We start from the raw sequence: 115,343 nt of genomic DNA, 5'->3' as shown, positions 1-115,343 counted from the left end.
CCCAATGTTTTGCGTCCCATTGAAGCATGGGGATGGATCGGATCGGCAATTAGAGCATACGACTATATGCCGGGTACATCCAATCGCTATGGGGTGTACTCCGTTGTGCTTACTGTAGACGGGAAAGAGACCTTTCGCAGTACGGTAGATCGTTACTCGGCCGATGAAAACCGCATGGTTAATTCGTGGGTATATGGAGACTACATGAAATCTTTCATTGATCCCGGTAATACGCTTCGGATGCTTCGTGCCGGAAATGAAACGAGAGGATTAATCGATATTAATGAAGAACGAGACTATCACTTTGTGTACGAGCTGAAAGATTTCTATGGCAATACTTCTCGCTGTCGTTTTGTTGTTCATGGTAAACGCCAAACGATTGATCCGTTGGTGCATCGTGAAAAGTATCTCTTTGCCTGGGATAAAATGAATTATTTGCAGGAACCGGGAATGACCCTCATCATACCCAAAGGAACATTGTATGAAGACCTGCCTTTGTTTTTCAATGTTCGTGCTGACTCCGGCGCTGTGGCCTATACCTATCAAATAAATGATGAAGCTATTCCACTGCACTCGGCTTGTGAACTTTCCATAGGCGTTCGTCGCAAGATGGTAAGTGATACCGCTAAATATTATGTGGCTCGTGTGTCAGGTAGACAGATGTACAGCGTGGGTGGAAAATATGCAAATGGCTTTGTCACAGCTAAGATATTAACTCTGGGTACATATACTGTGGCAATCGATACCATTCCACCGAAAGTTGTTGCGGTAAACAAGAATGCTTGGAACCGTTCAGGTCGAATCGTTTATCATATCAAAGACAGAGAGACAGGTATTCGTTCGTATAGAGGAACTATCGATGGTAAGTATGCTCTCTTTGGCTGGGAAATGATGACCGACAGATTGATCTGTACGATAGATTCACGTCGGGTGAGCCGCATGGGTAAACATAAAGTAGAAGTTACGGTGACGGATAATTGTGGCAATGTGACAGTTATGCGAGACACATTCTAAGAAATAGAAATAATAACAAATAGAATAAATTTATGATGAAGGAACATTTTAGTGAGCAAGGCGGAGCTTTGCCAACAACAGGAAGAGGAACTTTCCTCTTGTGTGCCCTCTTTTTAGTAGCGTTTGTGGCAAAAACATCCGCTTGTACCAATTTAATCGTAGGAAAGAGTGCCTCGGCAGACGGATCTACCATTGTTTCATATTCTGCCGATTCATACGGATTGTTTGGTGAACTTTATCATTATCCGGCGGCAACTTACCCCAAAGGTGCAATGCTCAATGTTTTTGAGTGGGATACTAATAAGTACTTAGGTCAGATAGAACAAGCCAAGCAGACCTATAATGTAATTGGTAACATGAACGAATTTCAGGTAACTATTGGCGAAACAACTTTTGGCGGACGTCCAGAATTGGTTGATAGTACAGCAATTATTGATTATGGTAGTTTGATATACATTGGCTTGCAACGCTCTCGTTCAGCTCGCGAAGCCGTTAAGATCATGACAGACCTTGTGAAGCAATACGGATACTATAGTAGTGGAGAATCATTCACAATTGCCGACCCCAATGAGGTCTGGATCATGGAGATGATTGGCAAAGGACCGGGCATTCGTGGCGCTGTTTGGGTAGCTGTTCGTGTGCCTGATGATTGTATCTCTGCACACGCCAACCAATCACGTATTCATAAGTTCAATATGGATGATAAGGAGAATTGTGTCTATTCTTCGGACGTCATTTCGTTTGCTCGTGAAAAAGGATATTTCAATGGCATCAACAAAGATTTTAGTTTTGCGGATGCTTATGCGCCGCTTGACTTTGGCGCTCGCCGTTTCTGTGAAGCTCGCGTATGGAGCTATTTCAACATGTTTACCGATCAGGGGGCAGCCTTTCTTCCTTATGTACAAGGAAAAAATAATGATCCTATGCCGTTGTTTGTGAAACCGAATCGTAAGATCTCCGTTCAAGATGTAAAAAATGCCATGCGTAACCATTATGAAGGTACCGCACTCGACATTTCAAATGACTTCGGAGCCGGTCCTTATAAAACCCCTTACCGCCTTTCACCGCTAACTTTCAAAGTGGGAGATCAGGAGTATTTCAATGAACGTCCCATCTCTACTCAGCAGACAGGCTTTGTGTTTGTTGCTCAGATGCGAGCAGACAAACCCGATGCGATTGGTGGAGTACTTTGGTTTGGTGTTGATGATGCCAACATGACTGTCTTTACTCCTGTATATTGTTGCACAGATACAGTTCCGGCTTGTTATGCACGCAATGGTGCCGATTATATCACTTTCTCGTGGAATTCTTCTTTCTGGATCTTTAACTGGGTAGCCAACATGGTTTACCCGCGTTATAGCTTAATGATAGATGATGTACGTGCTACGCAGAAAGAACTTGAAACATTTTTGAATCAATCACAAGAAGGAGTTGAAGCTACGGCCGCCAAAATGTATGAGAAAAACCCTGCCGAAGCAAAAGCTTTTCTGACCAAATATACCGCTATTACTGCTCAAAACACCTTCAATGTATGGAAACATCTGGGAGAATTCCTTATTGTGAAGTACAACGATGGCGTGGTGAAACGTGTTAAGAATGGCCAATTTGAACGTAATTCCATCGGTCAACCGGCCGGAGTGCTTCGCCCAGGCTATCCCAAAGAGTTTCTCGAAGAATATGTGAAGCAAACAGGTGAAAGATACAAGGTTACAAATTAGGATTTATAAACTTATCCTTTTACATTTGTAAACTAGTGAGTGAGAATCAACAGTCAATAACTAATTATAAAATAAGAACTTCATGGAAAATCAGGAATTAATCCAACAAGTTACGGAAAAAGCCTCCAAGTGGCTTACTCCGGCTTATGATGCTGAAGCCCAGGCTGAAGTAAAACGAATGCTTGATAGCGAAGATAAAACCGAATTAATCGAATCTTTCTATAGGGATTTGGAGTTTGGAACCGGTGGTTTGCGCGGCATAATGGGCGTTGGTAGTAACCGTATGAACATTTATACTGTAGGTGCTGCTACGCAAGGACTTTCTAATTATCTGAACAATAGTTTTAAAGAGCTGAAACAGATTTCTGTAGTGATAGGACACGATTGCCGTAACAATAGCCGTAAGTTTGCTGAGATATCGGCAAACATCTTCTCGGCAAACGGCATCAAAGTTTATCTTTTTGAAGCCCTTCGTCCTACTCCTGAAATATCGTTCGCTATTCGTCAGTTTGGCTGCCAGAGCGGAATTATCCTCACTGCCTCACACAATCCAAAAGAATATAACGGTTACAAAGCTTACTGGGATGATGGAGCACAAGTATTGGCTCCTCACGATACAGGCATCATCAGTGAAGTAGAGAAAATAGCTTCAGCGGCTGATATTAAATTCGTTGGTAATCCTGAATTGATTGAAATTATTGGAGAGGCAGTAGATAGCGCTTTCATCGAACAAGTGAAGACGGTCTCTATTGATCCTGAAGTGATTAAGCGTCATCACGATATGAAGATTGTATATACTCCTATTCATGGTACAGGCATTACGCTTATTCCTCGTGCATTGAAATCATGGGGCTTCACTAATATCATCGATGTACCTGAGCAAAATGTGATTAGCGGTGACTTCCCTACAGTGAAATCGCCTAATCCTGAAGAACCTGCTGCTCTTTCTATGGCTATTGAGAAAGCCAAGGAAATGGATGCCGAATTGGTAATGGCTAGTGATCCAGATGCCGATCGTGTAGGTATCTCTTGTAAAAATGATAAAGGAGAATGGGTACTGATTAATGGAAACCAGACTTGCTTGATGTACTTGTATTACATCCTTACTCAATACAGCGCTTTAGGCAAAATAAAAGGCAACGAATTTTGTGTAAAGACCATTGTTACTACAGAGCTAATCAAAAAGATAGCCGATAAGAATAACATTGAGATGCTCGATTGCTATACCGGATTCAAATGGATTGCCCGTGAAATTCGTTTGAATGAAGGAGTGAAGAAGTATATCGGTGGTGGCGAAGAAAGCTATGGCTTCCTGGCCGAAGATTTTGTGCGCGATAAAGATGCCGTATCAGCTTGCTGTCTCATAGCTGAGATCGCTGCATGGGCTAAAGATAATGGCAAAACCTTATATCAATTGCTACAAGATATCTACGTTGAATATGGCTTCTCAAAAGAGAAAGGTATTAGTGTAGTGAAGAAAGGTAAGAGTGGTGCAGAAGAGATTAAGCAGATGATGACTGACTTCCGTAACAATCCACCTAAAGAGATGGCCGGTTCTAAGATTGTCTTAGTGAAAGATTACCAGACCTTGAAGCAAACAGATGCTGCGGGTAATGTAACCGACTTGGATATGCCTGATACATCCAACGTGCTTCAATACTTCACCGAAGATGGCAGTAAGGTTTCTGTTCGTCCATCGGGCACGGAACCAAAGATTAAGTTTTACGTTGAAGTAAAAGGCGAAATGGGCTGTCGCAACTGCTATACAGGTGCTGATGCCGCTGCCGATGAAAAGATTCAAGCAGTGATGAAGTCGCTTGGTATTTAATTAGAATAAGATTTTTCTATAATAAAAGGAGGCCCTAATAAGCCTCCTTTTTATGTTTGCAATAAAGTGATATTGTTAAATTTTAGTACTATGGACTAATACCCGCTACAAGCCTTGTGAGCAGGGTTTGCTGAACTAACTAGATCAGCGCGGTTAATTAACTAGTTCACCGTGGTTAATTAACTAGTTCACCATGCTGAAGTAGTTAACTCTGCTAGACTTTCTGATTATGTAAATAATAAAGATTGTATCGCTGCCAAATAGACTATCCAACCCACCAATCGATCATTTTACGAGCTAAGCTCAACTTTCGAGGTATTTCGGGTAAGTTGTCTTTCGTGTAAAACGCACCTTCACTTAACTCTTCCTCTTGTAAGACTATTTCTCCACTCTCATAATCAGCAATGAAGCCCACCATTAATCCACTAGGGTATGGCCATGCCTGATTGCCGAAGTAAGTGATGTTTTTCACTTTCAGGCCTGTCTCTTCCAGTACTTCACGTGCTACGCACTCCTCTAATGTTTCTCCTGTCTCCAAAAATCCTGCTACAAGGCTCTTGAATGTGCCTCGAAAGTTGCGGGCATGCACCAATAAGATAGAATCTTCTTTGCGTACCAATGCCAGAATGGCTGTAGATATGGCAGGATAAAGCTCGTTCCCACAGTTGGGGCATTTTTTCATTATAGGCTCCCTCTTTTCTGTAGGAGTGCCGCAAGCCGGACAGAAATTACTATTTTTGTCCCAGTGCAATATCTCGTGCGCTTTGCCAGCTATTTGATATTGTGAATAGGGTAGATACTCATACGAGGCACGCAGTCCGGTCATGAGATACTGTTCGGTTTCATCAATCTCACGATCAATAGAGAATGCTTTGCAGAGTACTCCTTTTGGTGTGGTGATATCGTGTATGATGGTGTTACTTTCCGGTGTAATAGGAGGTTGTTCTCCCCACGGAAGAGTATACGCGTCTTTCTGTTTCTCAAGTAGCAGTTGGTCATTGAAGAAGACCAACCATTGAATTTCTCCGATTGCTGATTCCATTTTTCTGAGATTTTGAATAATCTGCGGCAAAGTTAGGAATAAAAAATGAATGCTGTGAAAAATGTTAGTTGTAAATAAGAGTACTTTTATGATGGGCTTACGCATGAATGGAAGTATCCTTTTAATCATACTTAAAACGATTGGCAAATACAGCAAAAGTTTTAAGTATAAATAAAAAATGGGATGTTTAATCATCTAATTATTATTATTCTCTATACATCACATTTGGGCTTTGGTAGGCATGTCAGTCGAGTAATTTGGCAAGAGCAAATTAAAATAGTGACTACCATATCTTTAAGAATATTGTTATTAATATTATCTTTGTATGCATAGATAATAAGGAGTGTATCGGATATTTCATAAATCTATAACATAACGTTCACTTGCCGATAAGGATTAAATGTCAATGGATAAAAAAGAGAAAATTCAAATCAATAATATCCCAGCTATCATATATGGTTCCGATTCAGATAAACTATACTTGTATGTACACGGTAAACATTCTAGAAAAGAAGAAGCCGAACATTTTGCAAGCATAGCAGAAAAATCCGGTTGTCAGGTCATTAGTTTTGATTTACCGGAACATGGAGAACGCGGAGCGGAAGAATATTCATGTACGGTTCAAAATGGTATGTACGATTTAAATGAGGTCTATTCGTTCGTTAAAGACAAATATAATAGTATCTCTTTATATGCGTGTAGTTTAGGTGCTTATTTTAGCTTGTTGATTTATCAAAATATAACGTTTGATAGATGCCTTTTCCTTTCTCCAATTTTGGATATGGAGCGATTGATTCAAAATATGATGAAATGGTCGAACATAACAGAGAAAGAATTGAAAGAGAAGGGAGAGTGTGAAACTTCTTTTGGAGAAACCCTGTCGTGGGATTATTATGAATACGTCAGAAATAATCCGATTAAAAGGTGGAATAGCCCCACATTTATCTTGTATGGCGAAAATGATAATATGACAGACAGAAGCGTTCTCGACTCGTTTGCTAGTAGAAATAATTGCATTGTGGATATTATGCCGGATGGAGAGCATTACTTTCATACAAAAGAGCATCTGGATTATCTGAATAATTGGTTAGAAAAAACACTATAAAATAAATAGAATGAGCAAGAAAGAAGTGATTTTTGTACTTTTAAACGAGTTTGCAGACTGGGAAGGAGCCTATATTGCAGCCAGCTTGAATCAGGGCGCTAAACCCGGAAACCCAATTAACTATACAGTAAAGACTTTGTCTGTTACAAAGTCCCCTGTTGTGTCGATAGGCGGATTCAAAGTATTACCTGACTATGATTTGAGTGATATGCCTGCCGATTATGCCGGTTTGATATTGATTGGCGGAATGAGTTGGTTCTCGCCTGAAGCCGAGCAAATTGTTCCGCTTGTCGAGAAAGCAGTAAAAGAGAACAAATTGGTTGCCGGAATATGTAATGCTTCGGTATTTCTCGGTATGAACGGATACCTCAATAATGTAAAGCATACAAGCAATGGTCTTGATTACATAAAGCAGTATGCAGGCAATAAATATACAGGCGAAGCTAATTATATCAACGAGCAAGCCGTAAGAGACGGGAATATTGTTACTGCTAACGGAGCTGCTCCATTGGAGTTTTGCCGTGAAATTCTATATGCATTAGAAGCAGATACTCCAGAAATAATTGAAGAAAATTATCAGTTTTTTAAAAACGGACTTTCTCCGAAGTAACATTTTAACGGATCATAAAGCAGAGAGATCAAGGCCATTGATATCGGCTTTTAACCATTATAGTTAATCCTAATACGTCAAATGACTTTACCGAGTGGCTTACATATATTTTTCCTTAATTAAAAGACATTGAGATAAAAATAGTAATTTTGCACAAAATACAAAAAAATGAACTTTGAATCGTTAGTCAATCATATAAGTTCCATTCAAGAAACTCTGCAAGCACAAGCCGTACATTCTGTAAACCTTGCATTAACTTCCCGTAATTGGTTAATGGGGTGTTATATTGTTGAGTTTGAACAACGTGGTGAAGACCGCGCTACCTATGGCGAACAACTTTTAATGAAGTTGGAGAAGCGGCTAAATGCTAAAGGGCTGAATGAACGTCGATTCCGGGAATTCAGACGCTTGTATCTTGTTTATCCGCAGCTAAAAGAAGAGGTTTTGGACTATGTCATGTCGGGTTCGGAGATTCGGCACTCGGTAAGTGCCGAATTCACTGCACCAATTTGGCACTTGCCGAATGCCGAATTACAAACAGGTGATATAGAATATGACAGCATACATATTTCAGCAAATAAGATTTTCAACAGATTGCCTTACACCCATCTCAAGAAGATTTCCAAGATAGAAAATTCAGTCAAACGAGCCTTCTATGAGATGGAAACCATAAGGGGATGCTGGACTGTAAAAGAACTGGATCGGCAGATTGATTCATTATATTACGAACGTAGTGGATTATCCAAGAACAAAGAAGCTCTTTCGGCATTAGTCCAGCAACAGGCTGTTCAACTACATCCTGTGGATGTGATAAACACTCCTGTAACTTTAGAGTTTTTAGGGCTTAATGAACGAGCCTTAGTTACAGAAGACGATTTAGAGCAATCTATTCTTGATAACTTGCAACACTTCTTACTGGAAATGGGGCATGGTTTCTGTTTTGAAGCACGTCAGAGACGTATTTTAATAGATGATGATTATTTCTTTGCCGACCTTGTTTTCTATCACAGAATCTTGAAATGCCATGTTATTGTGGAATTGAAGATGGGCAAATTCCGCCATGAATATGCCTCCCAGTTAAATCTATATCTCAACTATTACAAGACTGAAATCATGCAGCCCGATGATAATTTACCTATCGGCATTCTTCTCTGCACAGAAAAAGGAGATACATTAGTGAAATATGCTACGGCAGGATTAGATCCGAACATATTCGTACAGAAGTATATGGTCGATCTTCCATCGGAAGAGGAAATAAAGAGATTCATTGCTAAGGAAATAGGATGATAAGTTTCATGGCATAGACTTATTATTCTTCTCAAGCATCTCCCGCGTGTGCAATAACAATTCCCTACCACCTATTGCACCGTGCCCGGGTATAACAATACGTGCATCGGGATATTTATTGATTACTTTATCAATGGTTGAAGGCCACTCGTTCACTGCTGCATCCGATAAGTTTCCTAATCCGGTGGCACGAACCTCCTTCACCATGCACCCTCCAAAAAGAATTTTCTCGGAAGGAATCCATACCACAATGTTGTCTGTAGAGTGTCCTCCGCCCGGATAATAACAACACAAATCCATATCACCCAACTTCACGGTGAGTGAATCAGTGAACCCATAATCGGGTATGGGTAATTTCTTTTCGCGTGTTAAATCAATTGTCATTTGGTTGGCATACGATTTCACTCCTTTTTTCTGCAAATAAGAGAGCCCACCCAAGCAATCGCCATGCCAATGGTTGGGAATAAACGTAGTTAGTTTGGCCTGCAATCCTTGTTCAATCCAATCCATAAGTATGGCAGTTCGTTCATTGTTGGCCGGCGTATCGAGCAAAGCTACTTCGCCGTCGTTAACCAAAATGAGTCCGTTGCACGGCACTATACCAAAGCTTCCCATATCATCATAAGACACATAAAAGTAAGCTTTACTTGACAGTTTCACTACCTCCATGCCCGGAGCTACCGTTATTTTATCAAATATCTCTTTGTTCTGGGCATTTAAGCTTAAAGAGAATACCGATAAGAAAGCTATTAATAATAAGTTTTGATGTTTCATATCATTTGTAATTGCTGTTCAAAGATATAAATTTATCAATTACCAATTATCAATGATAGATAAAAAACAGAGAGACTCTATGTGAACTCGAATGTATAAATGCTTAAGTCCTTGTTTAATCATACTTAAAACTATTGGCAAATATAGCAAGAGTTTTAAGTATAAATATAATCGGGAGGCTTAATCAACTAATTTCAATTATTATTATTCTACATGCAGTATTTTTACTTCTTTTGCATTTACGTAATATATTATTGCTAGACTTCTTAAAAATTAATGACTTATGAAAAACTGTTTAAAACTTATTCTAATCAGCCCGTTACTATGGGCTATGTCTTGTTCATCTGATGACTCAAAACCCAAAGAAGTTCCTAACGCTAAGGCTATTGTTCTGAAATCGGACTTTGACAGCAAAATGAACACAAACAATCTATTTGCTATTAATCTTTTTAAAACGACGGTTGAAAAATCGAACGGCAATGTGTTGGTTTCTCCTTTGAGTGTCAACATGGCTTTGAGTATGACTTGGAATGGGGCCGATGGTACAACAAAGAATGAAATGCAGCAAATGCTAGGCAATGAAGGATACACTCCAAGCCAGATTAATGAGTATTCAAGATCGTTGAGCGAAGCTTTGTTGACGGTTGACCCTACAACCGAACTACTGATAGCTAATTCTATCTGGACGGCTAAAGACTTGCCGCTGGAGAAATCATTTATAGAGGTGAATCAGAATAATTATAATGCAACAGTAGAAGAAGTTGACTTTTCGTCTCCTGCGACTCTTGAAAAGATAAACACTTGGTGCAGTGAAAAGACGAAGGGGAAAATTCCGAAGGCGTTGGATAAGGTGACTTCCGATACAAAATTTGCTTTGATTAATGCATTGTATTTTAAAGGTAAATGGCGTTCAAAGTTTGATGCGAAGAACACTGTTGATGCTCTTTTTGCCAATGCAGATGGGAAAAGGCCGATTGTTAAGATGATGATTCAGGAGAGTCACTTCGGATATTCGGATAATGAGAATTGGCGTTGTTTGAGTTTGCCGTATGGAAATAATGCGTTCAGTATGGTCATTTTATTACCTAACAATGAAAAAAAGATGAGCGATTTGTTTCCGACTCTGACAGCGGATTCATGGAGTACAATATTGGATGGATTGAATAATCATAAAGTGGTGGTGAGACTTCCACGCTTTAAAGGCGAATATGCTTATAATATGCATGAAGCAATATTACCAGCTATGGGCATGAAACAAGCATTTGATCCTCGTAAAGCTAACTTTAGTAAGATGTGTAACTTAGCGCCACTCTACATATCGCAGGTTGTTCACAAAACATTTGTGGAAGTCAATGAAGAGGGAACAGAAGCGGCAGCAACCACGGTTGTTACTGGCGATGTTACAGCTGCAGGGCCGGAATCAACTATTGATTTTTTTGTTGACCAACCGTTTATTTATGCCATACGCGAAAACAGTACAGGCACAATCTTATTCATGGGAAAGGTGGATAACTTTTAGATCGATTCTATATTTATTGCGACGAGTTATTCCATCTCTGAACCATCAAATGACAGAGGAAGAAGGTCTTTGATACTCTTTACTTCATAGATCGCTTCCCTGCCATAGAGCAGAATGCGGATAGGCTGTTTAAAACGATTTTCGGTTTCGAGTATCACTTGGCGACAACTACCACAGGGAGGAATCGGAGATGGGATAAAATCTGTTTCTGTGCGGGCAGCGATGGCAAGCGTAGTTACTGCCTGATCGGGATATTGTGAGTTGGCATAAAACAACGTGGTGCGTTCAGCACAAAGCCCTGACGGATAGGCGGCATTCTCTTGGTTAGTTCCGGTAATCATTACTCCGTTTGCCAATCGGGCGGCGGCTCCAACCCTAAAATGAGAGTAGGGTGCATAACTTCGAGAAGTAGCGTCCATGGCGGCGCAAATCAAAGCATGATCTATTTCCGAGAGTTCATCGTATTGATATACTTTAAGCACGGCGGTGATAGTGAGCTCTTTCATAATTCGTTTTGTTTTTAGGATTGGGGTGACAAAGTTAACAAAGAGATTGATAATCCGGATAATTTTTATGATTTTTGTGCCTTGATTACCAACAACCCCAATGAATGACCAACCGAATGTATCAAAAACCGTACATAAGTATCCTCCTTTTTACCCTTTTGTCTGCTTTTGCTTTTACTAATGCACAGGCACAACGGAGAAACCAACGTTATACCGAATATATTAATAGGTATAACCCACTTGCTGTGGAGCAAATGAAAATTCATAAGATTCCTGCAAGTATCACTCTAGCGCAAGGGTTGCTTGAGAGTGGAGCCGGATATAGTGAATTAGCTCGAAAAAGTAATAATCATTTTGGTATTAAATGTGGGAATTGGCGCGGGGCTACGGTGAGGCATGATGATGATGCGCGGCAAGAATGCTTTCGTGCTTATGATGATCCTGTTGATTCATACGAAGATCACTCACTGTTTTTGAAAAGAGGCGCACGTTATGCTTTTCTGTTCCGCTTGGATATAACCGATTATAAAGCTTGGGCGCGAGGGCTAAAAAAAGCCGGATATGCTACAGACCCCTCGTATGCCAATCGGCTAATAACAATAATAGAAGATTATGAACTATATAAGTATGATAATGAACGTAACCATGGCAGGTCTGCTTATAAAGAGGAGTACATTACCTTTAACTCTCATCAGGTTTACTTGGCCAATGATTTGGCTTATGTCATAGCTCGTAGAGGAGATACTTTCAAAAGTCTATCAAAAGAGTTTGATATTAGTGCGAGAAAGCTTGTGAGATATAATGATCTACAGAAAGATTATACCATCATCGACGGAGACATTATTTATCTTCATGCTAAGCATAAGAAGGCTGCTAAAGGTTATGTGGCTTATGTGGTAAGAGATGGTGATTCCATGCATACTATCTCTCAGAAATATGGTATCCGTTTGAAGAATCTATATAAGATGAACCGCAAAGAACCAGATTATGTGCCTGAAGTGGGCGATAGGTTGCGATTGAGGTAATAATATTACTTCTTTAAATTCTGCAAAAACGTACAAGGTGTTCGGAAACGGACACCTTTGTTTTTTTATTATCTCCTGTTTTTCAGGTAGTTGACTCTTTGGCATAGCGATTGATAGTAAAGAGATGTATTCGAACTGAATTTAATAATCAATCATAGCATGGACAGAGAGATTCCTAAAAAAGAACGCCTCAAAGAGCGGAATAAGAAAATTATTCGATTCTCAATAATCGGTATTGTATGCATTGTTGCTATAAGTGTGCTTATTTCGCTGATGCGTACGGGCGTTACCAGAAAAGATTTAATATTTTCTACTGTTGACAAAGGGACTATCGAAGTGAGTGTTAGCGCTTCCGGAAAGGTAGCACCTGCTTTCGAAGAAATCATTAATTCCCCTATTAACAGTCGGATAATTGAAGTCTATCGTAAAGGAGGTGATTCAGTAGATGTAGGTACCCCCATCTTGAAACTGGATTTGCAAAGTGCCGAAACGGATTATAATAAATTGCTGGATGAAGAGCAGATGCGTCGTTATAAGCTGGATCAGCTCAAGGTAAACAACCAAACGAAACTGAGCGACATGGCTATGCAGATAAAAGTTTCTGCAATGAAGCTGAACCGCATGAAGGTGGAATTGCGTAATGAATATTATCTGGACAGTCTGGGTGCAGGTACAACAGATAAAGTGCGTCAGGCCGAACTGAGTTACAATGTGGCTCAACTTGAGTATGAACAGTTGAAACAGCAATATGGTAACGAAAAGCAAGTAAGAGGTGCGGAACTAAAAGTACAAGAACTAGACTTCAATATATTTAGAAAATCATTGGCTGAGATGAAGCGTACACTAGACGATGCGCAGATTCGCTCTCCACGTAAGGCAATTCTTACTTATATTAATAATCAGGTGGGAGCGCAGGTGCCGCAAGGTGGACAAGTGGCGATCATTTCAGACTTGAGTCATTTTAAAGTGGAGGGTGAAATAGCTGATACGTATGGAGATCGTGTTTCGGCAGGTGGCAAGGCCATTGTGAAGATCGGAAGCGAAAAATTGGAAGGAACGGTGTCTAGCGTGACTCCCTTGTCTAAAAATGGGGTAATTTCATTTACTGTGCAGTTGGCGGAAGATAATAACAAACGTCTGCGCTCAGGTTTGAAGGTGGATGTGTATGTGATGAATGCGGTGAAAGAAGGCGTGATGCGTATTGCCAATGCATCGTATTACGTAGGCCGTGGAGAGTATGAGCTCTTTGTACAGACTTCTTCGGATGAGATTGTGAAGCGGAAAGTGCAACTGGGTGATTCTAATTTTGAATATGTAGAGGTGCTTAGCGGTTTGACGCAGGGTGACAAAGTCGTGGTTTCGGACATGACCTCTTACAAGAATAAGAACAAACTGAAAGTAAAATAGAGCTTATATTTCATAGACTTAAATACATCTGCATTATGGTGAGATTATACTTAAAGCAAGCATGGCAATTATTGAAACAAAATATTTTGTTCAGCAGCATTTCTATATTAGGAACAGCGCTAGCTATCTCTCTCATCATGATGTTGGTGGTAGCGTTTCAATCCCGGATAATGAATTATGGACCTGAAGTAAACCGCAGTCGTACGCTCTATGTAAAATGGGCAGGCATTCAAAAGAAAGGTACTCACGAGAATAACGGTAATGGGTATCTTTCATTGAAAACAGCAGATGTTTGTTTCCGCTCGCTTAAGACTCCCGAAGTTGTTAGTATCGTTTCTCCTTTGCAAACCCGATTGGCTGCTCTGCCAGGAGGGAGTAAAGCAACACGGTGTAGTACTCTTTTTACTGATGAGCAGTTTTGGAAAGTGTTTCGTTTTCATATCGTGGCCGGGAAGTTTTATGATCATGTTGATCTTGATGCTGCAATTCATAAAGCAGTGGTGTCAGAGGGTATGGCACGTATGCTTTTCGGTGATGCTAATGTGGCTGTAGGGAAGACAATAATGCTTGATTATCACCCTTTTACCGTTTGTGCGGTGGTGAATGATGTTTCTACTCTGGCAACTGATGCTTACGCACAAGTATGGATTCCTTATACAACGGGACAAATCCGTCGGAATCCGTGGGCGGAAGATATATCGGGCAATTATAAGGCTTTTATTCTGGCACATCATTCAGATGATTTCCCTGCTATTCGTGCAGAAATAGAGCAAAGAGTGAAGGTTTACAATGCTTCGTTACGGGAATATGAGTTGAATTTAAGAAGTCAGCCTGACACGAAGCTCGTGGAGATGGGCCGCTTCGGGCCGGGAGACCCGGATACTGTATCGTTAGTTATGAAGTTTATTCTTACTGTAATAATGCTTTTGATTGTTCCGGCAGTGAACATCTCAGGGTTAACTCTGAGCCGCATTTACCAACGTATGCCTGAGATAGGAGTACGTCGGGCCTACGGAGCTACTCGGATGGAGTTGATGCAGCAGATCTTGACGGAAAACTTGTTGCTTTCTATACTTGGCGGATTACTTGGAGTCTTACTTAGTTATGTAGGACTCTCTCTCTGTCGTGATTGGGTATTGGGATCTACAGCTTATTTTGGAATGCACATTAAACCTGATCTAGACTTTTCTCTTTACTTAAATCCATGGATACTTCTATTGGCGATACTATTTTGTCTTATCCTCAATTTGCTGAGTGCCGGTATACCTGCATGGCGAGGATCTTCAGCAGGTATTGTAAAAGCGATTACTAACGAATAAACTTTGATGAAATGCTAAAACATCTTATACATTTGGTTTGGAATCAGCGGAAGCATAATGCTTGGTTGTGGGGTGAGTTGATGTTAGTTATCTTATGTTTGTGGTATGTGGCATTGTCGCTTTATAATAATTATTGCTTCTATACTGCTCCTTTGGGGTTTGATATTAGTCACACTTATCGTTTGGATGTTGCAGAGCGTGACTCGGATGCCGAAGGGTATATTGTGTCTCAAACTAAAAAATCAGAAACAGGTACTAATCTTCTTAAATTAGTGCAACGTTTGCGTCACCTTGAAGGGGTAGAAGGGATTTCTCTTTCGCTTACTGCTCATCCTTATAATGGAATGAGCAACTATGTACAGGCGTCTGTGGATACAACGGCTACCCGATTGTTATGGTATCGGGTAAGCGACTCCTTTTTCGATATTTTTCGTATTAAAGAATCAGATGGAACTTCTCTGCGTGGCAAGCTTACTGATACGTCGGTTATACTAACTCAGGACGCAGCTCGTAAGATGTTTCCTATTACAAACAATGTTACAGGTAGATCGATTGTTTTCTCTCAGTCGGGTGAACAGGCAAAGATTTCGGCAGTTTCTACTCCGGTAAGTTATGCTGAATTCTATGGCTGTACACCTTCTGTTTATACCCTTTTGAGTGATAAAACAATTGAATCAGGTATCAATAGCGAGAATCTTGAGATGGTAGAGATATGTCTTCGTATGTATCCGGCAGCAGATAGTTCTGATTTATCCGAAAAATTTCTTGCTGAATATAGTTCTAAACTTGGAGTAGGGAATTTATATATCAGAGATATTCGTTCGCTGGAATACCTTCGTTCTGATCTTATTTCATCGGGAGTAAAAGCAATGCGTATGAATATCTTGATGGCCGGTTTCTTGCTGGTTAGTGTCTTTCTTGGAGTAACGGGTACTTTTCTTTTCCGTACTCGCCAAAGAAAATCGGAACTCGCTTTACGATTAGCACTGGGAGCTACTCGTCAGCGTTTATTAACCTTACTACTTGGAGAAGGCGGAGTACTTTTTATACTTGCTTTATTGCCTGCCATGCTTATAGCTTGGAACATATTTTATGCTACTGGAGGCATGATTAGTGCAGGAACTTCTTTTGGCTTTTCGATGGAAGAGAAAGGTGCCTTCCTGCGTTTCGACCGCTTTTTGGTGGCAGCGTTTATTGCTTCAATGTTTACTGTTTTGATGATGGTTACGGGTATCTTGTTTCCGGCTATTCATGCTATGAAAGTTCATCCTGCTGAGGCATTGCATGAAGAATAATAATACAGAATATAAATAATAAGAAAATACAAAGTCATGATTACAATTAATTCTCTTTCAAAAATTTACCGTACGAACGAGATTGAAACGGTAGCTCTGGAAAATGTAAACTTAACAATAGAACCTGGAGAGTTCCTTTCTATCATGGGACCATCGGGTTGTGGCAAATCTACATTACTCAATATCATTGGTTTGTTGGACGCTCCGTCAAGTGGTAGTATTCAGATAAACGGTACAAGCACCGAAGGGATGAAAGACAAGGCATTGGCTGCTTTTCGTAATAAATCATTGGGCTTTGTCTTCCAATCTTTTCACCTGATAAATTCTCTTAATGTGCTTGATAATGTGGAACTACCTCTTTTGTATCGTCGTGTGTCGGCTTCGGAGCGTAAGCGTTTGGCGCAAGAGGTGCTCGAGAAGGTGGGACTTAGTCATCGTATGCGCCACTTTCCCACGCAACTCTCTGGCGGACAATGTCAACGTGTAGCTGTTGCTCGTGCTATTATAGGTAATCCTGATATAATTCTTGCCGATGAGCCTACAGGTAATTTGGATTCAAAAATGGGTGCTGAAGTGATGCAACTTCTTCATCAACTAAATAAAGAAGATGGGCGTACTATTGTGATGGTAACACACAATGAAGAACAAGCCAAACAGACAAGTCGCACAGTGAGATTCTTTGATGGTCGACAAGTACAATAAAAGGGTTTTCCCTAAAATTATAGATACAATGATTAAACTATATTTCAAACAAGCTCTTACTCTTTTAAGAGAGAATAAACTAATGAGTTTTATCTCGATAGCAGGCACGGCGTTGGCTATAGCTATAATTATGGTGATCATCATCATCTTGAGAGCCAAAACAGCCAATTATGAACCGGAACTAAATCGTGATCGGACTTTATATGTGAAGTGGGCTAGTGCGGTAAGTAAAGTGAATGAGGATGAACGTAATTATAGCTGTCTCTCGCTTTATGATATACAGCAGGCTTTTTATCCTCTTACTACCCCTGAGGCTGTGACGGCTGTGTATACTTATGGACGCATGCTCTCGTCTGTACCTGGAACAGACGAAGAAATTAATTGTGAAGTACTTTATACGGATGATGCTTTTTGGCGAATGTTTGAGTTTGGTTTCTTAGCTGGTAAACCCTATGATGCCGCTGCGTTTAAATCAGGTCTGAAACAAGCTGTGATCTGTGAAAGTGCTGCCCGCAAATTGTTTGGTGGCGTGAAAGAAGCTATTGGAAGACGTTTGGATTTGAACTTTGTGGCATTTACTGTTTCCGGAGTAGTGCGCGATGTTAGTAAGTTTGCAGAACAAAGCTATGCCGAAATATGGTTACCATATACTACGAATAGTAATATTTGCAGTATAAGCATTGCAGGTTGGGGAGAGGGACATACAGGCGATTTTCAGTGTTTTCTGCTGGCTCGTAATGCGGACGATTTTTCGAAAATCCGCTCGGAATTAGCTTCTTCTATAGCAAAAATGAATGCAAACAGCAAAGAGTATAAACTTGATATAATGGATCAACCGGATGACTTTTTTACCCAAATGCTTCACAAATTTTCGAATGGAGGTACCCCTCCCGCCAAGGTAGTTATCCGTTATTGCGTGATTATTTTTATCATCTTAATAGTTCCTGCTATTAATTTATCAGGGCTTACACAAAGCAGGATGCGTAAGCGTATTTCAGAACTAGGGGTACGTAAAGCTTTTGGGGCTACCAAATGGAGTCTATTGTGGCAGGTGCTCAGTGAAAATTTTCTTCTCACGCTCATCGGCGGTCTGTTCGGACTTCTATTTGCTTATATAGGTATTTGGATACTCTCTGCTTGGCTTTTAGCTTCCGACCTTGGGGGAGAAGCAGCAATGAATGGGACTATGATAAGTTTATGGATATTCCTTGTGGCACTTATATTCTGTCTTGTTCTTAATCTGCTTTCTGCGGGTATTCCGGCTTGGAAAGCGGCTCGTACTACGATTGTTAATGCTTTAAATGAAAGGAATTAGTAATGTTTGGACATATTCTTAAATTGTTGTGGAATAGCCGACGCCAGAATATATGGCTGGTTTGCGGATTATTTGTCATTTCTTCATGCTTGTGGTATGCGCTGGATTATCTGTATGCAATAGGGGTAAACCAGACTCGTAGTCTTGGTTTTGATTGGCACCATGTTTATAGTCTTAATATTGGTGCTTATTCTCCTGAAAGTTCCAATTATAAATCGGATAGCATACATACCAAAGCTGCTGCGGGAGATCTTAATCTGTTTTTAGAACGTTTGCGGCATAATCCGTCGGTTGAGTCGGCTTGTGTTACACAAATGCATAAGCATTATGTATGGGCGAATGCATCGGCTTCGCTCACCTATGATACGGTGACGGCTTGGACGTGGATGCGCTCTGTCGAGCCTGATTATTTTAGAGTCTTTCGTGTGCATGGAGCTGACGGTTCATCACCCGAAGAGCTTGCTAAAAAAATGAATCTAACAGATATTATCATTACTGAAAAACTGGCGAAAAAACTTTTCAAGGGACAAAACGCAGTGGGGAAAATGGTGAAGAACCATTCTAACGGAGATAGTGTACGTATATCTGCTATTTGCGAAGATCAGAAATATAATGAATTCACCGGTCATCAATCTGCCACATATATGGCAATTAACACAGATGCCGGTAGAGGATTGGGGTATACTGATATACCATGGTTTGGTGTTTATATTCGTGTAAAACAGGAGGCTGATAATAAAGAGTTTATACGCACATTCAGAAAACAAATGCGCGCACAGCTAATGATTGGTAATCTTTATTTGGAAGATATGCGACCGATGTCTGACTATAGAGATGAACAGTTGAAAGATAATCGTAATGAACTATATACGTATTTAGCTGTAGCAGTATTTTTTCTGCTCAATGTATTTCTTGCCGTATTGGGTACCTTCTGGTTCCGTACGCAACAGCGTCGATCGGAATTAGCTTTGCGTGTGGCTATTGGCAGTTCTAAACTAAACATTCGTCGTTTGCTTCTAGGTGAAGGTATACTATTACTGACTCTCTCATTTCTCCCTGCTATTATTGTGGCGTGGAATTTGGGTTATGCTGAGATGGTATCCATCAGTCCGGTTGAGTTTACTTTGAAGCGTTTTGTTGTCGGATTGGCAATGACATATACACTGCTAATGCTTACGTTGCTTGTTGGCATCTGGTTTCCTGCCCGACAGGCTATGGACATTCAACCTGCCGAGGCATTGCATGAAGAATAATAATACAGAATATAAATAATAAGAAAATACAAAGTCATGATTACAATTAGTTCTCTTTCAAAAATTTACCGTACGAACGAGATTGAAACGGTAGCTCTGGAAAACGTAAACTTAACAATAGAACGCGGAGAGTTCCTTTCTATCATGGGGCCATCGGGTTGTGGCAAATCTACATTACTCAATATTATTGGTTTGCTGGACGCTCCGTCAAGTGGTAGTATTCAGATAAACGGTACAAGCACCGAAGGGATGAAAGACAAGGCATTGGCTGCTTTTCGTAATAAATCATTGGGCTTTGTCTTTCAATCTTTTCATCTGATAAATTCTCTTAATGTGCTTGATAATGTGGAGCTACCTCTTTTGTATCGTCGTGTGTCGGCATCTGAGCGTAAGCGTTTGGCACAAGAGGTGCTCGAGAAGGTGGGACTTAGCCATCGTATGCGCCACTTTCCCACGCAACTCTCTGGCGGACAATGTCAACGTGTAGCTGTTGCTCGTGCTATTATAGGTAATCCGGATATTATTCTTGCCGATGAGCCTACCGGTAATTTGGATTCAAAGATGGGTGCTGAAGTGATGCAACTTCTTCATCAGCTAAATAAAGAAGACGGGCGCACTATTGTGATGGTAACACACAACGAAGAACAAGCCAAACAGACAAGTCGCACCGTGAGATTCTTTGATGGTCGACAAGTGCAATAAATGGGGTTCTCACTAAATTCATAGTATACAATGATTAAACAATATTTTAAACAGGCTCTCTATCAGCTGAAAGCCCAGCCCTTATTATCAATCATCTCTATATTAGGTACGGCATTGGCCATCTGCCTGATTATGGTTCTTGTATTGATGCAGCAGGTGCAAACGGAACCGTATGTTCCGGAGTCGAACCGTGACCGTATGCTTCATGTGAAGTGGATGACTACTTATGAAAAAGGTGGTTCAAAAGATGATTCTGATAATGGCCCATTGAGTCTCCGTACTGCTCGTGAATGTTTTCGCGCATTGAAAACTCCTGAAGCGGTAACTATATACACTATCTACTCCAGTATGCAAGCTAGTATCCCTCATGGAACAGCTTTTGACGTGGATGTGAAGCAAACGGATGAACAATATTGGAAGGTGTTTGATTGTGCTTTTGTTGACGGCAAACCTTTTGATGAGGCTGCCTCCGAAGCGGGATTGCCTGTGGCAGTTGTTGCAGAAAGTATTGCACGGGCGTTATATGGTACTACGGCTGTTGTAGGTAAACAAGTGAATCTTAATTATGCTCCCTACACTATTTGCGGTGTAGTACGTGATGTCTCTACTTTGGCTTCCAGTGCTTATGCTCAAGTATGGATACCCTATTATTCGACTGACATAAAGGATCAAACTTGGTATGAAGGTATTATGGGGATGATGAGTGTTGCGATACTGGCACAGAGTAAGGATGATTTTCCTGCAATACGTTTGGAGTGTGAACGTCTAAGAGTGAAATATAATGATGGTTTGTCTGATGCTGAAACGATTTATCGTAATCAGCCCGATACGCAAGAAGTCTTTGTTGTTCGAAAGTGGGCTAATCAAGAGCCGGATATGAAAGCCATAAATAATAGACGCATGATAACCTTTGTTTTGCTACTTCTCATACCTGCTATAAATTTGAGTTCTATGACCCAAAGTAGGTTGAGGCAACGTGTTGCTGAAGTTGGCGTTCGACGTTCTTTTGGTTCAACACGTAAAGACATAATGTGGCAGATTCTTTTTGAAAATCTAGTTTTAACAATGATAGCAGGTATTATAGGATTGATATTCTGTTTTGTCTTTGCACTCTTTTTCGGTTCATCACTTTTTGAATCCTCTAAATTGTCGATGCTTAATTCTGCCCCGACAGTAGATGTGTTGATGCTGATGCATGTTTCTACTTTTGGCTATGCTTTACTTTTCTGCTTACTGATGAATTTACTGAGTGCGGGTGTTCCGGCATGGAGGGCTTCACGTATTTCTATCACCGATGCATTGAGTAACCATTAAACTCCTAAGATAATGAATAAAAAGTTACTAAAACAAATATGGAATGAGCGTCGTATCAATGTATGGCTATGGGTTGAACTATTGCTTGTTAGTGTGGTGTTGTGGTATGTGGTTGATACGTCTTATGCTACTTTATCTACTTATTTTGAACCTCGTGGTTTTGATATATCCAACACTTATCTTATCCGCATTGATGCGCTTACAGCAAAGAGTCCTGACTATGTTGATCCGTCTACGCGAACAACCAAGCCAGGTGAGGATTTGTTGCAAATAGTAGATCGTTTACGTCACCTTCCGGATGTGGAAGCTGTAAGTGTGTCTCTAAATTCATATCCTTACAATGGCTCTAATAGCGGATTTATGGCTCGATTGGATACGATGAGGGTATGGGATGTTCGTCGCGAGGTTACACCCGATTTCTTACGTGTTTTTCGTTATGAAGGAGCCAATGGAGAATCGCCGGATCAGTTGGCTGCTCTCTTAAAGGAAAATAACTTTATAGCTGGAGAAAACTTACTCACTCGTGATTTTGGTTTGAAGGGTAAGGATATACTAGGGCGTTCTTTTTATTTAAATGATGATACAATAAAAACGTGGCCATTGGTGGCTGTAACCCGGCCGGTGAGATATGGGGATTTTAGATCAATTTACGAATCTCGTTATATCATCATTCTTTTTGACCAGACTAAAATAGCAGGCTGCAATGAGGTTAAGGTAAGACGATGTGAAGTTTGTCTTCGTACGCACGATAACTCTGCTCCCGGATTTATTGATCGTCTGCGTGCAATGTCCAATAGTCAATTTCGTGTAGGAAATCTTTTTTTAAGCGACATACAGTCTATGCAAAAGGTGCGTACCATGTATCAAATGGATGATATGAATGAGCTTCGTAATCAAGCATGGGCTATTGGTTTCTTGCTACTAAATATTTTCTTAGGATTGCTAGGTACATTTTGGTTTCGCACGCAGCAACGTCGCTCGGAAATAGCACTGCACATCAGTTGCGGTAGTACTCATAGGAAAGCCTTTATTCGGCTGATGGGTGAAGGATTATTGCTCTTAGTTTTGGCCACAATAATAGCTTTAATTATTGATTTTAATTTGGCTTATGCAGAGTATACCAATTCGATGAATGGCATTACTCTGGCTCCTGTACGTTTTCTGGTTACAACATTCATTACTTTCGTTTTGATGAGTTTAATGATTGTGATTGGTATTTGGTTTCCTGCTAAACAAGCAATGAAAATTCAACCGGCAGAGGCTTTACGTGACGAATAATGCTTTTAGAATTGAATTGAAATGAATTTATATGGTTGCATAATGCGTCTAAAATAAATTATAAGTTATCTTTGCGCCAATAATTATTATGTTTAAAGGTAACACATCACTGAATGAGCACGCTTTATCGGCTGACTATGATACTGATCTTAGTTGGTACCTCTCTTACTCTTGCTGCTAAGGAACGAAGCTATAAAATCCTATTTATACAATCTTATGCCGAATCAGACAGTTGGGCAATGGAGCGCAATAAAGGATTGCGTAGAGGTTTCGAGAAAGGAGCAATGAATGTTGAAATCACTACAGAATATCTAAATGCACGTTGTTGGGTCAATGTGGCAGAAGAAGAAATTATGCGCCGTATCTGTCTTCGAGCTACAGAGAGAGGAACAGATTTAATCATAGCTTCTAACGATGAAGCTTTGTATAGCTTACTTGTTTGTGGCGATTCATTGCCTAAACGAGTCCCGGTAGTCTATTTTGGAGTGGAATATCCGAATCAGAACATATTAAACAAATATACTAACGTTACAGGATTTCAGAATCCTAAATCTTTTGTCCGTTTACTAGGAACGGCGAAAGAGATGTTTCCAAATAGGAAGAAAATTGTAGTTGTTAGTGATAATAGCTATTTGGGGCGTGTTTCTATGGATGAGTTGAGAGCGCAATTGGCTATTTTTGCTAAGAATAATCCTGATTATCAGATGCGCCAGTTTAATATTCATACTGACCAGATGACTGATATTCTATATGAAATACAGATATCTCAGACTGCCTCTAAAAGTATTCTAATCATGCCTTATTGGGGACTATTCATGCCCTCTATTGCTAAAGTATCGAAGTCTCCTTGCTTTACTGTCACTAATGAATCCTTGACACGGGGAGGTTTTTGTTCATTAGCTCCTTCTCCTTATGATGATGCTCGAAGAGCGGGAATGCGCGCAGCGGATTTGCTTCGGGGGGCCAACGTTTCTTCATTGGGATATACGCAGAGTGAGGTTCAACTGACTTTTGATTATAAGCAATTGAACTTTTTCCATGTACCGAAACAAATTGTGCCCGAAGATAGTGTGATTATGAATGAGCCTTACTGGGAAAAATACAAGTTTTTGTTTATCCTTCTATATAGCTCTTCCTTGCTTCTTCTTGTGTTCCTTGTTGTTGTGCTCTTTCGGGCTAAGCAGCGTGAGTTTCGCAAACGAATAGAAGCACAAACGAGACTATTGCTTCAAAATAAGATGGTTGATCAGCGGAATAATTTTGATAATATTTTTCACTCGATACATGAAGGTGTGATTTCTTATGGAAAGGATTTGAAAATTCGTTTCGTCAATCAATCAGCATCAAAAATGTTGAATATCAACGTTGTTAGTGGTAGAGGATCTTTTGAGGGACTTCCGGCGGGAACTTATCTTCGGATTTACAATAAAGGACAGGATATTCTTTATTCAATATTGAATCAGGTAGCTGAGACTGGCAAAAGTGTCTTTATCCCTGAAGATTCATTTATGAAGGAAGTAGATACTGGTAATTATTTTCCCGTATCCGGCGAATTTGTACCTATTTACCAGAAATCACAACTGAGCGGATTTGTACTTTCATTCCGGAATATTTCAGATGAGGAGTTGCAGAAGAGGTCTTTTCATTTGGCAGTGGAGGACAATTCAGTTTATCCTTGGCAATATGATGTAGCTAAAAAAACTTTTCTCTTTCCAATAGGATTTTTGAAGCGATTTGGTTTTGATGAAAATGAAAAGTATATTACGCGTAGCCAAATAAGTAGATTAATTCATCCGGACTATGTGGATGAAGTGTCGTTGGGATTTGATGCTGTTCTGAATGGAGAAAAGAAAAGCCTCAGACAAGCTTGTAAAATATGTAATGTGAAAGGTGACTTTGAATGGTGGGAATATCGTATGTCCGTTTTCATGGGACTTACTGTAGATGTGCCTTATTCCATACTTGGAGTTTGCCAGAGTATTCAGCGGTACAAAAATACAGAGGAGGAGCTGATTGCTGCTAGAGATAAAGCATTGCAATCCGATAACTTGAAAACTGCATTTCTAGCAAATATTAGCCATGAGATTCGTACTCCGCTTAATTCCATTGTAGGTTTCTCTGATTTATTGAAGGATATTCATTCTTTCAGTGATGAGGAAATATTGCAATTTGTCACTACAATAAACACTAATTGCGAATTACTTCTTAGCCTTATTAATGATATATTGGACATGTCGCGTATTGAATCGGGTACACTGGATTTTCAGTCAACAAACTTCAATTTATCTCTGATTATAGATGATATATATCAGTCTCAACAGCTGGGTATGCCGGCAAAAGTTTCTTTAATAAAAGTGCTACCGGAAGATGAACCTAAATGGATTGTGAGTGATCCTGTAAGGATAAAGCAGCTATTGAATAATCTTATTAATAATGCGGCTAAATTTACTCATCAAGGATCTATTACTTTTGGTTATTTGCTGGAGGAGCCGGGCTATACAACTCTGTTTGTGGAAGATACCGGGTCAGGTATTTCCGAAGAAGATCAAAAGCATATCTTTGATCGTTTTTATAAAGTGGATAACTTCTCGCAAGGAGCCGGCTTAGGACTTAGCATTTGTCGAACTATAGTAGAGCACATGCATGGAGAGATTTATGTAAATTCGGAAAAAGGTAAAGGGAGTCGTTTTACGATTCGTATTCCCGATAATCAAAATTAAGATAACCCGTTCATCTGCGGACAGAGTGTTCGTTTTCGGACAGTGACCTATACTTTCAAATGCCTGTAAATAAGATTGTTACCTTTTTGGCATAACCTTTGACTCTTCTTTCTCAAGAAATGATGTTTTATGAGAATGAAGATTGTAACACTTGTATTTGGAGTTCTTTTATTTCCGCTGATGCTAGAGGCGCAGACGGAGCGAACTATTACTCTTCCAGAAGCCATAGCTTTGGCTAGAACACAGTCCGTTGATGCTGCGGTGGCTCTCAATGAGCTTAAAACTGCCTATTGGGAGTATCGAACATTCAGGGCTGATCTTTTACCTGAAGTAAATCTTATAGGTACATTACCAAATTATAAAAAATCTTATAGTGCTTACCAGCAATCGGATGGTTCGTATACGTATGTTCGCAACAATACGCTGGGGTTATCTGGTGAACTGTCTGTTGACCAGAATATTTGGCTAACGGGAGGGAAGCTATCCTTGACCTCGTCTTTGGATTATATTAAGCAGTTGGGCGCTGGCGGAGAGAAGCAATTTATGTCAGTTCCGGTCGGGGTAGAGCTTACTCAACCTATTTTTGGCGTGAATAATCTTAAATGGAATCGTCGCATCGAACCGGTTCGTTATGCTGAGGCTAAGGCGGCTTTTATTACTGCTACAGAAGAGGTCACAATGAAAACAATCACTCATTTTTTTGAGCTATTGTTGGCAAAAGAAACTTTGGGTACTGCGCAACAAAACTTGCAAAATGCTGATCATCTTTATGAAGTAGCAGGGGCGAAGCGAAAAATGGGACAGATATCGGAGAATGAATTACTGCAATTAAAGCTGACTGCTCTGAAGGCCAAAGCTTCAGTGACAGATGCTGAAAGTAACTTGAATGCTAAAATGTTCCAGTTAAGGGCCTTTCTTGGATTGCCTGAAGAACAAGCTTTGCAGCCGATTGTGCCAAAGTCTGTACCAGATGTGCAAATAGAATATAATATGGTGCTAAACAAATCACTTGAACGTAATTCGTTTGCGCAGAATATACGCCGTAGGCAACTTGAGGCTGATTATGCGGTAGCTACAGCTAAAGGTAATTTGCGTAGCATCAATCTTTTTGCGAGTGTGGGATATACTGGCTTAAATAATACTTTATCTTCAGCTTACCGTGATCTACTTGACAATAATATCGTTCAGGTGGGTGTGAAGGTTCCGATTCTTGATTGGGGAAAACGACGTGGAAAGGTGAAAGTTGCTCAGAGCAATCGAGAGGTCATAGCTTCGAAAATTCGTCAGGAACAAATCAGCTTTAATCAAGACATCTTTTTGCTAGTGGAACATTTCAATAATCAGGCAGCGCAACTTACTATTGCTGATGAGGCTGATTTTATTGCTCAGAAACGTTATAAAACGAGCATTGAGACTTTCCTTATAGGTAAGATCAATACCCTCGATCTAAATGATGCTCAAACGGCAAAAGATGAAGCTAGGCAGAAACATATTTCAGAATTGTACTACTATTGGTATTACTTTTATCAGATAAGAAGTCTCACTTTATGGGATTTTAAAAATAATGCTGAATTAGGTGTTGACTTTGACGATGTTGTCCGTAAATAGTAATGGCTTACAATATATTTTAGTATTTTTGTTTTAATATATCAGATCCACACGAAATAAACTTTTTATGATTTTAATTATAGATGATGATTCGGCTATACGCTCTTCTCTTAGCTTTATGTTGAAACGAGCGGGTTATGAAGTTGAGGCTGTGAGTTCTCCCAAAGAAGCTATGGATGTAGTGCGCGTTGTTTCTCCTATGTTAGTGTTGATGGATATGAATTTCTCGCTAACTACAACGGGAGAAGAAGGTCTTACTTTGCTTAAACAGGTGAAACTCTTTCGCCCTGACACTCCGGTAATATTGATGACTGCTTGGGGTAGCATTCAATTAGCCGTACAGGGTATGCAAGCCGGAGCATTTGATTTTATAACCAAGCCTTGGAACAATGCTGCTTTATTGCAGCGAATAGAAACGGCATTGGAGTTAACTGTTTTGCCTAAAAGTAAAGAGGAGGAACAGAAGCAAATTGATGCGTTAATAAGAAGCAATATTATAGGACGATCGAGAGCTTTGACTGATGTATTGAATACGGTAGGACGTATTGCCCGAACTAACGCATCGGTACTCATTACCGGAGAGAGTGGCACGGGCAAAGAATTGATAGCAGAGGCGATACATGTAAACAGCCAACGTGCAAAGCAACCTTTTGTGAAAGTAAATCTTGGAGGAATTTCTCAAAGCTTATTTGAAAGTGAAATGTTTGGTCATAAAAAAGGTGCTTTTACGGATGCTTCTACAGATCGTACGGGGCGATTTGAATTAGCGAATAAGGGAACTATCTTCCTCGACGAAATAGGTGATTTGGATCATTCTTGTCAAGTGAAATTGCTTCGGGTGCTCCAAGATCAAACTTTTGAAGTGTTGGGTGACAGTCGTCCTCGCAAAACGGACATCAGAGTGGTTAGTGCTACTAATGCTGATCTGCCTAAGATGGTGGGTGAACATACTTTTCGTGAAGATTTGTTTTATCGTATTAATCTTATCACAATACATCTTCCTGCATTGCGTGAGCGAAGAGAAGATATTCCACTTTTGGTTCGTCATTTTGCTGATAGACAGGCGGAAGCAAACGGACTGCCGCATACCGAACTTTCAAATGATGCTTTGCATTTTCTAACTCGTTTACCTTACCCTGGTAATATTCGTGAGCTAAAAAACCTAGTGGAGCGAACAATTTTGATCAGTGGAAAAAAACAATTGGAAGCTGCTGATTTTGAAAATCAGTATCATAGGCGCGATGAACCCGTTTCGTCAAGTACATCACTTACCGGTATGACTCTTGATGAGATAGAACGACAAACGATTCTTCAGGCTTTGGAACGTTGTCATGGTAATCTCAGTCAGGTAGCTCTTGCACTAGGCATTAGCCGGGCTGCTTTGTATCGTCGATTGGAAAAGTATAGCATTACTATCAATAATTAATCTATCATCATGCGATTAAAAGGGTTGTTCGGCATTTTTGCCATTCTACTATTGATCATTCTGTCGCTGCTTACTTATGTCTCGGCCCATTCTACTCCTTGGTTGTTTTATACAGTCGAAGGATTTATAGTTATTACTACACTCTTTCTCATTTTGTTCTATCGGAAAATAGTAAAGCCTTTACATACGATAGGGAGTGGAATGGAGTTATTGCGGGAACAAGATTTCAGTAGTCGCCTTAGTCCTGTGGGAGAAGCAGAAGCCGATCGGGTGGTGAATGTATTTAACCGTATGATGGAGCAACTCAAAAATGAAAGATTGCGCTTGAGGGAACAAAATAATTTTCTCGATTTACTCATTAATGCTTCTCCCATGGGGGTTATTATTACTACACTTGATGAGGAGGTGTCTCAACTTAATCCTATGGCACTAAAGATGATGGGAATAAAATTGGAAGATACGTTGGGTAAGAAAATTAGCGATATAGATTCTGCATTGGCAACCGAATTAATGACTATACCCAGAGGAGAAAGTGTAACTCTACGATTGAACGATTCGAATATTTATAAATGTACGCGTTCCTCTTTTATAGACCACGGTTTTCAGCATCCTTTTTTTTTGGTAGAGAGTTTGACGGATGAGGTTATGAAGGCTGAGAAAAAAGCTTATGAGAAGGTGATTCGCATGATTGCTCACGAAGTGAATAATACCACAGCTGGCATCACTTCGACCCTTGACACTGTAGAGCAAGCCCTTTCTGAAGAAGAGAATATGGAAGAGATTTGTCAGGTAATGCGGGTTTGTACAGATCGTTGTTTTTCTATGAGTCGCTTCATCACTCGCTTTGCCGATGTGGTAAGAATACCTGATCCTCATTTATCTCTGGTGAATTTGAATGATCTTGTGTTATCTTGCAAGCGTTTTATGGAGGGCATGTGTCTGGATAAGAATATTACTATTCATCTTGAATGCGTGGAGCTACCTATGGTGAAGCTTGATACAGCTCTTTTTGAGCAAGTGTTAGTGAATATTATAAAGAATGCGGCTGAAAGCATAGAATGTGATGGAAAAATAACTGTGCGCACTTCGTTACCGGTAAGCTTAGAAGTTGTTGATAACGGAAAGGGTATCTCAAAAGAAATAGAGATGAAATTATTTAGTCCTTTCTTCTCTACTAAACCTGATGGACAAGGTATTGGCCTGATTTTTATTCGCGAAATACTTAGTCGCCACGGTTGTACTTTCTCTTTGCGAACTTATAGTGATGGACTAACTCGCTTTCGCATTCTCTTTCCTCACCCATAAGCAGGATGATGTTTTTTTCAAATCACTCTTTAAAAGAACGTTTTAGGATGATATGTAAAACTTGTTAGTATGAAAGAGTTTTTCCCGGGTTAAGGTATTATTGCTATTTGTAGACGAATAGATACTGGCAATAGACGGAAATATACTGTTTGTCATGCAAAAAAAGCTTGTTCCCTAATCTTATGGACTTCTCTTATTATACTTGATGTATTAATTTAATACCATTAATATTGTGCTGCTTATTCATCCAGAATTCATCTTTTCTTCATCTTCTTGACGTAAAAAAGCATTAATGACTATTTTGGGCGACCTTTAGAACTTTTGTTGCTGCGTTTGATTGCCTACTTTTGTCATGATTATATCAACATTAATTAAACAGTAGTAAAAATGAAACAAGAAATTCAACCGGCCAATGGCCGGTTAGGTGTATTGGTTGTTGGATTGGGAGGCGCAGTTGCTTCCACTTTTGTTGTGGGTACCTTAGCTGTTCGCAAAGGACTTGCAAAACCAATCGGTTCAATTACTCAGTTGGCAACCATACGTTTGGGAAAAAGAAATGAAAACCGTTTTCCTAAAATAAAAGAAGTAGTTCCTTTGGCTGATCTCAATGATTTGGTTTTTGGTGGATGGGACATCTTTGAAGATGATGTGTATGCAGCTGCTCAACATGCCGAAGTGTTGGTACAAAAAGATTTGGAGGGCGTAAAGGAAGAATTGCAAACCATTAAGCCAATGCCTGCCGCTTTCGATCAAAACTGGGTAAAACGTCTTCACGGAACACACGTAAAGAGCGCCGCCACCCGTTGGGAATTGACAGAACAAATACGTAAAGATATACGCGATTTTAAAGCCGCCAATCATTGCGAACGTGTAGTGGTTATTTGGGCAGCTAGTACAGAGATTTATCTGCCATTGTGTGACGAACACAAATCTCTTGCTACTTTCGAAAAGGCAATGAAAGATAATCTTACAGAGATAATTGCTCCTAGTATGTGTTATGCTTATGCTGCTATAGCTGAAGGTGCTCCGTTCATTATGGGTGCTCCAAACCTTTGCGTAGACATGCCTGCCATGTGGGAATTCTCTGCTAAACAAAATGTGCCTATTTGTGGAAAAGATTTCAAAACAGGCCAGACAATGATGAAGACTGTTCTTGCTCCGATGTTGAAAACTCGTATGCTTGGTTTGGATGGATGGTTCTCTACGAACATTCTTGGTAACAGAGACGGCGAAGTATTGGATGATCCAGATTCATTCAAGACAAAAGAGGTGAGCAAACTTTCTGTTATTGATACCATTCTTCAACCAGAACTTTACCCGGAACTTTACGGTAATATCTACCACAAAGTACGTATCAATTATTATCCTCCCCGCAAAGACAATAAAGAAGGTTGGGATAATATTGACATTGTAGGTTGGATGGGATATCCTATGCAGTTGAAAGTGGATTTCCTTTGCCGTGATTCTATCTTGGCTGCTCCGTTAGTGCTCGACTTAGTTTTGTTTACTGATCTTGCTCAACGTGTGGGTATGTCAGGTATCCAAGGTTGGTTGTCGTTCTACTTCAAAAGCCCTATGCACGACTTTGAACACATCCCCGAACATGACTTGTTCATTCAGTACACTAAACTGAAGAATACACTTCGCAAGATGATTGGAGAAGAGACTTTAGATTATTTGGACTAAATTGAGTCGTTCTTTTCAATAAAAATATAGAGAGAGAATGTTTGAGAGAATGGAGATTCTTTTGAACTCCCTCTCTATTTTGTGTGAATGCTAAAATGATAACTTTTAGAAAAGAAATATGGAATATGCAATAATTGCAGCCGGACAAGGATCGCGTCTCGTTGCCGATGGTGTAGAAACATCAAAGCCATTGTTACAAATAAACGGGAAAGCGATGCTTGATAGGCTGATTGCTATTTTTTTAGATAACAACGCAGAATCCATAAGCATTATTATTAATGCTGAAATGACCGATGTACGGGCTCATTTGAATACCTTAAAACTTCCTGTACCGTTGCATATACTGGTTAAAACGACTCCTGATTCACTTCATAGCTTTTACGAATTGGCTTCCGTTATTCCTCAAGGAAAGAAGCTATGTCTCACAACAATTGATCCTATCTTTTCTTCATTGGAATTTTCTGCTTATATTCGTAGTTTCGAATCTGATGATGCACACGATGCACTGATGGCAGTGACGGATTATATTGATGACGAGAAGCCGTTGTATGTAAAAACAAATAATGAACTGGCTATCACTGACTTTGTAGATGAGTCTTATGATGGGCTTCGTTATGTGTCAGGGGGTGTTTATTGTCTGAATGGGAAAGTGATATCTTTACTTCAGGCAGCCATTGATTCGGGAGTGTCGCGCATGCGGAATTTCCAGCGGCAGATGGTTTATGCGGGATTGAGAGTTCAAGCTTATCCTTTTTCTAAGATCATTGATGTAGATCATGCAAGTGACATTCCTAAGGCAGAGTTATTTTTAAATGTAGTAGAAGGAAAATGAAATCTTTAGTAATAGCAGGTATACAGCGTTCCACTTTGTATTCGCCCAATCATGTTGGTAATGATGCGGCTATCTTTTCGGCTACGGCCGATTGGTTAGGCAATGCGGGGTATCAAGTGAAAATGTATACTGAACAGGAATTTATTTCAGGAGGTATCCGTGAGGACGTGGTTGTAACAATGTTGCGTAATGCACAGGCTGTGCATCGACTGAAAGAGTTAGAGAAGAATGGATGTTTGGCCGTAAATTCAGGCTTTGGCATTGAGAACTGTACACGTGAGCGTATGACTCGATTGCTGATGGATCACCAAGTGCCTCATCCCGATAGTTTTATCATGGATACACATGAGGATGTTGCAACCTACCTAAAGGATAAGAAGTTTATGCCTTGTTGGGTGAAGCGGGGAGACTTCCATGCCATTCACCGGGAGGATGTTACTTATGTGCGTAAAGAAGATGAGCTGCGAGAGATTATAGCAGAATATGCGCTTCGTGACATAAACCGGGTTGTTGTGAATGAACATTTATGTGGTGATTTGGTTAAATTTTATGGAGTAGCCGGAACGAACTTTTTTTATTGGTTCTATCCGTTTAATGAGAACCATAGCAAATTTGGCTATGAAGAAATTAACGGGCATCCCGAAGGCATTTCTTTTTCGCTCGATGATTTACATGAAATCTGCGACCGGGCAGCCAGTGTGCTTCAAGTTGTGGTTTATGGTGGAGATTGTATTATTTCTCCCGATGGAAGTATTCGCATTATTGACTTTAACGATTGGCCTAGCTTTGCACCGTGCCGTGTAGAAGCTGCTCGTGAGATTGCAAAAAAAATAACTCAGATGATCAATGAACGCTGATAATAGAAAAAAAATAATTTCCCTAGAAGGCTCTTTGAAATCTACTGATACCGAAGAGTACATCGACTTGCTGTTTTATCGCCCGATTGGTTATCGTTGGGCTTTGTTATTTAATAAAATACGTGTTTCTCCCAATCAGGTAACTATTTTTTCCATCTTTCTGGGGGTAGCTGCCGGAGTGATGTTTTATTTCAATGATATTTGGTATAACATTATAGGTATGTGTTTGCTTGTATGGGCTAATATGTACGATAGTGCTGATGGTCAACTTGCACGGATGACTGGACAAAAATCAGAAGTAGGCCGTATGCTCGATGGCATATCCGGCGACTTTTGGTTTATTTCTATTTATGCTGCTATATGCTTGAGATTGATGCCCGAATATTCATGGTATATATGGTTGTTGGCCGCAATAACAGGTTTCTTCCATAGTAAACAGGCTGCCATGGCTGATTATTATCGGAATATTCACCTCTTCTTCTTAAAAGGTAAAGCAGGCAGCGAATTTGATAACTCTAAACAGCAACGGGCTTTATTTCGATCAATGCCTTGGAAAGGAAATCGTGTGAGAAAGACATTCTTATGGTTTTATGGCAGTTATACTGCTTCTCAAGAGAAATCATCTCCCTGCTTCCAACAGTTCTTTTCAGCTCTCAGAAATAAATATGGTGAAACAATGCCCGAAACTTTGAGCCAAGAGTTCAGAGCAGGTAGTTTGCCATTGATGAAATATACCAATATCCTTTCGTTCAATACGCGTGTCATTGCCCTTTTCGTCTCTTTATTTATAGGAATGCCATGGCTTTATTTTGTTTTTGAATTAACGGTACTTAATGTGCTGTTGGTCTACATGGTTGTTCGTCATGAATCATTGAGCAGTCGATTGTATAAAAAGTTATAAGCAGAGAATTATGGGTAATAAATTTCGTAATGTGTTTTTATGCTTTGGCATACTAGCGGTTATTGTTATGCTCTTTTCTTTTGATATGAAATACGATGAGTTATGGCATAATCTGAAGAGAGCAGGGGTTTATTTACCTCTAGTCTTAATTCTCTGGCTTATTATTTATTTTATCAATACGTCTTCTTGGTATCTTATTATTAGAGATGGCAAGCGTAGCCCTGTTTCTTTTCTTCGGGTTTACAAATTTACTGTTTCCGGTTTTGCTCTCAATTATGTTACACCTGTGGGACTGATGGGGGGGGAGCCTTATCGCATTATGGAGTTAACACCTTATCTTGGTGTGGAACGAGCTAGTTCCTCTGTCATCTTGTATGTGATGATGCATATATTTTCTCATTTTTGCTTTTGGCTTGGTTCGGTATTTCTCTATATTGCACTGTTTCCTGTGAATTGGGTGATGGGTATTGTGTTAGGATTCGTCACAACGCTTTGTTTGTTGTTGATCATCTTGTTTATGAAAGGGTATCGTAAAGGAATGGCAGTGGCATTTATACGCTTATGTAGCCACATCCCTTATTTAAAGAAACATGCTATTCGTTTCGCCGATAAACACAAAGACAAGCTAGAGACAATAGACAAACAAATATCTTTGCTACACAGTCAGCGAAAGAGTTCTTTTTATGGGGCATTATCTCTTGAGCTGCTTGCTCGTATAATCTCTTGTGTAGAGGTGTGGCTGATACTAAATGTGCTTACTACAGATGTTAGTTTCGTGAGCTGTTTACTTATCGTCGCCTTCTCTTCTTTGCTGGCCAATCTGCTTTTCTTTATGCCTATGCAACTTGGTGGGCGTGAAGGAGGTTTTGCTTTGGCGGTAGGAGGACTATCTATCTCAGGAGCGTACGGTGTTTACACGGCATTGATAACCAGGGTAAGAGAACTCTTTTGGATTGTAATTGGACTTGCCCTTATGAAAGTTGGTAATATAAAGAAAAAAGAAGAATAGTTTAGAATATGATTGCAGACAACCTGACTAAGATAAAAGCTTTAGCATTTGATTTTGGTGGAACACTCGATTCTCCTTTCCTGCATTGGCTGGATATATACCTGATGGTATATGCAGATAAACTGAAACTTCCGGTGACGCGTGAAAATCTGTATGACTCCTACGTTCATGCCGAGAGGCAGATGGAGTCTTTACAGTTGGTGAAGCCACAACATTCATTGCTCGAGACACAACTCTTCAAAACCCATTTGCAAGTGGAAAGTCTCATAGAGCGTGGCATCATAGCCGATACTTCAGATAATGCAGAAGAACTTCCTCTTCAAGTCGCATCTGCCGTAGTGGCGTTTTCACAAGATTACGTGATGCGTAGTGAGCCTGTGCTTCGTAAACTGGCTGAACACTACTCATTGCTGTTGGTGTCCAATTACTATGGTAACATCAAAAAAGTAGCCACCGATCTACACATTGCCGATTGCTTTCTTTCCATCACGGATTCAACGATTGAAGGCGTGCGTAAACCTGATCCGAAGCTTTGGGCGGTAGCGATAGATCGTGCCGGTTTCAAACCTGAAGAAGTAGTGATAATAGGCGACTCCACAAAGAACGATATTCTCCCGGGCATAAGTTTAGGCTGCTCTACGGTGCAGGGATATCCTAAAACTATTAGCCCCGAAAAGGTGGATTATACAAGAGACTTTATCTATTCGTTGGATGAGTTACTTCCTCTTCTCATTCGATAAGTGATTAACTAAAGTAAAAGAGCAATGTAGAGCAGTACAAACTCTATACTATATGTGTGCAGTATAGAGATTATTTTTTTATGCTCTTACAGTTTTATCGGTCATAAGTAATTATGTTTACAAATAGCTCTAATTTTATTGATCATATAAGATCAGCGTGGTGAATTAACTACTTCACCACGCTGATCTAGTTAATTCACCGCGGCTAACTAGTTAGTTCACCAAACCCCTCTCAGAAGGCTTGTATGGCTAGGTGTAATATATTTACATTCGATACACTGCCCACTCAGAAAAAGGAATGAGCAGTGATAGGGAAGAATATTTAATATCCGATAGTAAAACGTTCTTGATGATGAGCGGGAGCTTCTAACTCATCGATCATGGCAACAGCATAATCTTCTACGGAGATGTTGCTCTTACCTTCGGCGTCTACAATCAAGTCATCTTTGCCTAAACGGAATTTGCCTGTGCGTTCGCCCGGAGCAATGTTGCCGGCAGGTGAAAAGAACACCCAGTCAATCTCTTTTTCTGCAGAAAGGACTTCCAAGTAGAATTTACCCAACGACTTTACTCCGGGCAGAATTGCCTCGGGCAATTCAACAGCGTCCAGCAAACGGACACCGGGAGCCACGAATAATGTTCCGGCGCCACCTACGCAAAGTAAGCGTTTCACTCCAGCCGCTTTTACGCCACTCAAAATAGCCGAATAATTCTTTAATGTCTCGTCATAGATGTCTGGGTTTGCCCATCCGGGATTGTAGGCACTGATTACTGCATCGGCACCTTCACTTAGAACTTTAACTGCTTCTTCCGATGAAACATCTCCTTTTGTAATCGTTAGATTAGCATGTTTAGTCGAAATCTTATCCGGATTGCGAACCACTGCTGTTACTTGATGTCCTCTGTTTAGAGCCTCGTTTAGAATGGCTGAACCGACGAAGCCACTAGCTCCGATTAGTACAATTTTCTTCATTTTATTATTCTGTTAGTTATTTGTTACTCTGCTTTTTATTAAAGTTATGACACAAAGATAGAGAGGTGATTTATACTTTGCAAGAGGGCACAAAAGAGTAAGCCGCTTACCTGTACGTAACAATTGTTGAATGACAAAGGTTTACGAAAATACCTTTAACATACTTTGTTCTTATTGTTAGTTAATTAATAATGCATACTTGGTTACTAAAAGATAGTTTTGTAGATTTGCAGGCAGTTACAAAATTAAGTAAGAATGAAAGAGCTTCCAATTGAATATTCACATTGTCCGATTCGGCATGTGGTTGATCGCTTTGGTGATAAATGGTCAATGTTGATATTATATATATTAGATACTAAGGGAACTTTGCGTTTTAGCGAGATTCAGAAAGAGATGATTGATATTTCTCAAAAGATGTTATCGTCTACCTTGAAGCGTTTGGAAGCCGATAAACTGGTTCATCGAAAAGTTTATCCGGAGGTACCACCACGTGTGGAATATTCCCTAACAGAAGTTGGCCATTCTCTGATGCCTCACATTCTTAGCCTTACTTCTTGGGCGAAAGATCACTTTGAAATGTTTCAGCGATAAGTTGCAGTAAAACCTTTTCTTTTTCCGGCCCTTCTCTTCGTATAAAACCTCTCTTTAAACTTTGCAACTTTGTTGCACCCCCTAGTCGCTATCTTTGCAGCAGAAATAAAAAAGATACGAATATGGGACAATGCAAATGTCATGCACATGAATGTGAGCAGGTGCAAAATAGTAAAGAGGAGTCTACTCTTATCAGTGAGTATTGGAAGATACTACTTTCATCGGTAATGCTTATAGGCGGTATCGCAATGAACGCTTTGGATTTTGCTTTCTTCCATGAGCGCTATGTCTTTTTTGTGTGGCATTTCTTAGCCTATCTCCCTGTGGGATTGCCCGTGATGAAAGAAGCATGGAGCAGTATCATTCATAAAGATTTCTTTAGTGAATTCACTTTAATGTCTGTTGCCACTATCGGAGCTTTTTATATTGGCGAATATCCGGAAGGAGTGGCAGTCATGTTGTTTTATTCGATAGGAGAGCTTTTTCAAGGTAGAGCAGTAGATAAGGCAAAACGGAATATTAGTGATCTATTGGACGTCAGGCCCGAAAAGGCAATGGTTGTTAGAGAGGGCATACTCATCTCTGAGACACCTAAGCTGGTACAAGTAGATGAAATAATAGAAGTCAAAGCGGGAGAACGTGTGCCATTGGACGGAACGATGCTTAGTGAAGCTGCTGCTTTCAATACAGCCGCATTAACGGGTGAAAGTGTGCCGCGGAAGATCCGGTGTGGTGAAGAGGTACTTGCCGGAATGATTGTAACTGATAACGTTATTCGCATCAAAGTAACGAAACCTTTTGATAAGAGTACTTTGGCGCGCATTCTGGAATTAGTGCAAGATGCTTCTGAACGGAAAGCACCGGCAGAACTTTTTATCCGAAAGTTTGCCCATATTTATACACCTATCGTTATCGGATTGGCGCTATTAATTGTTTTAATACCGTTCATCTATTCATTTATAAATTCCCAGTTCGGGTTTCTATTCAATGATTGGTTGTACAAAGCATTGGTCTTTCTTGTGATCTCTTGTCCATGTGCATTGGTTATCAGTATCCCATTAGGATATTTCGGTGGTATTGGTGCTGCTTCACGTTTGGGCATCTTATTTAAAGGAGGCAATTATTTGGATGCTATTACGAAAATAAATACGGTGGTATTCGACAAAACAGGAACGCTTACGAAAGGAACATTTGAAGTACAATCGTGCCAATCTACTTCTGATATTTCCCAAAAAGAATTAATAGGATTAATAGCTTCGGTGGAAAGTAAGAGTACACACCCGATAGCACAAGCGATTGTGCATTATGCCGAAAAGCAGTATGTCGAATTTGTACCTACAAGTAATGTGACCGAAATTGCGGGACACGGTTTAAAAGCTGAAATAAACAATAATATAGTGCTAGTAGGAAATACTCGATTGCTTTTAAAATTTCATATTACATTTCCTTCAGAACTACTTTCTATTGCAGAAACGATAGTGGTTTGTGCAATCGGTAACAAATATGTGGGGTATGTATTGCTGGCTGATGAATTGAAAGAGGATGCTGTGGAGGCAATAAGAAGACTGAAAGCACTAAACATTCAAAATATTCAGATACTGTCGGGTGACAAGCAGAGTATTGTTACTAACTTTGCGGAAGAGCTGGGAATCAATCAGGCCTACGGTGATTTGTTGCCTGAAGGAAAAGTAAAGCATATCGAAGAATTAAAACGGAATAAAGAAAACAAGATAGCTTTCGTGGGCGATGGAATGAACGACGCTCCGGTTCTTGCTTTAAGTAATGTAGGGATTGCAATGGGAGGATTAGGTAGTGACGCAGCTATTGAAACGGCAGATGTTGTGATACAGACAGATCAACCTTCAAAGGTTGCCACTGCTATTGAAATCGGGCGGCTTACCCAACGAATTATAAGACAAAACATATCATTGGCATTTGGAGTAAAATTACTGGTGATGATATTGGGTGCCGGCGGGTTGGCGACTTTATGGGAGGCTGTTTTTGCCGATGTAGGTGTTGCGTTGATTGCAATAATGAACGCTGTGCGAATACAAAAAATGATAAAATAAGGTGTATGGAAAATAATGAACCTTTGGATAAACTGGCGAAGAGGAATATAAAGCCGACTTCCATCCGGATACTGATCTTAAAAACGATGATGCAGTCAGAACGAGCTGTTTCTCTGCTCGATCTGGAGAACCTATTGGATACTGTAGACAAATCAACGATCTTTCGCACCATTACCCTCTTCCTTTCCCATCGTCTTATACACAGTATAGATGATGGTACGGGATCATTAAAGTATGCGGTTTGTGGCAATGCTTGTACTTGTTCTGTGGAAGATTTGCATTCCCATTTTTGTTGTGAGAATTGCCATAAGACGTTTTGCCTTGAAAATATTCATATTCCTATAGTGGAACTACCTAAAGGATTTACCTTGCAAAGCATCAATTATGTTTTAAAAGGACTTTGTGTTGATTGTTCTGCTAAATTAGAACATACCGATGGTTAAAAAAAATGATTTTGTAACACGTTGGTAATTAAGTTCCAAGTTTTTATTTTTATTTTTGCAAAGAATTACAAGAGTTAGATGAAACGTATATTATCCATAGTACCCATAGCAATAGCAACACTGTTACTTCTCGTGTTCTCTGCTATTCCACACCATCACCATCGGGGAGTGATCTGTTTTGCTATGGAGACATGTGAAAAAGATCATACATATAATGATGAACATACGCATCATAATGCAGCCGGAGATACTCATCAGGGAAAAACGTGCTCAACTAATGCCGAATGTGTTTCCTCTTCCGAGACTATAAGGAATAAGGTTGTCTCTCACGGTAGTGGTGACAATTTAGCCCTTTTTCCTACTCTGTGTCTGTTTGCTACCTACTTAACTTATAGTGCCGATTTATTACACGCTGACATAACATACGGTGAGTTTGTTCTGTCTTATACGCCCGTAGTGCTTGGCGAAAGCACTGGATTGCGTGCTCCCCCCTCTTGCTTATCCTAAGCATTTTATTTTCATACAATAAATAAAAATTGCTTTCTTTTTGTAACTAACTGATAGGTTAGATACAAGAATAGCATCCCTTGTGTTGCTGTTCGTTCTCTTGTGCGTCTTTCTATGATAGGCACCAAGGTGACATTTCTCTTTCTATCCAATTCAAAAAATAATAAAACAATGAAAAGGTATCTATTTATCATATTTGCAACAATCATATCTTTAGCGGCTTGTAATAATAAGCATAACGGAGAATCTTCTGAACATAAAGAGGGAGATCGTCATGAGCATGAAGGTGAACATGCTGATGAAATAGTGTTTACTAAAGCGAAGGCAAAGACTGTTGGGCTAGAAGTTCAGAGCGTTAAGCCCGGAGTATTTAGCGAAGTAATTAAGACTAGTGGACAAATACAGGCGGCACAAGGAGATGAAGTGACTATTGTAGCTACATCAAATGGCATTGTCGCTTTTCCTAATCAATCTATCACAGAGGGAGCATCCGTTAGTGCTGGTGCTACTATTGTAACTTTATCGGCTAAGAATCTTTATGACGGTGATCCGATAGCCAAAGCAAAAATTGCTTATGAAATGGCTCTGAAAGACTACCAACGTTCTGAGAGCTTGATAAAAGATAAAATTATCTCAGCCAAAGAATTTGAGCAGACGCGTTTACGGTATGAAAATGCCAAGACTGTTTATAAAGCACAAGCTGCTAATGTAACTGCTACAGGTGTAAAAGTTACGTCTCCCATAAGCGGATATATTAAAAATCGATTGGTTAATCAGGGAGAATATGTATCCGTCGGTCAGCCTATTGCTACTGTATCCAAAAACAGAAGATTACAGTTGCGAGCTGAAGTATCCGAGAGCGATTTCAATGAATTAAAGAATATAAGGAGCGCCAACTTTGTGATGTCTTATAGCAATAGAGTTTATAAATTATCAGACTTGAATGGTCGTTTATTGTCTTTTGGGAAAGCTTCTGACCAATCGTCTTTTTACATCCCGATTACTTTCGAGTTTGATAATATAGGTGATATTATACCCGGTTCTTATGCGGAAGTTTACTTGCTATCTGCTCCACAAGATAATGTAATTTCTATTCCTGTTTCAGCTTTGACTGAAGAACAAGGCTTATATTTTGCTTATATACAGTTAGATGAAGAAGGGTTTGCTAAACGGGAAGTGATACTCGGGCAGAGTAATGGAGAAAGAGTGAAGATCCTTTCAGGTTTAAAAGATGGAGATAAAATTGTTACCAAAGGTACTTATCAAGTGAAGCTTGCTGCAAATACTTCTGTGGTGCCTGAAGGTCATTCTCACTCTCATTAATTAAAGAAAAGAAATCATGCTAAATAAGATCATTAAATTTTCTCTGAACAACCGTATCGTTGTTCTTATAGGGGCTCTATTGTTGATAATAGCGGGAAGCTATACTGCTACCAACATGGAGGTAGATGTTTTTCCAGACTTAAATGCTCCTACTGTCGTGGTTATGACAGAAGCCAAAGGCATGGCTCCTGAAGAGGTGGAACGCTTGGTTACTTTTCCTGTTGAAACGGCAGTAAATGGTGCTACAGATGTACGACGTGTACGCTCTTCTTCTACTACCGGATTTTCTATCGTATGGGTTGAGTTTAACTGGGGGACGGATATCTATAAGGCCAGACAAATTGTCTCTGAAAAACTCGCAGTTGTTGGTGACGCACTGCCTTCTAATGTAGGAAAGCCTACCTTGGGTCCGCAGTCTTCTATTTTGGGTGAGATGATGATTATTGGCTTAACTTCTGATACAACTTCGCTACAGGATTTGCGTACATTGGCTGATTGGAATATTCGTCCCCGACTATTGTCGACAGGTGGTGTGGCGCAAGTGACAGTTATGGGTGGTGATATAAAAGAATACCAGATATTGCTTAACCCAGGCAAGATGAAGCATTATGGTATTGGCTTGAATGAAGTGATGGCTGTCGTTAAAGAGATGAATCAAAATGCAGCCGGAGGGGTATTGTATGAATATGGGAATGAATTTATTGTTCGTGGAATTTTATCGACCAACAAGATAGAAGCACTGCGAAAAGCAGTTATTAAGAATGTAAATAAGATTCCTATCGTGCTTGAAAATGTAGCAGAAGTGAAAATAGGTGCAAAGACTCCTAAACTGGGTTTAGCATCCGATCATGGAAAACCGGCGGTACTCATAACCGTTACTAAGCAGCCAAGCACTAGTACACTTGAATTGACTGATAAACTGGACAAATCTCTCGCAGACTTGCAAAAGACATTGCCTAAAGACGTAAAAGTAACAACTGACATCTTCCGCCAGGCACGCTTTATTGATAACTCTATTGACAATGTGCAGAAGTCTTTGTACGAGGGCGGAATATTCGTGGTTATCGTCTTGTTCATTTTCCTGATGAATGTACGAACAACCGTCATCTCATTGATTACGATTCCCCTTTCGGTGATTGTTGCTCTTTTAACCCTTAAGATAATGGGACTTACGATCAATACGATGAGTTTAGGGGGTATTGCGATTGCCATCGGCTCATTGGTCGATGATGCCATTGTGGATGTGGAGAATGTGTTTAAGCGGCTTCGGGAGAACAGGCAAAAACCTAAAGAAGAGCAACAGAATGTGATCAATGTAGTGTTTGAAGCATCCAGAGAAGTACGTATGCCAATTTTAAATTCTACACTTATTATTGTGGCCAGTTTTATTCCTCTGTTTTTCCTCTCAGGAATGGAGGGCAGAATGTTGGCACCGCTGGGAATCACATTTGTTATTGCATTGTTTGCTTCCACTGTTGTAGCATTGACTCTTACACCTGTGTTATGCAGTTACTTATTGGGTGGTCCAAAAAGTGACAGAGAGAATCGAGAGTCTTATCTGACACGGAAACTTAAATTGGGTTATGGCAAAGCATTAGCATGGACTCTGCAACACAAAAAGAGTGTATTGGGTGGGACGGCTATCGTTTTCACCATTGCAATAATTATGCTTTCCTCGTTCGGTCGTAGCTTCTTGCCACCTTTTAATGAAGGGTCGTTTACAATCAACGTCAGCACTTTGCCTGGTATTTCATTAGAGGAATCGGACAAGATTGGCCAAATGGTTGAACGTATCTTATTATCTGTTCCTGAAGTACAAACTGTTGGGCGCAAAACAGGACGTGCTGAATTGGATGAACATGCTTTAGGTGTTAACACATCGGAGATTGAAGCCCCTTTTGTTTTGGATAAACGTTCGAAGGATGAGGTGATAGCTGAAATTAGGGAAAAGATGAAAGTTGTATCTGGTGTAAACCTTGAGATTGGAGCGCCTATTACGCACCGCATTGATGCCATGCTATCAGGTACAAGAGCAAATATTGCGATCAAGCTGTTTGGTGCGGATTTGAACAAAATGTATGAAATCGGAAATCAAATAAAAGCATCTATTCAGAATGTAGAGGGTATTGCCGACTTGAATGTAGAGCAGCAAGTGGAACGCCCACAACTTAAGATAGAACCGAAACGGGAGATGTTGGCTAAATACGGTGTTACCCTTCCTCAATTTGTTGATATTGTAAATATTATGTTAGGCGGTGAAGTTGTGTCTCAGGTATATGAAGAGAATCGTGCTTTTGATTTGACAGTGAAGGTGGATGACACTAGCCGTGAGAGCGTAGAACGGATCAAGAAATTGATAGTCGATGCTAACGGGCAAAAAGTACCATTAGAGAACATTGCTAATGTTATTTCTTCCTCCGGCCCTAATACCATTAACCGTGAAAATGTAGCTCGTAAAATCGTTATTTCGGCTAATGTGTCCGGACGAGACTTAAGAGGTGTAGTGAATGATGTTCAGAAGAAGATAGATGCTGAGATCCAATTACCGGAAGGTTATCATGTAGAGTATGGTGGACAGTTTGAGAGTGAACAAGCTGCCTCGCGGATTATACTTATTACTTCTATCTTTTCTATTTTGATCATCTTTCTGCTGCTATTCAAAGAATTCAAGAGTATTACCCAATCCTTAGTAATATTGCTGAATTTACCACTGGCTCTGATTGGTGGAGTCATTAGTATTTATATCACGAGTGGCATCATGAGCATTCCTGCTATCATAGGCTTTATTTCCTTATTTGGTATAGCAACCAGAAACGGGATGCTTCTTGTGGACAGATATAATAGTTTACGCGCTTCAGGTATGTCTGCTCAAGAAAGTGTTATTCATGGTTCATTGGATCGACTTAACCCTATTCTAATGACAGCGCTATCATCTGGTCTTGCTTTAATACCATTAGCGCTAGGGGGAGAACTACCTGGTAATGAGATACAAAGTCCGATGGCAAAAGTTATATTGGGTGGATTGTTGAGCTCAACCCTGTTGAATGGATTTATAATCCCTATCATGTACCTGTACATGAGCCGTAGGCAAGAAAAGAAACTAAAAATCATAGAACAACAACAATGAGAATCATAATATTCGTGGCATTGCTGGCAAGTGTATCGCTCTCTGCCCAAAATAGAAATAGTATTAAGGATGTATTGACATCGATTGAAGAGAATAACACCACCCTCAAAACTTTGAGGGAAGATGTAAAAGTGTTAAGCTTAGAAAATAGGACAGGTATCTTCCTGTCTAATCCTGAGCTGGAATTTAGCTATCTGTGGGGAAGTCCGGCTAATATTGGGAGTCGAAAAGATTTCAGTATTAAGCAAATGTTTGATATTCCGACTATTACCGGAATGAAAAGCCGGATGGCTGACAGCAAGAACCAATTAGTGGAACTTCAATACAAATCAGACCGGATCAAGATTCTTCTTGAAGCCAAACAGCATTGCATTGAGCTGACTTATTATAACGCATTGAAAGTGGAGCTTGACGTTCGACTTCAACATGCTCAAACCATCTCGAAAGCATATAAGGAACGGCTGGAAAGAGGAGATGCGAATGTGTTGGAATACAATAAGAGCCAATTGAATCTTTCTACTGTTAAGGGTGAAATGGCTCGAGTAGAGGTTGAACGAAACACTCTTCTATTGGAACTAAAACGATTAAATGGTGGGATAAAAGTTTTATTTGTTGATGATAAATATGATGAAACTCCACTACCTGCCAATTTTGAAGATTGGTACCTCTATGCTGAACAAAGAAATCCAGTATTGCAATATGTGAAACAACAAATAGCCGTGAATAAAAAAGAGGTGAAGCTGAATCAGGCCATGGGGCTTCCTGCATTCTCGGCAGGCTATATGCAGGAAAAGACTTTCGGACAGAAATATCAGGGGATTAGTCTTGGCATCTCTATCCCTTTGTGGGAGAACAAAAACCGGATAAAGTTGGCAAAAGCTGGTGTAATAGCCGCCGAAGCTAAGCAGACGGAAAGTAAGCAACAATTTTACGATCAGCTAAAGAATTTGTATATGCGTGCTGTCGGATTGCAAGAGACAGCTATCGGATATCGTAAATCTCTGGTGACATTCAATAATACAAATCTATTAATAAAAGCCTTGAATGCAGGTGAAATTTCTCTTTTGAACTATATTGTTGAAATTGGATTATATTACGAGACGGTAAACCAGACATTGGCAGCAGAGCGTGATTTTGAAAAAGCGTTTACAGATTTATCGGCAGTTGAATTATAAACGCGACAGGTTTATTTATTCGTTGATAGCTTAAATAATGTCGGCATCTATTCCAATGAGGATAGATGCCGACTAGCTTGAGTTATTGAATTGATTAGAGATGAATGGGGGTTCTTGGGTTTAACATTGATTCTTTATTCGGTTTTCAGTAAGAATTCGTCAATTGCTTTCTTATAAGTGGCTTTGTCTGCCGCTCCGCGAAAGAATTTAGGCTCTCCTTTCAGTGGAATATATACTACTAGTGGAATACTTGTTGCTTGAAATAAGGAGGCAATCTCTTTCTCGTTGTCCACATTTACTTTGTATACCACTACTTTACCAGCATATTCTTTGGCCAAACTCTTTATGATAGGTGCAATAGCACGGCAAGGAGGGCACCAATCAGCATATAAATCGATGATGGCGGGCTTGTTGCCTGTGTATTCCCACTTGGGTGATTTTTCAAAATCAAACACTTCACTGATAAACAGCGCTTTGTTCATAACCACTACTTCACCATCTTGAGCTTCTTTTTTAGTTTCTTTTTCTTGATCTTTCTCTTGATGCTCAGACGCAAAAGAAATACCAGCCACTATGGCAATGATAAATGTAATGAATGATCTTTTCATCTTATTAAATGTATTGTTCGATAGTTTCTTTCAATTCTTTACTTTGAATAATGCCTGAATGCTTCCATAAAGATTCTCCATTTTTAAACAAAATAAAAGTAGGGACGGACTGAATACGATATTTCTGGGCTAACTCTTCAAACTTATCCACATCTATTTTTACGATGCGCGCTTTCTCTCCCAATTGTCCTTTGACTTCTTCAAGAACGGGCTTCATCGCTTTGCAGGGGCCACACCATTCGGCGAAGAAATCTACTAGAACGGGGCTTTTGGATTGTATTAATGCTTCAAATTTTTCCATCTTATTCTTGTTTTAATAATTTAACTAACCCTTGTGGGGCATAAACTAAATATCTTGTTTTGAAATAAAAACATTCAATTTGAAGTATTGTTCATGGGAAAGTAATGCAATAGTCATCATCTTGTAATCTTAAAATGTGATTTTTGCATAACAATAATAAAAAAGAGTATGCATTTACGCACGTATTATCCTACTGTGGTTCTTTCGGATATACATCTGGGGTCGCCACATTCAAAAACCGAAGAAGTGAGTAGCTTCTTGAAATCAATAAATTGTGATCGGCTAATATTGAACGGTGATATTATTGATGGTTGGCATTTGCAAAAGACTGGTTTGCACAAATGGAAACCCAAACATACTGAATTTTTTAAAGTTATTATGAAGATGATGGAGAAATTTGGTACAGAAGTGATCTATGTGCGAGGTAATCACGATGATTTTTTGGATGCTTTGGCTCCACTGAACTTTTATAATGTGAGAATTGTAAAGGATTGTATTTATGAAAGTCACGGAAAGCGTTATTACGTTACGCATGGTGATGTTTTCGATACCGTCACAACTCAAATGAAATGGCTGGCAATGCTTGGAGATACCGGATACTCTTTTCTTCTGTGGCTCAACAAGGTTTATAATGCGCGCAGAATGAAGCAGGGAAAACCCTACTACTCGCTTTCGCAGTCAATAAAAAACAAAGTAAAATCAGCTGTTTCTTATATTTGTAACTATGAAGCTGAATTGGTACAGCTAGCTCGTGCCAAGAAGTGCAATGGTGTGATATGCGGGCATATTCATCATCCTGCAAATGCTTATTATGATGGCATTCATTACCTGAACTCGGGCGATTGGGTGGAGACGCTCTCCGCACTGACTGAAGATGAAGAAGGAAACTGGACAGTGCGCTATTTTGATCAAATGCTCCTCAACAAAGTAGAAGAAGAGGAAGATTTACAGCAACCTTTACAAATAACAATAGCATCATGAAATTCTTATTTATTGTGCAAGGAGAGGGCAGGGGGCATTTTACTCAGGCTATCACACTGGAAGATATGTTATTGCGTAGCGGGCATGAAGTAGTAGAAGTGCTCGTAGGTAAAAGCTCCTCACGGACGCTTCCTGGCTTTTTTAACCGAAATATTAAGGCTCCAGTGAAACGTTTTATTAGCCCCAACTTTTTACCAACACAGGCTAACAAACGGGCTAGTGTGACGAAGAGTTTGGCTTATAACGTGGCACGGGTACCCGAATATCTTCGGAGTATGCATTATATTAATCAACGAATCAAAGATACAGGGGCGGAAGTGGTTATCAACTTCTACGAATTATTAACTGGGCTTACGTACGCTCTTTTTCGCCCTTCTGCCCCTTATGTTTGTATCGGTCATCAATATTTATTCTTACATAAAGAGTTTGAATTTCCTCGGAAAAGTACGACCCAATTGGCTATGCTTCGTTTTTTTACTCGATTGACTAGCATTGGAACAATGAAGCGTTTGGCTCTTTCGTTTCGTGAGATGGAGGAGGACGTTGAAAATAGAGTAGCTGTAGTACCACCGTTGCTCCGTCGGGAAATAACGACTTTGCAACCTGAAGATGGTAACTATGTGCATGGTTACATGGTAAATTCAGGCTTTGCAGATAGTGTACATGAGTTTCATGAATTGTATCCTGATGTGCCTATGCATTTCTTTTGGGATAAATCTGAAGCTGAGGAAGTGACAGAAGTAGACGAGACATTACATTTTCATCAAATTGATGATGTGAAGTTTTTAAGTTATATGGCTGGCTGTCGTGCTTATGCAAGCACAGCCGGATTTGAATCTATTTGCGAGGCAATGTATTTAGGAAAGCCTGTATTGATGGTGCCTGCTCACATTGAGCAAGATTGTAATGCGTATGATGCGAAACAGGCGGGAGCAGGTATTGTCTCTGATTCGTTTGAGATAGAACGTCTGCTTCGCTTCTCGGATGGATATGTGCCTAATCGCAATTTTATGTATTGGGCTCGCAGTAGTGAGCGCTTGATAGTTAATGAGTTGGAAACAATAACAAATTCTCAATCGGTTATTACATGGCCGAGTTTTACTAAATATTTATCTATATGAAACTGAACAGAGAAGAATATGTACTTGAACGTACATCGGATGGCGGCTATTTTGCATGGCTATCCAATAATATGCAATGCAATGTTTATGGCGATTCTCCTGAAGAAGCGATCAATAATCTGCAAGAGTTGATGGAAGAGCTTATGGATGAAATGTATCTGGTGGAGGATTTTGTTTAATCCCCCACTCAGATAGTTGTTTATTTGCTAATAGTCAGTTCGTTGACAATGTGTGAAGCTCCGGCATATTTATCAATAATGAATAAGATATAACGGATATCGACACAGGCAGCGCGCTGCGATGAAGGGCGGAATGCAATATCACCTGTAAGGCCTTCGTAGTTCCGGTCGAAGCCGGCTCCTATGAGTTCGCCTTTGGCGTTGAATACCGGACTGCCGGAATTACCTCCGGTGTTATCAGTGTTCACGATGAAGCAGACTGGCATCTCGCCATTCTGCATGGCATAGCGACCAAAGTCTTTGGCTTCATAGAGTTGCTTTAATTTGGCAGGTACTACAAACTCCCAGTTATTTGGGTCCTCTTTCTCCATTACGCCTCGCAGGGTAGTGTAATAATCATATTTTATTCCGTCTGCGGGTTGATAAGACAACACTTTCCCATAAGTAAGTCTAAGTGTGGAGTTGGCATCAGGATAAATTGGTTGTCCTGCCTCTTGTTTCATGTCCATCATGCCCTTTACCCAAATTTTATGAGCTGCATCATAATTTTCGTTGGCTTCTTTCATCGCCATCGTTGTTTGGTATATTCCTTCAGCAATAGATTGTTTGAAAAGTATCATCCAGTCTTTGTTTAATGCTTTAGCAGAAGGACGCTTGATAAATTTATCAAAGTTCTCTTTTGAACCAAAGATAGAGCTAGCGAAGCATGCATCGATAAATGCATCGCTATTGCCTTTGAAATGCTTGTCTATAGTACTGAAAATGCTGATTTGTTGTTCCTCTGGGATATACCCTGCATAGGTTTTCAACATCTTCTTTCCTACTATTCGTTCTATTTCAGGAAAAGAAACGGATGCGAAATACTTCTCGGCATCTTCTTTCAACTTAGTGATTTCTTCTTTTATTATGGTGTCATTTTTGAGTCGAAGTGCCTCGGATAGAGCCTTGGTTGAAGGTATCCGCATGAAGTCGAGTGCAGTGATCAATGCTTCACCAATAGCCTGCTGATGATACATTGCGTCACGACGTTGGGCCACGATGGAGCGTATGTCATCGAACGCTTTCTGGTATGAGTCATCTCCAATCTTTCTTCCGCGGGCTAGAAGCTGCTCTTGCTGTGCTCGTTTTGTATCGAGCACTTTCAGGCGAACTAAGCCTTCGTTCATGCCAATGGCATTTTTCCAGTAATTGGCAGATGAAGCATATTTGCTCGCATAATGAATGCGAACAGCCGGATCTTTCTGCATTTGCTCCATTAGAGCTTCTTGTCGAACTTCACGTACATGATGGCGCATGAAGTTAGTTGTTTGCATGCGCTCTTCCACTTCATCGGAAATCATATAGCGCCAGTTGCGTCCGGGAAATCCCATAACGAAAGTAAAATCCCCTTCTTGTACGCCTGCCAGACTAATTGTTAGGTGCTTTTTCACTTGTAATGGCACGTTCTCTTTTGAGTATGCTGCCGGCTTACCATTTTTATCTGCATAGATGCGGAACAGAGAGAAATCTCCTGTGTGGCGCGGCCACATCCAGTTGTCTGTATCGGCACCATACTTACCTATGGCCGAAGGAGGGGCACCTACCATACGAATATCACTATAAATCGTTTTAATAAACAAATAATACTTGTTGCCTCCATAAAAAACTTTCAGTTCAAGTTTTGTGGCAGGAGTAACTTCTATATTTTGCTTTTTGGCAAAACGATCGGCTACTTTCTCCAAATATTTAGGCGACAGGTAGTTTGTTCCATTGGGATCGTCATCTTTCTTGAGTTGTTCATTGACGTAAGTCGTTACATCAAGAATCTTATCAATGAAAGTTACGGTCAGATCTTTACAAGGCAGCTCTTCGCTGTGATTCATTGCCCAGAATCCGTTGGTCAGGTAATCATGTTCCACACTGCTTTGCTGTTGTATGGCTCCGTAGCCACAATGGTGATTGGTGAGGACAAGGCCCTCAGCCGAAATAACTTCGGCCGTGCACCCTCCACCAAAGTGAACCACGGCATCTTTTAGTGAGATGCCGTTGGGATTGTATATCTGATCAATAGGAATTTCTAGTCCTAGCTCCATCATCGCTACCGCATTCTGCTGTTTCAGGTCAGTCAGCATCCACATGCCTTCGTCGGCTACGGCCTGAAACAATGTGCTAAAAGACAGGGTTAGGGTGAATAGAATTTTCTTTATCATAAAAATTTGTTTCACGTTTATTCTACAATGGTCATTTCATCAATCAAATGTCCGCAATTTCCTAACTTATCAAGGACGAAAAGTACATAGCGGATGTCCAGATTGATGCAACGTTGCAAATCGTTATTAAAGTTAATGTCGCCGCTTAATGATTCCCAGTTACCGTCGAAAGCACAGCCTATCAGTTCGCCATTTTCGTTAATAACGGGGCTACCTGAGTTACCACCTGTGATATCGTTAGTCGTTAGGAAACAGACAGGCATCTCACCGTTAGGCAATGCATAGCGTCCGAAATCTTTTTTCTCAATTAGCTCTTTCAATTTGGCCGGTACTATAAATTCACGGTCATCAGGATTCTCTTTTTCGAGAATGCCGTTAGTGGTCGTATAATACTTGTAATGAACGGCATCTCTGGGACTGTAAGCTTTTACATTACCATAGGTCAGACGAATAGTAAAGTTGGCATCCGGATAGGAAGGCACAGGAGCTTTCATCTCACCTAGCCCGCGCACATACGTTTTGTGTACTAAGTCTAGCTCATCTGACAAAGGATCCAGTTCTTTAGCTAATTCAGTGTACTTATTGTATGCTGAGCGATAGTAGCGGTTGCAAAGATCTGCATTCAATGCTTTCGCTGTCGGCTTTTTTAAGAATTTCGCCAAGTTTTGTTCGTTGGCCATGATAGAGTTGTTATACATATCATCAACAAACTTGTTATAGTTTCCTTTGTACTCTTTTTCGATGAAATGATAAATATCAGGACGTTGTTCAGCAGGAATCATCTCTGCATAAAGTGGAAACATTGCTTTGGCTACTTTGCGATCCACTTCATGATCGTAATCTTTATCATGGATACGTTCGTACATTTTTTTGAAATCAGCTTTCAAGGAATCGATCTTAGATGCCTCCTTTTTTGCGATAGCTTCTTTCATCTTGTCGAACATGGTGTAGCTCACTCCAAACTCGATGCCATTTAAAAAAGCTTCGATAAGGCAAGTGCGTTGGTATTTCAAAGGAGATGTTTTTGCTACGACTTCATCGATCTCTTTTACTGCCTTAGAGTATGCTTCATTGTTTTGCTCTTTGGCAAATGCTGCGAATTTGTTTTCCTGATCGGCTTTAGCTCCTAGCACATCATTGTCTATGATGGCTTTGTTCATACCGATAGAGTTCTTCCAGTAATTAGATGAACCGGCATATTTGCTAGCGTACTGGATGCGTACTTTGTCACTGGCATTCATTTCTTTGATCAATACATCTTGACGAACACCCCGTATGCGAATACGTGGAGAATTAGTAGCATCCATACGTTCTTTTACTTCAGATACGGTAAGGTAGCGGCTTGTACTTCCGGGAAAGCCCATGATCATAGCATAATCACCTTCTTTCAATCCTTTGATACTGATAGGCAGATGTTTCTTCGTTTTTAAAGGAACATTCTCGGGGCTGTAATCTGCAGGTTCACCGTTTGCGTCGGCATAGATACGAAACATCGAGAAGTCTCCTGTATGGCGTGGCCACATCCAGTTGTCTGTTTCACCACCGAATTTTCCTACTGATGAAGGAGGAGCTGCAACCATACGAAGATCGGAATACACTTTTTTATAGAACATATAGAATCTATTCCCGGCGTAGAATGGTAAGGCTTGCGGAACAATACCTTTTTTTCCTTTAAGATCGCTTTTTTCATAAAGCTCCTGGGCTAGTGAATTTAAGAATTTACCTGTGAATGACTGGGTTTCAGTAATCTCTTTAGAAGCTATTTTGGCATTCACGATGTCGGTAACGTCTTCAATCCTTTCAATAAAAGTGAAAGTTAATCCCGGGGTAACTAATTCTTTATCTCTGGATGTAGCCCAAAATCCATCGGTCAAATAATCATGCTCCACCGAACTATGTTGTTGAATGGATCCGTACCCACAGTGATGATTTGTTAAAACTAATCCTTCGGCAGAAATGATTTCTCCTGTGCATCCTCTTCCGAAAATACCGACTGCATCTTTTAATGATACGCCATTGGGATTGTACAAGTCTGCAGCATTTAGCTTCAAGCCTTGTTTCTTCATCATATCAATAGAATGCTGTTCCTGCATCATCTGCAGTAGCCACATGCCTTCGTCCGCTTTTGCGGAGCAAACTATTAGGGTGACTAGCGCCAGTAAATAGATTTTTAATTTGTTCATGAGTATAAATTAATTATGTATTTATGAATTATCTGTTCCTTATGCAAATAGAGAAGTGCCCAGAGACAATTAATAGTGCTTTCATAGAGGCACTAATATGCAAATTTAGGTAAACTAATTGAAAAATATAGTCTGACTTGGTTGTTTATAAGGTTTATTAAAGAAAAAAGTATTACAAGTTTTAAATATTAATAAAATGTTTCTTTTCATTGCGATTTGATTGTAACTTTGTAACCATAACCATTATAAGACGTTGAATTGTGATTGTTAACGTTTCTATAAGATGTTACTTGCAATTCGGGGCTTGTAATATGTAATTTGGATAAATGTGAATAAACTTTTTTCTCTTATATTTCTGCTTTTGTCTCTTACTTCTTGTGGGAGTAAGTACAAAATAGAAGGTACCTCGTCTGTAACAAGTCTTGATGGGAAAAAACTTTTCCTGAAAGTACTTCAGAATGGCGAATGGGTATCTGTTGATTCTGCGGAAGTCATCCATGGATTGTTTACGATGAAAGGTTCTGTTGATTCGATTTTGATGGTAACTCTTTATATGGATGATGAAAGCATTATGCCCTTGGTTCTTGAAGACGGAGCCATTACTATTTCTATTGACGATACGCAGATGACTGCCAAAGGTACTCCTTTGAATGATGCTCTCTATGAATTTATCGACAAAAAGAATGCAATGGATCTTAAAATAGCGGATTTGCAACGTAAAGAAGCTAGGATGGTTATGGATGGAGGCGATTTATCTGATATTCATGAAGAACTAAACAAAGAAGGTGAAGCTTTAGCTAATGAGATGAATGCATATATCAAGAAGTTTATCTCTGATAACTATGAAAATATTCTTGGACCAAGTGTTTTTATGATGCTTGGCAATAACTTGCCTTATCCTCTTATGACTCCTCAGATAGAAGATATTATGAAAGATGCACCTTTAACTTTCAAAGAAAATAAGATGGTGAAAGAGTTTATTACAAAATCAAGAGAAAACATGCAACTGCTTGAGGAACGTCGGCGTGTGGAGCAAAATGACCCTATGCATCCTTGATAAATATTTAGTCCTGATCTTCATTACGTACCATTCCTTTATATTTTTCGGGCATAGCGCTTTCTACAGCTTTGTAAGCTTCATTCATGGTTGCTCTGATGTTTTCGAGACCCTTGCTCTTTGGTAGAATTGGTTCATGTATGGTAAGTATCATGCGGTAGCGGTGAATCCATTTTCCTGTACGTGGTAATATTTCAAAAGAACCGTCAATAGTCACCGGTACAACGGGAAGCTGTAAATCATCAGCCAACTGAAAAGCACCTTTCTTGAAATATCCCATATGGCCTGTAAAGGTGCGTGCTCCTTCTGGAAAGACTACAAGAGAGACGCCATTGATTAATGAACTTTTGGCTTTATGAATGCTTCCCAATACTCTTTTAGGTCCTGAACGCTCTACGAAAATATGTCCTGCGCTTTGGCAAGCTTTCCCAACTAACGGAATTTTCCTTAAGCTCTTTTTCATCATCCATTTAAAGTTTCGTCCTAAATATCCATAGATAAGAAAAATGTCGAAAGCTCCTTGATGGTTGGGTACAAATACATACGAAGTCTGTTTATGAAGATTTTCACGTCCATAAACCTTCACTGATATTAATAAGAAAATGCAAATAAGTCGTGACCAGATTTTTCCGGGATAATATCCCCAGATATGTGCGCCTCCTAACAATGAACCGATGGTGGTTACTAGTGCTGTAATAATAGTGAGTATGACTAAAATAGGTAGTGCAATACAGATTTGATAAATGTAGTATAGTATTCTCATGCTCTTTTATTTTTCACTTACAAATATAAATGATTCTCGGTTTATTCTTATTACCTGCAAAGAAAAAAGATTGTACTTCTTTGGAAAACGACTTCTGTCTCTTTTTTACTTTGTGCGCTTGGAAGTAAAAAAAGAAGGCTGCTCATTCTTTTAATGGCAGCCTTCTTTTTATTTAATTTCAAATTCTTCCTTCATATCAATTTCTTCTCCATTGGAATCATAAAATATATATTCCAGAAAAGCTAATTTCTGATTAGGAATAATTTTGATACCGAGCCCATACTTAATTTGCCATTTACGTTTCAGCGACACAAGTCCCTGATTTACGTATGCAGCAATGTACGGGTGGATGTGTAATGAGAACTTCTTAATCTTCAATTTATAGACCAAATATTCAATTTTACTCTCTAAAGTATCAGTGAAGAGGATAGAGGATTTAATGGTACCTTTTCCAAAGCAAGTGGGACAGGTTTCAAGAGTATTAACATCCATTGCCGGACGAACTCGTTGTCGGGTAATCTGCATTAACCCGAATTTACTTAGAGGCAAGATATTGTGTCTTGCTCTGTCCTTTTGCATGTTGGCACACATCCGTTCGTAAAGCTTTTGACGATTTTCGGCTTCATTCATGTCAATGAAGTCAATTACGATAATACCACCCATATCTCTTAGTCGCAATTGGCGAGCTAGCTCATCGGCTGCTCCCAGATTAACTTCAAGTGCGTTTCCTTCCTGTCCATTGGCATTCTTAGTGCGATTACCGCTGTTCACGTCTACAACGTGAAGTGCCTCGGTATGTTCAATGATCAGATAGGCTCCGCTTTTGTAAGAAATCGTTTTGCCAAATGACGATTTGATTTGTTTGGTAATACCAAAATTGTCGTAAAGAGGAAGTTGCCCCTTGTATAGTTTTACAAGGTTTTCACGCTCAGGCGCGATTAGAGCTACATAGTCTCTTATTTCGTTATATACAGCTTCATTGTTGACGAAGATGTTTTCGAAAGAAGGGTTAAATAGATCTCGCAATAAAGCAACAGCGCGGCTTGTTTCCTCATAAATAAGTGTCGGAAACTTGGTTGCCTTTTGCACTTTAGTAATGCTTTCTTCCCAATGTTTTAACAAAACTTTAAGCTCTCCATCGAGTTCTGCAACACGCTTTCCTTCGGCTACGGTACGAACAATTACTCCGAAATTTTTCGGTTTTATGCTCATTAATAACTGCTTGAGGCGGGCGCGTTCTTCTCCCGATTTAATTTTTTGAGATACAGAAACCTTATCATTAAAAGGTATTAATACCAAATATCTTCCTGCGAAAGAAATCTCGGAGGTAAGTCTTGGCCCCTTAGTTGAAATCGGTTCCTTAACAATTTGCACCACTACTTCTTGTCCTACCTTTACTAGATTGGCTATAGTGCCATCTTTATCAAGATCGGGAAGCATGGTTGCCTTAGTAATTGGAGCAAGCTTTTTTTTGTCGCTTAATGTTTGCTTTACGTACTTTTCGAGTGAGTTAAATTGAGGTCCTAGGTCTAAATAATGAAGGAAAGCATCTTTCTCGTAACCAACATCTACAAAGCAGGCATTTAGTCCCGGCATTAATTTCTTAATGCGGCCTAAATACATATTGCCCACAGAGAAAGAAATATTTCTTCCTTCGCTTTGAAGTTCCACCAAACTTTTATCTTCAAGTAAGGCTATAGATACTTCTTTGGGCTGTACGTCTACTACTAGTTCGCTTGTCACTACTGTTTCCTAATATTATTAATTTAAAAATGAACGTTTAATTTAATTATTTGTTCATGGTTAGTGTCTTTAAACAAAGAACAAACTTGAAAGACATTAGCTTCACAAGTTTGTTCTTTATTTCTGTTTAGCAGACTAAAAAATCATTTCTTGGTTTTATGTCTGTTCTTTCTTAGTCTTTTTTTCCGCTTGTGCGTAGACATTTTATGTCTTTTTCTTTTTTTTCCGCTTGGCATAGCTTCTACATTTTATTGGGTTAATACTCTTAATTATTGCTATTTTTTAACTGCAACCGATAATTCTTTTGCAGGTCTGAATGCCGGTATATTATGTTCCGGAATGATGATCGTAGTATTTTTCGAGATATTACGGGCTGTTTTTTGTGCTCTTTTTTTCACAACAAAACTACCAAATCCCCGAAGATAGACATTCTCTTCTTTTACCAAAGAATCTTTTACCGCTTCCATAAATGCTTCCACCGTTATAAGCACTGTCACTTTATCAATACCGGTATTCTTTGCGATCTCGCTTACAATATCTGCCTTAGTCATTTTTTTCTTAAAAAATATTATTACTATATTCCGTAGTGAACTTCTCTCCGGATTTTGGGAATGCAAATATAGAGGTTTTTAGGTTCCTAAAAAAATATCTGCAGAACATTTTTCTAAAAAACTCTGTTTGTTAGTTACTTATGATTTGTTTGCGGCTATAAATAGCTACTTTTGGATTTCATAATTTATACTATTTTTAGGAAATATATGAATAGACAATTTAGTGATAGGTTGATAAGTTGGTACGAAATGTACAAGCGCGACCTTCCTTGGAGAGACATCACGGATCCGTATAAGATTTGGATCTCAGAAATAATATTGCAACAAACAAGGGTGGCTCAAGGATATAATTATTTTCTTCGATTTATTGAACGTTTTCCTTCTGTTATTGCCTTGGCTGAGGCTGATGAGGATGAAGTTCTGAAATATTGGCAGGGATTAGGGTATTATTCTCGTGCTCGCAATCTGCATGCTGCTGCTAAAAGCATAAATGGTATTTTTCCTAACACTTATACCAAAGTGCTTGCTTTAAAAGGAGTGGGAGAATATACGGCTGCGGCAATCTGTTCTTTTGCTTATAATATGCCTTATGCAGTAGTAGATGGCAATGTTTATCGGGTCTTGTCACGCTATCTTGGCATTGAGGTACCTATTGATTCGACTCAGGGTAAGAAGCTTTTTGCTGCTTTTGCCGCAGATTTACTGGATAAAAAACGTCCGGCTCTTTATAACCAAGCAATAATGGATTTTGGTGCTATTCAGTGCACTCCCTCTACTCCGGATTGTGCCCGTTGTCCGTTATCCGATAGTTGTGTTGCTTTATCAAAAGGTCAAGTCAAGCTTTTGCCGGTAAAACAGCATAAAACGAAAACAACCAATCGCTACTTTAATTATTTGTATGTGAGCATGGGTGACTTTACCTTTATTAATAAACGCACAGATAATGATATTTGGAAAAATTTGTTCGAATTGCCTTTGATAGAGACTCCTCATTCGTTTGCAGAAGAAGATTTTCTTGCTTTAGATCAAGTGCGCGATCTTTTCTGTTCTGGCGAATCCCCTGTAATTCGACTTGTCTGTCGGGATGTGAAACATGTACTTTCGCACAGAGTGATTTATGCGAATTTCTATGAAGTGGTTTTGCCGGATGGTTCACAATCCTGTTCAAAATACATGAAGGTTAGGAAAGAGGAGCTAGGCAAATATGCTGTTTCTCGCTTGGTGCATATTTTCTTTGAGAAATATCTCTAAAAGTTGGTTTGATTCTTGCATGATGTTGTTATTCTGTTTAATTTTGGCAGCGGAATGTAATCATTATGGTTTGAACGAGCCATTAACTCTTAAAAAAAAGAAACTATGTCAGTAAATAAAATAATTTTGTTAGGAAATGTAGGTAAAGATCCTGAAGTGAGATATCTTGATACAGGCATTGCTGTAGCTAGCTTTCCTCTGGCAACCTCTGAACGTGCATATACTTTGGCCAATGGCACTCAAGTTCCTGAAAGAACGGAATGGCATAACCTCGTTCTGTGGCGCGGACTGGCAGAAACAGCCGAGAAATACATTCACAAAGGAGATAAACTTTATATTGAAGGAAAAATAAGAACTCGTTCTTATGATGACCAGGCAGGTGTAAAGCGTTATGTTACCGAGATTTTTGTTGATAACATGGAAATGCTTACTCCTAAAGCTGCGGGCACTTATGCTCCGCAATCAACTCCTTCGGCTGGGCAAACACAGCAGCCTCAAGCGGCTTCTACTCCTGTACAAGATAATTCGGCAGACGATTTGCCATTTTAAAATATAAAGTTGGAGATCGGAAATTGAACCGGAATGTTGTGTTTGTGCAATGCAAGGGTGGTGTTCTTCTTTTTTCTTTCTTCGACTAATATCTATTGTTTAACTAAAACCAAATTCTTTGGACCCGGACGCTTATTTATGCCAACTGGCAACTTTCTTTAACGGTGTAACCGTACACTCTCCTTCTTTGTCTGCAATTGTGGCTATGATCTTAGCCGGTTTGCTATTAGTTGTTTCTGGATTTGCTTCAGCCTCTGAAATAGCTTTTTTTTCTCTATCGCCTTCTGATTTGCACAGCATTGAAGAGCGTAGCCATCCGTCAGACGAAAAAATCAGTAACTTGCTAGATCATTCACAGCGATTGTTAGCCACGATTCTTATTAGTAACAATTTTGTGAATGTAACTATCATCATGCTGTGCAACTTCTTCTTTATGGATAGCTTTGAATTTAGCACACCATTTCTAGAGTTTCTGGTCTTGACTGTTGTTCTCACCTTTTTATTGCTATTGTTTGGCGAAATAATGCCAAAAATTTATTCTGCTCAGAAGACATTAACTTTTTGTCGTTTTGCTGCACCAGGTATCTGGATGCTTCGAACGTTGTTTTATCCGATAGCCTCTGTGTTGGTTAGTTCCACTGGTTTTTTGAATAAATACTTTGTACGCAAAAGTCGCAATATATCCGTAGATGAGCTATCTCATGCTTTAGAATTAACAGATAAAGCAGAGATCTCTGAAGAGAATAGAATTCTTGAAGGTATTATACGTTTTGGAGGAGAAACGGCTAAGGAGGTGATGACTTCTCGTCTTGACGTGATGGACCTTGATATTCGTGTTACCTTCAAAGAAGTATTGCAATGTATCGTTGAAAATGCTTATTCACGGATTCCAGTTTATTCAGGCTCTCGTGATAACATAAAAGGTATACTTTATATTAAAGACTTGCTACCGCACATCAATAAGGGAGATAATTTTCGTTGGCAATCACTTATGCGTCCGGCCTATTTTGTACCCGAAACAAAGATGATTGATGATTTATTGCGAGACTTTCAGACGAATAAGATTCACATAGCTATTGTGGTCGATGAATTTGGTGGAAATTCAGGCATTGTGACTATGGAAGATATTATTGAGGAGATAGTGGGGGAAATAAATGATGAATATGATGATGAAGAACAAACTTATGTCGTCCTTAATGATCATACCTGGGTGTTTGAAGCAAAGACTCAACTAAGTGACTTTTATAAGATCATTGGTGCGAATGAAGATGATTTCGTGAAAGTTGCCGGTGACTCTGATACCTTGGCTGGGTTGTTACTCGAAATAAAAGGCGAGTTTCCTGCACTTCATGAAAAAGTATCTTTTTTAAATTACGAGTTCGAGGTACTTGCTATGGATACTCGCAGAATATTGAAAGTTAAATTTTCGATCAATGAACCTTAATATTACGCAAAAATATCATTTGTTTATGGGTATGTTTGCCATTCTGCTTTTACTACTTATCTTCTTTACATCCTGATAGGCTTGTCGCTATGGCAGTGCTGATGCAACATAAAGAAAATACTTATCAATGGGGAGTTTGGAAAACTGACGAATCTATTGATGAACTTCTTACGTTGTTCCCTCATCACGCCAAGTATGAAAGCGTGTTAGCTCGCTTTACCTCTGCACATCGCCGTTTGGAGTGGCTTTCTGTTCGCAGTTTGCTTTATACCCTTCTGGGTGAAGAAAAGGAAATCTGTTATGATCCCAATGGTAAGCCTTATCTGGCTGATCACTCATACTTTATCAGCATATCGCATACTCGAGGTTATGTGGCTGTCATTGTTAGTGTTAAGGCTCCAACTGGTATTGATATTGAGCAATACGGAGAGCGAGTGCACAAAGTGGCACATAAGTATATGCGTGAGGATGAACCTATTTCACTCTATAAGGGTGTGGAAACCTGGTCATTGCTTCTGCATTGGTCGGCTAAGGAAGTAATGTTTAAGTGCATGGACATCACAGAGGTTGACTTCAGAATGCATCTTCGTATTTATCCTTTCCAAACAGAATGTTCCGGTGAGTTTCGTGCGCAAGAGTTCCGTAGCGATATTCAGCAGGAGTTTCTGATTCATTATCTTCTCCATCCGGAGTTTGTGCTTACTTGGCAAGTAGGGTAGAATTGTTTTGTAACAGTTCATTATGAATAAAAGGCCTAAGTGTTTTTCGGAAACACTTAGGCCTTTTAAAAAAACGTCGAGGTCTTTTTGAATAATTCCATGATTATTGATCATTGGTTGATTCGTTTAGATGAGATCTACCCTTTCTCTTTAATCTTTATCGACTTTTTGTTCGTATTTATAACTACCTCTAGAAGCCTTCTGATAGGGTTCTGCTGAATTAACTAGTTCAGCGCGGTGAACTAACTAGATCAGCGTGCTTAACTAACTACTTCACCACGGTGATCTAGTATGATTGTTTTCGTGTAAACTATTCAGAATTATTTTTCTCTCGTTATAGTCTGATCCTCTTTGTAATTATATAACAGAGGAAAGAAGTTTTAGTGTTAGCGTTACATCATCCATGCAGAAATAGGCGGCTGTATTCATGCCATAGTTTCCATTATCAGTAGAGCTTAAATCAAATTGAAATCTTACAGCTTCACTTAGATCACTTAAATCAAACCAGATCCATTTATTTACAGGCTTATCATTGTCGCTGGTGTAATTAGCTAAATAAACTTCACTGGTACCAACTTCGGCGTTATTTTTGTCATATCCCGTTGCTGTTAATTTATACCAACTTCCCTTAGTGAATTTTTTAGCATAACTATCTCCCACAGTCATACTATTATACGCGTATGTGCTGTTAGTGACCCATAAACCTTGTATGCTGTAAAGAGCCGGGTTCTTTATTGTAAACTGAGCAGGAGTATAAGAACTCGTATATGCGGCTAGATAAACTTTGCCACTTTTTGCTGATCCGGTAATAGGAGCTGGACTTGAAGGTGTTTTATTATCAGTTTTATTCATATATGTAAAACCTGCAAAATAGTAGTTAGGAATTGCTCCTGAATAATAATGCTTGAAGATAACAAGGCTATCTTCATCCTGAAAGCTGTCGCTATAATAAGAGCCATCAAGTAAAGTGCTTTCTGAGATAAACTCACTTTCAGTACTCGTTAATCGGCTCTCGAAGTTTAGCTTAATGCTCGAATCATCATTGTCATCGCTACAAGCAAAAAAGACAAATACAGATAGAAAAAAGAAAAGGGGAAGAAATAACTTTTTCATAAGATGTTTTTAATTTATTTTTTATTGAATTTTTGTTTTAGAAATTATTTGTTGTAATGTAAGTCTTCTACAGTAGATACCTCAGTAGAGGCTTCGCCCATCCATCCGCAATCTTGGTTTACGGCACAATAAATCTTGATGAAATCAATGCCGTCTAGTTGCACTCGATTGCCATTGGTGTCCACTGCCCAATCTATTTTAAACTTACTATACTCGGTGTTGTTGGGATGATTGTCGGCATATCCCCAATCATAGCAGTAGGAAACCCAATGTTGGCTTGTGGCTGTTCCTTCATTCACTGCATTGTCGGGTAGACGGGTACCACTGAAAGTGATTTCATCTCCCATCCATTCCGGGTAGTAGGATGCCTGTTGGTGGAAAGTGTTGCGGAGTATATATCCCTCTTTTCCTTGATTATCTTTCCACTTCACATCCGCACTTAGCGGACCGGGTCGATAGTAGGTAATTTGGTAATTTCGAATTACTTTATCAGAATGGTATTCACTACCGGCCAGCTCATACCATTCATCATCCGGTTTGCCATTGCCATTTGTGTCTTTTGATACGAGGACGATGCCTGGTTCGGAACTCCCTCCCGGTTTGCCGGTAGCAGTGCCATACATGTCGTAATACGCATTGCCGTAAATTTTGAAATCATATTCTCCGGATACATTGCGGATTGTGTGACCAAACCCGAGCGTAATACTTCCTCCAAAACCACCCAAGCTTAGAAGGGATTGATCTTTCAGCAGTTTTGTTGCGTATTCTAATACCTGCGTTTTGCTATATCCTTCTTTATAAGCTGTGGTACTCGTGTTCATGTACTGGCATGGTGCAGGGATATATTCCCATACTTTATTGGCGAAAGCCAGTGAGGTTTCGTTGTTGTTCGTATTATCAATTACGCTTTGTGATGCCTTGTCGCTAAACGCTACGGTGTTGGGGTTTAGTCCTACATTGCTGAGACGGAATTGTAATTGCCCTTGTGGATTGAAACAGAGTACATCGCCTGTTACTTTATAATCGTATGCATCGGTTACATAGACATTGCCATTATACGGATTTATATTAATGCCATAAGGAGTGGTCAGTGTCGTTCCATCGGTAATGAAATTATCACGCTCCATCGTTTCCGTTGCTACATTGAAGACTTTGATCCATGATTTTCCTGATGCATAATCATAGTTGTACAGGTAAGCGTAATCATCATTGATGGCAAAGTTAAGTACAGCATAATCAAATGTTTTTGTGACCTGATCTGTTTGGCTGTTTATCTGTACGAAGTGATAATCGCCCTCTTCCATATTACCTCGAGTTACCACGTACACATCACCATATTTATCGGGCAAAATCTTTCCCGGGTTGCTACCCACTGCTATCTTCTTTGTTTCGGTGAAAGTGTTGAGATCTATCACAGAAACGGTATTGTCATAATTGGGATTGTCCAGCCCACCTGAGTTAGATACATATAATTTATTGTTCTGCACGCAGATGCCATCGGGGTTTCTTCCGACTTGGGCATACGCTTCTATCGCCAACGAAGTGGTGTCGATACGGGCCACCGTGCCATCAAATGAACAGACATAGGCCTTACCTTCATTGAAGGTGATGTAGCGAGGTTGTCTTGAACTTCCGTTCTCTGTAAGCAGTGGTATTTGTTTTAGAGCAGTTCCCGTATTTAAATCGATGACTTCTACCTCGCTTGATACATTAACCACGATGTAGATTTTTGAACCGTAGATATTCATGTCATTGGCTGTATCGCCCAATCCTCGTTGGTTTATCCGGCGGAAATAGTCTTTCACCATTGTGCTGCTATTGAAAGAATAGCGCATGAGTGTACTGTTGTTTAGATTGAATAAGCCCTCACTTAAAACATAAAGTTCTGCTGTGCCCGATTCGGGGTTGACAGTGGAACCACCGGTACTTGAACTCTCTTTGTCTGTCAGGTCGTCACAGGCGTGTAGCACTGTGGCGAATAATAGTATCCAAAGTATATATGTATATCTTTTCATTCTTAGTAAACCATTTTGATTGTTATGCGTGCCGAACGCCCCGGCATGGGGAAGTTTCTCACTATTTCATAATTCTTATTTGCAAGGTTCAACACCTCTAAACTCAGCAAAGTGTTGATTCCTCTTATTTTGAACTCGCGACTTGCTGATACGCTATGGTCACTATATCCTTCTAATCTATTTTCAGTCAGGTTTTGCCCCAGTACATAACGTTTGCCTGAGAAAAGAAAAGAGTACGATAGATTAATCCATGGCGTTTCAATGCTTGCCTGTCCTGATCCTGATGTACGTGGCGTATAGGCGATTTGATTTTTATAAGTCTTTCCACTCGGTTCTGTTACATCCAGTGCACGCAGGTAGGTGTAGCTGCCCGAAAAGTTGAGTCCAATCTTCTCCCAGGGTTGCAGGTTAACGCGCGCAGTGGCATCTATCCCTTTGATATCAACCTTCCCCAGATTGACCATGCTCCACACAAATATGTTCTTTGTAGGTGTTGCAATGATCTTGTTCGATACCTTATTATAATAGGCATCTATTGTAGTCGAAAAATAGGAGAGGAATGTGTTGACTTCTTTGCTATAAGTTATCCCAATATTATACTGGGTCGTTTTTTCGGGAAGAAGATCTTTATTTCCGGTCTCTCCGTAATATAAATCGTTGAAACTAGGTAGACGGAAAATGTTCTTATAGAACATACGGATGCGAAACTCTTCGTTGATAAAGGGTTTGATGGAAGCACTAATGTCAGGATTCAATTTCCGGTGATTATCTCCGCTTGCGCCTGTCTTGGTTTGCTCGTTTACCGCAGTAGCCAGTAATGACGCTGAAGCAGTAAGCCATTCATTGACATATTTGCCGGCTACAACTGTGAGCCATGAGTAACGCGTTGGTTGAGCAAAGTTATTTAAATTGGCATTCAACGTATTTATACTACCGTCAGTAGAGAGAGAGAAAGATAAATTCTGAAGCATTCGATAAAGTACGGAAGCTGAGGCATAATACTCCTGTTGGTAATAGCTGTTTTCTGTTTTACCGGTCGAACCTTTATAGTCCGGATCTAAGTATCTTTGATAACTCCAGTTCCATTTAGCGGAAGTCTGCAGCGCCCATTGCTCGTTTAATTCTTTTTTATAACGGCTTTGTACGAAGGCATTTTTATCCCATAAGTGTTGCGAAGCATAGTCATAGTAAAGAGTCGTTGCTCCCGGCAATCCTCTTGAAGATTGGTAATAGTACGCTTTTAACCTCCACTGCTCCGTGCTAGAGAAGTTTCCGAATAGTTCGGTCTCAGCACGGAAGGTTTTTACCTCCGTGTTTTTCCGTTTTTCGGCCGATGTACTGTCATTCGCATTCCCATAATGTTGAGTGTATGGGTAGTGGCCGTCAGCCGACATCCATTCACTATTGAATGATGCCGCCCATTGTTTTCCCATCTTCTGCTCGATGCGAAAGGATGGATTTACTAATCCCCATGATCCCGTTTTGAATGAGGCAGTAGTATTTGTGCTCTTATCTTTTTTGAATTGAGGTGTTAGGGTTTGTATGTTCAGTATGCCTGCCGAAGCGAAAAAACGTGCTGGTTGAAAGATGTTATCGGTTTGTCCGTTGCTGAGTGATAAAAGGTCAATGTTGTCGAGTGAAAAACGACTGATGTCAATCTGCCCTGTCTGGCAATCGCTTACGGCAATACCATCGTAACCCACTGCTGTATGTTCCGCCCCAAGACTACGTAGCGACACAGTTTTCAAGCCTCCAATACCACCGTAGTCTTTCACCGTAACACCCGCAAAATGCTTCACTGCATCCGATACTTGCAATACATTCAGCCCTTTGAGTTCTGCATGGGTCAGCACCTGCAAAGGCATCGCAGATCGTACTTCTCTGGTATGAAAGCGTTCCGATATGGTTACTTCCGGAATACTATAAGCACGTGTAGTATCAGCCTTTTGCTGCTGTGCAAAAAGAGAAAGTGATTGAAGAGCGATAATGCTCATCATAACCCAATGTTTGATGACTGTTAGCCTTTTAAAATTGCTCATAAGATTCTTTGCTCTTTCCTCGAAAGCAGTGATTAATAAGCACGGCAGGTCTTCTGACTCGTTTCTGTTTATAAGCGCCTTCCCGGGTTTGCCCAGTGGCTAATGGTTGTTGCTTAAAACATTTAGTGAAACTTACAGCAGCGGGACTGTTCAGGATTTACACCTGATTCCCTTTTAATCGCTACCCTGTATATAGAGTTAGCGAACCTATGCGCTGCAAAGATAAAAAGAATATTGGAGTTTGTTGCCACTTTTCTTTGTGAAATGAGAAGTATAATTTTCTATCGATGAGGCTTTGTATGAATCGTTTTTACCTGATATTGTTTTTTCGATGCCTTCTCCAAGCTTTCTATAAGAAGTGACAGTTTCGGTTGTTGAGTTTGAAAACTTAACAGCTTAATTTATTTCTTTTTGAAGATAAGTTTCAATATCCGGTAGATTAGCATCCTTGAGCAGTACTTTCTTCCCCTTATCAAGTAGGTAGAGAGTCGGAATGGCTTTCAGATCATAGATGTTTTTTGTCTTGATGGTGGCAGACCGATCGTATCCATTTATCCACTCTTGTGGGAATTCCTTTAGATGCCTTTTCCATTCGTCTAATTCTTCGTCCGGATATACAGCCAATAGTTTCAATCTTTTCTCCGCTATCAATTGATTGATGATGGAAGAACCTTTGATACCTTTTATATTCTCTTCGCAAGCATGGCAACCGGGGTTGTTGAAGAATAGCAATGTGTATTCTGCCGAAAGTCCATGGAGTGTTCCTCTGGCACCTGATAAAAGAGTGTATGTAAAATTGATTGCCGGAGTTCCGATGCGATTCTTATGTGCAAGTTCTAAGCGGGCTTGCGGGCGTATTTTTTCTGCTTTGCTTAGTATGGGAGTTGCTATCATGGTTTCGAGAACCGGAATGTAGAATTCTTCATTACGCATAGGAGAATTAGGATCATAAAAATACTTATCTGCTAGTTCGGTAAAGTACATAAAGACCTTCTTTTCTTTGGAGCCTGCCTTAATCATGAGCTCTTTTACAGAGCTTTGTGTAGTAGGAAGTGTTACATATTTGAGTAAATCAATATAATCGACCCATGCTTGCTCTGTTATTTCAGGACGATGAATATAGCTTGTATCAGTAAAATCGAAATTGTCCCAATAGTGCTTCACCAAGTAATTGGAGCGCTGTTCTGGTGTAGTAAGCATGGCCGGTATGGTTGGCAAAGTAAACGCTGCTTTTGTATTCAAGCTGTCTTTTGTCGATTCTTGTCCCGAAACTTTTCCGTTTTTGCAAGAGCATAAGCAGATCAATGCGAATAGAAATATATATTTCATACTTGTCATCATAATGTTGCAATAGTTTGCGGCAAATTTACTTAAAAAGATTCAATGACAAGTGCCTCTACTAGAAATATGCTTTTGTTTTTAGCTAAAAAGAGCAGTTTTTACTTCTCTTTTGCGAGTGTGAATACAAACTCCAAACCACCTCCCTGATTGTTTTTTGCAGAGATACTTCCTCCGTGAATGATTACTGCATTTTTAACAATGGCTAGTCCCAATCCTGTTCCCCCTAGCTTGCGGGAACGTCCTTTGTCTATCCTATAGAATCGTTCGAAAAGTCTGTTCAAGTGTTCGGGAGCCACTCCAACACCTGTGTCGGCAAAGCTGAAATAATAAAAAACATCGTCTTCGCGGAAGCAGTTGATATGAATCTGAATGTTACTTCCTGCGTATGCGATAGCATTATCCGTCAAATTGCGGAAGATAGAGTATAATAGAGAGTAGTTTCCACGTATTTGCATCTCTTTGCGCAGTGAATTGATCACCGTAATATGCTTTTCTTCCAGTTCCAATGACACTTCATTAACAATGTTAGTCACCAGCATACTAATGTCTACTTTCTCCATATCAATCATATTGGCAACCTCATCCATACGTGTGAGTACAGAGATATCTCTCAATAATCTGCTCAGGCGATTGCTTTGTGCGTAACAGCGCTCTAAGAAAACATCCATTTTCTCTTTTGGTATATTGTCGTTGTTTACGATTGTTTCCAAATACCCTTGAATGCTACTAACCGGAGTTTTTAATTCATGTGCAATGTTTTGTGTGAGTTGCCTTTTTAGCCTCACTTGTTCTTCTTCCATCGTTACATCATTGATGGATATTTCAAAACTCATATCCTGAAAGATGATACATTCTACAATGAATGTGCGTCCATTCTTGTTGAGAGTGATAGACATCCTCTTTCCTTCTTTTTGTATTGGTCTCTTCTGGGCTTTGTTTATAAAGTCAGTAATAGTCTGCAATTCACTGATCGTAAAAACATCTTCAGATGTGAGCAGATTGGAGTCTGATAGCAGGTTGCTATACTGCGTAAACAAATTGTTGACCAATATCTCTTTCTTGTCGTTGGTGAAGATGCCTAATCCTTCGTGCGATATTTGTAGGTGGGTGATAAGTTTTTCTCGTTCGATGTAAAGAGCCTCTTTTGTTTCGTGCAATCGTTTGTATATTTGAATAATATGTTGTGAAATCTCACCTAATTCATTTTGTGATGTATTCGATTGTAGCTCCATTTCTATCGGCTCATTTCTGTCGGCACGCATGGCAAACTCTCTAAGTTGATTAATGGAAGTTCCCAATTTATGGGTGAATTTGTAAAAGACAAAAATAAGTAAGAGTGTAGCTATGGCAGTAAACCATAGATAGTGCGGGTCGGCCTTTAAGCTCTCAAGTAGACTTACGTTATAGGGTAATGCCGTTCGGACGACATAATCGGGGTAACTTGTAGCTGAATAGAAATAAGAAACCCCTGTTGTTTCTGAGGTACGTCGTACATCATATCCGTTGCCGCTTTGCATAGCTTCTTGTATTTCTTTGCGGCTGCTGTGGTTTCTGAGTTTTTTTTTGTCTTTTTCAAAGCTATCATAAACAACAATCCCATTCGGCTTTATGACAGTTACTCGTAGATCTTTAAGCATATATTGATGGATATAACGATCCAATCCCTCCTCTATGTTCGTGCTATTGCTCAATTCTTCATATAGGCGGTCATTATAGTCTTGAAGTTTAGAATGTAGTAGCTCTATTTTATACTCTTTCTCGCGTTGATATTGATAGGCCAAAAAGGAGGCTACAAATACTAGAAATAAGGAAATGACCGAAAGAAATAACTTCCGATTGAAGGAAAAAATATGCTTGTCTTTTTTCATGATTTACGAGTTTGCCGACTATTCTGTTTCGAAGCAGTAACCATATCCTAAACGAGTGACGATTCGTTTGCCGTATACGCCTATCTTCTTACGCAAGCGAGTGATGTTTACGTCAATAGTGCGATCGAGTACATAAACTTCGTCACTCCATATACGACTTAAAATATCTTCACGTGAAAAGACACGGCCTTTATTTTGAAGAAGAAGAAATAGAATTTCAAATTCCTTTTTGGTTAGAGAAATCTCTTTTTCATCAATGCTTACTTTCTTTTTGGTGATATCAATGATTAGTGATTGGTAGGTAATGCGTTCGGGTATTTTCTCTGTTTCTACTGTTGCAGTGCGCTTGAGCACAGCTTTTACCCGGGCAATAACCTCTCTTAATGAGAAAGGCTTAGAAATATAATCGTCTGCTCCGATGTTGAACCCCGTAACTGTATCGTTCTCTGTATCCTTAGCTGTTATAAATATGATGGGCACATTTGCTGTCTTTTTGTCTTTTTTCAGCACATTAGCCATTTTGAAACCAGATATTTCTCCCATCATCACATCTAGTAGTAGCAGATCATAGCTACTTATATCTTTTTTTAGGGCTTCTTCTGCAGAATTGGCTGTATCAACTTCATAGCCTTCATTTTCGAGATTAAACTTGAGTATTTCACAAAGATCTTCTTCATCATCCACAACTAAAATACGATAATCATTCATAGGTTTTTGTTTTTTGTAGTTAAAACTGTGCAGATCATTTACTTATCACTATTCGCAAAGTTAACTTTTATTTTCTTTGCTACAAAGGTGCGATACTTTTATTACAGAAAAATGAAACACCTGTTACGTTTTTGTGACAAGAGGCACTATTCATGAAATAATGCTGTATCTTTGTTTGCATAAATAAACTTCAAAACATGGTACGGACAAATTTCAGATTAGAGAAAAGAGGGATTCTTGGCATCGCTGCTATTCTTCTTTTAGTCATAGGATTGATATATATATTTAAATTTTCTTTTTTCCGTTCAGACTTTGAAATAACCGATGAGTTGGGAGGAAATATATTCCCTTCGGCTATTCTCTCGGTAGCGACTACTGATGCTCAGGTAATTCAGCCTTCCGACTCGTTTTATGTTGGAAATCCTAAATCATGCATCTCTGTTCGTGTGAAGTCGCGTTCATCTTATACACGTGTTCGTATTGATGTAGCCGAAACACCTTTCTTTTCTCATTCAGTATCCGAGTTTGTTCTCGAAAAAGCAAGGACAGAATATACTATCTATCCAGATATAATATGGAATTACGAAGCATTATTAGATAATAATCAGGCCTGCCCTATCAGTGTTGCTGTTACGGTAGAGCTTGCCGGAAAAGATTTAGGTCAGCGTGTACGTACTTTTTCGGTTCGTAGTCTTAATGAATGTCTGCTTGGGTATGTAAGTAATGGAACTGACTTTCACGATACGGGTATTTTCTTTGCAGCTTATGTAAATGAAGATAATCCGATGATAGATAAAATATTACGCGAAGCTCTCAATACCCGTATAGTTAATCGTTTTCTTGGTTACCAGAACACAAAAGCGGGTGCAGTCGATCAGCAAGTATATGCGTTATGGAATGTGTTGCAGAAGCGTGGTTTTCGTTATAGCTCGGTTTCTAACACCAGTTTATCAAGTAATGTGGTTTATTCGCAACGGGTGCGTACCTTTGATGATGCATTGGAGTCTTCGCAGATCAATTGTGTAGATGGTAGTGTACTCTTTGCCTCTTTGTTACGGGCCATTAATATCGACCCTATATTGGTGCGTACTCCAGGGCACATGTTTGTGGGTTATTATACGGATAGCAAGCATAAAGATATGAGTTTTCTGGAAACGACAATGATTGGTGATGTAGATCTTGATGATTTTTTCCCTGATGAACAACTGGATTCTACGATGGTAGGAAAGTCGCAGAACCAGATGTCGTATATTGCTTTCGAAAAGTCCAAAGAATACGCTGCTAAGAAATATAAGCAAAATGAAGTAGGTATACATTCTGGTAGGTTGAATTATATGTTTTTAGAGATTTCGAAAGAAGTTCGAAGAAAAATTCAGCCAATAGGGAAATAGGATAGGCTAATATTTTATTTTTTTTTATATTTAATTATTTTATTTAGCCATTATTCCAACTTTTGCATTTCTCTTTGAGCTATTTTATATATGATATAATAATTTGTTATATTGTAATATATTGATTGTATATAATCTTTATAAGAGTTATTTTGATTTTAATTTCTTTTAATTGTTTCTATTTTGATGTTTCTGTTTATTGTTTAAATGCTGTTTTTAGTGATAATTTTATGTTCTAGTATGTTTCTAGAGCACAAATGCAAGTTTTTTAATATTTATTCACTTATATTTAGGCTATTTCTTATTCTTATTTCTAAAATATTTCATAAGTTTGCAAATAAACCCAAATATGCAAAGCTTATGAAAAGAAATTATTGCTTATCATTTGTCTTTTTTGCCGTATTAGGGCTTTCTATATCTTCTCCGACGAATGCAGCCGGTAATTCGGATATATTAGCCTCTCAAAGTACTCAGCAAATAAAGAAAATCTCAGGAACTATTGTTGATTCCAAAGGCGAACCCATTATTGGCGCCAGTGTGTTGGTAAGAGGCACAGGTATCGGTACTATTACCGATATTGATGGGAAATTTTCCTTGAGTGCTTCTCAAGGAGCTGTGTTGGTTATATCCTATGTTGGCTACGCTAAAAAAGAGTTAACTGTGGGAGCGCCTACAGTGTATAAGATTGTATTGGTAGATGATGCTCAGGCACTTAGCGAAGTGGTGGTTACTGCCATGGGTATCAAGAAAGAAAAGAAAGCATTAGGATATTCTGTACAGGATATTAAGAGCGATGAACTTTTAAAAAATAAAAGTGCTAATGTTATTAACTCTTTAAATGGTAAAGTAGCTGGTGTTAATATTACTCAAGGAGGTGGCGCTGCAGGGTCCGGTTCGCAAATCGTTCTCCGTGGTGGTACTTCACTAGAACGTGACAATCAGCCGCTATTTGTTATTGATGGTGTTATTTTTGATAATGGTACGAACATAGGTGGCGATAGTGGCTTTGATGGTGCACAACGCACATCTTCGACATACAGCAACCGTGTGATGGATATCAATCCTGAAGATGTAGAAAGCATGTCAGTACTGAAAGGTCCTACTGCCGCTGCTCTCTATGGATCTAGAGCTGCTGCAGGTGTTATTATTATTACGACAAAAAAGGGAAGTGAGGGTAATATTCAAGTGAATGTGAGCACTAAATTCAGTACTAATTGGGTTAATCGTCTGCCTAAACAACAATCGGTTTATAAAAGAGGGACTTACAATGGTTCTGGGGTTTTCAGTGATTTCACAACGAACTCTTGGGGAAAGAAGTTTGCTGAAGGAGAAACCGTTTATGATAATGTGGGAGATTTTTTTCAAAATTCATCTATTTTTGATAATAGTGCTAGTATATCAGGTGGCGGAAAGAATAATAGTTTCTTTCTTTCAGCTTCTAGGTTTGATCAAGATGGAATCATCCCGTCTACGGGATATGTAAAAAACACACTTCGCTTCAATGGTGAACAAAAATATGGTGATTTAACTGTTGGGGCTAATGTTGCTTATACTGCTTCTAGTCTAGATAAAACATTAACAAGTGGAGGTTTATTCAACTCTTCCGGTACGGGAGCAATGGAGGGTGTTTATGGTTACTCTCGTAGTGATGATATGAAGCACTATTTGAATGAAGATGGTACTAGGTGGCGTATGTTCAAAGGGCTTCAAAAGGTAGAAGATGATACTGATAATCCTTATTGGGTTGTTAATAAGAATAAGATGACGGATAAAACCAATCGGTTAACAGGTTCTATAAATCTGAATTACAATGTGGCTAGTTGGATGAACATTGTTTATAAAGCAGGGATCGACCGCTACACAACTACTTCGAGGACTCTCATTGCTCCCGGAGGGGGAGTTATATCAAATTGGCAGAACGGAATGTTATCGGAAAGTAATAGAACGTATGAATATCTTTCTTCTAACTTAATGCTTAATTTTAATAAGAAAATAGGTGATGTTGGTTTTAATTTACTACTAGGGCATACGGCTGAAGATACCAAGATTAAGACTGATCGCGAGATGGGATATAACTTTAGTGTCGATGATATTTATAGTTTTAATAATATACTTAATAAAAATAAGAAACAAGAACAAATTAGCACTCGTAGGAGGCTCGTAGGAGGATATGGAGAGTTTAGAACTTCTTATAAGAGTCTGCTATACTTATCTGTAACAGGACGTAATGACTGGACATCTACGCTTCCAGTTGCCAATAGAAGCTATTTTTATCCTTCCTTCAACGGATCTTTTATTTTCACTGAATTGTTGCCTGAAAATAACGTCTTGTCTTTTGGTAAGTTGCGTGCTTCCTATGCTTTGGTAGGTAAAGACGCTGACCCAGGTGCTACTACAACTACGACGTGGGCTCCTAGTGCTCATTTAGCAGGATACGGAACTAGTAACTCTTGGACCAAAGGGAACCCTAATCTGAAACCTGAAAAAACAAAATCTACTGAGTTGGGCTTGGAAATGCGCTTCTTTAATGGTCGTCTTGGTTTTGATTACACTTATTATTCCAATAAAAGTATAAATCAGATTGTAAACCCTCGCTTGAGCCAAACAACTGGATATATTCTGGTCAGTTCAAATATTGGTACGATCACCAATAAAGGTATGGAACTTTCTATTACTGGTCAGCCTATTAAAACGAAAGACTTGACGTGGGATATGACATTGAATCTTTCGGGAAATCGTGGCAAGGTCAATGATCTTATAAATGGTGTAAGCATATTATATGTAACAGATGTGCAAGTGGGTAATGCGAAAGCTGCATCGTTTAATGGTGGAAACTTTATGGCTATATCTGGCTCTAAATGGGCAAGGGATCCAGATGGTAATGTTATTCTTGATTCTAAATCGGGTATGCCGACTTATGACGGGTTGGCAACTTATGAAATAGGTAATCGTGAACCAAAATTAATTGGTGGATTAAATAATAGCATTTCTTATAAAGGATGGAACCTGTCATTTCTATTTGATTTCAGGATTGGAGGTGATATTTATAACGGAACCGATTATTATCTCACGGATGCGGGCTTAAGTATGCGTAGCATGAACCGTGAATCAATAACGATTGATGGTGTTGTGAAGAATGGGGATGCCTATGAGAAAAAAAGTTATAACTTTGATGCCAATAAGTTTTATCTCAAAGGAGTAGAAGTGGCTGAAGGAACTAGTAATGCCCAAAGTGGAAAGTATGTTATCCAACAATATTACAAGACGTATTATGCCTATGAATCAAGTAACTATATGACTAATACTAACTGGTTGCGTTTGCGTTCTGTTTCTCTTTCTTATTCGTTCCCTAAAGTTTGGTTGGCCAAAACTAAATTTATAAAGGGGCTTACTGCTAATGTTTCGGGGACAAACCTACTATTGTGGACTAATTATAAAGGATTGGATCCTGAAAATAGTGCTGCCGGCTCAGGAGCTGTTGGCTCTAGCTCTGTTGGTATCGATTATTGTGGCGTTCCGTCTACTGCAGGAATGTCATTTGGACTAAACTTTACATTTTGATGATTAACGTTCTATTTAAAATTATAGATATGAATAAAATAAAAAATATCTGTTTAGCTTTGCTTTTGGCAGTAGCTTTCGCTTCTTGTAGTAAGTGGCTAGATGTAAATGAGAGTACTGATTCACCTGCGAGTTCTGCTGTCGCGGTAAATAATCGGTTGACTTCCATGCAGCATTATTTTCAATATGCGTATGAAACAGCCGGAATGCGTTCAGCCATGATAACCGGCGTTCTAACTCGTACTTGGTCGAGTGGTAATTCTCATAATGAATTGTGTGCTTGGAACCCTGTAATAGGATCTACTACTACCCCTTATCAAATGTGGTTTATAGGTTGTGCAGCAAATATCCCTGACATGATTAAAAAAGCCACAGATGAGGAGGCATGGCACTATATTGGAGCTACTAAAATAATAGAAGCTTGGGGATACATGACAATGGTTGACTGGTATGGAGAAATGCCATTTACAGAAGCTGTAGGAGATGCTCTGACTCCTAAATATGATACAGGAGAAACTATTTTTAAAGCATGTGTTGCTAAATTGGATACAGCCATTACTTATTTGCAAAAAGAACAGCCTGTAACAGCTACTGCGCTTTCAAAGGGAGATGGCTGGAATGGTGGCGATGTACAAAAATGGATAAAACTTGCTTATGGCTTAAAAGCTCGTTGGTTGAATAATCTTTCTAAGAAAAGTGATCTTTATGATCCTGATGCGATTCTGGATGCTTTGTCTCATGCAGCTCAGTCAAACAGTGAAGCTACAATAGTGAAGCATTATAATGATGAAGGGGATACTGATAAGGATGTGCTTCTAGGAGATCCATTGAAAACATCTATTTTGTATGATGGTATAGGCATGAATACGTACTTCTTTTACACTAAGTGGTACGCCGATTTGTTAACTAATACGTTTACTGGTGGTAGTAATGTGGAAGATCCGCGTACGGATAAGATACTTCCTTCTTCACAACAGAAAATAAATGGAGTTTTGAAATTGATTCGTACAGTACCAATTGATGTGATGAACAGTAATATCCGTACGAAGAATGGGCCTATATTGGCTTCTTACGCTGCTTTGGGAACTGATGAAACATCTACTGCAGTAAGATCAATCCTTGGATTATCTTCTACTGATAATGCGAAAAGATTTTTTGTCGCCAGTACCGATGCGGCCAGAGCCGGTGATACTATCTATGTCAATCTGCGTTCTCAGGGAGCGATGTTTACTGCTCAAAAGAGTTTAATGGATGGAAATGATGATACGTACAAGGATACTGATGGTCGCATCTTGTCTACCGGATCATTCTTCACTCGTCCGGATGCTCCCGGAATGCTGCTTACTTATTCAGAGCTTTGTTTCATTAAAGCCGAGGTCTTGTTTCGCAAAGGAGAAAAAGGAATAGCGTTGACGGCTTACAAAGATGGAATCCGATCTCATATGGAATTAATGAATCAGAAGCTAGCTACTTATATTACTAGTGTTAATCCGAATAAATATTCAATAGATCAATCGAAAATAGATGCTTTTCTGGGAAGTTCTGCGGTTGCTCAGAATGTTGGCGATTTAACCATGGCTAAGATTATGCAACAAAAGTTTATAGCATGTTCTTTCTCGCTTCAAAACTGGAATGATATGCGTCGCTTTGACTATAGCACTCCTGGTGAATTTGGAGTTGTTTATCCTGATTTTAAGCGTCCTTATGAGTTTGATTATAATTCAGGTAGTACGAAAATTACCGGAACGGTGAATTCTGATTCTCGTTATTGGTTCCGTCGTATGATTCAGTGCTCTCATGAGCGCAATTATAATTCGGATAATTTAATAGCTTCAAATCCGGAAGCGTTATTAACGACGAATTGGTCTCGTCCAGTTTGGTGGGATACAAAGGAATAAAATTAATATCATTTAAAAGAGGTGGTCAATTGGGCCACCTCTTTTAATTTTAGCTGAATCTATGCTCTTCTTTTTGTTAAAATTAAGTTTTTCTGCAATCTTGTTTTTGCATTTTGTATGCATAATATAGCTAAAGGTAAAACAATCAACATATTGCCCATAAAACAACGTGTATCTTTAAACTATAAATTGTTAACGACTTTTTGAATGATATCTCTTCGAGTGCTGATATGTCGCAAAACACTGTTTATTTTGTCTTTTCAAACCAAAATAATAAAAAATGAACAGTATTACCCCTTTTGTAACGGCACTAGCCGAAGAGTTGGTTCGATCTGAACGGCAGGGAACAGCCCGATCGTATATTAGCTCCATTCGCAAGTTGAATCTCTTTGCTCAATGTGACACATTGACTTTTGACGAACTTACACCTGCATTACTTAAAAGATATGAACTGTATCTTTACGCAGATGGATGCAAACGTAATTCTGTATCGCTGTATATGCGAATGTTACGTTCTATCTTCAATCAGGCTTGTCGACGAGGGATCGCAACGCCTGTTGTCGGGCTTTTTGATGAGGTCTTCACAGGTACTGATTCTTCCGAAAAACGAGCAGCATCTCCTAAAGTGATTAAGCGTCTTAATGAGATTGAGTTGGGAAAGGATGATGCATTGATTTTTGCTCGCGATATTTTTCTTCTTTCTTTTTTCTTGCGCGGCATTCCGTTTGTCGATCTTGCACATTTGCGTAAGAGTGATATTCGGATGGGCGTTTTGAGGTATAGGCGTAGTAAGACGAACCGTTTGCTTACTGTCGCCCTGGAGCCTTGCGCTCAAGCTCTCTTTCGCAAATATGCACTTCAGACGAAAGATTCTCCTTACTTGCTGCCAATCATTAGTCGTCCTGGATGTGATGAATATCTCCAGTATCAAAGTGCTTTACGCCTGTATAATAAGAGATTGTCACGACTCTCGGAGATCTTAAAATTAAAAACCTCTTTGACTTCTTATGTGGCTCGCCACTCATGGGCAACTGCTGCTTATCGTCAGGGCATCCCTGTGGCCGTCATTAGTGAATCCCTTGGTCATGCTTCTGAAAAGGTTACATATACTTATCTCGCTTCGTTTGAGAATCGCACGTTACGCAATGCGAATAGAAAGGTTATTGCATTACTCGATTTCAAGGAGGAGAGAGAACCGTCATTTTCTAAGCCTCCATCTTTCAAAACGAAAAATAGTGTATTTCAATAAATCTATTTTGGAATATGAAATAAAATGAAAGTGGAAATTATTGCTAAATCGCTTGTAGGAAGGAGATAGTTGTATATTCTATCCATTCTGTTACTTGATAGGTAACGGAATTTGTTTTGTTATTGCAAAGATTCAATTAATTTATAAAAAAGCCAAATGAAAAATGTTTTATTTTTAAACTTTATTTTTCAAATAAAATCTTACTTAAATCATATGATTAGAATATACAAGTACTTCTCATAAGGATTATTGTCAACATTCATGGTTAGAGTAAGCGTATGTCTATTAATTGACAATTACTAAAAATGAGATGAATTTATTTTATTCTTTTTAAGTTGTATTATGACTTGCATTAACTATTATCCTCAAACAAATCCTACAAATATAAATATGAGCTAATTAAATCGTATATAATGAAGCTTGCTTATTAGTTGTGTACTAAATAGATATAGTTAAACCTATAGAGTTTTTATTCGTTTTTTATTTATTCAAATCAAGTAAACTTTTTTATTTCAATGCATTTGGATTTCCGTTACCTATCAAGTAACAGAATTCAAAAAGATAGCAGAGATATTATGTTAACTTCGAATACGAAAAAAGCGATAGCACTGCTTCGTGATATGTACTATCGGCATGGATATGGCAAAGATAATCTATGTGATTTTTCTGATTCTTCGACTCAAAAGATGTTGGGCAATTTAGAATCGGTAGGACTTATCTGTTTGCGTACAGATGAGGTCGCCAATGCTTTGTCGTCTTACGAACTATGCAAACCTTTGTTTGAAATTACTCTTCAAGATTTATTGTTGGCTACTGGAGAAGGTATTTGTCCCGTTTTTAATAATAAGGAGAAAATATACGAACAGTACGGCACGGCTGCTTCTCGACTTGGTGTACTTAACGAGGTTACTTGTGAACTCTTGGCCAAAATTCGTATTATTGATTTGTGAGCCACTCCCTTTAGCGAAGTTCTTTGAAATGTATCAATTCCACTAGTTTCTTGCTGTCACTTTCTTATTTTATTCTTTTAATTTTAATATTTAAAGAAAATACTCGTACTTTGTAATCAGAAAATGCATGTGCGTTTCTTGCTGGCTCTTAATGCCGAAGAAAATGTTAGCTATTGCTTTTTACGAATATAAATAATACGCAGTATGATGCAACAGGGCAATAAATTTATCTCCCCGGGAGCTTGGTTTTCGATGATATATCCTTCAAATTGGAACGAATTTGAAGATGGTGAGGGCAGCTTCCTTTTCTATAATCCCGATAAATGGACGGGTAACTTCCGTATCTCTGCATACAAAGCGGATGCTAAATCTTCTGCTGCCATGACTTATGGACGGCAATCTGTATTGGATGAATTGAAAGAAAATTCTTCTGCTTCCTCTATTAAAATAGGAGAACTGGAATGTGCTTACAGCAAGGAAATGTTTCAGGAAGAAGGTGAATACTATACTACTCATCTATGGATTACAGGCATAAACGATGTTGCTTTTGAATGTAGTTTTACTGTTCTCAAAGGTGCTGAAGTGAAAGAGGCGGAAGAGGTAATTGCTTCACTTGATGTAAGACAAAATGGTGTGAAGTATCCGGCAGAAATTATTCCTATCCGACTGTCGGAAATTTATCAGGTGAATGAAGGCTATGAGTGGGCTGTGTCTACAGTCAAGAAGCTTCTAAAGAAAGACTTCCAAGGTGTAGAAGATGATTTGCTTAGACTTCAACAGGTCATTGATGGTGGCACGATAGATAAGTCACAACGCGATTCATGGATGGCTTTTGGGGTAACTGTTTGTACCATTCTAGGCAATGAAATTGATGGCTTTGAGTGGAAAACGCTCATTGATGGTAACCGTGAGGTACCGGTACTACAATATAAGCAGGCAGAGAATCTTATTGATCCAATGAAGCTGATTTGGAGTAAGGTGAAGGCCGGTGAGCATTGCAACGTAGTTGAGGAGTATAAAAATGTAATTGAAGAAATCGGTAGATAAATCTATCTTGAATAATAATTTATGGTAAGTTACTTACAGGTAGATGGTCTCACCAAATCGTTTGGGGACTTAGTTCTTTTTCAGAATATATCTTTTGGCATAGGCGAAGGGCAACGAATGGGGCTGATTGCTAAGAATGGAGCGGGAAAAACAACCTTGCTGAATATCCTTTCCGGTAAGGAAGGGTATGATGGTGGAAATATTGTTTTTCGTCGGGATTTGCGTGTGGCTTATTTAGAGCAAGATCCTCAATATCCAAGTGAATTGACAGTACTTGAGGCTTGTTTCCACAAAGGCAATAGTACGGTGGAGCTTATTAAGGAATATGAGCACTGCATGGAGACGGAGGGGCATCCCGGACTGGAGGAGCTCTTGATTAGAATGGAGCATGAAAAGGCATGGGACTATGAGCGCAAGGCCAAACAGATTCTGTCTCAACTAAAAATTAAAAACCTCGATCAGTTAGTAAAGCACCTTTCCGGTGGGCAACTAAAGCGAGTGGCGCTGGCTAATACGCTCATTACGGAACCTGATCTCTTGATTCTTGATGAACCTACCAATCACCTCGATTTGGACATGACCGAATGGTTGGAAGAGTATCTGCAACGCACCAATCTTTGTTTGCTAATGGTGACGCATGATCGATATTTTCTCGACCGTGTCTGCTCGGAAATTATAGAGATAGATAATCAGCAGGTGTATCAATATAAAGGAAACTATAGTTATTATCTTGAAAAGCGCCAAGAGCGGGTGGACGCTACTAATACTGAAATAGATAGGGCTAGCAATCTTTACCGCACGGAACTCGACTGGATGCGCCGGATGCCACAAGCACGTGGTCATAAAGCGAAGTACCGCGAGGATGCTTTTTATGAGCTGGAAAAGGTGGCTAAACAAAGATTCAACAATGATAATGTGAAGCTTGAGGTGAAGGCTTCCTATATTGGTTCTAAGATATTCGAAGCTGATCATCTACGTAAGAGCTTTGGTGAACTGAAGATATTAGATGACTTCTCGTACGTCTTTGCTCGTTATGAGAAGATGGGAATTGTGGGAAACAATGGTACGGGAAAGTCTACTTTCATCAAAATCCTGATGGGAGAAGTACAGCCTGATAGTGGAACGGTGGACGTAGGTGAAACGGTTCGCTTTGGTTATTACTCGCAGGATGGTTTGCAGTTTGATGATCGCATGAAAGTGATTGATGTGATTCAGGATGTTGCCGAAGTCATAGAACTGGGCAATGGAAAGCAACTAACTGCTTCACAGTTCTTGCAACACTTCTTGTTTACACCCGAGACGCAACATAGCTATGTGTATAAGTTGAGTGGGGGAGAGCGTCGCCGTTTGTACCTTTGTACGGTGCTGATGCGCAATCCAAACTTCCTGGTGTTGGATGAACCAACGAATGATTTGGATATTATCACGCTGAATGTGCTCGAAGAGTATTTGCAGAGCTTCAGAGGATGCGTCATTGTGGTGTCGCATGACCGCTATTTCATGGATAAGGTAGTCGATCATCTCATGGTATTCAATGGGCAAGGAGATATTCGCGATTTCCCGGGTAATTATAGTGATTATCGTGATTGGAAGGAAGCGCGTGCGCAGAAAGAGAAAGAGGCTGAGAAGCCACAGGAAGAGAAGACTACTCGTGTTCGCCTGAACGATAAGAGAAAGATGAGCTTCAAAGAGAAACGAGAGTTTGAGCAACTGGAACAAGATATTGCTACACTCGAAGAAGAAAAGAAAAAGATTGAAGAGGATTTATGCAGTGGTGTTTTGTCGGTAGAAGAACTCACGGATAAGTCGAAAAGGTTGCCGGAGGTAAATGATTTGATTGATGATAAAACGATGCGCTGGTTAGAACTAAGTGAAATTGATTCATGAATAAAACAAATTACCATAGTCATTGCTCTTTTTGTGATGGTCGTGCCCCATTGGAAGATTTCGTAAAGGCGGCCATTGCAGAAGGCTTTTCAGCTTATGGCGTGTCTTCCCATGCGCCGTTACCCTTCTCTACTCGCTGGTCGATGGACTGGGAACAGATGGATGATTATCTGGCCGAATGTAATCGACTGAAAGAAAAGTATGCCAGCCAGATAGAGCTATATGTGGGCTTAGAGATTGATTACCTGAATGAGGAAAGCAATCCTTCTATTGCTCGTTTTCGGGAGCTACCGCTTGATTACCGTATTGGTTCTGTGCACATGCTTTATGATGATAACGGTGATGTGGTAGATATAGACTGCTCTTCGGATGTATTTAGAAAGTTGATCGATGAGCACTTTGGTGGTGATCTGGTGCGGGTTGTTCATCTGTATTATGACAAGCTTCTCCGTATGGTTGACTTGGGAGGGTTTGATATTTTGGGGCACGCTGATAAGATGCATTACAATGCTGCATGTTATCGCCCAGGCATGCTAGATGAGCCATGGTATAATTCATTGATGCATTCTTATTTTTCTGAGATAGCCCGAAAAGGTTATATGGTAGAGATAAATACTAAAGCCTATCATCAATTAGGTACTTTTTATCCTAATGAAAGGTATTGGATATTGCTAAAAGAACTGGGCATTCAAGTACTGGTGAATACTGATGCACATTATGTTGATCGAATTAGCAATGGACGATTGGAAGCACTGCAAGCATTGCGCACTGCAGGATATACCACTGTGATGGAATTACATGACGGACAGTGGGAGGAAGTGCTTATCGATTATTAATTGTTTCTTATTATTTACAAGTAAGCGTATGAAAAGAGAAGATATAACTTCACCACGGTTAACTAACTAGTTCACCGTGGTTAACTAGTGAATTCACCGCGGTTAACTAGTTAGTTCACCAAACCCCTCTCAGAAGACCTGTAGCGCATGCTCTGATATGTTGACAATATGGCTTTGCCCTACACTGACTAAGCTTCTCCTTTCGTTCGTCTATTCTATCCTTTTACAGCCGTTTGCCAGTAGAAAATCATTGATAGCTTCTTCGTGATTGCCTTGCACCACGATGTGATGATTGCCTAGTGGATTGCGGAGAAAATAGTCGGCATTTGCATTCATCTTTATTCGTACCTGTGTGCGGCAGAGGTTGATGTAGTTCGTGTTTTCGGTTAGCGTGCCCGATGATAGATAATATTCATCCAAACATTCGCCTCCACATTTCACGATGGTTACATCTCCCGTAGGCATGATGCCCTGAATACCAATACCGCTTTCTGTTTCAAAATGATTCCTGATGATGTATTGCTCTGTCAGCGAGGTGCCAATGGTGCAGTGCGCCAACACTATTTCGTTGTTTCGGGTGTTCACCATAGAAGGATTGGCCATGAAACCTACTTTTCCGGTAAGCGCTTTTATTGCTAAGAGGGTAAAGATCGATTGTAAATCTCCTTCACATCCGGCTACAATGCCTTCATCATTGAGTAGAGAAAGAGCCAGACACCCGGTGGTTCCTGTGCGCTCTATCAGTTTAAAGCAACTGAGTGTGAGAGCATCTAATTTTTCTTCTTCGCATACGATCTTTACAGCCCGATAAAGGCGCATAGCCTTGATTAAATCTCCCGGTGTTGCTTCTCGGCAAGCGAGTGCTTTAACTGCAAAATCAGCACAAGCCTGGCCCACTTCCTCTTCAGTGATAAGATCAAACTTTTCGTAAATGCGTTCCAATGGTATATCAACGTACTCCACTTTCCAACGGCGTTTAGACAATAGATAGTCTACATTGCTTGCTATCAGCCACGAAGAAGAAGTTCCCATAACTCCGATGCGTGTACCGGTTAGGGTGCGTTGTGCTTTGAAGTTATTATATAATATTTTTAAGCGTTGTACGATGGATGGTATTTCTCCGTGAAGAATCTCACTTTTGAAGCCTTTGCTCCGTAACCATGATGAGATTTCGAGGGATGCCGCCAGAGAATTTTGCATGCCATCGGCCAATAGCACAATCGGTCGTGGGAGTAGTTCAAACTCTTGAACGACAAGCTTCTCCACTCCTCCGGTGGCGATAAAAACAATGCTGAAGTCATCGTTTGTTAGCTTATGAACCTCTGTGTAGTCGATAAAGTTGATCGTGAAATATTTCTCTAATTCACTCAATATAACTTCGTGAGAGTTCCTTACTGATGCTTGCTTGTGTAAAATAGATGCAAACGTTATGAGATTTATTGTCATTATGCTATTTGGTTATTGATCTTAATTTGATGTAAATGTATGTATTTCTATTGAATATACATTTGCCTAACTACAAAACTTGCGTTAGGTATAACATTCATTCATTTTGTTAAGTATTTGTTTGCTTACTAACCCTCGATACTTTATCTTTGCGACTTCTAATTAAAAACGATTTGTTATTTCTCATTTTGTAATTCATACATTAAAATCATGCCAACTATTTCCATTCGCGGTAATGAGATGCCTGCATCTCCTATCAGAAAACTAGCTCCACTGGCCGATGCTGCCAAGCAACGTGGGGTGCATGTCTTTCACCTGAACATTGGTCAACCCGATTTGCCAACTCCTCAGGCCGCGATTGATGCGATACGCAATATAGACCGTACCGTGCTGGAATATAGCCCTAGTGCCGGATATAGAAGCTATCGCGAGAAACTTACCGTTTACTATAAGAAATTCAATATAAACTTGACGGCTGATGATATTATTATCACTACCGGAGGATCGGAAGCAGTGCTTTTTGCTTTTCTTTCGTGCTTGAATCCGGGGGATGAAATCATTGTGCCCGAGCCTGCTTATGCCAATTACATGGCTTTTGCCATATCGGCGGGAGCAAAGATACGTACCATTGCCACTACCATCGAAGAGGGCTTTTCTTTGCCTAAGGTAGAGAAATTTGAAGAACTGATCAATGAGCGTACAAAGGGTATTCTTATTTGTAATCCGAACAATCCAACCGGATACCTCTATACTCGCCGTGAGATGAATCAGATTCGCGACTTGGTGAAGAAATATGATCTTTTCTTGTTTTCTGATGAGGTCTATCGCGAGTTTATTTATACCGGTTCGCCTTATATCTCTGCTTGTCATCTGGAGGGAATAGAAAATAATGTGGTATTGATTGATTCAGTTTCCAAGCGTTACTCTGAATGTGGTATCCGCATTGGCGCTCTTATTACTAAGAACAAAGAGATACGCGATGCTGTGATGAAATTCTGCCAAGCTCGCCTAAGTCCTCCTTTGATTGGTCAGATTGCTGCTGAGGCTTCCCTTGATGCTTCCGAGGAATACTCCAGGGAAATATATGATGAATATGTAGAGCGACGCAAATGTCTGATCGACGGATTGAATCGTATTCCGGGAGTCTATTCTCCTATACCGATGGGTGCCTTTTACACTGTAGCCAAGCTTCCGGTAGATGATTCTGATAAATTCTGCTCTTGGTGTCTTTCTGATTTTGATTACGAAGGGCAAACGATATTCATGGCGCCTGCTTCAGGTTTTTATACTACGCCCGGTTCCGGCTATAATGAGGTACGTATTGCTTATGTACTCAAAAAAGATGACTTGAATCGTGCTCTTTTCATTCTGCAAAAAGCATTAGAAGTATACCCGGGAAGGGTGGACTAACAGACTTGCGTATCGTTACATTAAGGAGGGAAATGAATGAATCTGGCTTTATTTATATCTAGACGAATTTATCGTGATAAAGATGGTGGTAAGCGGGTCTCTCGGCCTGCTGTCCTCATTGCAATGATTGGCATTGCCATTGGTTTGGCGGTGATGATTATTTCTGTAGCGGTGGTTATTGGTTTTAAGAATGAGGTGCGCAACAAGGTGATAGGCTTTGGTTCTCACATCCAAATCAGTAATTTTGATGCTGTACGTTCGTACGAAACACGTCCTATCTTGGTGAATGATAGTATGATGGCTGCTTTATCCGATTATTCGGAAGTGAAGCATGTGCAACGCTACTCTACGAAACCGGGGATGATCAAGACGGATGAGGCTTTTCAGGGCATGGTATTGAAAGGCGTAGGGCCAGAGTTTGATCCTACTTTTTTTCGCGAACATCTGGTGGAAGGCCAGATGCCTGCTTTTAGTGATTCGGCTTCAACCAATCAAGTGCTTATTTCCAAAACGTTGGCCACTCAGCTAAAGCTGAAACTCGGGGATAAGATATATACCTACTATTTGCAAGATGCTGTACGTGCTCGCAGGTTGACTATTGTAGGCATTTATCAAACAAACTTCTCTGAATACGATAACTTATTTTTGCTGACGGACATTTGCATGGTGAACCGCTTAAATGGTTGGGAACCGGGACAGGTAAGTGGGGTAGAGTTGCAGGTGAAGAATTATGATAAGCTTGAAGAAACAACTTATAAGATAGCAGCCGATACAGATAATAAGTTCGACTACATGGGTGGAGTGTATTATGTGCGAAACATCGAACAGCTTAATCCGCAGATCTTTGCGTGGCTTAGTTTGCTGGATCTTAATGTATGGGTTATTCTTCTTCTCATGGTTGGTGTGGCAGGCTTTACGATGATTTCGGGCTTACTGATTATTATTCTCGAAAGAACAAACATGATCGGAGTGCTCAAAGCTTTGGGCGCTAATAACTTCACCATACGTAAAGTCTTTCTGTGGTTCTCTGTCTTCTTAATAGGCAAAGGGATGTTCTGGGGTAATCTTATTGGATTGGCGTTCTACTTTGTTCAGTCGCAGTTCGGCCTCTTCAAACTTGATCCTGCAACGTACTATGTAGATACAGTGCCTGTATCTTTTAATATTTGGCTTTTTCTGCTTATTAATGTAGGTACGTTACTGATTTCGGTCTTAATGCTGCTTGGGCCTTCTTATCTTATCACTAAAATTAATCCGGCCACTTCTATGCGTTATGAATAGATTGCTCTAAGAAGGTGGCGCTTACTACCTTCTCATAAAGTCGCTTTTACCTCTGTATAAACGATAGAGTTTGAAGCCTAGCGATTGTATCGGAAGCAGGAAGTCAAATATAGGTAAAATGAAGTAATAGTGTCTTTTTTCTCCCATTTCCGTAGCTGTTTTGTTGATGATTATGGCTTGCATCGTGTAGCGTAATGCCCATATAATGAATGCGATGCCGAACACCAACCAGTGAAAACTCAAAACGCTCACTACTAAAGTTGCTACAAACAGTAGGTGAAACAGTAAGCGGGTTGTTGTTTCTAACTTTAGTGAACTCTCCTGGACGCCCTTATAGTATCTGGATGTAGCCATGTAGCTTACTCTTTCTTCTTTCCAGTCTTTGTAATACTCTATGGGTTGCATTCTCATAGTAGCATTTACGTCGGTTTCTACACGCGTATTACTCCCTTTTGCCACTTGGTTTATAAATAAATCATCGTCTCCGCGTTGCAAATTTAGATGAGCCGAGAATCCTTTATTATTGAAGAATAGTTCTTTGCGATAGGCCATATTGCGCCCAAGTCCCATATAAGGCTTACCTGCCAAAGCCCATCCCAAATAGGAGAGTGAAGTAAATAGTGAGTCGAAAGCCACCCGTCTGTGCAGCCATCCTTTACCAGCTTCGTAACCGCTGTATCCCAATACAACTTCTGTTCGGGAAGTGAAGTTACGGGCCATCAGCCTCAGCCATTGATTGCTTGCGGGTTGACAATTGGCTTCCGTCAGTACAAGCCAATTATGTTTGCTTGCTTTGATCGCCAATGTTAGAGCTAGTTTTTTACGGCTGATATATTTCGAATCCTCAGGTGTAAAGCTGTGATACAAGTGATGATATTTATCTTCCAGGGAGTTTAATAGAGTCTCACTTTCATCCGTTGATCCGTCATTGATCACGATCACCTCAAAGTCGGGATAATCTTGTTCAAGTATGGCAGGTAGGAATTTCCGCAGGTTTTCTGAATCGTTTCGCGCAGAGATGATAACCGATAACGGCGGCAGCTCTTGGGTGAAGTGCACGTCACCTCTCTTAAAGGCACGATTATTTATATGTATTCGATTATATAGGCCAAAATAATAGATTGCCTGAATGATAAGTAATGCGCCAGAAACTGACAAAAGGATCAAATCGGTGTTATTGAATGTTAATGCTTCCATATATTTCTTTGAAATATTTTAATGCTGCAAAAGTACATATTTTTTTGATAGACTGTGCGTATATGGAAAAACAATCGGGTGATAGGAGGGACATTACCATCTTTGGGTGAAATAAATACCACACTTCGGGTATTTATCATTGAGACATAATCACTAGCTTTGCACTTGAACTAATAACAGATAAAGTGATGATAAAACAAACGATATTTCTGATGGCTACCCTAGCATTCACAGCGAGTAGTAATGCTCAAAAACAACCTTCATTGAAACAAGGTAAGTGGTATGCCGAGTTTATTACCAAAGAAGCAAATATTCCTTTTGTCTTTGAAGTAAGTAATTCGGGCAAAGAAACAGTCCTTACACTGACCAATGGAGTAGAGCGTGTTCCTCTTCAGGGAATAACTTATAAGGGGGATAGCATTTTTATTCCTATTCAAGATTATGACGCCCAACTCAGCGGAGTGTTGCATGGCGACACTATTGATGGAACTTTTCGGCGTCTGTTTGCTACTAATGATCCGGGTGTTTCGTTTAGGGCAACACGAACTGCTACCCCTCGTTTTATTTCCATAGGTAAGCCTATTGCAAACCTTGATGGAAAATGGGATGTTGACTTTGTCAGCGAAAAAGGTGAAAGTAAGAACGTGGGCATTTTTAGTCAACAAGGATCAAAGCTAACAGGATCTATCTTAACCAACTCCGGTGATCTTCGTTTTCTGGAAGGGGTTCTTGATGAATCAGGTTTCCGTCTTTCTGCTTTTGCAGGGCTTAGTCCTTATCTCATTCAGGGGCAATTTATAGATGAAAATCACTTTGAAGCTGCATTTATCACTTCCAGAGGCAAGCAGTTGATAAAAGGCACGCGCAATAAGGATGCTGCCCTTTCCGACCCATACAGTCTTACACAATTGAGGGATGGTTATACAAACTTGAATTTCAGTTTGCCTAATCTGGAGAATAAATTGGTCTCTCTCTCCGATGCCAAATATAAAAATAAGGTAGTTGTTGTATCTATCTTAGGAAGCTGGTGCCCCAACTGCTTGGATGAAATGTCTTATCTTGCTCCTTGGTACAAAGAAAACAAAGAGCGTGGAGTAGAAATCGTTGGTTTGGCTTTTGAACGTAAAAACGATCCTGAATATGTGCGCAAAGTACTCTCGAATTTGGTAAAGAAGCATGGGCCAACTTATGATATACTTTTTGCCGGTAAGATTGGTGATGACAAAAAGGTGTTGCCCGAGATTGATGGACTGAAGAGTTATCCAACGACTATTTTTATAGATAAGAAAGGGAATGTACGTAAGATTCATACGGGTTTTAATGGCCCTGCTACAGGATTATTTTATGAAGAGTTCAAAACAGAATTCAATAAGTTGATCGATGAGCTGCTGAAAGAAGAGTAACTACCTTTTTTGTGTGATGAATATACCATATATGCGGTATTTTTCAAATGAGAATTATCGCATATCTTTGTATCCTAGTTATTCGACAAACGATTAAAAAAAGCAGAACAATGAATACTCAGATTTTTATTCGCAAAAAAAAGCCTTTGGAGAAGCAATATTCTTTCTCAATCGCTTTTCTATACGGTATTAACCGACGTTTCCAACATCTCTTTACTCCGGCATTATGCCCTAGCTTTCTTACCACTACTCCTATGTGTATGGACATCCGAATGTGCATCACCAATCCTTGTTGTTGATTCTTCCAACAACTGTCTACTACTCCTTAGTAGTTTAAAAGGAAAACCCGTTTTTTCATTATCATTTTAATCTATCTGCAATTGCGCAACATGCTTTCCGCAAGGATATAGCTGTATGCTTTATACAGAGGCTTATCTGTATCATTACTAATTAATAGAAACAACAAATCAATAATCTAGATGAATATGCAACGTACAAATATAAATTTGAAATATATAAGAAGAGTTTGTTTGGCAGTTCTTCTCTTACTGTCATCGCATGGGGTGTATGCGCAGACGGTCTCTGTCATTAATGGCGAGGTTCGGGATGCCCAACAACAGGGTATTCCGGGTGTTACGGTGGCTCTAAAAATATCGAGCACTACGGCAGTCGTAACGGTGAGTGATATTGATGGTAAATTTTCGTTGAATACTGTCCAGAACTTACCTGCCACTGTGGTGTTTAATATGGTTGGATTCAATACCAAAGAAGTTAAAGCAAAGCGGAGTGGCGAACAGCTTATTGTTACTCTGGAAGAAAACATCAGTCAATTGGATGAAGTTGTCGTGACGGCTTTAGGTATCTCTCGCGAAAAGAAGTCGCTGGGTTATACTACGCAAGAACTCAAGAGCCGCGACCTCTCAACGAATAAAGAAAGTAATTTACTCAATGGTTTATCCGGCAAGGTGGCAGGGGTAAGGATTACAAATTCGCAGGGAGATATGGGGTCGTCGCGTATCGTTATTCGGGGCGAAACGTCTATTTCAGGAGATAATCAGCCGCTCTTTATAGTCGATGGCATTCCGGTTGATAACTCTCAACTAAATGTAGGTGGTGCTACACGTGATTTTAGGAATGCTATTGCTGATCTTAATCCCGAAGATATTGAATCTTTGAGTGTGCTGAAAGGCCCAAATGCAGCCGCGTTGTATGGTTCACGAGCCGCTCACGGTGTAATATTGATTACTACTAAAACTGGTAAAGGGCAAAGAGGTTTAGGCATTTCTGTTAACTCCGGCGTTAGCTTTGCTACAGTGGCCACGCTACCGAAGTTTCAAAATGTGTTTGGGCAAGGTTCCAATGGAAAGTTCAGCTATGTAGATGGAAAAGGTGGGGGTGTGAATGATGGTGTGGATGAGAGTTGGGGTCCTAAGATGGATGGAAGGCTCATTCCTCAATTCTACTCTAATGGTGAGGCGGTTCCCTTTGTGGCTCATCCGGACAATGTGAAAGATTTTTTCAGAACGGGGGTGACTTACGATAATGGAATTTCTGTTGCCGGATCGGATGAAAAACATGATTTTCGTTTAGGCGTTAATAACCAAACACAAAAAGGTACGGTACCCAATACAGAAATAAAAAAGAATAACTTCACGCTGAATATAAATTATCAACTGTCTAAAAATATCAAGATAGGAGCTACGGTCAACTATATTGTCACAGATGCGCCTAACTTACCGGGCGGTCCTTCCGGAGGACGCGCAGCAGGAGTGATGTTGCAGTTCTTGTGGTTTGGCCGACAGGTTGATATAAATGAATTGAAGAATAACCGAAATATAAATTGGAACAACAGTTACTACAGCAATCCGTACTGGAATACGTATTATAATACAACCAGTCAGAAACGTAATCGCTTGATTGGAGATGTACATCTTGAAGCGAAACTGGCTCCGGGACTTGACTTTAGATTTCGATCGGGGACTGATTACTACAATGATCGCAGGAAGTACAAGATAAAGCATGGTACCAGTGGAACGCCTTATGGATCGTATGCTGAAGATGCCTACACCATCAATGAAAATAATACAGAGGCTATATTACACTATAATCGTAATTTGAGTAAGGACTTTACGCTGGACGCTTTAGCCGGATTCAATGTGCGCAACCGCACGCGTGAGAATAACTATCAAAAAGCTCCCCGGTTAGCTATTCCTGACTTATATACGCTAACTAATTCTCGGGATGCTTTGACCTCATCAAACGATTATTCTAAGTTGAGAGTCTACAGTGATTTTGCTTCAGCACAGCTAGGTTATCGGGGTTATGCTTATTTGAACATAACCGCTCGAAACGACTGGTCGTCTACTTTGCCACGTAGTAATAGATCTTATTTCTATCCATCAGTTAGTGCCAGTCTTGTGCTGTCCGAAGCATTCAAATGGAAAAATGAGGTGCTCGATTTCTTGAAGATACGTGGCGGATGGTCGGAAGTAGGAAATGATGCTGAACCATACCAGCTATATACAGTCTATGATTCTCAGACAGCTTATGATGGCAATCCCATTCAGACATCTTCAAAAAAGAAGCTGAACTCTGACTTGAAGCCTGAAACAACTCGGTCTACAGAACTGGGTTTGGAACTAAGCTTATGGAGGAATCGTGTACATCTTGATTTAGGTTACTATAACACGAATAGTATTAATCAGATACTAGAGATAAAAACGTCAGCATCTAGTGAATACACCTCGCAGCTACTTAATGCAGGTCAGATTAATAATCATGGCATTGAAGTACAGTTAGGCTTGGTTCCTATACAAAGCGGTAAGTTTAAGTGGGACATTAATTTGAATTATGCCAAGAATAATAGTGAGGTGAAGGTGCTTGATCGTGCCGGGCAAATACAAAACTTCACCAATGGTTCGTCGGGTGGGGTAGATGTTCTTGCTTCTGTAAGTAAAGCTTATGGTACACTATACGGCACGGCCTATCTGAGAAATGATAATGGTGATATTGTGGTGGGTGCGAATGGTTTGCCTAAAGCCGATCCACAGAAGCGAGTGTTAGGACATTATACCCCCAGTTGGCTAGGTGGAATATCCAATACGCTAACCTACAAGAATATCGAGCTCTCTTTCCTTATTGATGCCAATGTGGGTGGGAAGATATTCTCAGGAACCAATCGTACGGGAGACTATACCGGCGTATTGGCACAAACGATGGAGGGACGTGATGCCGAACATGGAGGCTTGCTTTACTACTATCCGGGCAATAACTCTACTGCTGGAAAGACGCTTACTAATGGAGGTTCTGCTCCTAACGGAGAAACGGTATACGAAGACGGGGTAATCTTTAACGGTGTATACGCTGATGGCTCAGCTAATTCCAAAGTGATTAGCGCTCAGGAGTATCACAAAGCTTCCTATAACATAAGTGAAGCTTATGTATACAGCGCTACTTATGTGAAGTTTCGTGAGATAAAGCTTTCATATAACTTCAACAGTAGTCTGATAAAGAAAGTTGGAATACAGGCAGCTACTCTTTCGGCAGTGGGGCGTAATCTCTTTTTCATCTATAAAGATGCACCGAATATTGATCCCGAAACAGCATTCAATACAGGCAATGCGCAAGGGCTTGAAAGTCTTTCGCTTCCTACGGTACGAACGATTGGCTTTAATTTGAACCTCAAATTCTAAATAATAAAGACTTATGCTTAAAAATATATTCGCACTATTTTTGCTTGCAACTGCACTAAGTGCTTGCAACGATCAGTTGGATAAAATCAATGAAAATCCCAATGCAACAGAACACCCTATGCCGGCTTACCTGCTCACGGGTAGTGAAAAGCAAGGAGCTGATTTGTACTGGGGTTCCGAAAGTAACTTCAACTCCTCCTTATTGTTTGTACAACAATGGGCCAAGATTCAATATACCGAACCGGATAGGTACGATATTTCTAATACAGGTTTCACTTCACTCTGGAATACAGGCTATGCTACGCTGATTGCTGACCTGAATACTATTTTGAACTTTACGGACGAAGAAGCTAATTCTAACTACAAAGGTGTTGCTCTCGCCCTTCGTTCATGGGTGTTTCAGTTACTAACAGATGCTTATGGAGATATTCCTTATTCTGAAGTTGGTCAAAATGTAACTCCGGCGTATGATACGCAGCGTGAAGTTTATTTGGGTTTACTGAGCGATCTTGCCAAGGCACAGTCATTATTGAGTACTTCCGCTGGTGCCATTAGTGGAGATGTGGTCTATAATGGCAATATCGCAAAATGGAAGAAGTTTGTAAACTCCTTACGACTTCGGATTGCTCTTCGGATAGCGGATAGAGAGCCGGCGTTGGCCAAAGAAGCTATCGTTGCTGCAACGACGGATGCTGCGGGATTAATAAGTAGTAATGCGGAAATCTTTCAATTTGTTTATACTAGTTCACCGCAACAAAATCCGGCTTCTGCTTGGTTCGAGACACGTGATGATTATCGTATTTCAAAAACGTTGGTGGATAAGTTATATGAACTTTCTGATCCACGTTTGCCGGTATATGCGCAATTACCTTCTGATGAGACTGTTCACGAATATGTAGGTGCTGCCAATGGTCTATCGACTAGTGCTGCAAATAGTCAGGGATTTGCAAAAACGTCTAAGCCGGGTACTTATTTCCTTACTTCTGCGTCGCCGGCTGTTATTTTTAGCTATTCGGAAGTATTATTTGCACTTGCTGAGGCCACTGCTCGTGGTTATATTACAGGCGATGCAGAACAACTTTATAATGATGCGATAACAGCATCATTTACGCAGTTTGGCATCACAGATGCTGCTGTTGTAGCTGCCTATCTGGCACAACCTTTGGTGAAGTATGATGTATCCAACTATAAAAAATCTATAGGTACGCAGAAATGGATTGCTTTCTATGGACAGGGATTAGATGCCTTTGCAGAATGGCGGCGCTTGGATTATCCAATCTTAATCGCTGGTCCTTCCACTGTATTGGATGGCGAAATTCCTTCTCGTTTCTTCTATCCGGGCACCGAACAGTCGCTGAATGGGGTCAGCTATCAGGCTGCCGTGGCCCATCAGGGTACTGATTTATTGATAACAAAACTTTGGTTTGATGTAGAGTAGAGAGCTTTTTTGAGAGTTTGTTGAAAGCAGGTGGATGGGTTGTTAATACCGGTTCACCTGCTTTGTTTTGTGGCTGATTAAAATAATAGATTAGTATCTTACAACTATTTAGCGGTAAAATTGTTTTATATTATATAATCTTTTAATATAAAAATTATGAGTATAATTTGGTATGTTGTGATTGGCGTTCTTGCTGGGTTCATTGCCGGTAAGATAATGCGAGGGAGTGGATTTGGACTTGTCGTGAACTTGATTGTTGGTATTGTCGGGGGGATGTTAGGTGGCTGGGTTTTTGGTCTATTGGGCATTGTCACTATGGGGATTTTGGGGAATCTACTTTCTGCTACTGTCGGAGCTATTTTGTTATTGTGGATTGTATCACTATTTAATAAACCCAGATCTTTGTAGGTCCTGGACAAAGGCGGAGGTACTCTAATGTGAAAGAATAATAAAGAGTCTCCCATCTATGTAAGAATTCAAATAATCATTTGTAGTTTTGCGGCCAATATGAGCCAAGGTGTAAGATCAATATTGACAGTTGTTCTTTTTCTATTAGTGTTTACTAATATAAAGGGCACGCTACTACAAGCTTCTTCTCAGATAAGTAATGTTTCTGAGATGTTTGTGAGTGATGGTACTGATAACCATGTCTCTTATATTTCTGCTGCGCTTAATTTATCAAATGATGATTCTGTTCAGCATTTATTGGAGTTAGAACTAGATGCTTCCGGTTATTGGAAAATGTTTCGTGGCGTTTTTGCACGGAATAATTCATTTGTAGAATCCGGCTGCTTTAAGTCTTATGAAAGTAATTTCACTGCTCAAACTATATACTTGATCGCTTTTTTGCAGGCCCATCAAAAGAATACAGTTTATCATTTCATTAGTATTTCTACTAAACCCGCACGTCGATATTACCTCTACGCATTGCGGCATATCTTGATTTAGAAATTCGTCTTCCTCTTTGCTATGGCTGTGGCATGCTTCCCTTTGAAGTTTTGTTTCAGCTAATGTGTCGTATCGTTTTAAATTAATCATTAATTAAAATATTATTTTTTCGCTGTGATAGCGCAAAGTTAGTCTGTTATGAGGATAAAGAGGGATGAGTATTTTTAACGTGTGTCTAAACAATAGATTATATTCCTTTCATCCCATTTTCATAATAAGTATTTTTTAGTTTATATTATGGCGTACATTTAGCGTGATGTTAAGTGTGCGCTTTTTTTACTTGGTGCCTTAATCACAAAGCAGACATCCGGCTTTATTCTGCTAAGTAGCGTATAAAAAATAAAGTTTGTTTCTAAGTTTGACACGAATGCTATGACTTGGATTGGAGCTGTTTAATGCTGATCAGCAAGATAATGAACGAAAATCTTAAATTTTTCTCGGTCATTTAAAATATATTTGTGTGTGATTCGTCTACATAGATGAGAAGTAAACATATTAATAATTTAAATGCTGTTGCTTATGATTGCTCGTATAAAACTTATGCATTGGGGCATGTTTGTTGCCGCTCTTTTAGGCTTTCCTTTTGCTACAATGCTTTTATGGAATTGGCTTTTGCCTGATTTATTTAATTTTCAATCGATTAATTTTTGGCAGGCCCTTGGCTTGCTCGTTTTGCTTAGACTTTTGTTTGGGTGGAGTAGAGGGATGCCTTCTGCCGGTTATCATGACGGTATGCGAAGAAAAATGGCAAAGATGACGCCTGAAGAACGTGAAAAATTTACTCGAAAAATTAGATGCCGTAAATATTTATGGGATGATTTCTATCAAGAAGAAAAAGGAGCAAACAGCTCACTCTAGTAGTTTCAATATAACGAATGTTGTTGAGAAGTACCAGAAACGACTGGAAAATTTTGTTCGCAAACGAGTCGATTCGATAGAAGATGCGAAGGATATTTTACAAGAAGTGTTTTTTCATTTAGCGGCAGCTGATTGTTTGATGAAACCTATTGAACAAATGGAGTCGTGGTTATATGCTGTAACACGGAATGAAATTATTGATTGGAATAGAAAGAAGAAAAGTAAAGTTTCTATTGATTTTTTGAATGGTGATGAAGCAGATGGCGTTATATTCAATGAATTAGATAATTTATTATTTGATAAGCCCTTAACGCCTGAGGATGAATATTTACATTCTTTGGTGTGGGAAGAATTGGAAAATGCGTTATCAGAGTTACCCATTGAACAAAAGAGAGTCTTTGAAATGAGCGAGTTACAAGGTCTTTCTTTTAAAGAAATATCTCAAAAAACCGGAATAACCGTTAATACGCTTATATCAAGAAAGAGATATGCTGTTCTTTTCTTGAGAGAGAGGCTAAGATCACTATATGTTGATATTTTGGAATACTGATTCTTATGGGAAATAGAATAAATATAGAGGAAATGCGTGTATTACTTAAGGAGATGCTCACAGAATTACATCTAAGTAATAAAATTATGGCTGAAGAATTAGCCAGAAGTGAAAGGGTGGAGAAAGCACTAAATCTATTGATGATTTTTGAGAATGCTTCTATCTCCACTCAAATAATTAGCAATAATGAAATAAAGAAATGATGAATAAAAAAAGAGACGTATTAATTCAAGTTGATCTCGATAAATGTGTTGGCTGTTGGAAATGTATCGAACGTTGTCATCATAATGTTTTGGCTAAAGTTGAATTACCTTTGCAAAAGTACATAGTGGTGGACTCTGCTGAGAATTGCATTGGCTGCCTGCATTGCATGAGCGTATGTAGATATCAGGCAATAAGAGTAGTAAGGTCTCGCTAAAATCGAATGGAAGAAAAAGAATTCTGGCTGGCTGTTTAAGAATACCTATAAATGGGGATTGCGCAAACAAGAACGATGTTCTATTTTTGTGGTATAAAATTCTAGATTATGTAAATGTAAAAAGATAATATCCGAAAGATCCTTCTGATAGAGCACAAAGAATCTCTTCGTTTTTGAACTTGTGGCTCTCTTTTTTATAAAAAAAACAGTATATTGATGAATAGTAAAATCTCTTTTGGGGGAATAAGCGTTTTGTCCCTTTTTCTTGTTCTCTTGTTTCCGGTGAACATAAAGGCACAACAGGAGAAAGGAATTATTTCGGAACTAACAGTGAATGGCTTCGAAAAAGAAAATTCGTTATTTTTGGTAAACATTGGTGATGCAGAATTGGCAACAAGATATCGTAGGGGAGAAGGCACACCGATTTTTTTTGTTCATGGTTCGTGGAGTGACCATGGTTCTTGGTTACCTATTGCAACCCAATTGGCAGGTCGGGTCAAAAATCCGATAATTCTCTATGATCGTCGAGGGCATAGTGCTTCCACTCCAGATATTGCACAAGGGTCTATCATGCAGGATGTGAATGATGTTATTGCTCTAATAAAAGCTCTTGGTTTTGAAAAAGCTGATTTTATCGGACATTCATATGGCTCTAACATTGTTATTCAGCTTGCAATCGAGCACCCGGAAGTCGTGAAAGATATTCTCATCTATGAGCCTCCTTTATTCGGCCTTTTAAAGGGTAAGGCCCAATATAAAACAGACTTACAGGAAACTAAAGATGCAATGTTGTTAGCGAAATCACTCTTGGAGAAGGGCGAAATTGAAAAGGGCACAATTCAGTTTCTTGAAAAAGTGGCATTTGGTGAAGGTTGTTGGGAAACTCTTTTTGATAAGGGCGAAAGGCGGATTATGTTGTCCAATTACCACACATGGTTGGATCAATCTAAGGACCCTCAACGCCTGAATATACAACCTGTCAAATTGAATGAATTTAGTGGACGGGTGACAATTCTTTATGGAGCAGAAACACTTCCTGTTTATAAGGATGTAGTAGCAGAGTTAGACAGGATACTGAAGAATAAGCGAATAATAAAGATAGAAAATGCAGGGCACGGCGGATTGGTTACAAATTCATCCGGTGTATCTCAAGCAATTGATAAATATTTAATTAAAGTTGAAGATTAAATTTCAGGATAATATCTAAAATATATCTCTCTAACTTTGTAGATATTAATAACCGTCTTTACAGGCTTTTTGAGAGAGGTTTGTTGAATGTCCGCTTTCAACACGCTGATCGCGTACATTCAACACGTTGAAGTTATATCTTCTTCTCGCTGTAAATTAATCGAAAGTTTGGAACTGCCATGAAGCTTTTCAAGAACTGTCCTATGATAAGATTTGAACGCCTAGAATAAAATTCTGTTTGTTCATTGATAGATTTTGGACAGCTCTCCTTTATCGTTACAGATCCCGGCTTCTTTGAGAAAACTTATTGCTTTTTCTTTTGATGAAGTCATTTCTTTAAAAAGAGCTTTTTCTTGCAGCCTTCTCTTCTTTTGCTTCAAATAAGCGCATTATTAACAATCTCATTAAAAAACATCACGTTTATCTTAATATGGATAGCTACTTCGCTTTTTTTTCTTCCATGTCTTAAGATCGTAACATCTATTCTCTACATTTGCTGCATTAACCAAATTAGTAGTAAGAAATGAAGAAACAAGTTTTTGTCTCGATACCTTTGTTGGCAATGTGTGTTGCTGCACTGATGGGTGGATGTAAATCTGCCGAAGAGAAGATTCCCGTAGTTCATGCGCATCGTGGTGGAGCAGCTCTCTATCCGGAGAATACCATTCCTGCTATGATTCATGCTGTTGATCTGGGTGTGCCGGTCTTGGAACTGGATTTGCATGTCACGCTGGATAGCCAGGTTGTTGTCTCTCATGATGCTTTCTTTAACTCGATAAAGGCACTTACTCCGCAGGGAGATACTATCCCGAAGGATCAGATGAAGAATTACAAACTCTATAGTATGACGTATGATAGTATTTGTAAATATGATGTGGGTACTCGTATGAATCCGTCTTTCCCTTTGAGGAAAAATATGAAATGTGTTATTCCCTTGGTCTCAACGCTTATTGACAGCGTGGAAACACATGTGAAGCATAATGGAGTAAAACAGGTTTCCTACAATATTGAGATAAAGTCGGATCCTGCTAAAGATGGCATTTTCTCGCCAGACTATCGGACTTTTACGGATTTGTGTATGAAGGTGTTGCTGAGTAAAGATCTTGGAGATCGATTGCTGGTACAATGCTTTGATGTGCGTACGCTCAACTATTTGCATCAGAAATATCCATCCGTGCGATTATCTTATTTGGTTGAAGATCATGTGGCCTCTTTTGACGAACAATTGGCCCGACTTAACTTTACCCCACAGGTATATAGCCCTGAACACGACATCTTAACTGAAGAAGTTGTGCGCAAAGCACATGCCAAAGGAATAGAGGTTGCTCCCTGGACGGTAGATGATCAAAAAGAGATACTTCGGTTGAAAAAGTTGGGTGTGGATGCTATTATTACCAATCAACCAGATAGCGTGATGATGTGGTTAGGAAGTAAAAAAGCGAACTAGAATGAACATGCTTCGTGTTGCCGCCAACAAAAAAAGTGTTTTCTTCTTCTGCTGTGCAATGTTCGGTAGTTTGTTCCTTTTTACGGCATGTTCTACTGATAATGATGAGCCGGTAGTCCCGGTTTCTTATACCGTATTAGTCTACATGGCAGCAGATAATTCCATGGATTCTGAAGTGGACTATACCCTGCAAGAACTCAAAGAGGGAATGAAGCGCAGTGGTGGTAATACAGTAGTCTATCTGGATAGGTTAGAAAAAGCGCCTCGTCTTTTTCGGATTACAGCAGATGGTGAAGAAGTCGCTTTAAAAGAGTATGCAGAAGAGAACTCTGCCACTGCAGAGACATTGGCTCGGGTGATCGCTGAAACGAAAGAGCTGGTACCATCGGAGAATTTCGGACTGGTTTATTGGTCGCACTCCATGGGGTGGGTGCCCTCAGGATATTCTAAAGATACGCGTGCTGCCGTTGCTTCCGAAGCCTCCTTTCCCCGCACCCGATACCTGGGCATGGATGAGCATCAGGCAGTTGATGCACAGGGGATGACACTGATGGAGATAGATGAGATGGCGGCTGCCTTGCCCGATAATGTGGCAGAGTTTATGCTCTTTGATGCCTGCATGATGGGTAGTGTGGAAGCTCTTTATCAACTTCGTAACAAGTGTCACTATTTTATAGCTTCGCCTGCCGAAGTGCTGATGGAGGCCGATTATGATGCTTCTGGCATGCCTTATTCAGAGTTACTGCCCCAGTTGTTTGGTGGTAAGGAGGAATTGGCTGAGGCTTGCCAAAAATATTATAATCACTATAACGGTATGAGCGCCAAGATTCTGCGTTCGGCTACTATTGCATTGATTGATGCCCAGCAGTTGGATGGATTGTATGCTACCGTAAATAGCATACTCAATAACCGACTATCTGCCCTGCAAAGTTTAGATACAGATGGCTTACAAGTCTATCATAGAGGTAGCTTACCTAAGGTATTCTTTGATTTAGCCGATGTGATGAAACAGGTAAGCACCACTACTCAATATCAGGCGTTTGAGGCACAACTGTCCCAAGTAGTACTCTATAAAGCAGCTACTGACAAGTTTGCCAGTGATTTAACGCTGGGAAGTTATAGCGGTTTAAGTGTCTATGTACCTCTAGGCAAATGGTTGGGAAATACAGAATATACTTATTATTTCAGTTCTTTAGATTGGAGTAAAGTCTACGGAATTGATTAACGAATGCCAATGCCGGTAAGAACATCGTTCGTCAGGCTCGAAGCCGAAAGATAGAAAAGATTAATGCGTATGAGCATTACCAACATGATGGCGGATGATTTATTCGTCTTGCTATCGTTCAAGTAGCCTTCGAGCAAATGCTTCTTTAGGTTAGAGAGTGTTTTTTTGTATCTTTCGCGCACAGCTTTTTCACAAATACCCAATGTCTTTGCAGTCTCTTTTGTAGAATAATGTTTATTCCAGCGCAGATGATAAATATCCTGATGGAGCTGAGGCAATGTATTCAGTACTTTCGTGATAATCTGGTGAATTTCACCTTCCTGTAGATCCTCGAATACGTGCGTGTAAGACATCTCTGTACTTATTTCGGAGATGATATCTGTATCGGCACTCTCTTCTCTGCCTTCAGAAGATTTCAGATAATCGGTAATGCGGAAAGAAAGGATTTTTAATAAACTCTGTTTGGCCATACCCGCTTCATTGATATTAAACACTGCAGGAGTATTCCACAAGTTTGCCCAAAAGATCTGCATAATATCTTCCGATGTTTGGCTGTTCCGGGTGCGTCTATAGGTCCATTTCATAAACAGACGATTATATCGTGCATACATGATATTGAATGCATCGTAGTCTCGTTCTGCTATTCTTGCCAGTAATTCACTATCCGAAGTACTCATAAGCAACTCGTTTTTCTTTTCAACAAAGCTACTATGTTTATTTCATATTCACTGTTACAAAGATGTTAAGTTATTTGTCTGCAAAAATGTAACTGAATCTTAATAGCATTTCGTTCCCATTCGTTGCTTCTCATCTCGTATATCTATATAGAGGGTCACTCAGCAGAGTTAATTCCCCGTGATGATGATAATGGAACATTTTAAAAATTTAGAGGTATGATAAACCGTAAGTTCGAAAAGCAGGTCAAAGCGATGATAAAAGGAATCACCCCCGAAAACAGGGTGAGAAGGTTTCTTTTTGTGCACGAGTTGCTACGTCGCTATGCCAGAGGTGAAGCTACGGAACGTGAGAGAGAGATGATAGAAACTTGGTGTGCGGACGAAGAAGAGCCCCTTTTGTGCGAGCAAGGCGAAGAGTTACCCTCCATAGCGCTCGATCGGATGGGCGAATGCATTTACCGCAAAGTGGCCGTTAGTCAACAGTTCCCTCAAACCGATTGGAACCTTGTGTCGCAGCAGCCGGAAGTGATGAGTGCCGTAGAAGAAGCAATGAACGATGCTATCCTTCCCAAGACTACCCTCAAAGCAAAAAGGCCGATGCGGGCGATTCGTATCTATGGTGGCATCGCTGCCATGATTGCCATCGTCTTCGGTATAGGAATGTTTCAGTATTACACCAAAGATACGGTGTTGGAATCCGAAAATCAGATATTGAGCCAACAGTTGCCCGATCATACGAAGGTACAAATGAATCGTGACAGTCGGTTGACATTGGGTAGTAACTTCAATGATCATACCCGTGAAGTAGAGATGACGGGCGAAATCTTCTTTGATGTGGCCAAAAACCCTCAAAAACCATTCATCATCGCACATAGCGTGTTGCAAACACAAGTTAAGGGTACTTCTTTCACCATTAGCGATTATCCTGAACTCAATGTAAGTACCATCACCGTGCGCACAGGGATAGTGGCAGTGAGCAAGGGCGGCAGGCGACTGGCTACGCTGTTGCCTAACAAACAGCTTCTTTACAATAAAATAACCGGAAAATATACGGTCCGAGATAGGAACTGGCAATCTTCTTCCGGATGGATTGATGGAAGAATCGTACTGATAGATGCCGACGAAAAAGAGCTCGCTCTGCGCATCAGGCAATCTTTCGACAAAGAGCTGGTGATAGAAAACCACGCATTCGGTGCCAACGTCTGTTTCAATTCAGAGTTTGCCCGCAATGCTACGCTGGCCGAAGTGATGGAGCGGTTGATGCTGGTGTATGGTGCTCAATACAAAATGGAGGGTAGCCGGATCATCGTGTACCGGTGAATTTAAGATAGAACCCTTTTAAAGCATATTTTGGTAAGATGTAAATATTATTATTCCCTGATAACGGGGAACAGGAGATTCTTTGCTCTGATCGGAGCCTGATGATGAACATGAATACATCGAAAACAGCGTGATTTACGTGTCTGAATAGAACAACATGAGAGTATTAATAAATAAGATTAAATTAACGATTAAACGTGATGAAAAGTAGTAGTAAACGAACGAATTTGCACTTTGCAGTGTTTCTTTTGGCACTGCTGTTGTGGAGTCCTTTATGCATCCACGCACAACTTATTAAACGAACATTTCCTCAAGAAAAGCTTTCTGCGCGTATCAAGCAGTTGGCAGAGATAACCGACAAGACAATTACATTCGATGCCGCACAAGTAGGCAATATTGTTGTTCCCGCTTTGGCAGCCAACAATTACAATTTAGAGCAGATACTTGCCGGTAGCCTCAACACCACCGGTTACACCTTTAAATACACCAACAATTCTTACATCATCTATCGATCAGCAGAAGATGACAACAAGAAAAAGACAAAGTCTGCCGGCACAGGTAACCTTTCGGGGTTTATTCTCGATCAGAAAGGCGAACCCCTTGTAGGCGCCACGGTACGCATCCCCAACACACAGCTGGGCACCGTGACCAACCTTGAAGGCAAATACTCCCTGAAAGCTGTTCCTACAGGTATAGTGACCGTGGAAGCCAGCTATGTGTCTTTTGAAACCCTGAAGATAACCGAAGTGAAGATTAATCCTGCCCGTACCACGGAACTAGACCTTGTGATGAAGGAAGCCAGCGAAGAGCTGGGTGAAGTGGTGGTGACAGCCGAATATAGCGATGCCTCTGCCAAAGGACTCTATGCCAAGCAGAAGACGATGGCTGCCATGAGTGACGGTGTAAGTGCCGACCTGATAAAGAAAACCAGTGATAACAATGTGGCGCAAGTGCTCAAAAGAGTAAGTGGCGTAACCATTGACAATGGTAAATATGTAACGATTCGCGGTATGGGCGAAAGATATAACAACGTGCAGCTCAATGGTGCCACGCTTCCTTCTACAGAACCCAACCGTCGTAATTTCGCTTTCGATGTGATTCCTTCTAACCTGATAGATAATGTAACGATCTCTAAGACCTTTACCCCTGATCTTCCGGGAGAATTTACCGGTGGCTTGGTAGAAGTGCAAACGCTTTCCGTGCCTCAAAAAAGTTTCTTTACTGTTACTCTGGGTACGGGTATGAACACGCAAAGCACGGGCAAAGATTTCCTGAGCACCAAACGTTACGGTTCCGATTGGTTGTTGGGCGAAAAAGACAAACGTCAATGGTATGAAGGGAAGGGTGAAGAAACAAGAAAGCAGAACATCCAGAATGCATCTCAAATGAACAGTTATGGCTTCAAGAAATATACCGCTTCTCCCATGCAAAATTATAGCCTGACCTGGGGACTTCCGCTTGATTTGGGCAACAATCAAAAGTTGGGTTTTGTGGCAGCCGTAACTTACCGTAACGAGCAAACCACAGACGAAATAAAGGAGGCGCACATGATAACGCGCGACAGCATCTACAAAAGTTCTCATCGCTACAAGTTTGTTACCTCTACTGGTGCGGTGGCTAATGTAGGGTGGGAGATGCCGAATCATCGCATCACATGGCGCAATCTGTATAACAATCGCTTCACTCACACTAATATGGAACGGTATCTTTATGGATATTATACTTCGTTTGAAAGCACTCAGAAATTTTATGAACAATACAGCGTGCCTTTGATCTCCAGTTTGATACAAACTCAGTTGGATGGCGAACACCATTTGTTCAATAAGAATCTGATCTTTACCTGGAACGGTTCTTATAACAAAGTGAGGCGTACCAATCCGGACGATCGCTATGCACGTGGAGCGGTGCAGGCCGAATCCGGCGATAAATCTTTTATTGATTGGAGGTCGGCGACCTTATCCAGCGGGGTTAATCTGAATGATGGAAACATCATGTATAGTGATTTAAAAGAGACCAAGAAAACCGTTGGTGGTAATCTGGAACACTCATTTGTGGTGGCTGGTAACTCTCAACGACTCAAGGCCGGTTATATGGGCACGTTCCGTTCTTCGGATTTTGAGCAACAGTATCTCAGAGCATATGGAAATGCATCTGGAGGCCCTTCTATACAAGATTATTTTGCTCCTGAAAGCTTTTCAAGCGGACTGTTGGAATATATACAAGGCGGGCAAGGTGACGGCATCGATTTTTATGACGGCAAGCAAACCATTCATGCCGCTTATCTGATGGGTGAATTTTCTTTCTTTCGCAAATTGCATTTTACAACCGGTTTCCGCATGGAAGATGCCAAAACAGAAGTACATACTAAGTTTTCTAGTTATATAGATGGTGAGGGTTATCAGCTGAGGGATAGTATCGTTTCCGTGAAGAAAAAAGATTGGTTACCGGCCGCTACGCTTGTATATAACATCACGAATGAGATAAATGCTCGTCTGGCTTATAGTAGTACCATTGCACGGCCAGATTTTCGCGAAATGACTCCTACTCAATATTATAATGTGGATGATCGTGTAACAGTGGTTGGGGTGGGAGCTATAAAACAGTCACGAACTGATAATTTTGACTTACGTCTTGAATGGTATCCACATGCTGGTGAGGTGATCTCTGTGAGTGGATTCTATAAGAAATTTAAAGATCCGGTAGAGATGGTTACTGTGGAGGCAGCTTCCCAACAGAGCTTTGATCTGTTTGCTTTTAATCTGGATGACGCTACTGTAAAGGGCATCGAGTTCAATGTTCGTAAGTCACTCGGCTTTATTGGAGCCGGCACATTTTTTAAAGACATTTACGTAAGTGGAAATGCTACTATAATAAAAGGAGACGTAACTTATAATTATGATAAACTGATGGCAGGAAGTGGCTCTCTCAAAGATATAGAGACGCAAGACCGTAACCGTCCACTTCAGGGATTGTCACCTTATACGGTGAATGCAGGTCTTGCTTATCAAGGTATGATTGTAGGGGCAGCTCTTAATTACGGACGTTCCGGAAGAAAATTGGTCATGGCGGGTGAAGAAGAAAAATATGACCAATACGAAACCCCACGTGATGTGCTCGATTTGCAGCTCTCCGCACGTTTTATGAAAGAACGACTTGAGTTTAAGTTTAATGCAAGTGATTTGCTCAATCAAGATGCGATCGTCTATCGCAATTGTGGTTATAAAAATGGCGCAGAAGTGGGACAGCCGGACGTGAAGACTTATGAAGATCGCACCGCTTTAGGCATGAACTATAATGCGGGTGATTGGGTGCTGAGCCGGATCAAGCGGGGAGTTAATCTTTCTTTCTCAATCGGTTATAAGTTTTAATAACATCAAGAAATATACATATTTTCTATATAGTGAAATGCGCCCATGGGAAGCAAACATTAGACGTAATGCAAGCTTTTCGTTCTCTGTCAAAAAGTAAATACAATTTAAGTTTTAATGTTTATTTGGGCTTTATTTTTCATTTATTTATTTAAACAAAAAAGTTTTATGAAAAAATTTCTTTTGAAGCAAAGCTTGGTACTTTTATCAGTACTATTTGCTAGTGTTACAATGATTTCTTGTTCTAATGATTCTGAATTAGGTAGTGTAGACACGCGTGCTACCCAGTCAATTACTGTTTCCGGCGTTATTACCGGTACTAATAACTGGAGTGGAACCGTTTATTTGGATGGTAAAGTGTTCTTGGTGAACGGAACTCTGAACATTGCTGCCGGAACAACGATTATCGGTAAAGCAAAAAGTACAGCTGTGGAATCTTCTGCTTTGATTATTACCAAAACCGGTACTATTAATGCCGATGGTACCAATGGTACAATAATCTTTAAGGGTGAAGCGGATACCGAAGGATCTTGGGGCGGACTTGTACTTCTTGGTACAGCAGCTATCAATCAACCTACAGCAAAAGAAATCGAAGGTATTACCCCTGCTCAGGCTGCAGGTAATGACATCACTTACGGTACTTCGGTTCAAGGAAAGACTCCAGCTGAGATTATTGCAATTAACAATGTAAGTTCCGGTACATTAAAATATGTACGTGTGGAAAATGCAGGAGCCTCTATTTCAGATGCAAATGAGTTGAATGCCTTTACTTTTGGTGGTGTTGGTGCATTGACAACTGTTGATCATTGCCAGGCATACCACGGAGCAGACGATGCTTTCGAATTCTTTGGTGGTGCAGTTAATTGTACGTATCTTGTTGCAACTGCCTGTGATGACGATGCATTCGATTTTGACTTCGGTTATACAGGGACAATTCAGTTTGCTGTGGCAACAATAGAACCTTCGTTTGCTTATTCTAAAGATCCTAATGGAATTGAGTGTGATAATGACGGTGCTAGCAGTTTGTTAACTCCATTTACTCATCCTGTACTTCGCAATTTAACGATTGTTGGTACTTCTACAGGTAAAACTAGCGCTAATGTTGCTTTGAAATCTGCAGCTAACTTCCGTAGAAATTGTCAGTTTACTTTGGAAAATAGTGTTTTGTACGGTTTCCCTAAAGGCATTTATTTTACAGATGAGTCACAAGGTCAATTAGATAATAGTGTGCTTACTAACAATGTAATATCTTCTGAACCATCTGGAAATGAAATTGTAAGTGGTACAAATAGTGGAACATTTGCTAATTTAACTAATTCCTTGGTTGCAAGTACCGCTAATGGCTTATTTAATGCTTGGGGTGCTGGATATAAGAATCCTTTTGATTTAGCAGCGTTTAGTGCTCCTGCCCTTACTTCAACAACCTATAAAGGAGCTTTCTCTAGCACTGAAGATACTTGGACAAGTGCTACTTGGGTAAGATAAATATTGTATGATAATTTTTTAAGTAGTAAAAGAACAGTAACGTTTGCGGAATTAATCCGCAAACGATTCTGCTCTTTTATTTAAAATTAATTTAAATGAAGAATGTAAAATTACTTATTCTGTATTTTTTTATATTAATATTGTCTGGTTGTGATACAGAAGGAGAATACACTGATGCCGGATATACTTCCTTTGAGGTAAAAATAGAGTGGCAGGCAGATGCCGACGTTGTCTATAAAATGACATTTAATAATGACACAATCAAACAAAAGACAGGAATTATTGTGCCTATAGAACAAACATCCGGAATACTGAGAGTTTATAGGAATAATGAGACATCACCGGAACTAGAAAAGGAGGTCGCAATTGAAAATGGAGTAGTACTTTCGTTAATCCAATTGCCAGGATCAGCTATTTCTTTTTCACCCACGGAGGATGAAAAAGATCCGTCTGAATCGAGCCGAATTAAAGTACGTTTTTTCTATAATGGTATTGAGGGAATAGGGAATTCAGCGAAAGTGGATATATTTACATCTACAGATTTGAGAACATGGGATTCTGTTGGTTCTATTACTTTAGAAGAAGGAAAACTGAGTTCGTATGTGGAGTTGAATTTAAATCACTTTTTTCCAGCTAGTACTAGATCTGCCTATTTTTGTTGTGATATTACAGATTTGGCTACAGGAGTCATGGTTGCTCAGCACACACGCAGAGCTGGTTTAATTACTTTTGGGAGTTCTTCTTTTGATTCAGTGACCGGTTTTAAGGCTATAAATAAATTTGCTACTTGTCAAATGGCTGCCCCTAGTACATATAGGTTTGATTATGTTTTTGGTACTGCTTGGGGGAAGTGAACTATTAAGCTTTCACTTTTGAAATGAAGATTGATTAGGGACATTTAACTCCTAAAATAGCTGAGAGTCACAGTTCTCTCTATATCTTAGGAAAATGTCACCTGTTAATATGAAAATTCTAAAACCAATCATTCTATTATGATTCGTTTTACAAATATATTATTCGCTAATGTTTTTTTGATATGTTTTCTTTTTCACTACTTAGTTTTAGGTAAATGTGCCCTCCGTGGTTTAGGCGTAAGCTGCGGAGAGGCTTTATTAAGAAAAGATATTAGCGAGTATTATCCGATACATGACGATAGATACTCATGTGAATTCAGACAACTGGTGAGGGTGGTGCATTGTGAAGTACGCTACCTTCTTTTTTTTATATAGAGGTGGTATAGAGAAGTTTCAATTTTGACTCGATATAGCGGGAAATGCCTGCAATGCGGTTTCGGGTGGTGTTCTTGTTCAGAGAGTACTGCTTGGCTATCTCGGGTATCTCCAGATGATGCTTATCATACAAGGTGTAGATTTGCCGATCGCTTTCGGGCAACGCACGGATAATGGATTCCCGCTTTTCCCTGAACTCATTCATGTTCACGTCGTTTTCTACAGAATTTACGTGAAAGTCTCCTCTCTGTTGCAGGTCGTTCAGCAGGGTGTCGTCCAAACATACTGTATCCAGCTTCTTCTTTCGGAAATAATCGTAAAGGTCGTGCACCAGCATGGCGCTCAGATAACCGAGCACGGACTCTTCCTTCACAACATTGATACGTTTGGGATGGGCGATTATTTTCAGCCAGAAATCTTTCAAAAAGTGAAGTGCCTTTCTATACATCCTTTTTTTGTGTCTGTTATAGAATTCCTCAAAAGCCTTTTCGTCAGAATGATGAAGAAAGTCTGTGAGCAGCTGATTATCTGTTCTTATACTGAATTTGTTGATATTAATAACCGCCTCTACAGCCCTTCTGAGAGGAGTTTGGTTAACTAACTAGTTCACCGCGGTTAATTAACTACTTCACCGCGGTTAACTAGTTAATTAACCGCGGTGAACTTATATCTTCTTTCCGCTGTAAATTAATCGAAAATTTGGAGCTGTTACGAAGTTGTGGTAGAGCGTTTATCATTCACTCTTATTTCGTTTTTCCTTTAGAAGTAAGACGGTATTTCTGTTGCGGATGTTTCGGCTGGTCTGGATAAAGAGGCTCTACCATTCCAGTTTGTATTGCCGGATTCAGATAATTATTCAAGAAGTTTCCTCTGTTTTTCAACTGAAGCATATTCATCATCTCTTTAACTGAGAAGGTTCCTTCCTGTATTATCTGGATGAGGGACACTACTTGTCTGGTACTTGTCTGGTACTTGTCTGGTACTTGTCTGGTACTTGTCGGGTTTTCACTGCCATAACGGAAGGTAACCACTACAAAATTACCGTTAACTTTAAACTCCGGTTCGGGTAAATTTGCCTTTTGGCATTCTTCTATCATCAGGCTAATCCCTCGTCCCCAATTCTCCAATAATTTTCTTTTGTAAAGCACACTTGAAATCATCGGATTCTGAGGTTCAGAGCGATGTTCGGACTTCATCTTCTCAATATTCCAATCAGCAGGAAGTGCTCCGGTATTTTCTATTTCTAAACGGTCGTCATAGATAGCGATTCCGACTGAACCACCTGCCGTCCGGTATAGTCGGTGGCTCAGTGAGTTTATAATCCCTTCTCTTATTGCCTTATACGGAATAGTCAGATGTTCTTCCCGCTCCAGACTGTCTGTTGCCCCGGACAAAGACAGATGCTTGAACATAAACGCCATAGCCGCATCCAGTTGTTTGAACAGATTGCCTTGTATACGCTGGTTGTCAATGAACTCCCGTTTATCTGTTCCTCTGAAACGAGCGAGCCTTAGCAAGCACTGTGGGTAGTCTATTAGCTCCTTGTTTGCAAATAGTACGGCGGCGGCATTGTTCAGTTTGCTGTTCTTCATCAGACCGAACTTTTCAAGTATAGTTGGTATGTCACTTCCCGTAGATTCCGGTAAGCGTCCGCATTCGATACCCAATCTAACAGTCTTTTGTATTTCGTCCTTATCCAAATCCTCCAGAGACAAGCTGTCGTTGGCAAACGATTCCCAACGATATTTGGCCTCGTCGCGATACAATAGTAATTGGTTATACATCGTTTGCGGCATAGTAGATGTCACACTCTCCACACGGTAATAGGGACGACCTTTGTAACAGAATGGACGTTCCAGTCTCATATCTTCGGCAGAAAGTGCAATAATAACTTTGAGACTTCCGGGGATTGGCACGTATGAAACTTGAATCATCGTCAGCGGTTCTATCCGACCTATGGCATCGGCCAAGACACGTTTGGTACTGTCCGCTACTTCTTGCCCGATGATTTTACCTTTGTCGTTGACGCCGAACAAGACAGTTCCACCTTCACCGTTCAGAAAAGCACATAAGGTCTCCATTCCACGTTCCAATTGTCCGGTGGTTTCCTTAAACTCTACTTGTCCGTTCTCTGTTTGGGCTATGAGAGTTTTTATATTTTCAAGGTTATCGATTCTCATATAGAAAATTATTGATCTGTAAAAGTACTCATTTTAGGCATATTGTCTACTTAAAAATGATTCTTCTTTCTTCTTATCTTGCAAATAATTGCGCAAGGACAATTAAATCATTATGTTACAGAGCATCGTAAACCCTCGGTCAATACAGTTAAAAGAATAGAAGAATCGATGCATGCATTTGCTTACGAAATTGGGGATGTTCGCTTTGTTTGATGACGGATCAAATTGATATGTCCAACAGGTCCGAGCATCATTATACAATAGCTTGTTTAAACTAAATACTCGCTCTTTCGAGAGCAGCCATGTATTCATCTCGCCTTTCGACTGGGATAATCACCCAATCGTAGCCATCTGATGCTAACATCGTATTCATTAAAAATCGACCTACACGACCGTTTCCGTCCATATATGGATGAATGTAGGTAAAGGCAAAATGCCCTAACACCGCTTTAAAGCGGGCTTCTTGCTCTTTCTTGAGAAGTTCAAACAAGGCAGTCATGGCATCACGAAGCGCATCAGGGTTAAGCGGAGTGTGCATCGAATTGCGGATATAAACCTGATGGGAGCGATAACCAACAATATCAGATGGCTTGATAATCCGGCCGTAACGCATGGCATAAACATTTCGCTGTGCCATATTGATAAGTCACGCTGTGCGATATCGGCGCTATTACCTCCGCTCAAAATATCCGAGATACTCTTTTTTACCGCCTGAAAAGCCAGCCAATAACCACGTGCGGCAAACGCATTCTTTGAGTCCGCATCGTCTCCATCGGGTTTCCAAGTACCGCTTTTGACTTTGCTTATCAGTTCATCCGTCACCCGATACCCTTCAATGGATAAGGAGTGATAAGCATCCAGCTTATACTGTGCTTCCATCTGTAATAGAAACTCTGCAGCGGAAAGGTTACTTTTCAGGCGAACAAAATTCGTTAACACCTCTTCTCTCATATTTTGCCACATCAACCGTAATCGAGTAGCATAAGGGGATGGCGACAAACTAATCGTAACAACTTCCTCAAAAGGATCTTCTTCAGAAACATCATACCCGATGCGTTTCATTGTTCCGGTAATTTCATCGACGATATCCATTCTGCCGATATTGCGAAACGCACCAATGACTCTTCCCGCCCGAACAGTCTGTCCCGTATCGACTAATATTTTCAGAATCTCGGAGCTATCGCCAAGCATTGCAAGAGCTGTCTGCATCGTTAGCGCATCATTTTTATACACAACAGGTGTTGTCACAATAATAGCTTCGGCAAGCGTATATAGGTTGAGTTTGTATGGATTGTTGGTATCAATCTTTGAGGGTAGTTCTGCTTCTAAATGGAAAATAGAGGTAGGAGGTATTAATTCAACCATATAATTATTGCCTTTAGGTACTCTTATGAGAACTTGATTAGGAATTATTGTCGTATAGCCAACTGCTGTTTGGCAGTGGCTTCTGTCACATTTAAAAAAGGAGAACTATCGGAATATGTGGAGCTTAATTAGTTATCCGACGGATATATATCATATATGTGTGATGTCACAAAATGAATCATTCAAGATGATTCGTTTTATAACTATATTATTCGCTAATATTTTTTTGATATGTTTTCTTTTTCAATACTTCGTTTTAGGTAAATGTGAAATATTGTACTTTGGCCAATACTTCCACATAGAAAAATAATTTCTACACATACAAAAGCACGGATCCCCGTTATATTTGCGACCGACAAAAAACAATAATCCATGAAACAATACTTATTTCTTATCTGTGCATTCTTACTATCCACCGCATGCACTAAAGGTGGCAACAATACAGAAGATAATGGTTTTATTCATCAAGGAGACTCCACAAGTCAACAAGACAGTACAAGCGTGGCAGTGAACACTCCGGCCTTTCCCGGAGCAGAAGGTTTTGCGCGTTACGTTACTACCGGTGGACGGGGAGGCGCAGTGTACCATGTAACCAATCTTGATGACAGCGGTACAGGATCTCTTCGCGAAGCTATCAGTAAAAGTGGAGCACGCATCATCGTGTTCGATGTATCCGGCACCATTGCTCTGCAATCAACTCTAAAAATAAAGAATGACGATGTCACTGTAGCTGGACAGACAGCTCCCGGACAAGGCATCTGCTTGAAAAACTATTCCTTCGTCATCGAAGCCAATAATGTGATTGTTCGCTTCATCCGTAGCAGAATGGGCGACGAGAAAAAGACGGAAGACGATGCCATGTGGGGGCGTAATCAGCAGAACATTATTATAGACCACTGCACCATGAGCTGGAGCACCGATGAATGCTCCTCTTTTTATGGCAACAAAAACTTCACTATGCAATGGTGTATCCTTAGCGAGAGTCTCACCAATTCTGTGCATGACAAAGGTACACATGGTTACGGAGGCATCTGGGGAGGAGAAGGCGCTAGCTTTCACCACAATCTGATCGCCCATCACAGCAGTCGCACTCCGCGCCTTTGCGGCAGTCGCTATACCGGAGATCCCGATTCAGAACTTGTTGATATCAGAAACAATGTGTTCTACAACTGGGGGCCTACCAACGGAGGTTATGCTGGTGAAGGCGGAAGTTACAACTTCATAGGCAACTATTACAAACCGGGACCCTCAACAGCCACCAAGACCGTTCTTACCTATCGTATCTTTTCTCCTAATGCGGATGATGGCACACAGAAAAATGTTGCTGGCGTATGGGGTAAATTCTATTTGCGCGATAACTATTTTGATAAC

General features: G+C 39.9%; 94 protein-coding genes and 1 riboswitch (2 of these 95 only partly in view). Of the genes, 70 read left to right on the top strand and 24 right to left on the bottom strand.

The genetic code is table 11. The features are described from left to right. The 3 genes from BQ5338_RS03135 to BQ5338_RS03125 all read left to right on the top strand — a co-directional run. Positions 1 to 1,014, top strand: the 3' portion of a protein-coding gene (locus BQ5338_RS03135) for a M23 family metallopeptidase (protein ID WP_071145349.1). It extends 627 nt beyond the left edge of the window; only the last 1,014 of its 1,641 coding nucleotides appear in the window; the start codon falls outside the window, past its left edge; the stop codon is at positions 1,012 to 1,014. 35 nt (positions 1,015 to 1,049) lie between these two features. Next, positions 1,050 to 2,732, top strand: coding sequence for a C69 family dipeptidase (locus BQ5338_RS03130; protein WP_071145348.1), 1,683 nt, complete (start codon positions 1,050 to 1,052; stop codon positions 2,730 to 2,732). A gap of 82 nt (positions 2,733 to 2,814) precedes the next feature. Next, the gene (locus BQ5338_RS03125) at positions 2,815 to 4,560 is read left to right on the top strand and encodes a phospho-sugar mutase (protein ID WP_071145347.1); all 1,746 of its coding nucleotides are present in this window, start codon (positions 2,815 to 2,817) and stop codon (positions 4,558 to 4,560) included. A 265-nt stretch (positions 4,561 to 4,825) separates the two neighbouring features. On the opposite strand, the gene nudC is transcribed toward BQ5338_RS03125, so the two are convergent. Continuing rightward, a complete protein-coding gene (gene nudC / locus BQ5338_RS03120; protein ID WP_071145346.1) occupies positions 4,826 to 5,602 on the bottom strand; it encodes an NAD(+) diphosphatase in 777 nt (258 codons plus the stop codon). A gap of 406 nt (positions 5,603 to 6,008) precedes the next feature. Here nudC and BQ5338_RS03115 point away from each other — a divergent pair, with 406 nt between their 5' ends. The 3 genes from BQ5338_RS03115 (at position 6,009) to BQ5338_RS03105 (ending at position 8,604) form a co-directional block, all read left to right on the top strand. Continuing rightward, on the top strand, positions 6,009 to 6,707 hold the full coding sequence (locus BQ5338_RS03115; protein WP_071145345.1) for an alpha/beta hydrolase: 699 nt from the start codon (positions 6,009 to 6,011) through the stop codon (positions 6,705 to 6,707). Between the two features lie 10 nt (positions 6,708 to 6,717). Beyond that, on the top strand, positions 6,718 to 7,317 hold the full coding sequence (locus BQ5338_RS03110) for a type 1 glutamine amidotransferase family protein (RefSeq protein WP_071145344.1): 600 nt from the start codon (positions 6,718 to 6,720) through the stop codon (positions 7,315 to 7,317). 168 nt (positions 7,318 to 7,485) lie between these two features. Next, positions 7,486 to 8,604, top strand: a complete 1,119-nt coding sequence (locus BQ5338_RS03105) for a PDDEXK nuclease domain-containing protein (RefSeq protein ID WP_071145343.1) — start codon at positions 7,486 to 7,488, stop codon at positions 8,602 to 8,604. Between the two features lie 6 nt (positions 8,605 to 8,610). On the opposite strand, the gene bla is transcribed toward BQ5338_RS03105, so the two are convergent. After that, positions 8,611 to 9,378: a subclass B1 metallo-beta-lactamase gene (gene bla, locus BQ5338_RS03100; protein WP_071145342.1), complete on the bottom strand. Its 768-nt coding sequence runs from the start codon at positions 9,376 to 9,378 to the stop codon at positions 8,611 to 8,613. Between the two features lie 283 nt (positions 9,379 to 9,661). Here bla and BQ5338_RS03095 point away from each other — a divergent pair, with 283 nt between their 5' ends. Beyond that, positions 9,662 to 10,897 carry a serpin family protein gene (locus tag BQ5338_RS03095; protein WP_071145341.1) on the top strand — a complete coding sequence of 412 codons (1,236 nt, stop codon included), beginning with the start codon at positions 9,662 to 9,664 and terminating at the stop codon, positions 10,895 to 10,897. 26 nt (positions 10,898 to 10,923) lie between these two features. Here the strand turns inward: BQ5338_RS03095 and cdd are convergent, their stop codons facing one another. Then, on the bottom strand, positions 10,924 to 11,403 hold the full coding sequence (gene cdd, locus BQ5338_RS03090) for a cytidine deaminase (RefSeq protein WP_071145340.1): 480 nt from the start codon (positions 11,401 to 11,403) through the stop codon (positions 10,924 to 10,926). A 104-nt stretch (positions 11,404 to 11,507) separates the two neighbouring features. Here cdd and BQ5338_RS03085 point away from each other — a divergent pair, with 104 nt between their 5' ends. The 20 genes from BQ5338_RS03085 to BQ5338_RS02990 all read left to right on the top strand — a co-directional run bounded on the left by BQ5338_RS03085 (position 11,508) and on the right by BQ5338_RS02990 (position 36,097). After that, entirely contained in the window at positions 11,508 to 12,428 is a 921-nt protein-coding gene (locus tag BQ5338_RS03085) for a glucosaminidase domain-containing protein (protein WP_139265164.1), read from the top strand. A 159-nt stretch (positions 12,429 to 12,587) separates the two neighbouring features. Continuing rightward, positions 12,588 to 13,835, top strand: a complete 1,248-nt coding sequence (locus BQ5338_RS03080) for an efflux RND transporter periplasmic adaptor subunit (RefSeq protein WP_071145339.1) — start codon at positions 12,588 to 12,590, stop codon at positions 13,833 to 13,835. 35 nt (positions 13,836 to 13,870) lie between these two features. Further along, positions 13,871 to 15,154: an ABC transporter permease gene (locus BQ5338_RS03075; RefSeq protein ID WP_071145338.1), complete on the top strand. Its 1,284-nt coding sequence runs from the start codon at positions 13,871 to 13,873 to the stop codon at positions 15,152 to 15,154. A gap of 11 nt (positions 15,155 to 15,165) precedes the next feature. After that, on the top strand, positions 15,166 to 16,449 hold the full coding sequence (locus BQ5338_RS03070) for an ABC transporter permease (RefSeq protein ID WP_071145337.1): 1,284 nt from the start codon (positions 15,166 to 15,168) through the stop codon (positions 16,447 to 16,449). A gap of 36 nt (positions 16,450 to 16,485) precedes the next feature. Next, entirely contained in the window at positions 16,486 to 17,151 is a 666-nt protein-coding gene (locus BQ5338_RS03065; RefSeq protein WP_071145336.1) for an ABC transporter ATP-binding protein, read from the top strand. Positions 17,152 to 17,179: 28 nt separating this feature from the next. Beyond that, positions 17,180 to 18,466: an ABC transporter permease gene (locus BQ5338_RS03060; protein WP_071145335.1), complete on the top strand. Its 1,287-nt coding sequence runs from the start codon at positions 17,180 to 17,182 to the stop codon at positions 18,464 to 18,466. A gap of 2 nt (positions 18,467 to 18,468) precedes the next feature. Next, entirely contained in the window at positions 18,469 to 19,719 is a 1,251-nt protein-coding gene (locus tag BQ5338_RS03055) for an ABC transporter permease (RefSeq protein WP_071145334.1), read from the top strand. A 36-nt stretch (positions 19,720 to 19,755) separates the two neighbouring features. Continuing rightward, on the top strand, positions 19,756 to 20,421 hold the full coding sequence (locus BQ5338_RS03050) for an ABC transporter ATP-binding protein (RefSeq protein ID WP_071145333.1): 666 nt from the start codon (positions 19,756 to 19,758) through the stop codon (positions 20,419 to 20,421). Positions 20,422 to 20,451: 30 nt separating this feature from the next. Next, positions 20,452 to 21,735 (top strand): ABC transporter permease, encoded by a 1,284-nt coding sequence (locus tag BQ5338_RS03045; protein WP_071145332.1) that lies wholly within the window; start codon positions 20,452 to 20,454, stop codon positions 21,733 to 21,735. A 12-nt stretch (positions 21,736 to 21,747) separates the two neighbouring features. Continuing rightward, positions 21,748 to 23,013, top strand: coding sequence for an ABC transporter permease (locus BQ5338_RS03040; protein WP_071145331.1), 1,266 nt, complete (start codon positions 21,748 to 21,750; stop codon positions 23,011 to 23,013). 113 nt (positions 23,014 to 23,126) lie between these two features. Next, positions 23,127 to 25,733 carry a sensor histidine kinase gene (locus tag BQ5338_RS03035; protein ID WP_071145330.1) on the top strand — a complete coding sequence of 869 codons (2,607 nt, stop codon included), beginning with the start codon at positions 23,127 to 23,129 and terminating at the stop codon, positions 25,731 to 25,733. A gap of 129 nt (positions 25,734 to 25,862) precedes the next feature. Next, on the top strand, positions 25,863 to 27,341 hold the full coding sequence (locus tag BQ5338_RS03030; RefSeq protein WP_071145329.1) for a TolC family protein: 1,479 nt from the start codon (positions 25,863 to 25,865) through the stop codon (positions 27,339 to 27,341). A gap of 67 nt (positions 27,342 to 27,408) precedes the next feature. Beyond that, positions 27,409 to 28,767, top strand: a complete 1,359-nt coding sequence (locus BQ5338_RS03025) for a sigma-54-dependent transcriptional regulator (RefSeq protein WP_071145328.1) — start codon at positions 27,409 to 27,411, stop codon at positions 28,765 to 28,767. Between the two features lie 9 nt (positions 28,768 to 28,776). Further along, on the top strand, positions 28,777 to 30,072 hold the full coding sequence (locus tag BQ5338_RS03020) for a sensor histidine kinase (protein WP_071145327.1): 1,296 nt from the start codon (positions 28,777 to 28,779) through the stop codon (positions 30,070 to 30,072). Between the two features lie 387 nt (positions 30,073 to 30,459). Further along, positions 30,460 to 31,758, top strand: coding sequence for an inositol-3-phosphate synthase (locus tag BQ5338_RS03015; protein WP_071145326.1), 1,299 nt, complete (start codon positions 30,460 to 30,462; stop codon positions 31,756 to 31,758). 118 nt (positions 31,759 to 31,876) lie between these two features. After that, positions 31,877 to 32,590, top strand: a complete 714-nt coding sequence (locus tag BQ5338_RS03010) for a sugar phosphate nucleotidyltransferase (protein WP_071145325.1) — start codon at positions 31,877 to 31,879, stop codon at positions 32,588 to 32,590. Then, positions 32,587 to 33,447, top strand: coding sequence for an ATP-grasp domain-containing protein (locus BQ5338_RS03005; protein WP_071145324.1), 861 nt, complete (start codon positions 32,587 to 32,589; stop codon positions 33,445 to 33,447). The genes BQ5338_RS03010 and BQ5338_RS03005 overlap by 4 nt, the downstream gene beginning before the upstream one ends. Then, positions 33,437 to 34,348 (top strand): CDP-alcohol phosphatidyltransferase family protein, encoded by a 912-nt coding sequence (locus BQ5338_RS03000; RefSeq protein WP_071145323.1) that lies wholly within the window; start codon positions 33,437 to 33,439, stop codon positions 34,346 to 34,348. The genes BQ5338_RS03005 and BQ5338_RS03000 overlap by 11 nt, the downstream gene beginning before the upstream one ends. Before the next feature lie 10 nt (positions 34,349 to 34,358). Further along, positions 34,359 to 35,357, top strand: coding sequence for a lysylphosphatidylglycerol synthase transmembrane domain-containing protein (locus tag BQ5338_RS02995; RefSeq protein WP_071145322.1), 999 nt, complete (start codon positions 34,359 to 34,361; stop codon positions 35,355 to 35,357). A gap of 8 nt (positions 35,358 to 35,365) precedes the next feature. After that, on the top strand, positions 35,366 to 36,097 hold the full coding sequence (locus BQ5338_RS02990) for an HAD family hydrolase (RefSeq protein ID WP_071145321.1): 732 nt from the start codon (positions 35,366 to 35,368) through the stop codon (positions 36,095 to 36,097). Between the two features lie 322 nt (positions 36,098 to 36,419). On the opposite strand, the gene BQ5338_RS02985 is transcribed toward BQ5338_RS02990, so the two are convergent. Next, positions 36,420 to 37,070: an NAD(P)-dependent oxidoreductase gene (locus BQ5338_RS02985; RefSeq protein ID WP_071145320.1), complete on the bottom strand. Its 651-nt coding sequence runs from the start codon at positions 37,068 to 37,070 to the stop codon at positions 36,420 to 36,422. A gap of 255 nt (positions 37,071 to 37,325) precedes the next feature. Here BQ5338_RS02985 and BQ5338_RS02980 point away from each other — a divergent pair, with 255 nt between their 5' ends. The 7 genes from BQ5338_RS02980 to BQ5338_RS02950 all read left to right on the top strand — a co-directional run bounded on the left by BQ5338_RS02980 (position 37,326) and on the right by BQ5338_RS02950 (position 46,305). Then, positions 37,326 to 37,661: a winged helix-turn-helix transcriptional regulator gene (locus BQ5338_RS02980; RefSeq protein WP_071145319.1), complete on the top strand. Its 336-nt coding sequence runs from the start codon at positions 37,326 to 37,328 to the stop codon at positions 37,659 to 37,661. A 122-nt stretch (positions 37,662 to 37,783) separates the two neighbouring features. Next, the gene (locus BQ5338_RS02975; RefSeq protein ID WP_071145318.1) at positions 37,784 to 39,730 is read left to right on the top strand and encodes a heavy metal translocating P-type ATPase; all 1,947 of its coding nucleotides are present in this window, start codon (positions 37,784 to 37,786) and stop codon (positions 39,728 to 39,730) included. A gap of 5 nt (positions 39,731 to 39,735) precedes the next feature. Then, positions 39,736 to 40,173, top strand: a complete 438-nt coding sequence (locus BQ5338_RS02970) for a Fur family transcriptional regulator (RefSeq protein ID WP_071145317.1) — start codon at positions 39,736 to 39,738, stop codon at positions 40,171 to 40,173. A gap of 78 nt (positions 40,174 to 40,251) precedes the next feature. Then, complete coding sequence (locus BQ5338_RS02965; RefSeq protein WP_071145316.1) at positions 40,252 to 40,680, top strand: DUF6769 family protein; 429 nt, start codon at positions 40,252 to 40,254, stop codon at positions 40,678 to 40,680. Between the two features lie 171 nt (positions 40,681 to 40,851). After that, positions 40,852 to 42,003 carry an efflux RND transporter periplasmic adaptor subunit gene (locus BQ5338_RS02960; RefSeq protein ID WP_071145851.1) on the top strand — a complete coding sequence of 384 codons (1,152 nt, stop codon included), beginning with the start codon at positions 40,852 to 40,854 and terminating at the stop codon, positions 42,001 to 42,003. Between the two features lie 16 nt (positions 42,004 to 42,019). After that, a complete protein-coding gene (locus BQ5338_RS02955; RefSeq protein WP_071145315.1) occupies positions 42,020 to 45,130 on the top strand; it encodes an efflux RND transporter permease subunit in 3,111 nt (1,036 codons plus the stop codon). Beyond that, entirely contained in the window at positions 45,127 to 46,305 is a 1,179-nt protein-coding gene (locus BQ5338_RS02950) for a TolC family protein (RefSeq protein ID WP_071145314.1), read from the top strand. The genes BQ5338_RS02955 and BQ5338_RS02950 overlap by 4 nt, the downstream gene beginning before the upstream one ends. Positions 46,306 to 46,439: 134 nt before the next feature. On the opposite strand, the gene BQ5338_RS02945 is transcribed toward BQ5338_RS02950, so the two are convergent. Together BQ5338_RS02945 and trxA are read right to left on the bottom strand one after the other, a co-directional pair. Further along, on the bottom strand, positions 46,440 to 46,913 hold the full coding sequence (locus tag BQ5338_RS02945; RefSeq protein WP_071145313.1) for a thioredoxin family protein: 474 nt from the start codon (positions 46,911 to 46,913) through the stop codon (positions 46,440 to 46,442). 4 nt (positions 46,914 to 46,917) lie between these two features. Next, entirely contained in the window at positions 46,918 to 47,214 is a 297-nt protein-coding gene (gene trxA, locus BQ5338_RS02940; RefSeq protein WP_071145312.1) for a thioredoxin, read from the bottom strand. A gap of 168 nt (positions 47,215 to 47,382) precedes the next feature. Here trxA and BQ5338_RS02935 point away from each other — a divergent pair, with 168 nt between their 5' ends. From BQ5338_RS02935 to BQ5338_RS02925, 3 genes are read left to right on the top strand one after another with little or no spacing between them, the layout of a single operon-like run. Further along, a complete protein-coding gene (locus BQ5338_RS02935; protein WP_071145311.1) occupies positions 47,383 to 48,195 on the top strand; it encodes a UDP-2,3-diacylglucosamine diphosphatase in 813 nt (270 codons plus the stop codon). Beyond that, the gene (locus BQ5338_RS02930; RefSeq protein WP_071145310.1) at positions 48,192 to 49,316 is read left to right on the top strand and encodes a glycosyltransferase family protein; all 1,125 of its coding nucleotides are present in this window, start codon (positions 48,192 to 48,194) and stop codon (positions 49,314 to 49,316) included. Before BQ5338_RS02935 ends, BQ5338_RS02930 begins: the two co-directional genes overlap by 4 nt. After that, complete coding sequence (locus tag BQ5338_RS02925) at positions 49,313 to 49,495, top strand: type II toxin-antitoxin system HicB family antitoxin (protein ID WP_071145309.1); 183 nt, start codon at positions 49,313 to 49,315, stop codon at positions 49,493 to 49,495. Before BQ5338_RS02930 ends, BQ5338_RS02925 begins: the two co-directional genes overlap by 4 nt. 20 nt (positions 49,496 to 49,515) lie before the next feature. Here the strand turns inward: BQ5338_RS02925 and BQ5338_RS02920 are convergent, their stop codons facing one another. Both BQ5338_RS02920 and BQ5338_RS02915 read right to left on the bottom strand, forming a co-directional pair. Beyond that, complete coding sequence (locus BQ5338_RS02920) at positions 49,516 to 51,684, bottom strand: S46 family peptidase (RefSeq protein ID WP_071145308.1); 2,169 nt, start codon at positions 51,682 to 51,684, stop codon at positions 49,516 to 49,518. A 17-nt stretch (positions 51,685 to 51,701) separates the two neighbouring features. Next, positions 51,702 to 53,750 (bottom strand): S46 family peptidase, encoded by a 2,049-nt coding sequence (locus tag BQ5338_RS02915; RefSeq protein ID WP_394331127.1) that lies wholly within the window; start codon positions 53,748 to 53,750, stop codon positions 51,702 to 51,704. A gap of 445 nt (positions 53,751 to 54,195) precedes the next feature. Here BQ5338_RS02915 and BQ5338_RS02910 point away from each other — a divergent pair, with 445 nt between their 5' ends. After that, a complete protein-coding gene (locus BQ5338_RS02910; protein ID WP_078063377.1) occupies positions 54,196 to 54,924 on the top strand; it encodes a DUF4369 domain-containing protein in 729 nt (242 codons plus the stop codon). Positions 54,925 to 54,931: 7 nt separating this feature from the next. On the opposite strand, the gene BQ5338_RS02905 is transcribed toward BQ5338_RS02910, so the two are convergent. The 3 genes from BQ5338_RS02905 to BQ5338_RS02895 all read right to left on the bottom strand — a co-directional run bounded on the left by BQ5338_RS02905 (position 54,932) and on the right by BQ5338_RS02895 (position 57,999). After that, the gene (locus BQ5338_RS02905; protein ID WP_071145305.1) at positions 54,932 to 55,687 is read right to left on the bottom strand and encodes a lysophospholipid acyltransferase family protein; all 756 of its coding nucleotides are present in this window, start codon (positions 55,685 to 55,687) and stop codon (positions 54,932 to 54,934) included. A 168-nt stretch (positions 55,688 to 55,855) separates the two neighbouring features. Further along, entirely contained in the window at positions 55,856 to 57,430 is a 1,575-nt protein-coding gene (locus tag BQ5338_RS02900) for an Rne/Rng family ribonuclease (protein ID WP_071145304.1), read from the bottom strand. Between the two features lie 275 nt (positions 57,431 to 57,705). Beyond that, positions 57,706 to 57,999 (bottom strand): HU family DNA-binding protein, encoded by a 294-nt coding sequence (locus BQ5338_RS02895; protein ID WP_262483076.1) that lies wholly within the window; start codon positions 57,997 to 57,999, stop codon positions 57,706 to 57,708. Between the two features lie 189 nt (positions 58,000 to 58,188). Between BQ5338_RS02895 and mutY the strand changes: the two genes are divergently transcribed. From mutY to BQ5338_RS02875, 4 genes are all read left to right on the top strand, one after another. Continuing rightward, positions 58,189 to 59,232 (top strand): A/G-specific adenine glycosylase, encoded by a 1,044-nt coding sequence (gene mutY / locus BQ5338_RS02890; RefSeq protein WP_071145302.1) that lies wholly within the window; start codon positions 58,189 to 58,191, stop codon positions 59,230 to 59,232. A gap of 105 nt (positions 59,233 to 59,337) precedes the next feature. Beyond that, entirely contained in the window at positions 59,338 to 59,781 is a 444-nt protein-coding gene (locus BQ5338_RS02885) for a single-stranded DNA-binding protein (protein WP_071145301.1), read from the top strand. Positions 59,782 to 59,899: 118 nt separating this feature from the next. Then, entirely contained in the window at positions 59,900 to 61,225 is a 1,326-nt protein-coding gene (gene gldE / locus BQ5338_RS02880) for a gliding motility-associated protein GldE (protein ID WP_071145300.1), read from the top strand. Between the two features lie 89 nt (positions 61,226 to 61,314). Next, on the top strand, positions 61,315 to 61,944 hold the full coding sequence (locus BQ5338_RS02875; RefSeq protein ID WP_071145299.1) for a 4'-phosphopantetheinyl transferase family protein: 630 nt from the start codon (positions 61,315 to 61,317) through the stop codon (positions 61,942 to 61,944). 357 nt (positions 61,945 to 62,301) lie between these two features. On the opposite strand, the gene BQ5338_RS02870 is transcribed toward BQ5338_RS02875, so the two are convergent. The 6 genes from BQ5338_RS02870 to BQ5338_RS02845 all read right to left on the bottom strand — a co-directional run bounded on the left by BQ5338_RS02870 (position 62,302) and on the right by BQ5338_RS02845 (position 71,028). Beyond that, the gene (locus BQ5338_RS02870; protein ID WP_071145298.1) at positions 62,302 to 63,057 is read right to left on the bottom strand and encodes a DUF4465 domain-containing protein; all 756 of its coding nucleotides are present in this window, start codon (positions 63,055 to 63,057) and stop codon (positions 62,302 to 62,304) included. A gap of 44 nt (positions 63,058 to 63,101) precedes the next feature. Then, on the bottom strand, positions 63,102 to 65,072 hold the full coding sequence (locus BQ5338_RS02865; RefSeq protein WP_071145297.1) for a YncE family protein: 1,971 nt from the start codon (positions 65,070 to 65,072) through the stop codon (positions 63,102 to 63,104). 2 nt (positions 65,073 to 65,074) lie between these two features. Further along, complete coding sequence (locus BQ5338_RS02860; protein ID WP_071145850.1) at positions 65,075 to 67,069, bottom strand: TonB-dependent receptor plug domain-containing protein; 1,995 nt, start codon at positions 67,067 to 67,069, stop codon at positions 65,075 to 65,077. A 68-nt stretch (positions 67,070 to 67,137) separates the two neighbouring features. Further along, a riboswitch (cobalamin riboswitch) is annotated at positions 67,138 to 67,338 on the bottom strand. A gap of 169 nt (positions 67,339 to 67,507) precedes the next feature. Beyond that, positions 67,508 to 68,452, bottom strand: a complete 945-nt coding sequence (locus BQ5338_RS02855; protein WP_139265162.1) for a DUF5106 domain-containing protein — start codon at positions 68,450 to 68,452, stop codon at positions 67,508 to 67,510. 98 nt (positions 68,453 to 68,550) lie between these two features. Continuing rightward, the gene (locus BQ5338_RS02850) at positions 68,551 to 70,320 is read right to left on the bottom strand and encodes a sensor histidine kinase (protein ID WP_071145295.1); all 1,770 of its coding nucleotides are present in this window, start codon (positions 70,318 to 70,320) and stop codon (positions 68,551 to 68,553) included. An 18-nt stretch (positions 70,321 to 70,338) separates the two neighbouring features. After that, positions 70,339 to 71,028 (bottom strand): response regulator transcription factor, encoded by a 690-nt coding sequence (locus tag BQ5338_RS02845; RefSeq protein WP_071145294.1) that lies wholly within the window; start codon positions 71,026 to 71,028, stop codon positions 70,339 to 70,341. Between the two features lie 197 nt (positions 71,029 to 71,225). Between BQ5338_RS02845 and BQ5338_RS02840 the strand changes: the two genes are divergently transcribed. From BQ5338_RS02840 to BQ5338_RS02805, 8 genes are all read left to right on the top strand, one after another. After that, complete coding sequence (locus BQ5338_RS02840; RefSeq protein ID WP_071145293.1) at positions 71,226 to 72,419, top strand: AsmA family protein; 1,194 nt, start codon at positions 71,226 to 71,228, stop codon at positions 72,417 to 72,419. Between the two features lie 360 nt (positions 72,420 to 72,779). Then, complete coding sequence (locus tag BQ5338_RS02835) at positions 72,780 to 75,980, top strand: SusC/RagA family TonB-linked outer membrane protein (protein WP_071145292.1); 3,201 nt, start codon at positions 72,780 to 72,782, stop codon at positions 75,978 to 75,980. Between the two features lie 29 nt (positions 75,981 to 76,009). Further along, a complete protein-coding gene (locus tag BQ5338_RS02830) occupies positions 76,010 to 77,878 on the top strand; it encodes a SusD/RagB family nutrient-binding outer membrane lipoprotein (RefSeq protein WP_071145849.1) in 1,869 nt (622 codons plus the stop codon). Between the two features lie 280 nt (positions 77,879 to 78,158). Next, positions 78,159 to 79,127, top strand: a complete 969-nt coding sequence (locus BQ5338_RS02825) for a tyrosine-type recombinase/integrase (protein ID WP_071145291.1) — start codon at positions 78,159 to 78,161, stop codon at positions 79,125 to 79,127. Positions 79,128 to 79,702: 575 nt separating this feature from the next. After that, complete coding sequence (locus BQ5338_RS02820) at positions 79,703 to 80,077, top strand: hypothetical protein (protein ID WP_071145848.1); 375 nt, start codon at positions 79,703 to 79,705, stop codon at positions 80,075 to 80,077. A 207-nt stretch (positions 80,078 to 80,284) separates the two neighbouring features. Continuing rightward, positions 80,285 to 81,124, top strand: a complete 840-nt coding sequence (locus BQ5338_RS02815; RefSeq protein ID WP_071145847.1) for a DUF3805 domain-containing protein — start codon at positions 80,285 to 80,287, stop codon at positions 81,122 to 81,124. A 21-nt stretch (positions 81,125 to 81,145) separates the two neighbouring features. Beyond that, on the top strand, positions 81,146 to 83,011 hold the full coding sequence (abc-f, locus tag BQ5338_RS02810) for a ribosomal protection-like ABC-F family protein (RefSeq protein ID WP_071145290.1): 1,866 nt from the start codon (positions 81,146 to 81,148) through the stop codon (positions 83,009 to 83,011). After that, positions 83,008 to 83,847, top strand: a complete 840-nt coding sequence (locus BQ5338_RS02805; RefSeq protein ID WP_071145289.1) for a histidinol-phosphatase — start codon at positions 83,008 to 83,010, stop codon at positions 83,845 to 83,847. The genes abc-f and BQ5338_RS02805 overlap by 4 nt, the downstream gene beginning before the upstream one ends. A 210-nt stretch (positions 83,848 to 84,057) precedes the next feature. Here BQ5338_RS02805 and BQ5338_RS02800 read toward each other — a convergent pair whose 3' ends face one another. Beyond that, positions 84,058 to 85,293, bottom strand: coding sequence for a fucose isomerase (locus tag BQ5338_RS02800; protein ID WP_071145288.1), 1,236 nt, complete (start codon positions 85,291 to 85,293; stop codon positions 84,058 to 84,060). A 210-nt stretch (positions 85,294 to 85,503) separates the two neighbouring features. On the opposite strand from BQ5338_RS02800, the gene BQ5338_RS02795 reads away from it, so the two are divergent. Together BQ5338_RS02795 and BQ5338_RS02790 are read left to right on the top strand one after the other, a co-directional pair. Beyond that, positions 85,504 to 86,703, top strand: coding sequence for a pyridoxal phosphate-dependent aminotransferase (locus BQ5338_RS02795; protein ID WP_071145287.1), 1,200 nt, complete (start codon positions 85,504 to 85,506; stop codon positions 86,701 to 86,703). Positions 86,704 to 86,739: 36 nt separating this feature from the next. After that, entirely contained in the window at positions 86,740 to 87,984 is a 1,245-nt protein-coding gene (locus BQ5338_RS02790) for an ABC transporter permease (protein WP_071145286.1), read from the top strand. Positions 87,985 to 88,008: 24 nt separating this feature from the next. Here the strand turns inward: BQ5338_RS02790 and BQ5338_RS02785 are convergent, their stop codons facing one another. After that, complete coding sequence (locus BQ5338_RS02785; protein WP_071145285.1) at positions 88,009 to 89,181, bottom strand: glycosyltransferase; 1,173 nt, start codon at positions 89,179 to 89,181, stop codon at positions 88,009 to 88,011. A gap of 212 nt (positions 89,182 to 89,393) precedes the next feature. On the opposite strand from BQ5338_RS02785, the gene BQ5338_RS02780 reads away from it, so the two are divergent. The 13 genes from BQ5338_RS02780 to BQ5338_RS02730 all read left to right on the top strand — a co-directional run bounded on the left by BQ5338_RS02780 (position 89,394) and on the right by BQ5338_RS02730 (position 102,348). Further along, positions 89,394 to 90,584 carry a TlpA disulfide reductase family protein gene (locus BQ5338_RS02780; RefSeq protein ID WP_235816367.1) on the top strand — a complete coding sequence of 397 codons (1,191 nt, stop codon included), beginning with the start codon at positions 89,394 to 89,396 and terminating at the stop codon, positions 90,582 to 90,584. A gap of 110 nt (positions 90,585 to 90,694) precedes the next feature. Continuing rightward, the gene (locus tag BQ5338_RS16675; protein WP_139265160.1) at positions 90,695 to 90,883 is read left to right on the top strand and encodes a hypothetical protein; all 189 of its coding nucleotides are present in this window, start codon (positions 90,695 to 90,697) and stop codon (positions 90,881 to 90,883) included. Between the two features lie 186 nt (positions 90,884 to 91,069). Further along, positions 91,070 to 94,276, top strand: a complete 3,207-nt coding sequence (locus tag BQ5338_RS02775; RefSeq protein ID WP_071145845.1) for a SusC/RagA family TonB-linked outer membrane protein — start codon at positions 91,070 to 91,072, stop codon at positions 94,274 to 94,276. Between the two features lie 13 nt (positions 94,277 to 94,289). Beyond that, positions 94,290 to 95,714 (top strand): SusD/RagB family nutrient-binding outer membrane lipoprotein, encoded by a 1,425-nt coding sequence (locus BQ5338_RS02770; protein ID WP_071145284.1) that lies wholly within the window; start codon positions 94,290 to 94,292, stop codon positions 95,712 to 95,714. 156 nt (positions 95,715 to 95,870) lie between these two features. Continuing rightward, complete coding sequence (locus BQ5338_RS02765) at positions 95,871 to 96,122, top strand: GlsB/YeaQ/YmgE family stress response membrane protein (RefSeq protein ID WP_071145283.1); 252 nt, start codon at positions 95,871 to 95,873, stop codon at positions 96,120 to 96,122. A 99-nt stretch (positions 96,123 to 96,221) separates the two neighbouring features. Then, positions 96,222 to 96,662, top strand: a complete 441-nt coding sequence (locus BQ5338_RS02760; protein WP_071145282.1) for a hypothetical protein — start codon at positions 96,222 to 96,224, stop codon at positions 96,660 to 96,662. A 519-nt stretch (positions 96,663 to 97,181) separates the two neighbouring features. Continuing rightward, entirely contained in the window at positions 97,182 to 97,520 is a 339-nt protein-coding gene (locus tag BQ5338_RS02755; protein ID WP_071145281.1) for a hypothetical protein, read from the top strand. Continuing rightward, the gene (locus BQ5338_RS02750; RefSeq protein ID WP_071145280.1) at positions 97,477 to 98,070 is read left to right on the top strand and encodes an RNA polymerase sigma factor; all 594 of its coding nucleotides are present in this window, start codon (positions 97,477 to 97,479) and stop codon (positions 98,068 to 98,070) included. The genes BQ5338_RS02755 and BQ5338_RS02750 overlap by 44 nt, the downstream gene beginning before the upstream one ends. 5 nt (positions 98,071 to 98,075) lie before the next feature. Then, on the top strand, positions 98,076 to 98,273 hold the full coding sequence (locus BQ5338_RS02745) for a hypothetical protein (protein WP_071145279.1): 198 nt from the start codon (positions 98,076 to 98,078) through the stop codon (positions 98,271 to 98,273). Further along, positions 98,270 to 98,488 carry an ATP-binding protein gene (locus BQ5338_RS17175; RefSeq protein WP_078063375.1) on the top strand — a complete coding sequence of 73 codons (219 nt, stop codon included), beginning with the start codon at positions 98,270 to 98,272 and terminating at the stop codon, positions 98,486 to 98,488. The genes BQ5338_RS02745 and BQ5338_RS17175 overlap by 4 nt, the downstream gene beginning before the upstream one ends. A gap of 216 nt (positions 98,489 to 98,704) precedes the next feature. Next, a complete protein-coding gene (locus BQ5338_RS02740) occupies positions 98,705 to 99,676 on the top strand; it encodes an alpha/beta fold hydrolase (RefSeq protein ID WP_071145278.1) in 972 nt (323 codons plus the stop codon). A gap of 523 nt (positions 99,677 to 100,199) precedes the next feature. After that, positions 100,200 to 101,123: a glycerophosphodiester phosphodiesterase family protein gene (locus BQ5338_RS02735; protein WP_071145277.1), complete on the top strand. Its 924-nt coding sequence runs from the start codon at positions 100,200 to 100,202 to the stop codon at positions 101,121 to 101,123. Position 101,124: 1 nt separating this feature from the next. After that, positions 101,125 to 102,348 (top strand): clostripain-related cysteine peptidase, encoded by a 1,224-nt coding sequence (locus BQ5338_RS02730; RefSeq protein WP_235816366.1) that lies wholly within the window; start codon positions 101,125 to 101,127, stop codon positions 102,346 to 102,348. On the opposite strand, the gene BQ5338_RS02725 is transcribed toward BQ5338_RS02730, so the two are convergent. After that, entirely contained in the window at positions 102,345 to 103,025 is a 681-nt protein-coding gene (locus BQ5338_RS02725; RefSeq protein ID WP_071145276.1) for an RNA polymerase sigma factor, read from the bottom strand. The two genes, BQ5338_RS02730 and BQ5338_RS02725, sit on opposite strands and share 4 nt — an antisense overlap. A gap of 216 nt (positions 103,026 to 103,241) precedes the next feature. Between BQ5338_RS02725 and BQ5338_RS02720 the strand changes: the two genes are divergently transcribed. From BQ5338_RS02720 to BQ5338_RS02705, 4 genes are all read left to right on the top strand, one after another. Further along, on the top strand, positions 103,242 to 104,345 hold the full coding sequence (locus BQ5338_RS02720; protein WP_071145275.1) for a FecR family protein: 1,104 nt from the start codon (positions 103,242 to 103,244) through the stop codon (positions 104,343 to 104,345). 200 nt (positions 104,346 to 104,545) lie between these two features. After that, positions 104,546 to 107,713 (top strand): TonB-dependent receptor, encoded by a 3,168-nt coding sequence (locus BQ5338_RS02715; RefSeq protein WP_071145274.1) that lies wholly within the window; start codon positions 104,546 to 104,548, stop codon positions 107,711 to 107,713. A 168-nt stretch (positions 107,714 to 107,881) separates the two neighbouring features. Continuing rightward, complete coding sequence (locus BQ5338_RS02710) at positions 107,882 to 109,198, top strand: hypothetical protein (protein WP_139265159.1); 1,317 nt, start codon at positions 107,882 to 107,884, stop codon at positions 109,196 to 109,198. Between the two features lie 95 nt (positions 109,199 to 109,293). Continuing rightward, positions 109,294 to 110,052: a hypothetical protein gene (locus tag BQ5338_RS02705; protein ID WP_071145272.1), complete on the top strand. Its 759-nt coding sequence runs from the start codon at positions 109,294 to 109,296 to the stop codon at positions 110,050 to 110,052. A 367-nt stretch (positions 110,053 to 110,419) separates the two neighbouring features. Here the strand turns inward: BQ5338_RS02705 and BQ5338_RS02700 are convergent, their stop codons facing one another. The 4 genes from BQ5338_RS02700 to BQ5338_RS02690 form a co-directional block, all read right to left on the bottom strand. After that, positions 110,420 to 110,875 carry an RNA polymerase sigma factor gene (locus tag BQ5338_RS02700; protein ID WP_071145271.1) on the bottom strand — a complete coding sequence of 152 codons (456 nt, stop codon included), beginning with the start codon at positions 110,873 to 110,875 and terminating at the stop codon, positions 110,420 to 110,422. 295 nt (positions 110,876 to 111,170) lie between these two features. Beyond that, positions 111,171 to 112,607: an ATP-binding protein gene (locus tag BQ5338_RS02695; RefSeq protein ID WP_071145270.1), complete on the bottom strand. Its 1,437-nt coding sequence runs from the start codon at positions 112,605 to 112,607 to the stop codon at positions 111,171 to 111,173. Between the two features lie 274 nt (positions 112,608 to 112,881). Next, positions 112,882 to 113,145, bottom strand: coding sequence for a Fic family protein (locus BQ5338_RS17025; protein ID WP_235816365.1), 264 nt, complete (start codon positions 113,143 to 113,145; stop codon positions 112,882 to 112,884). Then, on the bottom strand, positions 113,103 to 113,972 hold the full coding sequence (locus tag BQ5338_RS02690) for a hypothetical protein (protein WP_235816364.1): 870 nt from the start codon (positions 113,970 to 113,972) through the stop codon (positions 113,103 to 113,105). The genes BQ5338_RS17025 and BQ5338_RS02690 overlap by 43 nt, the downstream gene beginning before the upstream one ends. A gap of 372 nt (positions 113,973 to 114,344) precedes the next feature. Between BQ5338_RS02690 and BQ5338_RS02685 the strand changes: the two genes are divergently transcribed. After that, positions 114,345 to 115,343: the 5' portion of a pectate lyase family protein gene (locus BQ5338_RS02685; RefSeq protein WP_235816363.1), read on the top strand. Its footprint extends 555 nt past the window's final position; 999 of the gene's 1,554 nt are visible here — the first part of the coding sequence; it begins with the start codon at positions 114,345 to 114,347; its stop codon lies beyond the right edge, outside the window.

The sequence above is a fragment of the Bacteroides ihuae genome (assembly GCF_900104585.1).
GTDB lineage: Bacteria > Bacteroidota > Bacteroidia > Bacteroidales > Bacteroidaceae > Bacteroides > Bacteroides ihuae.
Note: the sequence above shows the minus strand (reverse complement) of the source record. Positions and strands in the feature narration are given on the sequence as shown.

Bases quoted from the DNA above. Each gene is read 5' to 3' on its own strand.
- BQ5338_RS03130 (WP_071145348.1), top strand. From the start codon at position 1,050: ATGAAGGAACATTTTAGTGAGCAAGGCGGAGCTTTGCCAACAACAGGA.
- BQ5338_RS03125 (WP_071145347.1), top strand. From the start codon at position 2,815: ATGGAAAATCAGGAATTAATCCAACAAGTTACGGAAAAAGCCTCCAAG.
- nudC (WP_071145346.1), bottom strand. From the start codon at position 5,602: ATGGAATCAGCAATCGGAGAAATTCAATGGTTGGTCTTCTTCAATGAC.
- BQ5338_RS03115 (WP_071145345.1), top strand. From the start codon at position 6,009: ATGGATAAAAAAGAGAAAATTCAAATCAATAATATCCCAGCTATCATA.
- BQ5338_RS03110 (WP_071145344.1), top strand. From the start codon at position 6,718: ATGAGCAAGAAAGAAGTGATTTTTGTACTTTTAAACGAGTTTGCAGAC.
- BQ5338_RS03105 (WP_071145343.1), top strand. From the start codon at position 7,486: ATGAACTTTGAATCGTTAGTCAATCATATAAGTTCCATTCAAGAAACT.
- bla (WP_071145342.1), bottom strand. From the start codon at position 9,378: ATGAAACATCAAAACTTATTATTAATAGCTTTCTTATCGGTATTCTCT.
- BQ5338_RS03095 (WP_071145341.1), top strand. From the start codon at position 9,662: ATGAAAAACTGTTTAAAACTTATTCTAATCAGCCCGTTACTATGGGCT.
- cdd (WP_071145340.1), bottom strand. From the start codon at position 11,403: ATGAAAGAGCTCACTATCACCGCCGTGCTTAAAGTATATCAATACGAT.
- BQ5338_RS03085 (WP_139265164.1), top strand. From the start codon at position 11,508: ATGACCAACCGAATGTATCAAAAACCGTACATAAGTATCCTCCTTTTT.
- BQ5338_RS03080 (WP_071145339.1), top strand. From the start codon at position 12,588: ATGGACAGAGAGATTCCTAAAAAAGAACGCCTCAAAGAGCGGAATAAG.
- BQ5338_RS03075 (WP_071145338.1), top strand. From the start codon at position 13,871: ATGGTGAGATTATACTTAAAGCAAGCATGGCAATTATTGAAACAAAAT.
- BQ5338_RS03070 (WP_071145337.1), top strand. From the start codon at position 15,166: ATGCTAAAACATCTTATACATTTGGTTTGGAATCAGCGGAAGCATAAT.
- BQ5338_RS03065 (WP_071145336.1), top strand. From the start codon at position 16,486: ATGATTACAATTAATTCTCTTTCAAAAATTTACCGTACGAACGAGATT.
- BQ5338_RS03060 (WP_071145335.1), top strand. From the start codon at position 17,180: ATGATTAAACTATATTTCAAACAAGCTCTTACTCTTTTAAGAGAGAAT.
- BQ5338_RS03055 (WP_071145334.1), top strand. From the start codon at position 18,469: ATGTTTGGACATATTCTTAAATTGTTGTGGAATAGCCGACGCCAGAAT.
- BQ5338_RS03050 (WP_071145333.1), top strand. From the start codon at position 19,756: ATGATTACAATTAGTTCTCTTTCAAAAATTTACCGTACGAACGAGATT.
- BQ5338_RS03045 (WP_071145332.1), top strand. From the start codon at position 20,452: ATGATTAAACAATATTTTAAACAGGCTCTCTATCAGCTGAAAGCCCAG.
- BQ5338_RS03040 (WP_071145331.1), top strand. From the start codon at position 21,748: ATGAATAAAAAGTTACTAAAACAAATATGGAATGAGCGTCGTATCAAT.
- BQ5338_RS03035 (WP_071145330.1), top strand. From the start codon at position 23,127: ATGAGCACGCTTTATCGGCTGACTATGATACTGATCTTAGTTGGTACC.
- BQ5338_RS03030 (WP_071145329.1), top strand. From the start codon at position 25,863: ATGAGAATGAAGATTGTAACACTTGTATTTGGAGTTCTTTTATTTCCG.
- BQ5338_RS03025 (WP_071145328.1), top strand. From the start codon at position 27,409: ATGATTTTAATTATAGATGATGATTCGGCTATACGCTCTTCTCTTAGC.
- BQ5338_RS03020 (WP_071145327.1), top strand. From the start codon at position 28,777: ATGCGATTAAAAGGGTTGTTCGGCATTTTTGCCATTCTACTATTGATC.
- BQ5338_RS03015 (WP_071145326.1), top strand. From the start codon at position 30,460: ATGAAACAAGAAATTCAACCGGCCAATGGCCGGTTAGGTGTATTGGTT.
- BQ5338_RS03010 (WP_071145325.1), top strand. From the start codon at position 31,877: ATGGAATATGCAATAATTGCAGCCGGACAAGGATCGCGTCTCGTTGCC.
- BQ5338_RS03005 (WP_071145324.1), top strand. From the start codon at position 32,587: ATGAAATCTTTAGTAATAGCAGGTATACAGCGTTCCACTTTGTATTCG.
- BQ5338_RS03000 (WP_071145323.1), top strand. From the start codon at position 33,437: ATGAACGCTGATAATAGAAAAAAAATAATTTCCCTAGAAGGCTCTTTG.
- BQ5338_RS02995 (WP_071145322.1), top strand. From the start codon at position 34,359: ATGGGTAATAAATTTCGTAATGTGTTTTTATGCTTTGGCATACTAGCG.
- BQ5338_RS02990 (WP_071145321.1), top strand. From the start codon at position 35,366: ATGATTGCAGACAACCTGACTAAGATAAAAGCTTTAGCATTTGATTTT.
- BQ5338_RS02985 (WP_071145320.1), bottom strand. From the start codon at position 37,070: ATGAAGAAAATTGTACTAATCGGAGCTAGTGGCTTCGTCGGTTCAGCC.
- BQ5338_RS02980 (WP_071145319.1), top strand. From the start codon at position 37,326: ATGAAAGAGCTTCCAATTGAATATTCACATTGTCCGATTCGGCATGTG.
- BQ5338_RS02975 (WP_071145318.1), top strand. From the start codon at position 37,784: ATGGGACAATGCAAATGTCATGCACATGAATGTGAGCAGGTGCAAAAT.
- BQ5338_RS02970 (WP_071145317.1), top strand. From the start codon at position 39,736: ATGGAAAATAATGAACCTTTGGATAAACTGGCGAAGAGGAATATAAAG.
- BQ5338_RS02965 (WP_071145316.1), top strand. From the start codon at position 40,252: ATGAAACGTATATTATCCATAGTACCCATAGCAATAGCAACACTGTTA.
- BQ5338_RS02960 (WP_071145851.1), top strand. From the start codon at position 40,852: ATGAAAAGGTATCTATTTATCATATTTGCAACAATCATATCTTTAGCG.
- BQ5338_RS02955 (WP_071145315.1), top strand. From the start codon at position 42,020: ATGCTAAATAAGATCATTAAATTTTCTCTGAACAACCGTATCGTTGTT.
- BQ5338_RS02950 (WP_071145314.1), top strand. From the start codon at position 45,127: ATGAGAATCATAATATTCGTGGCATTGCTGGCAAGTGTATCGCTCTCT.
- BQ5338_RS02945 (WP_071145313.1), bottom strand. From the start codon at position 46,913: ATGAAAAGATCATTCATTACATTTATCATTGCCATAGTGGCTGGTATT.
- trxA (WP_071145312.1), bottom strand. From the start codon at position 47,214: ATGGAAAAATTTGAAGCATTAATACAATCCAAAAGCCCCGTTCTAGTA.
- BQ5338_RS02935 (WP_071145311.1), top strand. From the start codon at position 47,383: ATGCATTTACGCACGTATTATCCTACTGTGGTTCTTTCGGATATACAT.
- BQ5338_RS02930 (WP_071145310.1), top strand. From the start codon at position 48,192: ATGAAATTCTTATTTATTGTGCAAGGAGAGGGCAGGGGGCATTTTACT.
- BQ5338_RS02925 (WP_071145309.1), top strand. From the start codon at position 49,313: ATGAAACTGAACAGAGAAGAATATGTACTTGAACGTACATCGGATGGC.
- BQ5338_RS02920 (WP_071145308.1), bottom strand. From the start codon at position 51,684: ATGATAAAGAAAATTCTATTCACCCTAACCCTGTCTTTTAGCACATTG.
- BQ5338_RS02915 (WP_394331127.1), bottom strand. From the start codon at position 53,750: ATGAAGAAACAAGGCTTGAAGCTAAATGCTGCAGACTTGTACAATCCC.
- BQ5338_RS02905 (WP_071145305.1), bottom strand. From the start codon at position 55,687: ATGAGAATACTATACTACATTTATCAAATCTGTATTGCACTACCTATT.
- mutY (WP_071145302.1), top strand. From the start codon at position 58,189: ATGAATAGACAATTTAGTGATAGGTTGATAAGTTGGTACGAAATGTAC.
- BQ5338_RS02885 (WP_071145301.1), top strand. From the start codon at position 59,338: ATGTCAGTAAATAAAATAATTTTGTTAGGAAATGTAGGTAAAGATCCT.
- BQ5338_RS02875 (WP_071145299.1), top strand. From the start codon at position 61,315: ATGGCAGTGCTGATGCAACATAAAGAAAATACTTATCAATGGGGAGTT.
- BQ5338_RS02870 (WP_071145298.1), bottom strand. From the start codon at position 63,057: ATGAAAAAGTTATTTCTTCCCCTTTTCTTTTTTCTATCTGTATTTGTC.
- BQ5338_RS02865 (WP_071145297.1), bottom strand. From the start codon at position 65,072: ATGAAAAGATATACATATATACTTTGGATACTATTATTCGCCACAGTG.
- BQ5338_RS02860 (WP_071145850.1), bottom strand. From the start codon at position 67,069: ATGATGAGCATTATCGCTCTTCAATCACTTTCTCTTTTTGCACAGCAG.
- BQ5338_RS02855 (WP_139265162.1), bottom strand. From the start codon at position 68,452: ATGATGACAAGTATGAAATATATATTTCTATTCGCATTGATCTGCTTA.
- BQ5338_RS02850 (WP_071145295.1), bottom strand. From the start codon at position 70,320: ATGAAAAAAGACAAGCATATTTTTTCCTTCAATCGGAAGTTATTTCTT.
- BQ5338_RS02845 (WP_071145294.1), bottom strand. From the start codon at position 71,028: ATGAATGATTATCGTATTTTAGTTGTGGATGATGAAGAAGATCTTTGT.
- BQ5338_RS02840 (WP_071145293.1), top strand. From the start codon at position 71,226: ATGGTACGGACAAATTTCAGATTAGAGAAAAGAGGGATTCTTGGCATC.
- BQ5338_RS02835 (WP_071145292.1), top strand. From the start codon at position 72,780: ATGAAAAGAAATTATTGCTTATCATTTGTCTTTTTTGCCGTATTAGGG.
- BQ5338_RS02830 (WP_071145849.1), top strand. From the start codon at position 76,010: ATGAATAAAATAAAAAATATCTGTTTAGCTTTGCTTTTGGCAGTAGCT.
- BQ5338_RS02825 (WP_071145291.1), top strand. From the start codon at position 78,159: ATGAACAGTATTACCCCTTTTGTAACGGCACTAGCCGAAGAGTTGGTT.
- BQ5338_RS02820 (WP_071145848.1), top strand. From the start codon at position 79,703: ATGTTAACTTCGAATACGAAAAAAGCGATAGCACTGCTTCGTGATATG.
- BQ5338_RS02815 (WP_071145847.1), top strand. From the start codon at position 80,285: ATGCAACAGGGCAATAAATTTATCTCCCCGGGAGCTTGGTTTTCGATG.
- abc-f (WP_071145290.1), top strand. From the start codon at position 81,146: ATGGTAAGTTACTTACAGGTAGATGGTCTCACCAAATCGTTTGGGGAC.
- BQ5338_RS02805 (WP_071145289.1), top strand. From the start codon at position 83,008: ATGAATAAAACAAATTACCATAGTCATTGCTCTTTTTGTGATGGTCGT.
- BQ5338_RS02800 (WP_071145288.1), bottom strand. From the start codon at position 85,293: ATGACAATAAATCTCATAACGTTTGCATCTATTTTACACAAGCAAGCA.
- BQ5338_RS02795 (WP_071145287.1), top strand. From the start codon at position 85,504: ATGCCAACTATTTCCATTCGCGGTAATGAGATGCCTGCATCTCCTATC.
- BQ5338_RS02790 (WP_071145286.1), top strand. From the start codon at position 86,740: ATGAATCTGGCTTTATTTATATCTAGACGAATTTATCGTGATAAAGAT.
- BQ5338_RS02785 (WP_071145285.1), bottom strand. From the start codon at position 89,181: ATGGAAGCATTAACATTCAATAACACCGATTTGATCCTTTTGTCAGTT.
- BQ5338_RS02780 (WP_235816367.1), top strand. From the start codon at position 89,394: ATGGCTACCCTAGCATTCACAGCGAGTAGTAATGCTCAAAAACAACCT.
- BQ5338_RS16675 (WP_139265160.1), top strand. From the start codon at position 90,695: ATGAATACTCAGATTTTTATTCGCAAAAAAAAGCCTTTGGAGAAGCAA.
- BQ5338_RS02775 (WP_071145845.1), top strand. From the start codon at position 91,070: ATGCAACGTACAAATATAAATTTGAAATATATAAGAAGAGTTTGTTTG.
- BQ5338_RS02770 (WP_071145284.1), top strand. From the start codon at position 94,290: ATGCTTAAAAATATATTCGCACTATTTTTGCTTGCAACTGCACTAAGT.
- BQ5338_RS02765 (WP_071145283.1), top strand. From the start codon at position 95,871: ATGAGTATAATTTGGTATGTTGTGATTGGCGTTCTTGCTGGGTTCATT.
- BQ5338_RS02760 (WP_071145282.1), top strand. From the start codon at position 96,222: ATGAGCCAAGGTGTAAGATCAATATTGACAGTTGTTCTTTTTCTATTA.
- BQ5338_RS02755 (WP_071145281.1), top strand. From the start codon at position 97,182: ATGATTGCTCGTATAAAACTTATGCATTGGGGCATGTTTGTTGCCGCT.
- BQ5338_RS02750 (WP_071145280.1), top strand. From the start codon at position 97,477: ATGATTTCTATCAAGAAGAAAAAGGAGCAAACAGCTCACTCTAGTAGT.
- BQ5338_RS02745 (WP_071145279.1), top strand. From the start codon at position 98,076: ATGGGAAATAGAATAAATATAGAGGAAATGCGTGTATTACTTAAGGAG.
- BQ5338_RS17175 (WP_078063375.1), top strand. From the start codon at position 98,270: ATGATGAATAAAAAAAGAGACGTATTAATTCAAGTTGATCTCGATAAA.
- BQ5338_RS02740 (WP_071145278.1), top strand. From the start codon at position 98,705: ATGAATAGTAAAATCTCTTTTGGGGGAATAAGCGTTTTGTCCCTTTTT.
- BQ5338_RS02735 (WP_071145277.1), top strand. From the start codon at position 100,200: ATGAAGAAACAAGTTTTTGTCTCGATACCTTTGTTGGCAATGTGTGTT.
- BQ5338_RS02730 (WP_235816366.1), top strand. From the start codon at position 101,125: ATGAACATGCTTCGTGTTGCCGCCAACAAAAAAAGTGTTTTCTTCTTC.
- BQ5338_RS02725 (WP_071145276.1), bottom strand. From the start codon at position 103,025: ATGAGTACTTCGGATAGTGAATTACTGGCAAGAATAGCAGAACGAGAC.
- BQ5338_RS02720 (WP_071145275.1), top strand. From the start codon at position 103,242: ATGATAAACCGTAAGTTCGAAAAGCAGGTCAAAGCGATGATAAAAGGA.
- BQ5338_RS02715 (WP_071145274.1), top strand. From the start codon at position 104,546: ATGAAAAGTAGTAGTAAACGAACGAATTTGCACTTTGCAGTGTTTCTT.
- BQ5338_RS02710 (WP_139265159.1), top strand. From the start codon at position 107,882: ATGAAAAAATTTCTTTTGAAGCAAAGCTTGGTACTTTTATCAGTACTA.
- BQ5338_RS02705 (WP_071145272.1), top strand. From the start codon at position 109,294: ATGAAGAATGTAAAATTACTTATTCTGTATTTTTTTATATTAATATTG.
- BQ5338_RS02700 (WP_071145271.1), bottom strand. From the start codon at position 110,875: ATGTATAGAAAGGCACTTCACTTTTTGAAAGATTTCTGGCTGAAAATA.
- BQ5338_RS02695 (WP_071145270.1), bottom strand. From the start codon at position 112,607: ATGAGAATCGATAACCTTGAAAATATAAAAACTCTCATAGCCCAAACA.
- BQ5338_RS17025 (WP_235816365.1), bottom strand. From the start codon at position 113,145: ATGCACACTCCGCTTAACCCTGATGCGCTTCGTGATGCCATGACTGCC.
- BQ5338_RS02690 (WP_235816364.1), bottom strand. From the start codon at position 113,972: ATGGTTGAATTAATACCTCCTACCTCTATTTTCCATTTAGAAGCAGAA.